Below are 87,872 nucleotides of genomic sequence, written 5' to 3' on the forward strand. Positions count from 1 at the left end.
AACGACAATGACCGTATTAGCGACCGTTATGTGGAAGATGGTTCTTACATCCGTTTGAAGAATATTACACTGGGTTATACTTTCCCAAGTAAATTAATCAAGAAGTTTGGTATTAATAACTTACGACTTTATGCGAATATTCAGAACTTATTGACAATTACAGGATATGATGGTTACGATCCTGAAATCGGAGCCAGTACGCAAAGCACTAATGTGTATGGATTGGATTACGGACGTTATCCGTCGCCTACTGTCTATTCATTCGGACTGAATGTTTCTTTTTAACCTGTTAAATTTGACTGTATATGAAAATCAAGAATATTAAATATGTGGCTTTGGCTGCGGTCTTTGGTATGGGAGCAACTTCTTGTGATGATTTTCTGGATCGACCGACTGAAGATAATTATAATCAATCTAATTTTTACCAGAATGATACCCAGTGCGTGCAGGGAGTCAATTTCTTGTATAACTCTCCATGGTATGATTTCCAGCGTGGTTTCTTTAAAGTGGGTGAAGTGATGTCTGGTAATTATTATTGGGGGAAAAGTCCTTATCTGGATTTCACAGTGAATGGAACGGATCAGGATTTGGTTAATATGTCTTATTCCTTGTGGTCTGTGATTGCCTATTGTAATACGGTGTACAAGACTCTGCAAACTGCTAACTGTTCTGAGAATGTCAGAAGACAGTGTATGGCTGAGTGTTTGTCTTGGAAAGCTATGGCTTATTTCTATCTGGCACGTACTTTCGGAGCTGTACCTATTGTACATGATAATTCCAAAGAACTGGCAGATGGAACTTATAATGACAAAAAGAAGGTCATGCTGGCTGATGTCTATGAATATATTGTCATGACATTGGAGAAAGCAATGGAATTGTTTAAAGATGAGGATGGAAATGTCATGAAAGGTGATGCCGGACGTATAGATTATTATGGAGCTGAAGGATTGCTGGCAAAGGTTTATTTGACAAAGTCAGGCGTAGGTCAAAACGGTATGCGTGATGAGGCGGCTTTGAATAAAGCTAAGGAATTGGCAGAAGATGTGATTGATAACTCTGGCCGCAAACTGATGGAAAACTATGCAGATATATTCCGTTTGCAGAATAATAACTGTGAAGAAAGTCTGATTGGCTGGCGTTGGGATGCGGCAAGCGGTCAGTACACGGCGCAAAATACATTACAGTCGGACTTGGCCATGGTGGGATTTGATGAATTTGGAGATAACTGGGGTGGTTATAATGGTCCTTCCATTGACCTACAGCTGGCTTTTGGAGTTACTCCGGACCAGAATCCGAAGGACCGCGACAAATCGGTTATTGATACTCGTCGTAAAGCAACCATGATGATGGCAGGCGATAAATATGAATATTTCTGGCAGGATAAAGGGGGCTTCGATTATATCAACTTCATCTACGATAAGGATGGTTATGGTAAAGGTGGTCCCGGGGAATTGCAGAGTCCGACAGGAGCCAATGAGGTGAAGCATTTGTATGGTAATGCAAACGATCACATGAAAGGTCTGGGTGTATCAGCTGCAAGTATGTCCAGTAGCTTGAGTACCCATTTACTGCGTTTGGCCGATGTATATCTGATTTATGTAGAAGCAGTAATTGGAAATCAGGGCTCAACCACGAGTGAAAAGGCCAGAGATGTATTCTGGCAAGTACGTCATCGTGCGGTAAGTGAATACAAATTGCCAGCTTCTGTTTCCTGGGAAGATGTCTGGAAGGAACGTCGTCTGGAACTGGCTTGTGAAGGAGACCGTTGGTATGATTTTGTACGTTTGTCTTATTATGATTCATCAAGAGCGATTAATGAACTTGTAAATCAGAAACGTGATGTATACGACAACTTGAATACGTTGTATAAATCCTATTATGAATCCGGACAGACGACTTGGAATGCTACTTCAGATCAGCATTATACTGATAATCCAAAGGTGCCTAATGTAACAAAAGAAAGCTTTACATTGCCGTTCCCCTCAGAGGATGTGGTATTTAATCCTAATTTGATGGAAGATCCCGTACATGTGGATGTGCGTACGGAGTATAGTTATTAATCTTTTAAATGATACATAAAATGAAAACAAGATATATCAATTGGTTCTTTGTGGCAGCATTGGCTATGATGGGTTGTTTTATGACTGCTTGTGAAGATCAGCCGGATAAATATGAAATTGCAGACGGAGTTCCTACTTTGAAATATGTGCGCTCTCCATTGCCGGAAGAAGCAGACTCATTACTTGTAGGAGCCTATCTGGGAAATACGGTTTGTTTGGTGGGAGATAACTTGCGTAGTATCTATGAACTTTATTTCAATGATCAGAAAGCTACCTTGAATACAAGTTATATGACAGACCATACTGTTTTGGTGGATATTCCTAAGAACATACCAGAAGAAGTGACCAATAAAATCTATATGGTTACCAAGTCTGGGGCTAAAGTGGATTTTGATTTTAATGTGATGGTTCCTGCTCCGGTGGTTAGTTCTATGAGTTGTGAATATGCTTCAGCTGGAAGTGAAGCCGTATTGTATGGTGATTATTTTGTAGATGATCCGAATGTCCCTTTGACTATTTCCATGCCTGGAGATATTACTGTAGAAGGAGAGCAGATTACAAGTATCACGAAAACGGCAGTCAAATTTATAGTACCTGAGGGGGCGGTGCAAGGAAATATCCGTGTGAAGTCAATTTACGGAACCGGACAATCAGTTTTCCAGTACAAAGATACACGTAATATTCTGTTTGACTGGGATGGAAAATATGAAGGTGCTTTGGCTGCAGGAAATTCTTGGAATGGCGACAATGAAAAGAAAGGACAGATTCTTCCTTCTGTTCCTCCTGTGGATGGAAAGTATATGGTGATGGGGCCTGCCACCCTTTCTGGTGGACAATGGCAAACTCCAGGAGAGTATCTGATGATGTATTGGCCCGATCCGAATGCGACAGAAGGTTGTGTACCTCTTTATAACTTACCTCAGTTTAAGGAAATGCTGGAAGATTATAAAATTGAGGAATTAGCATTGAAATTTGAAGTATATGTTCCGACTTCTAATCCATGGATGGCTGAAGGCATGCAAATTCGATTCACCTCATTGGATGAAGTTTCTATGAGTAACCAGACACAGGATTACATCTGGAATGATGATGAAAGTCATGAAGAAGGAAAGGCTCCTCGTGGTGTTTGGGTTCCTTGGGAAGAAACTGGTTCATACGATACAAATAATCAATGGGTTACGGTTACACTCAAAATGTCCGAATTTAATAAATTAGTTTCTGGACTAGCCAGTGATACAGAATTTACTCAGGACAGATTCGCTGGTTTAAGCATTTTCCTGCGTGGAGGTGGAGTTGACGGTAAAGAATGTGAACCAATTATTTGCATGGATAATATTCGGGTGGTTCCAGTAGAATAATATTTAAAGGCGTAGACGTATGAATAAAATATATAACTTTTCAGCATGGTGGATGCTTTGTTTCATTCTGTTGAGTTCCTTGACATTCACCGCTTGTGATACCAACGATGTGGATACCAATCAGTATAAAGGAGGTATCAGTTTGAATGTATTTGGACCGAGTCCGGTTGCACGTGGAGGTATTCTCCGTTTTCTAGGTTGTGGACTGGATCAAGTTACAGCTGTACAAATTCCCGGATGTGATGATATTACAGATATAGAAGTTGTTAGTTCAGAAGAAATTCGGATAACTGTTCCTCAAACAGCTGAACCGGGTTATGTAACACTGGTATTTCGTAATGGAGAACATATCGTTACAAAAACTCAATTGACTTATTCTGAGCCTATTTCAATGGAAAGTTTCTCTCCTGAGAGTGTAAGACCAGGCGATGTGCTGACTATTAAAGGTGAATATCTGAATTTGATACATCAGGTAATTTTTGCAGATAATGTGATTGTGTCTGATGAAACGACAGGACAGGAGAGTGTGGAAGGGGAGAATGTATTTTTAAAGCATACCCGGAATGAGATTCAGGTGCTTGTACCTGCAGAAGCACAAAGCGGAAAGATTATTCTTTCTGATGGAGCAGAGTTCCCTAACTGGATCTATTCAGAACTTGAATTGCAAGTTGTAATACCCTCTGTGAGTGAAGTGATTGATTTATCTGAGAAAAAACCTGGAGATAAGGTGACGGTGACAGGTGAGAATTTAGATTTAGTGAAGGAGGTACGGATGCCTAATGGAGGAGCTGCTTCATTTGTGTACTCAGAAGAAAACAAGTCGGTCACTTTCACGCTTCCTGAAGATGTGAGCAATGGAACTGTGTTTGCTGTTACGGCTTCTGGTGTAGAAGTTGCTGTAGCTGAAATAAAGGTAGCTGTTCCAGAGAACGTAGTCGTTACATCGGCTGATGGTATTCGTGCTGCACAATTACTGGAACTGACGGGTAAAAATATGGAATTAATAACCTCTGTGTTATTTCCGGGAGTTACAGAAGAAACTATACCTTCTTCTTCTACTTCTACAAAGGTGACAGTTGTGGTTCCGGAAGGAACTGTCAGCGGTAATTTAACATTGAATACAGGAAGTGGAGCGACTGTTAGCATAGCAATTGAGACTGCAAAACCTTCTAATTTATCGTGTGTGGGTGAAGTGAAAGCTGGTGAACAAGCTACAATTACGGGAGATAACCTGGATTTGGTATCAGGCGTGGTGTTTACAGGTAATTTGGAAGGAGAGATTATTTCGCAATCTTCTAATCAACTGATTGTATCTGTACCGGCTTTAGCTCAAAGTGGCAATGTTATTTTAAAGATGTCTAATGGAGAACAGGTATCTGATCTGAATCTGACTGTTACTGCACCATCTGGTTGTTATGTAATAAGTGGGTTGGAAGGTGAATATCATGCTGGAGAAATTATGACGGTGGAGGTTGCAAATGGGGCTAAACTGACTGCTGTCAACATTAATGGAACTCCAGTGCAGTATATTCTTACAGGAAATCAATTAATGATTCAGATACCGAATACTGCTGGCTCAAACTCTTCTTTGGAATTGACTTCTGGCGATAAGACAATTGAATATATCATTTCGTTTGTACCTGCAGTACGTCCTGAAACTGTGATTTGGGAAGGTTCGTTTGCAATTACAAATTGGAACGGCAATCAGGATCTTGGATGGAATGGCTATGATTGGGGTTCTGTGCAGCCTGGTACAATTATAACTGTTTATTATACTTTAGATACTGCTGTTACCGACTGGCAGATTCGCTTAGGTGGATGTGGCATTGGCTGGGCTGAATTGCCTACAATTCCAGCTACAGGTTTAGCTGCAGGTTCTACTAGTTTTTCTGCGACATTAACGGCAGAAGATTTAGAGGTCTTATCAAAGGATAACAATAGTGGTTTAGTAGTGACCGGTTGTAACTTTACAATGACCAAAATAACTTTAAAATAAAGATTTTTAAATGAATATGCGTATGAAAACAAATATAATGAAATGGATGTGTCTACTGGCAGCTCCTGTTGCTTTGATTGCCTGCAACACCGAGGTGGAACATGATGTCCCAGCTGTAGATGCTCCGGTACTGGTTTATTCTTCTTTGGCAGATGGAGCTTCTGTGAAAGCCGGCGATTTTACATTGAAAATAGCTTATGATAAGAATGTATTCTTTTCTACAGCTGATACGACTCAAATCACAGTGACTAACGACGGGCATATTCGTAATGGGATTGTCTATGGTAAAAATGATACATTGACGTTAACAGTGAGTGCACCTTCAAGAGCTACAGACTATACGATAACTATTCCGGAAGGGCTGGTGACAGGTCCTAACCAAATGCCTGCTCCTGCATTTTCTTTGAATTTCAGTACGCTGGATTTACATTCTAATTTAGTTATGGCCACATCACCGGAAGCAGAAAAATTGTATAAGTTCCTGATAGAAAACTATGGGAAGAAAACAATTTCCGGTATAATGGCGAATGTAGCATGGAATACGGATGAGGCTGAGCAAGTCAATACATGGACAGGACATTACCCGGCTTTGAATACGTTTGATTATATGCATATTCGGTATTCAGGAGAAAACTGGATTGACTATTCTGATATTTCTCCGGTGACAAATTGGGCAAACGCAGGAGGTATCGTATCTTGCATGTGGCATTGGAATGTTCCTAAAAATACAGATAGTAATATTGATGATTATACGGCTACATTGTCGGAAACTGTGTTTAATGCTCAAAAAGCTACAGAAGAAGGGACATGGGAGAATAGTATTGTAAAAGCGGATTTGGAGAAAGTTGCCAACATGTTGAAAAAACTGAAGGAAGCGAAGGTTCCTGTGCTGTGGCGTCCGTTACACGAAGCGGCCGGTCAGTTCTTCTGGTGGGGAAAAGATGCGGAGAGTTTTAAGGCTCTTTGGAAAATGATGTTCACCTATTTTAAAGAACAAGGTCTGGACAATTTGATTTGGATATGGACTTCTGAAAATAAGGATGATGCAAACTGGTATCCTGGTGACGAATATGTGGATATTATCGGTCGCGACTTGTATGGAAAGACTGCGGAAGAATGTGCGGAAGAATTTAAGGCGTTGACAGCATTGTATGGTGATCGGATGATTGCTTTGACAGAGTGCGGATATTATGCAGATTCTAATGATGCAAGTAAAAATGCACCTATTGGAAATATAGAAGCACAGTGGAACAATGGAGCTGCATGGTCGTGGTTTATGCCATGGTATGGCAATGCGGGTGAAGGAACTGAAGCAAGACCTCATGCCGATAAGGCTTGGTGGAAAGCTGCATTCCAGTCAGAGAATGTATTGGATCGTGAAGCGGTGAAGGAAGCGGTGAGCAGATTATGAGATAATGATTGATAAAGCTCTGTATGAAAAAGATTTGACTTTCTGCATACAGAGTTTTCCAATTTCTTTGAATAAATATTTTACTATCTGCTTTTGCTAAAATTGTATCAGAAAGGATGGAAGGTAAACCCTACCTTTGTGCTATGTAATTTTAAAGCTGATTCTTATGAAAAATTCTTCAAAACTAATTTTAGGAATAACGATGTGTTTATCTGTTGCTTGTGCGAGTGGTAATAAAACAACTGTTGAGACTGATAGTCCGGAAGCTCAGGTGATGTTAGATAAATTGAAAGCTATACCGCAGCAAAGACAATTCATGTTTGGTCATCATGATGATCCGGTGTACGGCATTGGTTGGGATGGCGATTCTGCGCGCAGCGATGTGAAAAGTGTGTGTGGTGACTATCCAGCCATGATGTCTTTTGATTTGGGACGTATTGAAATTTATGGGGATAAGAACCTGGATAATGTATCTCTAGACCGTATCCGGCAAGAAGTTGTGGCGCAATATGAACGCGGAGGAATGTCGTCTTTCAGCTGGCACGTGGATAATCCGGTAACAGGAAAAGATTCATGGGATGTGAGTGATTCAACGGTTGTGAAATCTGTACTGCCTGGAGGAGTGAATCATGACAAGTTTATGGGTTGGCTGGATAAAGTGGCCGATTATCTGAACTCAATACAAACTCCGGAAGGAGTAAAGGTACCAGTCCTTTTCCGTCCGTGGCATGAGCATACGGGCAGCTGGTTCTGGTGGGGACAAAATCTTTGCTCTACGGAAGATTATAAAGCACTTTGGCGGATGACGTACGAACGCATGCAGGAAAAGGGAGCTACCCAGCTGTTGTATGCTTATTCTCCGGGTACGGAGCCTAAAGATTCTGTGGAGTATCTGGAGCGTTATCCGGGTGATGATATTATCGACTTAATAGGAGTAGATGCATATCAATTTGATAAAGATACTTATGTAAAGAGTTTAGATAATGCACTTACTATTATGTCGCAGGTAAGTAAAGCACATAAAAAGGTGATGGCTGTAACCGAAACGGGTTATGAAACAATTCCTGATTCGGTATGGTGGACACAAACCTTGATGCCGGTAATAGAGAAGTATCCGATAAGTTATGTGCTGGTATGGAGAAATGCACGTGAAAGAGAAAATCATTATTATGCGCCTTATCCGGGACATCCGTCGGCAGATGATTTTCTGAACTTCTATAATGATTCATGCACGTTGTTTGCAGGAGATATGAAAAATATAAAATGAAAAATATAAGATAGATATGATTACCTTTGAAGAAAAAGTCAAGAATTTATTTGCTCAGCATGAAGAGTTGATTACTCGGAAAAATGAGCCTGTTGAAACCACCAATGGTGTGTACACTCGTTATAAATATCCGGTAGTAACTGCAGCTCATACGCCGATTTTCTGGCGTTATGACTTGGATGAGAAAACCAATCCCTACTTGATGGAGCGTATCGGAATGAATGCAACCATGAATTCAGGAGCTATCAAGTGGAATGGAAAGTATTTATTGGTAGTACGTGTGGAAGGGGCCGATCGTAAATCGTTTTTTGCGGTGGCTGAAAGTCCGAATGGAGTAGATAATTTCCGTTTTTGGGATTATCCTATTACCATGCCTGACGATGTGATTCCGGCTACAAATATTTATGATATGCGTCTGACAGCACATGAAGACGGCTGGATTTATGGTATTTTCTGTGCAGAACGTCATGACGATAATGCACCCGCCGGTGATTTGTCTTCAGCTACAGCTACGGCAGCTATTGCCCGTACAAAAGATCTGAAAACCTGGGAACGTCTGCCGGACTTGAAGTCGAAAAGCCAGCAGCGTAACGTAGTGCTGCATCCGGAGTTTGTGAATGGAAAATATGCTTTTTATACTCGTCCGCAAGATGGATTCATTGATGCTGGAAGTGGTGGAGGTATCGGCTGGGCTTTGGTAGACGATATTACGCATGCGGAAGTGACCGAAGAAAAGATTATCGACTGCCGCTATTATCATACGATTAAAGAAGTGAAGAACGGTGAAGGTCCTCATCCTATCAAGACTCCCAAAGGATGGTTACACCTGGCACATGGTGTGCGTGGTTGTGCGGCCGGCTTGCGCTATGTGCTTTACATGTATATGACTTCATTGGAAGACCCCAGTAAGTTGATTGCTGCTCCGGGTGGTTATTTCATGGCTCCGGAAGGGGAGGAACGTGTTGGGGACGTATCGAATGTGCTGTTTACCAATGGCTGGATTGCAGATGAAGATGGAAAGGTGTTCATTTATTATGCTTCCTCCGATACACGTATGCATGTGGCCGTTTCTACAATTGATAAGTTGGTAGATTATTGTATGAATACGCCACAGGATGGCTTGACTACTACAGCTTCGGTAGAAACACTGAAACAATTGATTGATAAGAACCTGAAATTGATGAAATAATAAAAAAGTAAGTACTGCTATGATAAAACTCACGGAAAAGATTGGCTACGGATTTGGGGATATGGCTTCCTCCATGTTCTGGAAGCTGTTTGGAGCCTATTTGATGATATTCTATACGGATGTGTTCGGACTACCGGCGGCAATGGTGGGTACCATGTTTTTGGTGACACGTATCTGGGATTCAGTGTTCGACCCGATTGTGGGGGTAATTGCCGACCGTACTTCTAGTCGATGGGGGAAGTTTCGTCCGTATCTGCTATATCTTGCAGTTCCGTTTGGTTTGATAGGGGTACTTACTTTTTATACACCTCCTTTCGGTGATGCAGGGAAATTGGTGTATGCGTATATCACTTATTCGTTGATGATGATGGTATATTCTGGCATTAACGTACCTTATGCTTCATTATTGGGAGTGATGAGTCCTAACCCATCGGAGCGGAATACGTTGTCTACCTATCGTATGATGTTTGCTTACTTGGGTAGTTTTATTGCTCTGTTGTTGTTCATGCCAATGGTGAACTGGTTTAGCGGGCATAGCAAGGAGTTGAGTGACCAGCAGTTTGGCTGGTTCATGGCCGTGGTGGTAATTGGAGTGATGTGTGCCCTGCTGTTTTTAGGTTGCTTTGCCTGGACAAGAGAACGAGTAAAGCCGATTAATGAGAAGAAAACTTCTTTGAAGGAGGATATTAGGGATTTGTTTCATAATAAGCCTTGGTGGATTTTGTTTGGAGCTGGAGTAGCGACATTGGTATTTAATTCTATTCGTGACGGAGCAGCGGTGTATTACTTCAAGTATTTTATTGTAGAAGATGAATATCGTACTGTTTCACTGATGGGGGTGTCTTTTGTGTTGAGCGGTTTGTATCTTTCTGTGGGGCAGATTGCGAATATTGTAGGTGTAGTCCTGGCAGCTCCTATGAGTAATAAGATTGGAAAGAAAAAGACTTTTGCACTTTCCATGCTGATTGCTTCGATTTTGAGTGTGATATTTTTCTGGTTTGACAAGGAGGATTTGACATTGATTTTTGTATTTCAATGCTTGATAAGTGTATGTGCCGGTAGTATTTTCCCGTTGCTTTGGTCAATGTATGCCGATTGTGCCGATTTTTCCGAACTGAAAACGGGAAACCGTGCTACGGGATTGATATTTAGTGCTTCATCCATGAGCCAGAAGTTTGGATGGGCCATTGGTACAGCGGTGACCGGATGGTTGTTGTCTTTCTTCGGTTTTCAAGCTAATGCCGTACAGAGTGAAGAAACCATCCATGGCATCAAAATGTTCCTAAGTTTACTTCCGGCAGCAGCTGCATTTATTTCGATAGTTTTTATTGTCTTCTATCCGTTAGGAGAACAGAAGATGAAAGGTATAATGGAACAGTTAAACTTAAAGAGAGAATCAAAAGATGAAGAATGAGAAGATAAATAAGCTCTGCACGGAGGTGAAGGCAGAACTGGAACAGAATATACTTCCGTTTTGGATGAAAAAGATGACCGACTGTGAACATGGTGGATTTTATGGTCGTATTACCGGAGAGGATGTATTGGATACGTCTGCATCAAAGGGAGCTATCCTGAATGCACGTATCTTGTGGACTTTCTCAGCTGCATACCGTCTGCTTCATAAAGAGGAGTATCTGGAAACGGCTACACGTGCCAAACGTTATTTGATTGATTATTTCTATGACACGGAGTATGGAGGTATTTATTGGGAACTGGATTGTGAAGGGAATCCACTTGATACCAAGAAGCAGATTTATGCCATTGGCTTTGCCATTTACGGGTTGAGTGAGTACGCACGTGCGACGGGAGATGCGGAAGCCTTGGATTATGCTTGCCGGTTGTTTGAGGTAATTGAAAAATATAGTTTTGATGCGGAAAAGAATGGCTACCTGGAAGCTTTGACGCGCGACTGGCGTCCGATAGAAGATATGCGTTTGAGTGATAAGGACGAGAATGAGAAGAAGACAATGAATACACACTTGCATATTCTGGAGCCTTATACAAATCTTTATCGTGTATGGAAAGATGAACGTCTGAAGAAGCAGATTGTCAATCTGGTCAATTTATTTTTAGAGAAGATATTGGATGCCGAAACGTATCACCTGAATCTGTTCTTTGAAGATGACTGGACCAATAAGTATCAGATAATATCCTACGGACATGATATTGAAGCTTCGTGGTTGATACATGAGGCGGCACTGGTGGTAGGTGAACAGGATTTGTTGAAAAAAGTGGAACCGGCTATTGTGAAAATTGCTGAGGCGGCAGATGAGGGGCTGAATCCGGATGGCAGTATGATTTACGAGAATTTTGTCAGCAAAGGAAAAATTGACCGTGAGCTGCACTGGTGGGTTCAAGCTGAAAATGTGGTAGGGCATGTGAATCTTTTTCAGTATTTTGGCGATGAAGAAGCATTGCAAATCGCGTTGCGATGCTGGAACTTTATTCAAACGAAATTAGTGGATAAGGTGCATGGTGAATGGCATTGGAGTTTGTATGCGGATGGTACCATCAATATGAAGGATGATAAGGCTGGCTTCTGGAAATGCCCTTATCATAACGGTCGTATGTGTATGGAGATTCTGGAACGTTTCTCCTGAACCGGAAAAATAAAATCTCCTTTAATGGAGAAAACTTATGGGTAATAAGAAGGATAACAAAAAACGCCTTGATGTAGAAATGCATCAAGGCGTAAATGTAAAAACGTGATACGTTTTTATTATTTGATAAGCCTATGTAAGCGAGTCAGGAATTCATCTGCGTCGTTCATGCTCAGGCAGAGCGGCGGAAGCAAACGGATGACGTTGGTGCCGCTGACTCCGGTAAATACTTTTTCTTCGAAAAGTAGTTTCTGGCGGAGTTCTTTGATGGGTTCTTCAAATTCCATTCCAATCATCAAGCCGCGACCGCGTACTTCTTTGATACCTTTGAAGCCTTTCAATTCTTCCAATAAGTGAGCACCTACTTTTGCGGCATTTTCAACCAGATTTTCTTCTTTCATCACATCAAGTACAGCGATAGCTGCCGCACATGCCAAATGGTTTCCACCGAAAGTGGTTCCTAACTGACCATATACCGGAGTGAACTTCGGACTAATCAGTACACCGGCCATCGGGAATCCGTTGCCAATGCCTTTAGCTACGGTAATCATGTCAGGGCGTACCTCATTGTATTGGTGAGCAAAGAATTTACCGCTTCTTCCGTAACCCGACTGGATTTCATCCAGAATCATGACGGTATTGGTTTCGTCACACGCCTGGCGAATGGCTCTCATGAACTCTGTAGTAGGGAGCTGAATTCCTCCTACGCCCTGGATGCCTTCAATGATGACTGCACATACATCGCCTTTGGCCAGTTCGGCTTTCAGCGCTTCTGTGTCGTTTAGTGGCAGGTATGTCACGTGTCCGTTGTCATTGATCGGAGCAATGATTTTTGGATTGTTAGTTACTTCTACTGCCAGTGAAGTACGTCCGTGGAAAGCTTTGGCGAAAGAAATCACACGTGTACGTCCGTTATAGAAAGATGCCAGTTTCAATGCATTTTCATTGGCTTCTGCTCCAGAGTTGATTAAGAAAAGCTGATAGTCATCATAACCGCTGATGGCTCCCAGACGGTCGGCTACTTCCTGCTGTAATTTGTTGATTACAGAGTTGGAATAGAATCCCAATGTAGCTACTTGTTTGCTGATGGTTTCCACATAATGGGGATGTGCGTGACCGATGGAGATAACGGCATGTCCTCCATAGAGGTCAAGGTATTCCTGACCTTTGTCGTCCCATACGTGGCAGCCTTTCCCTTTTACGATGTTTACATCGAACAAAGGATATACGTCGAATAACTTCATATAATTAAGAATTAAGAATGAATAATTAAAAGCAGCAATCAAGGAGTCCTGCCTGGTTATTCATTTTCATTATTCATTATTCATTAATTAAAATGCGCTCGGTTTCAGTTTCAGTCCTACTGTTTCTTCCAGATTGAACATCAGGTTCATATTGTGTACAGCCTGACCGCTGGCTCCTTTCAGCAGATTATCAATGCAAGAAATGATAAGCAGCTTGTCGCCATGTTTCTCCAGATGAATCAAGCATTTGTTGGTGTTGACTACCTGCTTCAGGTCGATATTCTTGTCCACGATGTGGGTGAAAGAATCTTCTGCATAGTACTCTTCGTACATTTTCACAATCTCTTCCAACTCTACCTTGGTCTTTACTACGATAGTGGCAAAAATACCACGGGCAAAGTCACCTCGGTAAGGAATGAAATCGATTTCTGAATGGAAACTGTTCTGCAGCTGTTTCAGTGACTGTTTGATTTCTGGCACATGCTGGTGTGAGAACGGTTTATAGATGCTGAGGTTGTTATTGCGCCAGCTGAAATGACTCGTAGCACCTGGTTTTACACCTGCTCCGGTACTTCCGGTAATGGCGTTTACCATCACGTCGTCGTTCAACAGCAAATGCTTGGCCAATGGCAGAAGTCCGAGCTGGATACATGTAGCAAAGCATCCCGGGTTAGCCACGTGTTTGCTTTGGCAGATAGTGCGGCGATTCAGTTCTGGCAGACCATATACAAAGTCATGGTCGTCCGATTTGATGCGGTAGTCCATGGACAGGTCGATGATTTTCAAATCTTCCGGTACATTGTGACTTTCCATGAATTTCTTTGTATCGCCATGAGCTGTACAGAAGAACAATACATCGATGGTATCGAGCGGAAGCTCATCTGTAAACACTAAATCGGTTTCTCCATACAGGCCTTCGTGTACGTCAGTAATCTTGTTACCCGCATTGCTGGAGCTGTTGATAAATGCAATCTCTACATCCGGATGATTAAGCAGCAGGCGAATCAGTTCGCCTGCCGTATATCCTGCGCCTCCTATAATTCCTGCTTTTATCATACGTCAGCTTCGTCTTTATGGTTTGCATAATAGGCACGAAGCGGAGTAGACAACACCTTGATGAACCCTTTAGCGTCTTCTGCAGTCCATCCTTTCTGCATTTCTCCGTACTCGCCGAACTTGTTCTTCACAAGGTCATCTTTCGATTCAACTCCTACAGTAGAGAATCCGTATGGGCGAAGTTCCAGAATAGCTGTACCATTGACGTTACGCTGTGATTCGGTCAGCATGGCTTCGATGTCGCGCATTACCGGTTCCAGGTACTGGCTTTCGTGAAGGAACATTCCGTACCAGTTGGCTACCTGGTCTTTCCAGTATTGCTGCCATTTACTCAGGGTATATTTTTCCAGGAAGCGGTGAGCACCGATAATCAGCATCGGAGCAGCAGCTTCGAATCCTACACGGCCTTTGATACCGATAATCGTATCACCCACATGCATATCACGACCGATACCGTAGGCTGCACCAATCTCTTCTACTTTCTGGATGGCCTTAATTTTGTCGTCGAACACTTCACCGTTTACAGCATACAACTCACCTTTCTTGAATTCCAGTTTCAGTTGTTCGCTGCCTGTTTTGGTTACCTGTTTCAGGTAAGCGCTTTCCGGCAATCCCTGTGCAGAATCCAGAATTTCACCACCGCAGATAGAAGTTCCCCAAATACCTACGTTGTATGAGTATTTCAGTTTAGTGAAATCTGCTTCAAAACCATTTTCCTTCAGGTAATTGATTTCATATTCACGGCTCAATGCCATGTCACGTGTCAGGGTAATGATTTCCACTCCCGGAGCCATTACCAGGAAAGTCATGTCAAAACGCACCTGGTCGTTGCCGGCACCAGTAGAACCGTGAGCAATGGCATGAGCTCCGATTTCGTTGGCATAACGGGCAATGGCCAATGCCTGAAAGATACGTTCAGAACTTACAGAAATAGGGTAAGTACCGTTACGCAGTACGTTTCCGAATACCATGTATTTCAGGCTCTTTTCGTAGTATTCCTGTGTTACGTCAAGAGTCACATATTTCACAGCTCCCAGTTTATACGCATTTTCTTCGTTCTTTTTTAACTGTTCCGGGCTGAAACCACCGGTATTGGCACATGCTGCATATACTTCATATCCTTTTTCCTTTGCCAGATACATTACGGTAAAGGATGTGTCCAATCCGCCGCTGAAAGCAACGACAACTTTTTTCTTTTCTTCCATGGTGCTTATCTTTATATCGTGAAGCTTTTCGCCTGTATGAGTTCAGGAGAAAACCTCGCTTGAGATTATTTTTGTATTTAGAAATTGTTTATTTTATCATCTGTGTGCAAAGCCGGATCGTAAAGCATGGCTGTACAGATACAGAATTTACGGTTTTTCGCCATCAGGATTTCGTGGTTGATACATCCTTCACATCCTTTCCAGAATGAGTCATCGTCGGTCAACTCGTTGAAAGTGACAGGTACATATCCCAGTTCCGTATTCATTTTCATGACCGCAGCTCCTGAAGTCAAACTGAAGATTTTGGCTTTCGGCCATCGCAGACGAGCCAAAGTAAAAGAGGCATGCTTGATACGCTTAGCCAGTCCGCATCCTCTGTATTTCGGATGAACAATCAGTCCGGAAGTAGCTACGTACTGCTTGTTTCCCCATGATTCGATGTAAGTAAATCCGGCAAAATCATCTCCGCACAGTGCGATGATGGCTTTTCCTTCTTTCATCTTGGTAGCTACGTATTCGTGTGTACGTTCGGCAATACCCGTACCGCGAACTTTGGCTGCTTCTCTAATCGTGTCCAATATTGTGTCAACATAAACCTCGTGTGAGGCGTCGGCTACCATTACATCAATTTGTTTAGTAGATTCCATTTTTTGTTCTTATCAGTTAGAGTTGGTTTATATTCGGGATAATGTTGGCAAGTGCATGCTTGACTTCTGTTCGTGTGCAATTTTCGCGGATCACCAGCATGATGGTGTCGTCGCCGGCAATGGTACCGATGATTTCATGAAAATTGTGCATATCAATGTCGTATGCCAGGCTGCTGGCATATCCCGGACGAGTCTTGATTACAGCGATGTTGTGGGAGAATTCAATGGAGATAAAGCCGTTGTGACGGAGCATTTCGCTGGCTTTTTGCGGCTCTGTCATGCGCTTGTACATGGTATTGTTGGGTAGTACATATACATAGTTTCCGTTCATGCTGGCAGCTTTGGCTACCTTCAGTTGTTTCAAGTCGCGCGACAGGGTGGCTTGTGTCAATTGGAATCCTTCTTTTGTCAACTCCTGCAAGAGTTCGTCCTGACTTCCAATCTCCTTGCTGGAGATAATCATTTTGATTGAATCAAGTCTGCTATTCTTGTTCTTCATTGTATAATTATTCTTTTACGGCTGCAAAAATACGGATATATTTTGAATATCATGCATAAATTCTTACTTTTTTGTGTGTTTATTCTGAAAAATGCATGAATATAATGAATAAATAACCATTGTGAATTTTATTTTGTATTTTTGTGCACGTTAATTACAGAGACAAAGAATCATGAAGACCACATGGCTACAGGCAGAAAAGGATCCGATGGGAGCTGCCATATACGATTACTTCAAGAATGGAAAGGCTGGAAAGTTAAGAGTTTTTTCTTCGCAGTTTGAGGAAGATGAAATTCCAGTGAGTGAATTATTCCGTACGTATGAACACATGCCCTTGCTGGAACAGACTGCATTGGATATGGCTCAGGGAAAGATTTTAGATGTAGGAGCAGGCAGTGGCTGTCATTCCTTGGCTTTAAAGCAAATGGGAAAAGAGTCTGTGGCTATTGATATTTCTCCTTTGTCGGTAGAAGTTATGCAGGCGCGTGGACTGGATGCCCGTCTGGTCAATCTGTTCGACACACATTTCGTTGAACGCTTCGATACCATTCTGATGCTGATGAACGGCTCGGGAATTATCGGGCGGGTAGAGAATTTCGGTGATTTCTTTCAGCGGATGAAGTTGTTGTTGAATCCTGGTGGTTGTATCTTAATGGATTCAAGCGATTTGAGATACTTGTTTGAAGAGGAAGACGGAAGTTTTGTCGTTGATTTGGCGGGCGATTATTACGGTCAACTGGATTTCCAGATGCAATATAAACAAATAAAAGGAGAAGCATTCGACTGGTTGTATGTGGATTTCAACACACTGAGTCTGTATGCTTCTCAATATGGATTCAAAGCAGAGCTGGTGAAGGAAGGCAGTCATTATGACTATTTGGCCAAACTTACCTTGTAGCTTTTTGTTTCTTCTTCAACCATAAATAATACCCGCTGAGTGGAAGTACGCCTCCGATAAAAGCAGCTAGGAAATAGAGTACCTTTGTATAGATACCTCCCCAGCTTCCGGTGTGGAAGGCATAGAACCAGCCTTTCAGTTTCTGTGCGCGAGGCACTTCCGCATAGGTTGTGGTTTCTGTAATCTCTCCGCTTTTCGGGTTGAATTTCAGAGTATCCGTACGGCGTAATTGCTGTCCTTGGATAACTTGTATCTTTTTCTCTTCTATACGGAGCGAAGTGTAGCCGCTGTATTTTGCCTGTACTTCCTGGATTGCTTTGTCCCAAGCCGTATAATCGGTTTGTTTCTTACCTCCTTTCTTGGCACGTGCATCGTTTTCTTTTTGTGGGAGAGAAGTCCCGTGAGTTTGGGCCTGCTTCGAAGTGTTTCCTCCAAAAAGCCCGTAAGCAAACGAGCGATACCAGCCAAACGACCAAGTGAGCCCGGTAAGTGCCATAATCAGCAGGAAGAGGGTAGAATAAAAGCCCAAAGCTACATGGCTGTCATACCAGAAACGGCGCCATCCTTTGCGGCATGAAACCTTCAGCCGGTTATTTAACGCTTTTCGAGTTCGGGGCCACCAGATAACAAGGCCACTGACAAGAATCATGACCATCAGCAGGGTGGAGATGCCGACTATCATTTTCCCTACAGAGGAAGCTCCTTTCTGCGGTGGAGGGTTCAGCAGCCAGCGATGCAGTTTCCGCATGGTTTGAAAAAAAGCGTTTCCTTCTATCCATCCGTTCACCTCTCCCGTGTACGGATTCACACTCAGACTTTTTCTGCCTGCGTTTTTGAAAGTTACCGTAGCTGCCTCATCGACTTTTCCCGAATATTGCAGTGAGGTTAGCTTGAGTGAATCGGCGGTCTGCTCCTTTATGCGTGCAATCAGTTGTGAAGGTGGAAGAGCGGCAGCGTTCCCTTCCGGAACGCTTACCTTATATAAATGGGGCTTACATGCCTGAGTGATTTCCTTTTCGAATACCAGTGTAGCTCCCGAGAAACAAATAATGGAAAGAATAATTCCTACTGGGATAGAAAGCCAGAGGTGTATTTTCCCGAATAATTTTCTCATTTCTAAATGTTATTGTTGAGTTAATGCAATTTTACCTACTGTTGTAATTTCATCGGCTTCCACTTCCAGTCCTTTTACAGCTTCTCCTGTTTGAGGATTGATTTTATAGAATGTGGGAGTAGCACCTTCTTCGGTGGTCAGTACCGGAATATAAAAATACTGATTTTCCAGATAAGGAGAATTTCCGAAAGAAGAAATCAGGTTCATGTCAGGCAATCCTGTAATAGGAATCAGCTTCTTTTCGCTGGCTTTGAATATCACTAGTTCATTTTTAGGTGCATTGGTTCCCAGTGTGGCTACCTCTTCAATGCTGCATCCGTAATTATTGAGCAGGAAATAATCGCCACCTACGTGCCAGCAGCGGAACAACGGATGGCCGCTCGCACCGCTCATCGTTTCCAAGTTGCAATAATACTCATCGAAGGCAGTACTTCCGGCAGGGATGCGCACGACACCAGAAGGAAGTGTACCTTGTACCTTTGCCTTTAAGTTGGCATCAGCCGCAGGCTGGGTAGCCGTACGTCCATATCCTCCTGAAAATACATACAAGTTTCCGTCATCGTCGCTCCAAATGGTCTGATAGTACTGAGAACGCATGCGTCCGCAGGCAAAACCAATCTTGTCTGTTGTCGCAATAACCGGTTCTTCATCAAAGTTGCTGCCGCTGTAAATGGCAATATAAGCATTATCCGGATATTGGGTAGAAGGAATCTGTCCGGCAGTATATTTACCGCTTCCTGAGCCGCCGGTACCGGTTGCTACATAGTCTTGACTCAACACTTTGTCGGGCCAGGTGTTCACTCCATAGTGACTCATACCCATGGGAATAATAGAGGTGTAGAGCTTTCCGTTGGCTTCCACAAATCCGGCCATAGTTACCTTTTCACCATTTCCTAAAAAGTTCTCGGCCAAAATATCCTGTTGGTTGGTACTGGTAGTGCCATCTTTCGCATTCAAGTAGTTAAATAAAAAACCTTGTGCCGCATTACCCTGACTGTCCGTCTGCTTGGTGTCTCCGGTCGATACGGTAATCACATTGTCACCCCATGTGCCGTAGGTCGTAAAACGGTTGAATGTATAAGTGTATTTTTTCTGCGGCACATTGTTGGCATCCAGATAGTAACATCCTCCGGTGCCTTGTGAGCCGTCGTTATATTTGATTCCGAAAAAATAATTCTGGTCGTAGAAAATCCAGTAAGAAATCTGGTCCTGAAATTCTTTCCCGTTTTCAATGACTGAGATTTTGCCTTCGTCCAGACTTTCGGCCGTAAGCAGATAGGAAGTACCTCCTGCGGTAACCGGAATGACGTAGTTTCCTTTGAAGTTGTTGTGATTGCTGAAGGTTGGGTCATTTTCTTCGTTCTGACACCCCATGAACAGGCCTCCCATGCAGAAAGCGCCCAGTCCTAACATAAAGTTCTTTTTATTCATATACTTGTATTTATATTTTTATTGGTTTATTACTTTCCAAAATACACTCGAAATTTTCCATAAAATGCCCGTCCGGCTTTTTGCAGACTAAAGTTGTCATACAGTTTCTCATCGGTGAGATTCCGGCATTCAAATGAAATGTTGTAACGTCCGTTTCGGATGCTGTACCCTAAAGAGAGATTGTGCGAAATCTGCTGCGGTACCCGAATCTTAGTAGACGGGTCACCAAAGTTTTCCCAATACAAAGGGAAGTCATGCTGGTAGAAACAATCCCATCCGAATGTGAGGGTATTCCCTTTCGCAAACAGGTTATGCCAGTAGAAGTTCATGTCTACGTTTGCATACTGGTAAGGAATGTTCGGGATACGCTGTCCGTATGTCAGTGCATTCTGTCCGCTGCTTGCTGCCCGTTTCTTTTCCTTGTCGCGGGTGTCAAGGTTGTTGAACGTACCTCCCATATTGAACCAGTTGCTGTAACTGTATCGCAAAGACACATTGAATCCTTTTGTCTCTACCCGGCCATGATTGGTGTAGCTTCCATAGCTGGTACCTCCTACGGTCGACAGGTCACGTTTGATGTAGTCTTGGGTGTTACGGTAAATGACTCCTCCTTCCACATACAATCCGTGTTTGCCTAACTGCTTGTTGTAGCTGGCACTCAGGTTCACGTTGTCACTACGCTCCGGTTTCAAGTCAGCTTTTCCTGCTTCAAGGTCACCGTCACCAAACAATTCCTGTGTGCTGGGCATGCGTAGCGCCTTTTCGTAAGAGAGCTTCAACTGAATGGCTTTTCCTAAGAAATAGGTTCCGGCGGCTCCATATCCGAAAGAGCTGACACTTTGTGACACCCTCGTATCACTTCCTACATTGTTGTCGCTCAACTGCACCGTTCCTTCACTGTAAGAGTTGTAGTGCTTGCCGAAGACCGACAGATTCCATTTTTCAGAAGGCATCAGGCGATAAGATAACCCTGCAATATTCTTTCGGCTTTTGGTAGGTTCATCATAATCTTCCAGTACGGAATTTTTCTCAATCAGACTTCGTCCTGTACGACGAAAAGTACTGAATACATTATTAAACGTAAACGAGTGCATTCTGCCCAGTCGGTATACCGCAGTAAGTGTGGTATTCCAGTTTGTATTGATTTGTTCACTGAACTGGTGGTTCTGTTCGCCGGCAGTCGATCTGGGGATACGGTCACCCAGCCAGTTGTATTTGTACATCGCTGTATCCACGTTTGTCGTCAGGTTGTGGTTGTAATTGGCCGTAACCGTCACGTCCAGTCCTTTGGTGAAAAGATTCTGCTTGCGATATTCTACCGAAGGAACGATGGAATAGCCATGACGATGTTTCTTGCCGAATACGATTTCCTGGTACACTCCGTTCTGTATTTCTTTGTAGAAATGCGAGTAGGCCACATTAAACATCAGCCGGTCGGCCCAGCTTTTCCCGGTAACTCCGATTTTTCCGATGACCGCTTCGTTGTGGAATGTATCATTGAATCGTTTTACACGCTGTATATTACTTTCATCGCTGACAGACGTATTGTTTTCGTGGTTGAACTCTTCCACCCAGTTATTGATATAGTAATTATTGTCTGAGTAATTCTGATACGCATTGATTTCGTATGTCAGTCCGTTTCTGAAACTCTGCCCGAAGTTTACATACGATTTATGTGTGTTGAACGAACCGTATGAGTATGACGCATCCAGAAACCAGTTGCGTTTCTGTTTGTTGGTTACAATGTTGATAACTCCACCTAATGCATCGGTACCGAACCCTACGGGTACCACACCTTTATATACCTCAATGCGCTCGGCAAAGTTGACCGGGATGTTATTCAGGTCGAAAGCTGTTCCTGCCCCTTCTTGTGGCACCCCGTCGATAAATACTTTTACATGCTTGCCGCTGAAGCCGTCGAGCATCAGCTGCATGTCCGAGCCCACACCTCCAGACTCGCGCAGTTTCATTCCCGGAAGCTTCTGCAACGCTTCACTCAAGTTTTTGGTAGAGTTCTGCAATTCACGCGTATCTACAGCTACGGCATTAAAGGCCGAGCGCTTGATACGTCCGACTCCGTTGGAAACGACTACGACTTCATCCAGCTCGGTGACTGACGGCTTCAAGATTACATTTTGTTTGCTACGTCCGTCTGCCAGGATTTCCACTTCTTTTTCTACAGTTTCAAACCCGATGGCGGAAACGGTCAGTGTGTATTTCCCGGCGGGTGCTTTCAGATGATACAAGCCTTTTTCGTTGGTTGTGCAGCCATATTGCGTACCTTTCAGGTACACCGTGGCGAAGTCAATGACACTCTTGTCCGAAGAAAGAACCCTCCCAGATAGTAACGAACGGCCTTGTGCAGAAAGAGATAAGACACAAGCACCCAATAATATAAAAAGTACACCCCACTTCAAATTTTCGCTTCCCCGCGAAAAAGATAAATTTCTCATTTACTGTAACTCGTATTTTTTGTTCAGGACTAATTTTCTGTGTGCAAAATTAAGGCGATTGTCCGGGTGGGGCAATCGCCAAATATGGGTAATTTAGACTATGTATAAATACCTATTTGTAGGTATTGTGTAGTTTGTCCTATGAAATGTAACGAGTTACGGTTAGAGAATTTGGACTGTTACAGGATATGGAAGTGCTTCAATGCCCGCATGATACCTTCTTCATCCACTGAGGTGGTGATATAATCGGCCGCAGCTTGTATGTGAGGAGCCGCGTTTCCCATGGCAATTCCCATACCTACATGTTTCAACATCGGAATATCGTTTCCGCCATCGCCGAAAGCCATGGTATCTTTCAGGTCAATACCGTAATAAGCCAACATCTGGTCGATACCGTGACTTTTACTGTTTCCCCGTGCAATGATGTCGGCAAAGAGCGGATGCCAGCGCATGGGTTCACAGTGAGTCAGCACCTTTCCGAATATCTCTTCATCTTTTTCTTCGGGGAAATATCCCATGATTTGCAGAATTTCCTTCTCTCTTGCAGTTTCTATGGGACGGATTTCCGGAATGTCAATTTGAATCAGACGGGCAATCTCTCTGACAGCCTCATCCTCATGTGTCAGGAACCAGGTATTGTCGTGTACAAAAACAAACGGCATTTCCGGATGGTCATGCTGGTACTGGATGAGTCGTTCAATGTCTTCCTGCGGCACACAACCCTTGTAAATGTCTTCATGATTTGCTGTGAAGCAATGTGCTCCGTTCAGCGTGACATAACCGTCGAAATCCAGGTCACCCACGGCATCCATCATCAATGTCTTTGGACGGCCAGTAGCAATGAATACCTTAATACCTTTTTCTCTCAAAAGTCGCAGGGCTTCGCGGGTAGACTCCGGCACGGTGTGAGTCTGGAAAGAAACTAATGTTCCATCAATATCAAAGAATATCGCTTTTACCATTTTTCGTGTATTAAAAGTCCGTGCAAAGATAATGAATAAAGAAGCAGGGGAAGAACAACTTTCTCTATTTATATTACGAAGTGCTAACACTCTTTTCCGATGTTCTGTACTAACTTTAGGAAGTCGTCCTTAGGAACAATTAGTTTGTTACGTGTTTTCAGGCGTATGTTGTAAACCGTCTGAGTTGAGCAGTGGAGAAATTCTGCAATCTTTACACTCTCGCTAATCCCCAATCGTACAAGGGCATAAATACGTAGCGTAGTATTTAGTTTTTCATCTTCTGTCAGGACAATCCGTTCTTCCGGTGCAAGTAACTGATTGAATTCCTCCACGAAAGAAGGATACACATGAAGAAAAATGGTATCAAAAGTGCGGTAGAACTCTTTTAGTTCGCTTTGTGTCATAGCTTGGTTGCTGGTTAAAGCTAAGGCCTCCTCATATTGATGTACTTTGAGCTTACATTTGAGCTTTCCTCTGAATTCATCTAGCAGGCTGATATAGTTAGAGCAAATGGAGAGTACATAAGCAATGTATTCTTCCTTCAACTGGTTGGATGCCTGTAATTTTAGGTTGGCTTCTTTTAAGCTGGTGTTTAGTTGCTGTTCTTTGTGATGGGCATGTTCCAAGTCTTTGTGTACTTTTGCCATCTCAGTAGCTTGTTCATTCAGTTGTTTGTTCGCCTGGTTTATCTGGATACGCGAACTATTTATTTTGCCAATCTGTTTCCATAATATGAAAATTGTGATGATTAGTGCTAATGCCAGAATACCTAATAAGAAAACAGAAGTCCTTAACTTGGATTTCTGGTTTTTATCTAAGTTTTGATAAGCTGTTAAGATGTCATGCTGAATTTTAGAAATACTGACCAGACGTACACGATTGCAATATGACTGGGCAAGTTCCAGACATTTGGAAATATAAAGATAGGCACGTTCTATATTTCCTTCTTGAAATTCTATTTGTGCTAATTCTTCTAACGAAGCTATATCCTGATTGGCTGATTTTATATCTGCCAAAGCCGATAAGATAAGGTAATATTTAGCTTTATCTTTTATTCCTTGTTTTTGATAGATTTTAGATAGTAGGTAGGCATTCATGGCATCGTGTCGTGTGTCCATCTGCGATTTTTGAATGCTTGTTTCCAGTGTATCTTGGATACTGAAAAGTGAGTCTGTGTCAAATAACGCCAATCCTTGATACCATAAAGACATTTGTTCTTTTTCGGTATGCAAACATAAAGCAAGAGAATCTCTATACAATTGCTCTTGCCGGGCATAGTAATCTACTTGTTCACGTACGCTTTGAGGCACATGCTTACTCCAATCGATGGGGGCTGCTGCATATTGTAGAATATGTCCTGCTAAGAATATTTGGTGAGCATAATATTCAATTTTCAGATTAGGAGTTGTAATGTATGGGCGCAGTTGGGCCAAATCACTGGAAGCACTTAATACCAGTCCGGTGGAGGAAGCCATATACGTCTTATAGATTTTCCATAAAGTTTCTCGTTCTTTATTTCCCATTTTGTGAGATAGCTCCAGGTTCTTTTGTGCATAAATCAGAGCTGAATCTGCTTCAAAAGAGTTGTAGGCCTCATAAAGCAGTTTGTTGATCCAGTATTTCTGCTCATTGTCTCTGGTAGATGCTTCATATTTATGAAGTTCAAGAATCTGGGCCTTTTTCTGCCGTACATATTGGGGATATTTTAATAAAGCGGCATCCAATTCACGAAGAAGTTGCTTCTCATCTTGGATTTGAGGTTCAGAAAAGCAGGGAATAGTTCCTAAGCAAAGTAGGGTGAACAAGATGAGGTATATTTTCATATAGTATGGCATAGCGTAGGTTTGATGGAAGGTATAAGTTTATTGAACAGAGTCTAAAGTTACACAGATTTCTTGGAAGGAGAGAGTTTTTCCATCAAAAAGAATAAAAACGCTGTTTGAACACACTTGTAAGGTGGTTTAAACAGCGTAGTAGTAAGCTTTAATTCAGCTTTATGATAAACCTATGAAACTTCCGTAGGCTATAATGCGGATACAGAGAAGTCCTTAGCTAATCCTTCTGCACTACTGCTTCCTACCCAAAGTCTGAAATCACCTGGCTCTACAGTATAATTCATATCATATCCCCAGAAAGCAAGTTCTGAGACAGGAAGATTTAATGATACTTGTGTAGATTCTCCTGCTTTCAGTGTGACACGCTGGAATCGTTTGAGTTCTTTCACCGGACGGGTGACTGAACCTACCTTATCCTGTATATAAAGTTGAACTACTTCTGTACCATCGTAGTTGCCTGTATTTTTTAGGGTGAAACTAATGGATAGAGTATCCTGTGCAGTCAATTTATCTGATGTAAGACTCAGGTTGCTGTATTCAAAAGTTGTGTAGGAGAGACCGTAACCAAAGGGGAAAAGAGGTGAATTGCCTGCATCTAAATAGAAAGAACGGCATCCTACGGAGGTCTGTCCTGCTTCTACAGGAATTTCGTCAATCAGCATTTCTGTCGGATTGGCAGGACGGCCTGTCTTGTGCTGTGCATAATAGATAGGTACTTGTCCGCTCATGCGTGGGAAAGTCACCGGAGTTTTTCCACTTGGGTTTACCTTTCCGAAAAGAATGTCAGCTATAGCCGGACCGCCCATTGTACCCGGATGGAAGCTATAGAGTACCGCATCCGAAACTTTTACTTCGTCGGCAATGGCCAACTGACGTCCAGCCATTACTACCGTAACTACCGGCTTCCCGGTGGCAGCCAGTTCTTTGATCAGCTGACTTTGGGCTCCCTGCAAATTCAGATTGACCAAAGAATGTGCTTCACCAGAAAGAATCGATTCTTCTCCGACAAATACTACTACAGCATCGGATTGACGAGCTACACTTATTGCACGAGCGATACCGGCAGTGCTCTTGTCGCGACTGTAAGCGAGTCCTTTTTCAAAGAGTACCTTAACTTTATCGCCATACATTTTTTTGATGGCAGTCAAGGGCGTTTGTGTATGTTCTTTTTCTCCATCGAATACCCAGGTACCCATCTGTTCATACGGAGCATCTGCCATAGGACCGATGATGGCTAAGGTTTTTACCTTGTCAGTAAGTGGCAATGATTGATTTTCATTCTTCAAAAGAATGACCGATTGTTCAGCTGCCGTTTTGGCTGCTTGCAGGTGCTTCTCGGCATATTTTACAGACTGCGGAGTTACGATATAAGGATTGTCAAACAAGCCTAAACGAAATTTCAGGCGTAGAATATTGCGTACAGCATTGTCGATTGTTTCCATTGATACTTTGTTCTCTGATATGGACTGTTTGAGGTTTTGGATAAATGTTTCACTCACCATTTCCATGTCTACCCCTGCATTGACAGACTTTTCGGCGGCATCCTTCCCATCGGTACAGAAACCGTGATTTACCATCTCAAGAGCGGAAGCCCAGTCGGTTACAACCATACCATCGTATTTCCATTCTTTACGAAGCACGTCCTTTAGCACAAAGCTGTTAGCTGTAGAAGGTACACCGTCGTTATCATTGAATGAAGTCATAAAGGTGGCACATCCGGCATTTGCTGCTGCCTTGAAAGGAGGAAGATACACGTTTCTCAGCACACGCTCAGGTATGAAGGTGGAGTTATAATCTCTACCGCCTTCTGCTGCTCCGTATGCAACGAAATGCTTTGCGCAGGCTGCAATGGCTGTCGGGTCATTCAGAGAATCTCCTTGATAGCCTTTAATCATGGCAGTTCCTATTACGGCATTCAGGTAAGGATCTTCTCCACAACTTTCAGCGATACGTCCCCAGCGAGGGTCACGTGAAACGTCAATCATCGGGGCAAAGGTCCAGCGGATTCCGTCGGCTGAGGCTTCAATGGCTGCTACACGAGCACCTTGTTCTGCAATTTCTGGATTGAAAGTTGCTGCCTGTCCCAATGGGATAGGGAAAATGGTTTTGTAGCCGTGAATTACATCGCGGGCCACAAGAATGGGAATTCCCAAACGTGATTCTTCTACTGCAATTTTTTGAATTTTGTTTATTTCTTCCGGATTTACTACGTTCAGTATAGAACCGACCTCTCCTTTGCGTATGCGGGCGGCAAGTTCTTCAAAATCCCATGGGCTGAGTTGATTCATCTGGCCTAATTTCTCTTCTAAAGTCATTTGACTTAGTAAACTATCTACTTTATTTTCAATAGCTGCTTCTGGTTGGGGCTCTTTTTGTGACGAACAGCCTCCGATACATACTGAAATCAGAACTGTAGCAATTAGTTTAGTAGGTTTCATAGGATGGTTCATTTTATTTTTGATACACTCTTATATAATCAATTTCAAATTTGGCGGGGAAACAAGAATCATCTACCCCCAGTTTACCGCCTAAGGTTCCTCCAATAGCCATATTGAGCTTGATTAGAAATGGAACATTAAAAGGCCAGGTCTTTTTGTCGCCTTTTTGGTCATTTACAAAAGTAAAACATTGCTTTCCGTCGATATAACCGTGAATGTAATTAGGAGTCCATTCTAGTGCATAAATATGAAACTCCGATTGTACTCCTTTCACAAAATTGACAGAGGTTTTTTGGGTTCCTTTCATGTGATTGTATTCTTCCATGTGCATGGTAATATGTACTGAGTCTGGATGGCTGCCTACATGCTCCATTATGTCCATCTCTCCATCCAAAGGCCATTGTTTAAAATCTTGAGGAAGCATCCAGAAAGCAGGCCATGTGCCTATTCCTATAGGGAGTTTCATTCTTCCTTCAAAATAACCGTATTTCCATGCCTGACGGGTGTTCATTCTGGCAGAAGCATATTTGTATCCGTCAATGGGGCGTTTGAGTAGTACGGTCTGGATAGCCAGACAGCCATTTTGAGTGAAGGCAACGGTATCATTACTGTTGCAGGCCGGCAGGTAATATTGTAGCTCATTGTTTCCCCATCCTCCTCCACCGGTTTCATAATACCATTGGGTGGTATCAGGCAGTGCCTTTCCGTCCGATTCAAATTCATCGTTCCACACCAGCCGATATCCTTCAGGTACATAGCTGCTGTGTACAATTGGAGGTTGAGAGTCTGTAGTGGCTGCACATGCCCATAGGCATGTGCAGGCTACTATAATTAGCAATCGGTTGATCATGTTTAATCTTTCAGTAAGGGGTTACGTTCTTGTTCTTTCAATGGTATAGGCAGGTAGTAGTTGTTTCCTGTGAATTTACGTTCTTCAATCTGTTCGATAACGTATTCTTGCTGTCCGTTATTTTGTCTGTCGTATACCTTCATTCCTAAAATGGGCTGTTTGAGTACGTCTCCATCTTTCCAGCGGCGTAAATCATAGAAACGATGCTCTTCGAGAAGTAGTTCCAGTCTTCTTTCATTCTTAATCTTTGCGCGCATTTGTTCTTTGGTAAGGTTGTCTGGGAGCCCGTCTAATCCAGCTCTTTCACGTACTTCATCCACAGCATCGTACACAGACTGGTCAGGAGCCGGAAGAGACTCGTTTTTAGCTTCTGCGTAATTTAGAAGGATTTCCGCATAACGGAAGTAAGGGAAATTGTTGCTTTGAGCATACCCACTGTAAAGGTTGGTGGAGGTAGGCAGTTCTTCAATAAATTTTTTTGGTCCGTAACCGCATCTGGCTTTTCCGATTTCAGGTTTGTAGTTTCCGTTTTTGGTCGCATCTACTAAGTTCTCTACCATGGAGATATTTTGTCCTTCCCATTCAGAACCATGATATATAATGCTCTGATAGAAACGCTCGTCGAGATTTGCATACGGATTTTGGAGTGATACAGGTTGCCTGTCTTTTCTTTCGTAGGCATTTACCAGATTTTGTGTAGGATAAAGTCCGTTCCATGAACCGTCTGCTCCTCCCAGACTCCACATCATGTGAATATTGTGCGGAGCATCAGGAAACGAGAACCGACGTTCGAAAATGATTTCTTTATTAGCTGCCGTTTTGTCGAATGCCATGGAATAATAAGGCGTATTTCCTGTTTTATACAGTTCATACTTGTGGAGATTAATTACAGCTTGGGCGGCCTCTGCTGCTGCAGCCCATTTCTGGGAATCATCTTCACTATTGAGCGGACTTGCTAAATAAAGCAAGGCTCTGGATTTTAGGGCGAGGAAGGCGCCTCTGGTTGCATGGCCGTTCATCTCTTTACTATATTCTGTGGGCAGATTATCGGCATACAAATCACATTCTTCTACGATGAAATCTACAATGTCGGCAAATGAAGAAGGAGCTACCTGTAGGTTGTCATCCAGTTCTTGTGGCTCTAAAATGAGAGGAGCCTTGCCGAAAGTTCTAGCCAGTTCAAAGTAGCAGAATGCACGTAAGAAACGGGCTTCCGTAAGGAGTCTGTCTTTAGTTTGTGTGTCTAGAATCTTTTCATCTACAGATGGCAGTTGCTGGATAAGTATGTTGCATTTACGTATAACGATGTATTCTTGGGTCCATATTTCCTCTACGAAAGGACAGCTTTGTGCTGTAATGGCGTCTTTGTTGAGCTGGGTGTAGATAGGAGAATCGGCTACACTGGCAAAATCATCGGTTGCGGCATCCAGGTTTCCAGCCCATGACATGGACCAGGTCTGCCCGTATCCGGCAGTACATCGGTTAAATCCGCAGAGCATGGAACCGTAGGTGTTGGCTACAAATTGATTGATTAGGTTGGCATCTTCCCAAATGGCTTCATCGGAAATGAAAGTCGTCGGTTTGACATCAAGCATGTCTGAACATCCGGCCGACAGTATCAGTGTGGCCATTAATATGTAGTTTCTTATTGATTTCATAATCTTCTTGTTTTGGGGTTAGAACTGTAGTGATAATCCGAAGTTGAACGACTTCATTTGTGGGTATGTCCAACCTTCTTGTTCGGTATTTTCAGGGTCAATCTGAGGAACATCCGAGATAGTGAACAGGTTCTGTGCATTCACATAGACTCTGGCATTGGTTACTCCGATACGGCTTAACCAAGATGTGGGGAAGGTGTAACCTACTTCTATGTTCTTCAAACGTAAATATGATGCATTGTAAAGGTAAGTTTGTACACCTGGTACATCTGTTGCCGGGAAATTGTGTACCGATTCAGCAAGTCTCGGATAGCGGTTGCTGGGGTTTTCTTCTGTCCAAGCCTCGTTTACCCAGAACTGTGGCAGGTTTCCCTGGTTAAAGTAAGGAAGAATGATACCTCCTTTCAAGTAAACTTGAGCATGGGCTGCTCCCTGCATCAGGAAGCTGAAGTCGAAATTCTTCCAGTTCAAAGAACCGTTAATTCCATAGATAATTTCAGGAATGTTTCCGTATCCTAAATAAGTCATATCGTCAGAGTTTACTACTCCGTTTCCGTCTACATCTACATATTTAATATCTCCAATTTGTGTGTCGTATCCTACTCCGGCTACTTCTTGTTTGGCGTAGCTGTCAATTTCTTCCTGTGACTGGAAAATTCCATCTGTTTTGTAACCATAGTATCCGTTGATGGGACGTCCTGTCTGCCGCATGTATTCAGATGTACCTTCTGCCTCGGCCATTTCCACAATTTTGTTTCTGGCAAAAGTAAAATTACCGCCTACGGAGTAATTGACTTTTCCTATTGAGTTGTGATAGTTTAATGAGAGATCAATACCTTTGTTGTTTACGATTCCAATATTTTCCAAAGGCAGAATGCCACCGAATGAAGAAGGCACTTCGGCCGTACGTTGTGTCAGAATATTGGTCCTTCTTTCTGTGAAGAGGTCTACAGTAAAGTTTAAGTTATTGAATAAAGTGGCATCCAATGCAATATTGGCTTTGTTAGATTTTTCCCAAGTAGCAAGGCTATTGGCAATCGCTCCCGGTACGAGTCCTTTAGTAACTAGGTCACCAAAGGCATAGTCTCCCAGGTTATTCATGAATCCGTTGCTGGCTACTGCTCCTTGGTATAGTTCAAAGCGGCTATAGAACGGGAAGCTTACTCCACCGGTGTTGTCGTTTCCTAATGTTCCATAAGAACCACGAATTTTTAAGAAGTTAATTGTGTTCTTCAAACTTTCGAAGAATGGTTCTTCAGAAACAACCCATCCTAAAGAAGCGGAAGCAAATGTTCCCCACCGTTTGTCAGGTGCAAAATTCTCAGATCCGTCACGACGGATATTGAACTCAACCAGGTATTTGGATGCATAGTTATAGTTCACGCGTGCCATATAGCTGGCTCTTGCGGTTTCGCTGTCTACGGCATTCATGGTTTGTCCGTCAGTGTTTCCGGCGTTAATCTGATCTAATATTTCAGAGTCAAAAGAGTTGCGAAACATGCTGGATGTAGAACTGAATCCTTTTCGTGCTAATACCATGGCCATGGCAGTTACATTATGTAGTCCGAATGAACGGTTATAGTTTACTTGTAACTGATATTCCTGATAGTTTGTTTGATTTTGTGTCAGATTGAGTGACGGGCTTGTGCGTGGATTCAGTACATACTCATTGTTTGCATCTTTGGAATACACGTAAGGAGATACGCTCCATGCTTTATTCGTATAATTATTTCGACTGTAAGACATAACTCCTTTAGCCGACAATCCTTCTGTGATGAAGTCTAATTCCTGTTCCAACTCTACTCTGGCATCTACTACGAAAGTTTCTCCTTTGCTGTAACTTCCCCCTGGTTGGTTGGCTGCTACAATGTTTGGGTGAGTAGCATCCGGAAAGGCAAAGGTTCCGTCGGGATAGCGGCATAGCAGTACTGGAGTATTACGTACAAGTTCCTTGAAAATAGTATAGCTGCTTCCGGAGTTTAAAGATTTCTCTAAACGGCCGGACACATCTACTCCCAGGCGTGTGGTTTTAGTGATTTGTGCATCAATATTACTACGTAAATTGTATCGTTTGTAGTTCAGGTCTTCCCATAAGCCACCCTGATTCAGAAAACCACCACTGACGTAGTAACGTATTTTTTCGTTACCTCCTGAAATTGAAATATTATGTTGGTTTTGTATTGCATTCTTTGTAAGCATTTCGTCATACCAGTTTGTGTTAGGATATAGCTCTGGATCTGAACCGTCCTTGTATTTCTGGATGGCTTCTGCTGAATAAATCTCGCTTCCGAAATATTGGTTAGCTAAGCGAGCGTAGTCGTAGGAGTTGGCAAATTCTGGCAGTTTGGTTGGAGACTGTATAGATACGCTGCCAGAATATTTGATGCTGGCTTTTCCGTCTGTACCTCGTTTGGTAGTGATGACAATCACGCCATTTGCTCCACGCATACCGAAGATGGCTGCCGAAGCTGCATCTTTCAATACGTTAATTGATTCTATGTCATTGGGGTCCATACGCGCAAAGTCGGCTGATGTACGTTCGATTCCGTCAATGATATAGGCTGGAGAGGCGTCTCCCTGGAAAGTTGCGATACCACGGATAAAGATGCTGGCATCGTCGGCACCAGGTTCTCCACTGGCTTGCTTGGAGATAAGTCCTGGCATCTGTCCGACAAGGGCTGTGGTGGCATTGGCAGCTCTTGATTTAAGTAGTTCATCACTTTTCATGGAAGTGACAGCCCCAGTCAGGTTGGCTTTTTTCTGAACTCCGTACCCTACGACTACTACCTCTTCTAAGGTTTCTGAGTCTTCTTTTAAGATAATCTGGAGTGGCTTTTCATCATTTATAGTAATGGACTGAGATACGTATCCGATGTAAGAAATTTCCAGTACACTGCCTTTTTCCACACCGCTTACAGAGAAGTTTCCATCAATGTCAGTAATTGTTCCATTGGTGGTTCCTTTTACCAAAACGCTTGCTCCGATGATATATTCACCCAAAGCGTCCTTCACACTACCTGTCACATTGAGTTGTTGGGCAACCGCATTCAATGTGCAGAGAAACATCAGGCAGAGGAGGGTCAGCGTGCTTCTCATAACCTGCATGCAATTTACTTTTGCTCTCATAAATTTAATTTAAAAGTTAACACTAAATGAATTAAAACCTTGTGTTGCAAAGATAGATGCTTCTATTATGCCTTGGATGGGCAGGTAAATACATATAGTAAATTGTCTTGTTCTTAATATATTTATAACCAGTTGATTATATTTTGTAAAAGTAAGTTTTGTTGACGGGTTAGTGAGCCTTGTTCATTGGAAAATCTCAGTAAGATTTATCTAAAATTCTCTGTAGTCTCTTACGTTTCGCATGGCAGAACCGTAGGTTTCCCGATACAAAAACGAACGTTCCCGGATGCGGAGACGTAGGGTTTGGGTGAAGGAAACCTAGAAGATGTAATTCGGATTTTTTGATTAGTACGTTGCGTTTCTTAAATCAGCGGAAAGAGAAAAAGTCTGTTTTATTTACATATTGTGATAAATTGTTTTGTTTCTGTGCGGTATTTATTACATTTGCCACTGAATATGATTAAATAATGTGTATTTGAAAGATTTTTCAGGTGTTTCCTGTGCAAAAGTGAGAGTGAATCATGGAAAACAAAACGTATCAGTATAAAAGAATCACGGTAAAGATAGGTAGTAACGTGCTGACCCGCCGTGACGGCACACTGGATATAACCCGCATGTCGGCATTGGTGGACCAAGTGGCAGAGTTGCATAAAGCAGGAGTGGAAATCGTGCTGGTGTCTTCCGGAGCGGTAGCTTCAGGAAGAAGCGAGTTGAAACCCTTGCGGAAACTGGACAGTGTGGACCAGCGGCAGCTTTTCTCGGCAGTGGGACAGGCTAAGTTGATAAACCGTTATTATGAACTGTTTCGTGAGCACGGCATTACCGTAGGTCAGGTACTCACGACTAAGGAAAGCTTCTCTACCCGTCGGCATTACCTGAACCAGCGTAATTGCATGAAGGTGATGTTGGAGAACGGGGTGATTCCTATCGTGAATGAAAATGATACGATTTCGGTGACCGAGCTGATGTTTACCGACAACGATGAACTATCGGGTATGATTGCTTCGATGATGGACATGCAGGCATTGATTATCCTTAGTAACATTGACGGCATTTACAACGGTTCACCTTCGCAGCCGGGTACTTCTGTGATACGTACGGTGGAGCGTGGAAAGGATTTGTCGGATTACATTCAGACCGAGAAGTCTGGATTCGGACGGGGAGGGATGCTCACTAAAAGCACCATTGCCCGTAAGGTGGCCGATGAAGGAATTGCTGTGATTATCGCCAATGGCAAGAAAGAGAATATCCTATCGGATTTGTTGTGTCATCCGGATACGACTGTCTGTACCCGTTTCCTTCCAGCCATGGAGGGAGTGTCGAGCATGAAGAAGTGGATTGCGCACAGTGAAGGCTTTGCCAAAGGGGAACTTCATCTGAACCGTCAGGCAGTAGAGGCCGTCAGAGGAGTGAAGGCTACCAGTATCCTTCCGGTGGGAGTGACGCGGGTTGTGGGAGATTTTGAGAAAGATGACCTCGTGCGCGTGATGGATGAGCAGGGACGGCAAATTGGAGTAGGCCGTGTATCAGCCGACTCGGCAGAAGCACTTTCCATGGTGGGACAGCACGGGCAGAAACCGCTGGTACATTACGATTATCTGTATTTGGAATAAACCGGAATGGCTTACTCCATCGGTACGGTGTGTTGTTCTGCTACGGACCGTATGGACAGAGGGGTAACCGAAGTCCAAAGAGCCAGATCGTGTATATCGGCCGGGTAGGGTATCTCCTGTTTCATTTCGGCTTCTAATGCTTTGAGCATGATGTAGTCCATTCCTTCATGGTGCGTGTCGATGCGCAGCGCTTCTTCTCCCCATTGTTGCCAATAGAGGTGTTCGTATTTTTGCAGGTAAGCGGTATCTGCCTCCCATGTTTCGTGCGGACTTTTTCCTTCCAGATAAATGCGTCGCTGTTCTCCCTGCCAGATTCCTTTGGTGCCTTGTATTTCGAAGTCCAGGCTTCTGGGGCGGGGAAGAGTGGTGTCGTGAGTCAAAGAAACCAAGGTTCCGGAAGCCGTCTCCAGTTGGGTGACGGTTACATCTCCCTGCGTGACAGGCACGTGAGGATTTCCTCCTAATTCACGGATACGCTGGTATAGGCCTGCAGGTTTGGAAGAAAAGGTGGTCAGGCGTACAAAACGGTCTTTGCGGGGAATGCCGGCGATGAGGCAGAGAGGAGCCAGTCCGTGGGTAGGATAAAGGTCACCATTTTCCTGCTGGTAGAATTTGCTTCGCCAGATGCTTTCCGTCTTTTTCCGGTTGCCCAGATTACCCTGGTCGTCCAATAGAAGATTGCGCAAGTCGTGACGGTAACCTCCTCGCATGTATACCACTTCACCTAATTCACCGGCACGGACCAGGTTGTGCATGGCCAGAATTTCCTGCCGGAAAAGCGTGTTCTCCAGTGGAAAGATTTTTTTCTTTCCGGCTTTTGCCGCTTCAATCAGCGGTTGGTACTCATGCAGGTAAAGTCCTCCTTTGATTTCCAGTGCCACATGGCAGCCGTGTTGTATGCAGTACAAGGCATGGGTTACGTGCAACTGCCATGGAGAAGCAATGAAAACCAGTTGCGGGGCATGAAGGGCAATCATTCTTTGATAATCATCTCCTCCCTGGTTGTAGCAAGGCACGTCGTAGTCGGCTTCCCGGGCTTCCGGGTCGGCAATGGCAGTCACCTGGAAGTAAGGAATGTGGCGGGTCAGGGCAAGCAGTTGCTTTCCCCGGTATCCCATACCGATATAGGCTATTTTCAGTGTATTCATGGTTAGCAGATTCGTTTTATTCCGTCGGTGAACATCAGTTCCTTGATTCCAAAAACTGAATCAGCAGGTTGCGGGGTAGGGAATAGGTATTTCCATGTTCCTGCACATATTTCAGCAGGTAGAGTCCTTCCTGACGAAGTCGGGCCTTAGGCACGATGTTTTCGGTGTCTTCCGCCATTTTCAGCAGCATCATGGCAGCTAATTCGGTTTTCTCTATGCCATCTTTTTCCTGACTGTATTTTTCCAGTATGGTTTGGCCGTCCATTTCTTCCAGCTGCTGGGGAGTGACCTCCAGCACTTGCCGTGCCGTACTTTCATATTCCCCCCAGTCCGACTTGCTGATGTGCTTCCGGCGGAGAATCAGGTTGGCTATTGCGGCAAATATTTCCTGAATCATGCGTATGATGTAATCCTGTCTGATCATGGTTTTAAAATTTTCGGTTACAAAGTTCGAAATATTTTTCTTGGTTTTTCATAATCTTTCGTAATTTTGAGCGAATAACTAAAAAATTGCACTATGGACGAACAAATAAGACAAATAGGAGAACGTATCCGCGGATTGCGCGATGCGCTGGATTTAAGTGTGGAGGATATGGCCGGACAATGTGGTTTACCGGTGGATAAGTACCAGCAGATTGAGTCGGGCGAGTGTGACATTGCGGTCAGTACGTTACAGCAGATAGGACGGAAGTGCAATGTGCCACTTGATGTATTGATGTTTGGTGAAGAGCCTAAAATGAATGCTTATTTCCTGACGCGCTGGGGAACCGGTATTTCGGTGGAGCGTACGAAGGCATATAAATACCAGTCGCTGGCTTCAGGTTTCCGGAACCGCAAGGCCGATCCTTTCCTGGTAACGGTAGAGCCTAAACCGGAGGATACACCTATTTATTATAATACGCACTACGGACAGGAATTCAATCTGGTGATTGAGGGCCGGATGCTGTTGAGCATAAACGGAAAAGATTTGATTCTGGAGCAGGGAGACAGCTTGTATTTCGATTCTTCACTGCCTCACGGAATGAAGGCGCTCGACGGGAAAGCGGTGAAGTTCCTCGCCATCGTTATGTAGTAATTAATTTTGAAAAGAAATATGTTAGAAAGATTTGTTGAACAAACTCACTTTACCTCACAAGAGGATTTCATTGCGAATTTTAAAGTGAAGGTGCCGGAGAATTTTAATTTCGGTTATGATGTGGTAGATGCCTGGGCGGCTGAACAGCCCGATAAAAATGCGTTGCTGTGGACAAACGACAAAGGAGCACATATACAGTTTACGTATGCGGACTTGAAGAAATATACCGATATGACCGCCTCTTATTTCCAGAGTCTGGGAATCGGTCATGGAGATAAGGTCATGCTGATTTTGAAACGCCGGTATGAATTCTGGTTTTCTATCATTGCTCTGCACAAGTTGGGAGCAGTGGTCATCCCGGCTACACACTTGCTGACAAAGAAAGATATTGTCTATCGTTGTCAGGCTGCCGGTATCAAGATGATTGTGGCTGCCGGTGAACCGGTCATCACAGAACATATTCTGGCGGCTATGCCTGATTCTCCTACGGTAGAACGCCTGGTTAGTGTTGGTCCGGAATATCCGGAGGGCTTTGAAGATTTCCATAAGGGTATGGAAGCTGCCGCTCCTTTTGTACGTCCGGAACATGTGAATACCAACGAGGATATTTCACTGATGTACTTTACTTCGGGAACTACCGGGGAACCGAAGATGGTGGCACACGACTTTACTTATCCGCTCGGACATATTGCTACCGGATGCTTCTGGCACAATCTGCATGAAAACAGTTTGCACCTGACCATTGCGGATACCGGATGGGGAAAGGCTGTATGGGGAAAACTGTACGGACAGATGATTGCCGGTGCCAATATCTTTGTATACGACCATGAGAAGTTTACTCCGGCAGATATTCTGCAAAAGATTCATGATTATCACATCACTTCGCTGTGTGCACCTCCTACGATTTATCGTTTCCTGATTCGGGAAGACTTGTCGAAATATGATTTGTCTTCACTGGAATATTGTACGACGGCGGGCGAGGCGTTGAACTATTCTGTATATGAGACTTTCAAACGCATTACGGGCATTCGTCTGATGGAAGGATTCGGACAGACGGAAACGGCATTGACTCTGGCTACTTTCCCGTGGATGGAGCCGAAACCGGGAAGTATGGGCGTGCCTAATCCGCAGTATGACATTGACTTGCTGAAACCTGACGGCCGTTCGGCGGAAGATGGAGAACAGGGACAGATTGTGGTACGTACGGATAAAGGCAAACCGCTTGGCTTGTTCAAGGAATATTATCGTGATGCTGAACTTACCCGTGAGGCTTGGCACGATGGTATCTATTACACAGGCGATGTGGCTTGGCGTGACGAAGACGGCTATTACTGGTTCGTAGGACGTGCCGACGATGTCATCAAGAGCTCCGGTTACCGTATCGGCCCGTTTGAAGTGGAAAGTGCCTTGATGACGCATCCGGCGGTTGTGGAGTGTGCCATTACCGGTGTGCCCGATGAAATCCGCGGTCAGGTGGTAAAAGCCACTATCGTGTTGGCAAAAGACTACAAGCAGAAGGCCGGACCGGAACTGATAAAAGAATTGCAGGATCACGTGAAACGGGTGACAGCGCCTTATAAATATCCACGTGTCATTGAGTTTGTGGATGAATTGCCGAAAACCATCAGTGGAAAAATTCGCCGTGTAGAAATCCGTCAGAAGGACAATAATTAAATGATAAAAAATACTATCTTTGCATCGATACTTAAATTTTATATAGAACGATGCAAATGAAAGGAAAATTTTTTATTAATCTAGCATCTGTATTAAGTTTCTTTGCGATTTCTGGTGAGCTGACAGCACAGGTCGTAAAGCATGAGCGATTACTCTCTTTTGAAGAAGGAGTACCGCAGGAACTTTCCAGCGCAGGGGCGACTTTATCTCTTAGTGATGAGCACTATAAAGATGGAGGTCGTTCCCTGCGTTGGACGTATAAACCGGGAGCAGTCCTTTCCCTGAAAAAGGATTTGAAGTTTGAAGCGAAAGACCCGACGGGAAAAGATACGTATCTGTCGGCTTTTATTGTATGGGTGTATAACGAGAAGGCAGTGGATAAGAAAATAACCTTTCAATTCTTGAAGGATGGAAAGGTGTGTACTTCTTTTCCCTTCGGTATTAATTTTACAGGATGGCGTGCGGCATGGGTTTGCTATGAACGCGATATGGAAGGTACACCGGAAGAAGGTATGAATGAGTTACGTGTATTGGCACCGGATATAGAAGGGGAACTTTTCATCGACCATCTGATTCCGGCCAGCAAGGTAGATGCGCGTCAGCAGGCTGCCGATGTACAAGTACCTTTTGTACATAAAGGAACGACTAATCACTGGCTGGTGATTTATCCGCATTCATTGTGGAAGTCGGATTTGCCTTTGAAGCCGGTTTCAGAAAAAGAGCTTCAGGATATGCGCCTGATGGAAAAACGTTACCGGGATTTGATTTATACGCCGGGTAAATTGTCTCAAAAACAGATTGATAATATCCGTCGCAAGTTCGATGCCTATAAGATTGTATATAAAAACGGTAAAGTAAGCGGACTGCCTATTTTTATGGTACGTCAGTCGGAAGCATACGAGCGTATGATTCCCCATTGGGATAAGGACATGTTTACGAAGTTGGGCATGGAAATGAAAGCCTATTTTGACCTGATGAAAACCATTGCCGTGGCATATCATAACGCGCAGGACGCACAGGTGAAACAGGAAATGCGTCAGAAATTCATGGCTATGTACGACCATATTACCGATCAGGGAGTAGCTTACGGAAGTTGCTGGGGAAACATACATCATTATGGATATAGCGTACGCAGTTTGTATCTTTCTTATTTCCTGATGAAGGATGTGCTTCGTGAAGAAAATCGCTTGGCAGAAGCGGAAGCTACTATGCGGTGGTATGCCATTACGAATGAGGTATATCCAAAGCCGACAGGAAACGGTATTGATATGGATTCCTTTAATACACAGACTTCCGGGCGCATTGCCAGCATTCTGATGATGGAGGATACGCCGGAAAAACTTCGTTACTTGCGTGCTTTCTCACGCTGGATTGACTACGGATGCCGTCCGGCTCCGGGGCTGGCGGGTGCCTTCAAGAGTGATGGGGCTGCCTTCCATCACCGTAATAACTATCCTGCGTATGCGGTTGGAGGTCTGGATGGGGCAACTAACATGATTTATCTGATGAGTGGAACGACATTTGCCGTATCAGAACTGGCTCATCAGACTGTAAAAGATGTGTTGCTGACCATGCGTTTCTATTGTAACCAGCAACAGTTCCCGCTGTCAATGTCGGGACGTCATCCTAATGGAAAAGGGAAACTGATTCCGGTACAGTATGCCATGATGGCTATTTCAGGAACACCTGACGGAAAAGAAAAGTATGATGCCGATATGGCCGCTGCGTATCTGCGTCTGGTAAGAGAACCGGCAAAACCGGGTGTCAATGAACCGGATTATTTGCCGCAGGCACCAGCTGGGTTGGAACGCAAATTGGAGAAAAAGTTACTGAAAGCAGGATTTACTCCTGAAAAAGACCCGCAGGGAAATTTAGCATTGGGATATGGTTGTGTGTCTGTACAGCGGCGTAACAATTGGGCGGCAGTGGTACGTGGTCATTCACGTTACTTATGGGATGCCGAGCATTACCTGGATGCCAATTTCTACGGACGATACTTGGGTTATGGCAGCATGCAGGTGCTGACTGCTCAGCCGGGAGAAAGAGTAACCTTTACAACGAGTGACTGGCAGGAAAACGGATTCGACTGGAACCGGATTCCGGGTGCTACTTCCATTCATCTGCCTTTTGACCAGTTGCGTGCGAAAGTGCTGAATGTGGATGCTTTTTCCGGAATGGAAGAAATGCTGTATTCTGATGAGGCGTTTGCCGGAGGACTTTCTCAAGAACGTGAGAATGGTAATTTTGGTATGAAGTTGCACGAACATGATAAGTACAACGGCTCGCACCGTGCGCGTATTTCGTATCATTTCTTTGGAAATACCATCGTAGCCCTTGGCTCTGACATTGAGAATGTCAATCAGGACTATCCTACAGAAACCACTGTATTCCAGCTGGCTGCCATTACGCCGGAAGAAAAAGCATATTGGGACAACTGGAAGGATAACGGACATACGTATCTGGCTCCTAATGGAGTGGGGTATTATGTACCAGGCAATGTACAGTTTGAAAAGAATTTCCCTCAGGTAACAGTAGGTGAACGTAGTGTGAAACCGACTTCCGGCGATTGGGTATCTTTGGTGTTCAATCACGGAAAAGCACCTCAAGGGGCTTCGTATGAATATGCGGTGTTGCCGCAGACGGATGAGCAGGGTTTGACACAGTTTGCCAAACAGCCGACTTATCAGGTGTTGCAGAAAGACCGGAATGCGCATATCGTGACTTCCAGCGCAGAACACTTGACTTCATACGTGCTTTTTGAAACTCCACAGAAGGCTTTGCCAGGTGATTTCATTGAGAAGGCGGATACTTCTTGTCTGGCCATGGTAAAGCAAGTGGACAAGAAAAAACTGGTGTTGACCGTGGCACAACCGGATATGGCCTTCTATCGTGGTCCGAGTGATGAGGCTTTTGATGAGAATGGAAAACGTATTGAACGCAGTATTTATTCTCGTCCGTGGATTGATGACGAGAGTAAGGAGATTCCGGTGACCATTACTTTGAAAGGGAAATGGAATGTGGCATCTCATCCTGCCGTGAAGGTGCTGGAATCGGACAAGAAGCACACCGTATTGCAGTTTACTTGCCGTGAAGGAAAGAGCTATGATGTGCAGCTTTCCAAATAGGATACTGTAAGGTATATATACGCAAAAAGCCGGAGCAACAAGTTGAACGTTCCGGCTTTTTGTGTATTTGTATAATGGATAGTTAGTTACGTGAATCGGCTCCCCACATCATTTTCTCACGTAAGGTGTTGAAGAAAGAGTGGTGGCAGCGCTTGACGATACGGATGAAGTATTCTCCTCTTCGGATAGTGAGTCGGGTACCTTCACGGAAGGTTTCACTCCGTCCGTCAATGGCAATCAGAAAATTATGACTGCGGCTTTCTACTTCCAATGTGATTTCCCACTCATCGCGAATGACAATGGGGCGTACGTTTAAGCTGTGTGGAGCTACAGGAGTCAGGCTGATGGTACCGCTCTGAGGTACTAAAATCGGACCGCCTACACTGAGGGAGTAGCCTGTAGAGCCGGTAGGGGTGGCCACAATCAGTCCGTCTGCCTGATACACATTCAACAGTTCACCGTTGATATAGGCACGGATGGTAATCATGGAAGAACTGTCGCGTTTCAGAATGGCGATTTCATTCAGTCCGTAAGGATAACCTTTCAGCACCTGACCATTGCAGGTAAGTTTCAGTACCCTTCGTGGTTCTGCCAGATACATTCCCTGATAAATCTCATCAAAGGTTTCCTCCATCTGGTCGGGCGAAATATCAGCCAGGAATCCCAGGCGTCCGGTATTGATACCCAGTATGGGAATTTCTTTGTTACCAACTAAACTGGCTGTTTTCAGGAACGTACCGTCTCCTCCCACACTAAGTGCCATGTCGGCTGTAAAATCATGTCCGTTGAAGATCTCTAAATTGGTTAAATCTGCGTTTGTGTGCAGGCGAAGGAACTCATAAAACTCACGATGGATACAAATGTGCGCCTCCTTGCGCCGGAGGATTTCCAGCAGATGGGTTACATGAGCCGATTTATGCTCCTGATACGTATTTCCAAAGAGGGCGAACTTCATCTTCCGCTGCATAGAATGTGTCTTTTTTATCAATCTTTTTAAGAATAAACATGTCAAGTTTCTCGTAAAACCTGCTAACTTTGCACGTTGTTGATGCAAAGATAACGAAATTCATGAAATATGACTAAATTAAGTGTGAATATAAATAAGGTGGCTACGCTTCGTAATGCACGAGGTGGGAATAACCCTGATGTAGAGAAAGTAGCACTGGACTGCGAGCAGTTCGGGGCGGAAGGTATCACGGTTCATCCGCGTCCGGATGAACGTCATATCCGGTATGCGGATGTATATGCCTTGCGCCCGGTGTTGAAAACTGAATTCAATATTGAAGGATATCCTTCAAAAGAGTTTATCGACCTGGTGCTGAGAGTAAAACCTACGCAAGTGACTTTGGTACCGGATGCTCCTGACCAGATTACTTCGAATTGTGGATGGGACACCAAGACGCATCAGGCTTTCCTGACAGAATTGATGGATACGTTCGGTGAAGCGGGTATACGTACTTCTATTTTTGTAGGTACCGATCTGGAACTGATTGAGTATGCAGCCAAGACAGGAGCCGACCGTGTGGAACTGTATACGGAACCTTATGCCTCACTTTATCCTAAAAACCCGGAAGCAGCCGTGGCTCCTTTTATCGAAGCGGCTGAGAGAGTACATAAACTGGGAATGGGATTGAATGCCGGACACGATTTGAGTCTGGTAAACTTAAAATATTTCCATGATAATATCCCTTGGCTGGATGAAGTTTCTATTGGTCACGCACTGATTTGTGACGCACTTTATTTAGGATTAAAGAAAACCATTGAAGAATATAAAAATTGCCTTCGTTAAATTATGATGACATTAACTTTACTGGCTGCCGCACAAGCTGTAGCCGATACAATGGCCGGAGCAAATCCGGTGTTGACTCCGGTTGCTTCGGGTGAACCGCAGATGAATCTTTGGGATATGGCCTGCAAAGGAGGCTGGATTATGATTGTACTGGCTTTGATGTCGGTAATTGCTTTCTATATTTTCTTTGAACGTGCGGTGGCTATCCGCAAGGCTGGAAAGGATGATCCTTTGTTTATGGACCGTATCCGTGATTATATCAAATCGGGAGAAATCAAATCGGCTATCAACTATTGCCGCATTACGAATACTCCTTCTGCACGTATGATTGAGAAAGGTATTACTCGTATGGGACGTCCGGTTGCCGATGTGCAGGCTGCCATTGAAAATACTGGAAACATTGAAGTGGCCAAGCTGGAAAATGGTTTGTCTATTATGGCTACCATTTCAAGTGGGGCACCGATGTTGGGATTCTTGGGTACAGTAACCGGTATGGTACGTGCCTTTTGGAATATGGCTAATGCTGGAAACAATATTGATATTACTCTTTTGTCAAGTGGTATTTATGAGGCCATGATTACTACGGTGGGTGGATTGGTAGTAGGTATTGCTACGATGTTTGCCTATAATCATCTGGTGTATCGTGTAGATAAGGTAGTAAGTCAGATGGAAGCGCGTACGCTGGCTTTCATGGACTTGCTGAATGAACCGACTGAAAAATAATCGCGTATGGCTTTAAAGAGAAGACAGAAAATATCACCCAGCTTCAGCATGTCGTCTATGACTGACTTGATTTTCTTGCTGCTGATATTTTTTATGATTACTTCTACCATGGTATCGCCGAATGCCATCAAGGTGCTTCTGCCGCAAGGTTCGGAGCAGACTTCGGCCAAACCTATGGCACGGGTGATTATAGACAAGGATTTAAATTATTACGGAGCTTTTGGCAATGAAGATGAAATGCCGCTGGCTATTGATGAGGTGGCTGCATTTCTTCAGGAATGTGCTCGGAAAGAACCGGAAATGTATGTGGCATTGTATGCCGATGAATCGATTCCTTATCGGGAAATCGTGCGGGTGCTGAATATTGCGAACGAGAATCATTTTAAGATGGTCCTGGCGACTCGCCGTCCGGATAAAAACTAAAAAGCAGAGTAACGTTGAAAAAAAATAAGGTAATCGGAATTGTATGTACGGTGGCTTTGCATGTGCTGGTGCTGCTGTTGCTGTTTCTTCTGAAGCTGACCGTTCCGGCAGAACAGGAGGAAGGCGGTGTGCCCGTTATGCTGGGCAATACGGAACTGGCTGCAGGTGATGCCGACCCTTATACGATGACCGAGGTGGATGTCATGCCGTCGGAAGCTCCTTCTTCTGCACCGGAAGCTGCAGCAGAGCCAGAGGTGGAACAGCCCATGATTACGCAGCAGGATGAACCTTCTTTGCAGGTGAAGAAAGAAAAGCCTAAAACAGAGACGAAGAAGGAGCAACCTAAAAAGACACCGGTAAAGACTGAAACGCAGAAGGTGAACAAGCCAAAGGAGAAAACAGAAGCAGAGAAACGGGCGGAAGCAGAAAAAGCGGCGGCTCAGGCTGCGGCTAACGCTATTGCCGGGGCATTTGGAAAAGGTTCTCAGATGGGAAGCAAAGGAAATGCCACCGGAGCTGGACTGCAGGGTAGTCCTACGGGTAACTCTTCTACGGGAAAAACGAGCGGTGTAGGTGGTTATGGCACATTCGACCTGAATGGGCGAACTTTGGGAAGTGGAAAACTTCCTGTACCCGTCTACAATGTGCAGGATGAAGGACGTGTGGTTGTAACTATTGTGGTGAATCCAGCCGGACAGGTCATCAGTACCAGCATTAACAAACGGACGAACACAGTGAATCCGGCGTTGCGAAGAGCGGCAGAAGAGGCAGCTCGAAAAGCACGCTTTAATGCGGTGGATGGAGTAAATAATCAGAGTGGTACCATTACGTACTACTTTAAGTTGAAATAAAACTTTTAATTCTAAATAATAGATTTATGAAAGCAGTTTGTATCTTTTTGGCTGAAGGTTTCGAGGAAATGGAAGCCATGTTTCCGTTGGATGTTATGCGCAGAGGCGGATTGAACGTAAAAACGGTGTCTGTCACTGGAAACAAGACGGTCATCAGTTCTCATCAGGTACCCATTGTGGCTGATTTGTTGTTCGAAGAACTGAAGGAGGAAGATGTGGAAATGATTGTGCTTCCTGGTGGACTGCCGGGGGCTACTAACCTGGATGCACATGCCGGACTGGACAAACTGATTATGAGCTTTGCAGCTGCCGGAAAACCGTTGGCTGCCATTTGTGCTGCTCCGATGGTATATGGCAAGCGCGGTTTGCTGAAAGGCAAGAAAGCTACTTGCTATCCGGGCTTCGATAAGTTCCTGGAAGGAGCAGAATATACAGGAAATATGGTAGAAGTAGTCGACAACTTCATTTTGGGTAAAGGTCCGGGTGCTGCACCTGCCTTTGGCTTTACTATCCTGGAGAAATTTGCAGGAGCAGAAAAAGCACTCGAAGTGAAAAAAGGAATGTTACTGGCTTAATGAAGAAATATGTGATAGTGGTAGCGGGAGGAAAAGGCCTGCGTATGGGGGGAGAGATTCCCAAACAATTCATTCCGGTCAAAGGAAAACCGGTGTTGATGCGTACGTTGGAGACTTTTCATGCCTGTGACCCGAACATTGAACTGATTGTGGTGCTTCCGGTGGAACAGCGTTCCTACTGGGAGCACCTTTGTGCTGAATATGGCTTTACGTTGCCTCACCGTATTGCGGCAGGTGGAGAAACACGTTTTCATTCCGTAAAGAACGGACTGGCACTGGTGGAAGAAGACGGCGTGGTCGGTGTGCACGACGGGGTACGTCCTTTCGTTTCTGCCGAAGTCATTGCGAATTGTTATGCGCAGGCAGCCACTTTGCAGGCTGTGGTTCCAGTAACAGATGTAGTGGAAACAGTCCGTCATTTGTTGCCCGAAGGAGGAAGTGAGACTGTATCACGCAATGATTACAAGCTGGTGCAGACTCCTCAAGTCTTCACTGTGGAATTATTGAAACGGGCCTATGCCCAGGACTACAAGCCCTTCTTTACCGACGATGCTTCAGTGGTGGAAGCATTGGGACAGCCGGTACATCTGGTTTCCGGTAACCGGGAGAACATCAAACTCACCACGCCCTTTGACTTGAAAGTAGCAGAATCTCTTATCGACGACTAATGTTTGACTTATCCACACGCGATGTGAAATATTTGCCAGGAGTAGGGCCGCAGCGGGCGGCCATACTGAATAAGGAATTAAATATCTATTCCTTACGCGACCTGTTGTATTATTTCCCATACAAGTATGTGGACCGTAGTCGTCTGTATTATATCCATGAGATAGACGGCAACATGCCTTACATCCAGTTGCGCGGACGGATTCTGAGTTTTGAAATGTTCGGAGAAGGTCGTCAGCGCCGGCTGGTGGGACATTTTACCGATGGCACGGGAGTGGTGGACTTAGTGTGGTTTCAAGGATTGAAGTATATCACCGGAAAATATAAGGCCAACGAAGAATACATTGTATTCGGCAAGCCCACGGTTTTCAACGGACGTATCAATGTGGCCCATCCTGATATTGACCCGGCACAGGAACTGACTCTTTCTACCATGGGGCTTCAGCCTTATTACAATACTACGGAAAAGATGAAGCGTACCAGCCTGAATTCTCATGCGCTGGAAAAGCTGATGAAAAATCTTTTTCAGGCCTTGCAGAAGGAAAGCTTTGAGGAAACGCTAAGTCCCTCTTTAATCGCGGCACACCAGCTGATGCCCCTGACCGATGCGTTGTATAATATTCATTTTCCGCAGAATCCGGAACTTCTTCGTAAGGCACAGTATCGTTTGAAATTTGAGGAACTGTTTTACGTACAGCTCAATATTCTCCGTTATACCAAAGAACGTCGCAACAAATTCCGTGGACTGGTATTCGAACGGGTGGGTGAGATTTTCAATACCTTTTATGCGCATCACCTGCCTTTCCAGTTGACAGGGGCACAGAAACGTGTAATCAAGGAAATGCGCCGTGATATGGGCAGCGGACGACAGATGAACCGTCTGTTGCAAGGCGATGTGGGTAGTGGAAAAACATTAGTAGCCCTGATGACCATGCTGATAGCCTTGGATAACGGATTCCAGGCCTGTATGATGGCTCCGACAGAAATTCTTGCCACACAGCATTATGAAACCATCCGTCGCTTTCTGAATGGGATGCCCGTGCGGGTGGAGCTGTTGACCGGCAACGTGAAAGGCAAACGTCGTGAAACGATTCTCCGCGACTTATTAACAGGAGATGTGCATATCCTGATTGGTACGCATGCCGTGATTGAAGACACCGTCAACTTCTCTTCTTTGGGTTTGGTAGTGATTGACGAACAACACCGTTTTGGAGTAGCCCAGCGGGCCAAGTTGTGGGCTAAGAATACCCGTCCTCCTCATGTACTGGTTATGACGGCCACTCCGATTCCCCGTACGCTGGCCATGACCCTGTATGGAGACCTGGATGTATCGGTCATTGATGAGTTGCCTCCCGGCAGAAAGCCTATTCAGACCATTCATCAATTTGACAACCGTCGGAAAAGCATGTACGAATTCATGCGGAAACAGATTCAGGAAGGACGTCAGGTATACATCGTGTATCCGTTGATACAGGAGAGCGAAAAGATGGACATCAAGAATCTGGAAGAGGGTTACATGCACATCTGTGAGGAGTTCCCAGAATACAAGGTCAGCAAGGTGCACGGTAAGATGAAACCGGCCGAGAAAGAGGAAGAAATGCAGCGTTTCTTGGCTAACGAAACCCAGATTATGGTGGCTACTACCGTGATAGAAGTCGGCGTGAATGTGCCCAATGCCTCGGTGATGGCTATTGAGAATGCCGAACGTTTCGGACTTTCCCAGCTCCACCAGTTGCGTGGGCGAGTAGGTCGTGGTGCCGATCAGTCCTATTGTATTTTAGTGACCGGATACAAGTTGACGGAAGAAACTCGTAAGCGCATTGAAATCATGGTGCAGACCAATGACGGTTTTGAAATTGCCGAAGCTGACCTGAAACTACGTGGTCCCGGCGATTTGGAAGGTACCCAGCAGAGCGGGGTAGCCTTCGATTTGAAAATTGCTGACATCGCCAAAGACGGCCAGTTGTTGCAGTATGTCCGTGAAATAGCTGAACGCCTGCTGGATGACGACCCCGAAGGCATGAAACCGGAAAATCAAATTATCTGGCAACAGTTGAAAGAACTTCGTAAGAAAAATGTGAACTGGTCTGTAATATCCTGACTATTAAGCTTATATAATCCTTTTGGATGTAGCCGGAAAAACGCAAGTACGTTTGGAGATAAACGCCTTTACGTTTGTATCTAAACGTACTTGTGTTTCAGGTAAAATGTACTTACGTTCTGTTTGAAATGTACTTGCGTTTGGGGAAGGATATAAAAACTTTTCGTGTATCTTGTTGAAACGGGATAGTAAGGTCGCAAAAAATTACATGTATTCCGTAAAAGATTCCATTTTTTCGTGTATTTTGAGGCGGTACTTTTGAATTGGAGATATTGTATCTCATTTTTTACTTTAACTAGGAAAAACAATGAATCGATTTACGGGAACAATCATATGTATGATGGCTGGAGTGCTGGCTATGGCACAGCAGGTGTATGAACTGGATATGCCTGTCAAGGAAAAGACAATTTATAGTGGGCACCTGAAGCTGGGAGGAAGTAATCCTTCCGGTGAGCGTATTGAGGTAAACAGCTATTATATGTCGGTTGGGGGAAAGCCGGTTATTCCAGTAATGGGAGAGTTTCATTATAGCCGTTATCCGGAATGCCAGTGGGAAGAAGAAATCCTGAAAATGAAGGCAGGAGGAGTAACGGTGATTCCTACGTATGTATTCTGGAGTATCCATGAAGAAAGGGAAGGCGTATTTAATTGGGAAGGGAACCGGAATCTTCGTAAGTTTTTATCATTGTGTCAGAAACATAATATGTGGACGGTGGTACGAATAGGCCCTTTCTGTCATGGGGAAATACGAAACGGAGGACTTCCCGACTGGTTGTTTGCCAAGCCCTTGGAAATTCGTTCGAACGATGCGAACTACCTGAAGTATGTGAAACGCCTTTATGAAGAGATTGGCCGACAGTTGGAAGGATTGTATTATAAAGACGGTGGAACGATTATCGGCACGCAGATAGAAAATGAACACCAGCATTCAGCGGCTCCTTGGGGAATTACGTATCCGGGCGAACCGAAGGACATGACGTCGGCCACTTATGATGCCAATATTACGATGATAGGAGTGAGTGTACAGGACAAGAAAATCACGACGGCCGATTTGGGTGACCTGCACATGAAAACACTGAAAAAGATGGCTGAAGAAGCCGGAATCCAGACACCTTTGTACACGGCTACCGGATGGGGCAATGCGGCTGTAATCGGAGAGGAAGCCATTCCTGTGACGGCTGCCTATACGTATCCTTTCTGGGCCAAACCGGGTATGTCTCCTTTTTGCATGTTCAAGGATATTCAGAAGAATCCCGATTATGCACCGGTGCGTTATGACACCGAGAAATATCCTTCCTTCTGTGCAGAAATGGGAGTCGGCATTCAGATGATTTATACCCGCCGCCCTATTGTCACGGCTAAGGCCGCAGAGGCGTTGATGGTGCGTACGCTGGGGAGCGGTGCCAATGGTATCGGGTATTATATGTATCATGGAGGTTCTACTCCAAAAATGGGACCTACGGCCTTTTTCAGCGATGAACCGATGGGAATGCCCAAGATATCATATGATTTTCAGGCTCCCTTGGGAGAATTTGGTTTGGAGCATGGTTCTTATCGTGCGTTGCGCCTGTTGCATCTGTTCCTGAACGATTTCTCTAGTCAGTTGGCACCGATGGAAACGGTACTTCCGAAGGGATATGAACGGATGACTCCGGATAACCGGGAAACGTTGCGATATGCAGCGCGGGTAAGAGGAAAATCGGGTTTCGTGTTTATGGTGAACTTTCAAGACCACGATACTGCTCGGGTAGACCAGAAAGATTTGTGCTTACGGTTGAAGTTTGCGGATGAGACACTTCGTATTCCTTCGCAAGGTACGTTTACTCTGCCGAAAGATGAAAGTCTGATTCTGCCGTTTAATTTTCAGATGGAGGATGCCTTGTTGAAGTATGCCACCGCCCAGTTATTGCTGAAACTGGATGACAAGGGGACAGACCATTACTTTTTCTTTGTGCCGGAAGGTATTCATCCGGAATTTGTGTTTGACAAGACTACGGTAGCCGGAAAACATTGTTATACTCCGGAAGCAGGCTTAAAAAGTACGTTTACGGTGAAGACATCCGGTGGAAAACGGTTTAAAGTAACCACGCTGACCCGCGAACAGGCTTTGAATGCTTGTAAGGTCGACGGTAAGTTGTTGATTACTTCTTCCATGGTGTTGCCGGAAGCAGGAAGAGTACGGTTGCTGAATATGGGAGACCCGGTGTTCCGTTATGTAGAATATCCTTCGGCAAAAGGCTTTAAGGAACAGATGAAAGAAGTTCCTTCCGTACAGCCCGAATATACCTTCCGTAAGGTTGGAAGCCGTCGGCTGGCAGTTCGTTTTTCCGGAAAGGAATATCCTCAGGTAAATGATTACTTCTTGCGGCTGGATTATACAGGCGACGTGGCCATGGCTTTCTTGAAGGGTGAGCTGGTGCTGGATCACTTTTATTATGGAGCCCCCTGGCAGATTAGTCTGAAACGTTTCCAGCAAGAACTGACTGATGAGGAACTGGGTTTTTACATTCGTCCGTTGCGGAAAAATGCACCTTTCCTGTCTGATTTGCCGGGAGAAGCTGTTCCTGATTTTTCCAAAGGTTCAGTAGTCCGGATCGATTCAGTGCAGGTTGTTCCGCAATATGTGACTACATTGTCATGGTAAAGCGAAAAACAGACAGGGCGATACCTGAGAAATAAAGGTATCGCCCTGCCTGTTTTTATAATACTATACTCTCTTATAGAATCAGTTCATAATCTACTATTCCTAACCACTTCCCGAATTTACGGCCTACTTCCCGGAAATAAGATACCTTTTCAAACCCTAACTTTTCATGCAAGGCGTAGCTGGCCTCGTTACCTTCCGTGATGCAGGCAATCAGGGCATGCAGTCCGTAGCGGCGGCATTCTTCTATTAAGTGTAGCATCAGTTCTTTCCCGATACCTTTCCCGGTATGCGAAGGAGCCAGGTAGATGGTGGTCTCTGCACTCTGGTTGTAAGCAGCCTTTTCTTTCCATCCGTGTACGTAGCAGTAGCCGGCAATCTGTCCTTCTGTTTCGTATACGAAATACGGATATTTTTCACTGATGGCCTGAATGCGTGTCCACATTTCCTCTTCGCTTACCGGTTCCAGTTCAAAGGTGATGGTAGTGTGGGCGATGTAGTGATTGTAGATGGCAGTGATGGCCGGTGTATCTTCTTTGCGTACCTTTCGAATCATATTAAAGTATTAAGCCGAGGGTGAGTAATAATCCAAAAATAAGCATATTGCGGGAGGTTTCTCCCAAGATTCCGTTCAGGGCTTTTCCGCGGTAGATACGGGCCATGTGTTGGGTGGTCAGGATATGTGGAATCAGGTACAGCTGGGGTAGCAGTACGGCATAGATTTTCCCGATTTCCAGGAAGTAGAAGCAGCACCAGCAGGCCGCCAGTCCTAACAGAAAGTAAAGAATCAGTCCGGCCTTGGCACCCAAGCGTACTACGATGGTTTTCTTGCCGCTGATAGCATCCTGTTCACGGTCGCGGAAGTTATTAATCATCAGCAGGGTGTCGATGATGAGGCCGCAGGCCAGTGAAGCCATGGTAACAGACATGTTCCAGTCGTGCGCCATGACATAGTAGGTACATCCCACGGGTACGAAGCCGAAGAAAACAAGTACCAGTAAGTCGCCCCATCCGTGATAAGCCAGCGGATACGGTCCGGCGGTGTAGAGGAAGGCAAAAATCATGCAGGCAATACCAACTGGAATCATTTCCAGTCCTCCGTAGTAAAGCAGGAAAAGTCCGGTGATTCCTGCTAACAGGGTGGTACAGGCAATTCCGGCTTTCATGGCCTTGGCGCTGATCCATCCTTGTGCACAGGCGCGTTCCGGTCCCAGCCGGTCTTCGCGGTCGCTGCCTTTCAGAAAATCAAACAAGTCGTTGATAAAGTTCGCGTCAATTTGCATCAGAAACGCAAACAGAAAGCAAAGCAGGGCAGGCGTTAATTGAAAGTGACCGTAAATAAAGGCCAGCGCACAGCCCAGCATGACGGGTATGGCAGCACCGGTCAGTGTCTTAGGGCGGGCAGCCAACAACCAGGCTTTTATGGAATTGGTTTTGACGTTTGTCATTGTGGATTGATTTTTAGTTTTTCGTCCGGCAAAGTTAGGCATTTTTTTACGACCTTTGTCACGACCGGATAGTTATATGTATTTTAAAATGATGAAACGATTGAACTTGCTGGCAGGTTACCTGGTGGTGCTATGTGTCCTGCTTTCTTCTTGTGCTACGGCTTCTTTTTCCAAATATAAAGGCGTGGGGCGTGTAAAACGTTATGATTTCTACAGTGCCCAGTTGCCCGATTCTTTTGATGGCTTCCGTGTGGCTTTTGCTTCCGATTTTCATTACGAGAGTCGGTTTACCGCCTGTCGTTTGCCAGGCATGTGCCAGGCACTTCGTTCGCTGGATGCGGATGTGTTGCTCTTGGGAGGTGACTATCGGGGACGCAACGGAGGAGATGTGACACAACTTTTTCAGGCGCTGAAGACGGTGGAAACACCCTGCGGAACGTATGCCGTGATGGGAAATCACGAACGCGGGCAGGCTGACTCGCTGGCACGGAAGGCCATGCAGGCAACTGGGGTACATTTACTGGAACACGAAGTGGATACCTTGTGGAGAGGAAAGGAATACATTTTACTGTGCGGCATTCGTAATCCGTTTGACTTGAAACGGAACGGGGTATCGCCCACTTTGGCATTGCGGGAAGAAGATTTTGTACTAATGTTGGTGCATACACCCGATTATGTGGAGGATGTGAATGTGTCGCACACCGATTTGGCACTGGCCGGACATACGCACGGGGGACAAGTCAGTTTGTTCCGCCGATGGACACCGGCGCATTTTTCCAAATACGGCAACCGTTTCCTGACAGGGTTGAAGTATAACAGTGCGGGTATTCCGGTTATTATTACCAATGGACTGGGTACCTCCCGCAAGGATGTGCGCTTGTTTACACCGAGCGAGGTGGTGCTGGTGGTATTGCACAAAAAGAAATGATTACCGGTACAATCCTTTTTCCTGAATAATTCTGAATACTTCCGGATGCAGGAAATAGCGCAGGTCTTTTCCTTCCCGGATGCCTTTGCGGATAAAGGTTGAACTGATTTCGATGAGGGGAGTTTGTACGACTCTGACATGAGGAGGCAGACTGGTTGTATCCTCCAAGGGATAACCCTGGCGCGGATAGACCAGAATGTGATGGCGGCGGATGATTTCTTCGGGCGACCGCCAGCGGTCGAAAGCCTGCCAGTTGTCGGCACCAATAATCAGGTGAAACTCCCGGTCAGGATAACACTCGGCCAGTTTATCAAGGGTATGGATAGTGTATGAGGGACGTGGAAGCTGGAACTCAAAGTCGGATGCGCGGAAACGGGGGTATCCTGCCACGGCAGCTTCTACCATTTTCAGCCGCAGATGGTCGTCGAGCAAAGTTTCGTTCTGTTTAAACGGGTTCTGAGGAGTGACTAAAAACCATACCTCCTCCAGTCCCCCATATTCACACAGGTAGTTGGCAAGTGCCAGATGGCCTGTATGGATAGGGTTGAAGGAACCTCCGAAAAGTCCGGTTTTTATTTGAGGCTTTTCTTCCATTGTCTGTAGTTGAGTATCTGCCAGGCAGCTACCAGCAGCATGGCTACGGCAATGATGTATTCTTCTTTTGCTACGGCCACTACCCCTACGGCAATGGCTGCCAGCCCGATGACGATACAAAGTATAGTCATCATGAACATGATTTTCTTTGGGTCTTTAGGCATATCAGCAAATTTATTGTTGAATAAAATCACGAATGGTCTTCAAGGCTTCTTCTTGAGCCTTTTCCAGATTGTCGTTGACAATCACTACATCGAATTTTTCGGCATAGCTCAGCTCGAAGGTAGCTTTTGCCAGGCGGCTTTCGATTACTTCGGGTGCGTCGGTCCCACGACCGGTCAGTCGCTTGCGGAGCTCTTCGAGTGAAGGCGGCTGGATAAATACAGACAGTGCGCGGTCGCCGTAGAATTTCTTGATATTGCATCCGCCTACTACGTCGACATCGAAAATTACATTCTGTCCGGCTGCCAGCTGTTTTTCTACCTGTGCTTTCAGTGTGCCATAGAAACGGTCCTTGTACACTTCTTCGTATTCCAGAAACTCATCGTTGGCGATACGCTGCTTGAATTCCTCTGGTGTCAGGAAGAAGTATTCCACTCCGTTCTGCTCTGTGCCACGGGGCGCGCGGCTGGTAGCAGAGATAGAGAAGGCTAGGTTCAGATTCTGTGTCAGCAAGTAATTGATAATGGTGGATTTACCAGAGCCGGAGGGGGCTGAAAAAATAATAAGTTTGCCTGCCATATTCTTTTTTACATTACGTTCAACACTTGTTCCTTAATCTGTTCCAGTTCGTCTTTCATCTGCACCACGATGTTCTGCATTTCGGCATGGTTCGACTTGCTGCCGGTGGTATTGATTTCACGTCCCATTTCCTGAGCGATGAATCCCAGCTTCTTGCCTTGTCCGTGTCCGCCCGCCATGGTTTCGCGGAAATATTTCAGGTGGTTGGCCAGACGCTGCTTCTCTTCGTTGATGTCCAGCTTTTCGATGTAATAAATTAATTCCTGCTCCAGACGGTTTTTGTCATAGTCAATGCTCAGCGTTTTTTCCAGTGCATCGGTAATGCGTTCCCGTATCTTGGCCACACGTTCCTTCTCGTAAGGCTCGATGGATTTCATCAACCGTTCGATGTTGTCGATTTTTTCTGTAAACTTCTTTTCGAGAGCTGCACCTTCCTGCTTGCGGAAGTCAACTAGATGTTGCAGTGCAGTTTCGATGGTTTGTTTGGCTGCAGCCCATTCTTCGTCCGATAGTTCCTGTACGTCTACACGGGTCAGTACGTCGGGCATACGCAACAAAGTGGCGAACCAGTCTTCCGGCAACGGAATATGGCAAGTTTCAGAAATGGTTTTTATCTGGTTGTAATAGTTTTCTACCAAGGCTGTATTGATGGGAGTAGCCGATTCGGCAGCATCTTTTTCTACCCATATAGAGAAGTCCACTTTCCCGCGTTCCAGTGTCTGGGCAATCAGGTTGCGGATTTCCATTTCTTTTTCACGATACAATGGAGCGATGCGTGTGGATAAGTCCATTGCTTTGCTGTTCAACGATTTGATTTCCACGTTGATTTTTTTGTCTCCGAACACAGTGACTGCTTTTCCGTATCCGGTCATTGACTGTATCATAACTCCTTCTGTTTTTTGATAATTTGGATACAAAGGTAGGAAAAATCTAAATAAAGAATAAGCGGCTGTTAAAAAAACGTGCGAAATACCTTTGACTCTGACGGATGGAACAGAGTTTCGGCAAACTTTCTGCTTCTTTTTTCATGAGATAGTGAGAAGAAAAGTGTATATTTGCAGACTATAATAATTGTATCGAGTTTAATTATGTCATGCATTTTACATATTGAAACATCTACGGAAGTTTGTTCTGTGGCTGTAAGCCAGGATGGAGCTTCCATTTTCTCAAAAGAAGATTTTAACGGCCCTTCGCATGCTACTGTGTTAGGGGTATTTGTGGATGAAGCTTTGTCGTTCATTGATAACCATGCCATTCCGTTGGATGCGGTGGCAGTGAGCTGTGGTCCTGGTTCGTATACGGGGCTGCGTATCGGTGTGTCGATGGCGAAAGGTATCTGTTACGGACGGAACATTCCGCTGATAGGATTGCCTACACTGGAGGTGATGTGTGTGCCGGTACTGCTTGCGCACGACCTGCCGGAAGATGCTTTGCTTTGTCCGATGATTGATGCCCGCCGTATGGAAGTATATGCGGCCGTGTATGACCGCGCTTTGAAGGTGCAGCGTGCCATCGGAGCAGATATTATTGACGAAAATTCGTATGCCGAATATTTGGAGAAACATCCGGTGTATTTCTTTGGTAACGGAGCAGCCAAATGCAAGGAAAAACTTTCGCATCCCAACGCACACTTCATTGAGAATATTCATCCGGTAGCCAAATGGATGTTCCCGCTGGCCGAGAAAGCCATGGCAGTGGAAGATTTCAAGGATGTGGCCTATTTCGAGCCGTTTTATCTGAAAGAATTCGTGGCTTCTACTCCGAAGAAACTGCTGTAAGGGCGTATAGCCGGAGAGGCGTAAAAAGATTTGATTTGTAGAATAACAGAATTTTATATGGAATATAATACCCAGCAACGAAAATTGCCACTTCCGGAGTATGGACGAAGTGTGCAGAACATGGTAGACCATGCATTGACCATCGAAGACCGTGAAGAGCGTCAGCGGTGTGCCAATACGATTGTAAACATAATGGGAGGCATGTTCCCGCAATTGCGCGACATGGAGGATTTCCGCCATAAGTTGTGGGATCATCTGGCCATTATGTCCGACTTCAAACTGGATATTGACTATCCGGTGGAAATTGTGAAGAAGGAAAGTTTGGAAGTGAAACCGGACAGAATTCCCTATTCTCCGAACGTCATTCGTTTCCGTCATTACGGACGGTTCATTCAGGACCTGATTAAGATTGCAGTAGACTATCCGGAAGGTGACGAGAAAAAACAGCTGATAAAATATATCGCCAATCACATGAAGAAGGATTACATCAACTTCAACAAGGACGGGGTGGAAGACCAGAAAATCTTGGAGGATTTGTGCGAGCTGTCAGAAGGACGTATCAAGCTGACGACGGATGACTTGAAGCTGGTGGAACAGCGTTCGTTCGGTCCGCGTCGCCGTCAGATGAACAATAACAATCAGCAGAAAAAGAAATATTAATCAAAATCGGATACTATGGCTTCATTTGTAATCGAAGGAGGACACAAACTGCATGGCGAGATTGTGCCTCAGGGTGCTAAAAACGAAGTATTACAGGTACTTTGTGCCACATTGCTGACAGATGAGGAAGTGACTATTGAAAACATTCCGAACATTCTGGATGTGAACAACCTGATACAGTTGCTTCGCGACATGGGGGTGAAGGTTTCTAAGTCGGGAAGTGATGCGTATACTTTTCAGGCTGATAATCTGAACCTGGCTTACCTGGAGAGTGATGACTTCTTGAGCCGTTGCTCTAAATTGCGTGGCTCGGTAATGCTGGTAGGCCCTTTGGTAGCTCGCTTCGGAAAGGCAATGATTTCGAAACCGGGTGGTGATAAAATCGGACGTCGCCGTCTGGATACGCACTTCCTGGGTATTCAGAAACTGGGTGCTTCGTTTGAATATGATGCCGTGAATGGTCGTTTTTGCATCAATGCCGAGAAGCTGAAAGGTGCTTATATGTTGCTGGATGAGGCTTCTGTGACCGGTACGGCCAATATTGTGATGGCAGCTGTACTGGCCGAAGGAGTGACCACGATTTATAATGCAGCCTGTGAACCTTATTTGCAGCAGTTGTGCCGGATGCTGAATCGCATGGGAGCTAAGATTTCGGGTATCGCATCGAACTTGCTTACCATCGAAGGTGTATCTAGCTTGAAAGGCTGTTCGCATCGGGTACTTCCGGATATGATTGAGGTCGGCAGTTTTATCGGAATGGCTGCCATGACGGGAAGTGAAATTACTATCAAGGATGTGTCTTATGAAAACTTGGGAATCATTCCCGACAGTTTCCGTCGTTTGGGTATCCGTTTGGAACAGCGCGGTGACGATATATTTGTGCCTGCACAGGAGCATTATCAGATAGAGTCGTTTATTGACGGCTCCATTATGACCATTGCCGATGCACCGTGGCCGGGGCTGACTCCTGACTTGCTAAGTGTGATGCTCGTTGTGGCTACTCAGGCCAAGGGCAGTGTGCTGATTCATCAGAAGATGTTTGAAAGCCGTCTGTTCTTTGTGGACAAATTGATTGACATGGGGGCACAGATTATCTTATGCGACCCTCACCGTGCGGTGGTAATCGGTCATGACCGCAATTTCTGTCTGCGGGGCGGCAACATGACGTCGCCGGATATTCGTGCCGGTATTGCCTTGCTGATTGCAGCACTGGGAGCAGAAGGAAACAGTCGTATCCATAACATTGAGCAGATTGACCGAGGATATCAGCATATCGAACAGCGATTGACTGCGCTCGGTGCACGTATCACGCGTATTGAATAAGTATGATTAGAAAAGAAGAAGTATTTAAAATAGGAATCATCAACAAACCCCACGGAGTGAAGGGTGAGGTGTCGTTTACGTTTACCGACGATATCTTCGACCGGGTGGACTGCGACTACCTGATTCTGTTGCTCGACGGGATTCTGGTTCCGTTTTTTATAGAGGAATATCGCTTCCGCTCCGACAATGCGGCGCTGGTGAAATTCGAAGGGATAGACACGGCCGAAAAAGCACGTAGTTTTACCAATGTGGAAGTGTATTTCCCGAAGAAGTATATGGAAGAACAGGATGAAATCACTTCCTGGAATTTCTTTGTCGGATTCAAGGTGCACGATGTGCATCATGGCGACTTGGGTGAAGTGGTGGATGTGGATGATGCGACGATGAATGTGCTGTTTGTCATTGAGAAGGAGGGAGAAGAACTATTGCTTCCGGCTCATGAAGAGTTTATACTGGATATTGACAAGGCACAGAAGGTGTTGACGGTGGATATTCCTGAGGGATTGTTGGATTAAAAACCAGATTAGGTATGAAAAAGAAAGGTCGTAAAGCATTCTGGCGGAACATTAAGTTTAAGTATAAGCTGACCGTCATAAATGAGAATACACTGGAAGAGGTAATTGGCATTCATGTGTCGAAACTGAACGGGTTTTCGGTGTTGCTGGCTGCTTGTACGGTAATCTTTCTTTTGGCTGCCATCATTATTGTGTTTACTCCCTTGCGGAACTACTTGCCGGGATATATGAACAGTGAGGTTCGTTCGCAGGTGGTGACTAATGCACTGAAAGCCGACTCGTTGGTTGAGGCACTGGAACGCCAGAACCGCTATATCATGAACATTCAGGATATTTTCAGCGGGAAAGTGGATGTGGATACGGTACAGTCGATTGACTCGCTGACTACCATCCGTACGGAGGAGCTGATGAACCGTTCGAAGGAGGAAGATGATTTTCGCCGGAAGTACGAAGAACGGGAGCGGGCTGCAGCAGTGGCAGGAACAGATGACCATGCATTACCTGATTTGTTGTTCTTCCGTCCCACTCGTGGAATGGTGGTGAAGGACTTTGCGCCTTCGCGTCATCATTATGGAGTGGATATGGCAGCCTCTGTCGATGAGAGTGTACTGGCTGCTCTGGACGGTACAGTGATGCTGGTGGTGCAGACTGCCGACAGCGGGGTACTCATTCAGATTCAGCATGAACAGAATTTTATATCCGTATATAAGCATTGTGGTCCTTCCCGGAAAAAAGAAGGTGACCAGGTGAAAGGGGGAGAAGTAATCGCATTGGCCGGAACATCGGACGAGGGCAAGCATGTGTCGCATGTGCATTTTGAACTGTGGCATGATGGCACCCCGATTGACCCGGCGAAATATGTTGTATTTTAAAGCTTATGAAGAAACAGATTGCCATATTAGGTTCTACCGGATCAATCGGTACTCAGGCTCTTCAGGTAATAGAGGAGCATCCTGATTTGTATGAGGTATATGCCCTTACGGCGAACAATAAAGTGGATTTGTTGGCCGAACAGGCTCGTAAGTTCCAACCGGAAGTGGTGGTTATCGCCAACGAGGATAAATATGGAACTTTGAAGGAAGCATTGGCTGATTTGCCGATTAAGGTGTATGCCGGGGCTGAAGCTTTGTGTCAGGTGGTAGAGGCACAGCCTATTGACATTGTGCTGACCGCGATGGTGGGTTATGCCGGTCTGAAGCCGACCATCAATGCCATAAAAGCTCGAAAAACCATTGCATTGGCTAATAAAGAGACGTTAGTGGTAGCTGGTGAACTGATTACTGCACTGGCCAGCCAGTATCAGACGCCGATTTTACCGGTAGATTCTGAACATTCAGCTATTTTCCAGTGTCTGGAAATGAACAATCCTGTGCATAAAGTAATTTTAACTGCATCGGGAGGTCCTTTCCGTACCTTTACCATGGAACAGCTTCAAACGGTGACCAAGGAGCAGGCATTGAAACATCCCAACTGGTCAATGGGAGCGAAGATTACCATCGATTCTGCTTCCATGATGAACAAAGGGTTTGAGGTGATGGAAGCCAAATGGTTGTTTGGAGTTACTCCGGAACAGATTGAAGTGGTGGTGCATCCGCAGTCGGTCATTCACTCTATGGTGGAATTCGAAGATGGGGCAGTAAAGGCTCAGTTGGGCGTACCCGATATGCGTCTGCCTATTCAGTATGCCTTTTCTTATCCGAAACGGGAATCGCTTTCGGGTGAGCGGCTGGATTTTGCCAAGTACAACACCTTAACGTTCGAAAAGCCGGATACGACACGCTTCCGTAACTTGGCTTTGGCCTACGAAGCCCTGCATCAGGGAGGAAATATGCCTTGTATTGTCAATGCGGCGAATGAAGTCGTGGTGGCTGCGTTCTTGAAAGACCAGATTTCTTTCTTAGGTATGAGTGAGGTGATTGAAAAATCTATGGCGAAGGTTCCTTTTATAAAAACACCTACCTACGGAGATTATGTATCGACCGATGCGGAAACCCGTCGTATTGCAGCAGAACTGGTGATTAATGGAATGAAATAAACAAAGTCTAATTATAAAAAAGTAAGAAGTAAAATAGAAATGGAAACATTTTTGATTCGTGCCCTTCAGTTGATTCTCAGCTTGTCGCTGCTGGTCATCATTCACGAAGGAGGACATTTTTTCTTCGCCCGTCTGTTTAAGATTCGCGTAGAAAAGTTTTATATATTTTTCGACCCTTGGTTTTCGCTGTTCAAATATAAACCCAAGAACAGTGATACGGAATACGGAGTGGGTTGGTTGCCGTTAGGAGGATACTGCAAGATTTCGGGAATGATTGATGAGTCAATGGATACCGAGCAGATGAAACAGCCGGCTCAGCCGTGGGAATTCCGTTCCAAACCGGCCTGGCAGCGTCTGCTGGTAATGGTGGGAGGAGTATTGATGAATTTCCTGCTGGCTCTGTTCATCTATTCCATGATTCTCTTTACATGGGGAGACCATTACACGGCCTTGAGCGACATGACAATGGGTATGAAGTTCAATGAACATGCGCAGGAAATCGGTTTCCGCGACGGCGATATTCTGAAGAGTGCCGACGGCAAGGAACTGACTCGCTTCAATATGGATATGATTCGTAGCATCGTAGAAGCTCGTGAGGTGACTGTCTTGCGTCAGGGAGAAGAGAAAAAGATTTTGCTGCCTGAGTTAAGCTTGCTGGATGTGGCAAAAGAAGACCCTATGTTTGTGGATGTGTTCTATCCGAATGTGGTTGATTCTGTACTTCCGGGTGGTGGATTCGCGAAAGTGGGTATTCAGAAAGGAGACTCTTTGATTGCCTTTAATGGCAAAGAAATGACTTCATGGAATGAATTTCTGGACAACATGGCTGAGCTGAAGGCAAAGGCTGAGTTGGAAAAGAAGACTTCGGCCGCCTTTACGCTGGTTTACTCACGTGCAGGAGTGCGTGATACCGTAGATGTGCAGACGGATGATAAATTTAAGGTTGCTGTGATAGGTGGACTGGTGGACTATAAGCAACGCACGTTGAGCTATGGCTTCTTTGAATCTTTCCCGGCAGGGGTAGCATTGGGCGTCAATACATTGAAAGGCTATGTCAATGACATGAAATATGTGTTTACCAAGGAAGGAGCCAAGAGTGTGGGCGGATTTGCTACTATTGGAAGTATCTTCCCGAAAGTCTGGGATTGGCAGCGTTTTTGGGAGATGACCGCATTCTTGTCTATCATTCTGGCCTTCATGAATATCTTGCCTATACCGGCACTCGACGGAGGACATGTGTTGTTCTTGCTTTATGAGATTATAGCCCGTCGGAAACCAAGTGACAAGTTCCTGGAATATGCGCAGATGGTAGGTATGTTCCTGCTGTTTGGTCTGCTTATCTGGGCAAACTTCAATGATGTACTGAGGTTCTTGTTCTGATGAATTTATAGAAGAATGGTATAAATGGACACAAGGAAGTACAAAGCTGGCTTGCCGGCTTTGTCTCCTTGTGTCTTTTTTGTTTAATCGATAAATAAAAAGAAAATATGATGAAAAAAATCCTATTGGCTGTAGTGCTGTGTGGCGGTTTCGGATTGACGGCTGTTTCTGCCCAGCAGGCGGAAGGACGTCTGCCAGGCTACTTACAGGCCGAAAAGTTTACCAAGAGTAAGCTGGACAAAATGTTGTTTTCTACTACTGTGGACCCGCACTGGTTTCAACAGGGAAACAATTTCTGGTTTGAGTATAAAACCAGTGAAGGAAAGTTCTGGTATGTGGTGAATCCCTCAGCTAAGCGTAAAGAATTGTTGTTTGACCGTGAACGGATGGCTTCACAGCTCACCGAGATTGTACAGGACCCTTTTGAAGCACGTCAGTTACCTATTGCAGACCTGAAGGCTGGAGAAGACGGACGTACCTTTACATTTAAGGTGGTTTCAAAGACTGATTCCACGTTTTATTTCTCGTACGACTATCCGTCTCGTAAGTTGACACATCTGAAAGACAAAAAGAAGGAACTGGACAGACCAAGCTGGGCCTCTGTTTCGCCTGATGGACAGCGGGTGATTTATGCCAAGGATTGTGACTTGTACTATATGAGTATCGCCGATTATCAGAAGGCTCGTAAGGATGAGAAAGACAGTACGATTGTAGAAGTTCGTTTGACAACGGATGGTACACCGGATTTCGGGTATGGCATTCCGTATAGTACCCTGAATACAGATACACTGTGTAATGGAAAACGTCGTGGAGTATGGGGATACTGGTCGCCCGATTCCAAATATTTTGCTACGATTATTGCGGACCAGCGGAATGTGAAACCGTTGTGGGTGATTAACTCTATTGCAGAGCCACGTCCTACTCTGGAGACTTATAAGTATGAGATGCCGGGAGAGACAGGTATGCCGGAATATCATCTGTATTTGTTCGATGTGCAGGCAGGTACACGGAAAGAAATCAAGACAGCGGCGTGGAAAAATCAGTCGATTGACTTGGAAGGTAAACCCTTTGAACAGAAACAGCGCGATATGGAGCTGGTTCCAAGAATCTGGCAAGGGGATAACAACCGTTTCTTCCTGACACGCAGCAGTCGTGACCTACATCGTATTGATGTATGTACTTATACATTGGGGGCTGATTCCATTGTGCCTATAGTAAAGGAAAGAATGAATACCTACCAGGAAACACGTCCTATTCATGTATTGAAGGGAGGAAAAGAGTTTATCCAATGGAGCGAACGTGACGGCTGGGCACACCTTTACTTATATGATGATAAAGGAAACTTGAAAAATCGTATCACAGAAGGTCCCTGGCATGTGGAGCGTGTGGTAAAAGTAGATGAGGCTGCACGGACAGTCTATTTTGTGGCCAATGGACGGGAGGCAGGTGAAAATCCATATTACGAACATTTCTATAAGGTAAATGTGGATGGAAGCGGATTGAAACAGCTTACGCATGGTGAATTCTTCCATGATGTAGAACTGGATGACGATGCCCGTTTCTTTGTCGATAACTATTCACGTGCCAATACCGTTCCTTGTGCCGACCTGCTGGACAATAACGGGAAAAAGGTGATGACCATACAGGAAAGTGATTTTTCTTCTCTGAAAGCAGCCGGTTACAAATTTCCGGAACCTTTCAAGGTGAAAGCAGCCGATGGAGTGACTGATTTGTATGGAGTGATGTACAAACCTTTTGATTTTGATTCTACCAAGGTATACCCCATCATTGATTATGTATATCCGGGGCCTCAGGTAGAGGCAGTGGATTATCCGTTCCGGCGCATGAGTGTCCGGACAGACCGTCTGGCACAAGCCGGATTTATCGTGATTACGGTAGGACAGCGAGGTGGGCATCCCAGCCGCTCCAAATGGTACCATAATTACGGATATGGAAATATGCGGGATTACCCGTTGGCCGACCATAAGGCAGCAGTAGAGCAACTGGCCGACCGTTATTCCTTTATCGATATTACGCGTGTGGGAATCCACGGGCACTCGGGAGGTGGCTTTATGTCAACAGCAGCAATCTGTCAGTATCCTGATTTCTACAAGGCTGCAGTTTCTTGTGCAGGTAATCATGATAACCGTATCTACAACCGTTGGTGGAGCGAAACGCATCATGGGGTAAAAGAAGAAATTTCAGAAAAGGGAGACACTACTTTTGCCTATAAGATTGCTACCAATCCAGAGATTGTAAAGCAGTTGAAAGGGCATTTGATGTTGGTACATGGAGATATAGACAATAATGTACATCCGGGAAATACCATTCGCGTGGTCAATGCACTGATTCGCGCCAACAAGCGTTTTGATATGCTGATACTGCCGGGACAACGTCATGGTTTCGGCGATATGGATGAATATTTCTATTGGAGAATGGTTGATTTCTTCTCAGAACATTTGAAGGGAAAGAAAGAATCGTCAGTAGATATTCCTCAGCGATAAGATAACCTTACATATTGATAACGGTGGGATGGCGTAGGCTGTTCCGCCGTTATTGTATCTAGGCAGTTACAAACGATTCATAAGTTCACGTACGGGCATAAAAAAAGCGAGAGTTCGCTGAACCTCCGCTGCCTTCCTAAAGAACCCCCATTTAAGGGTTCTTTTCATCTACATAATTTTTGTGTTTTCTGTTATCCTTACTTTCGTCTTTCTTTTTACCTGAAGATATTCCTAATACCTTCTCAAACCTAATTCCTGAAAACTTTTACCTTTAAAATCTAATACCTTAACTTAAATCTAATCTAAATACCTTAATCCTAATACCTTAAATAGTCTAGCTAATACCTTGAAATAAATAATTACTTTTTTACCTTATGTATTCTAATACCTAAATGTTTTTCTCTTTTTACCTATTGGTTTCACAACCACATTGCAAAGGTAATTCTTTTTTGATTGATAGCAAGAACTTGCAAGATGTTTTTTTAATAAATAGTTGTTTTCATGATATAAATCAAGAAAAGGGCTATTTTAAGTCTTTGTGTACGGAAACGGAGGTCGTGCGCGACAACGTTTTTCGTCGTGTGCGATAACAATGTAACGAAACGGGAAACGGGTATAAAATATATCCCTCGATTTTAGTTACGAATTTATTAACTAAAATCGAGGGATATGCTAACGAATCAATGTTCGGCTATTTCAGTTTAAGGATTCGCTGGTTACTGCTCCCGCAAAAGTCCAGAAAAGGAGAGTAGAGCGATTCGATGAAAGGACCGTCCACGAGTACGTCTATGTAGGGGAGTAGTTTCTGGCGGATAGGGTCCTCTTTCAGTTGTTCGTATGTATATCCTGTATAACACCAGATATTCATGCCTGTTCGCTGGCTGACTTCTTTCAGAACAGGCAGAAATTCTTCCGGATTGTAAAAAGGGTCACCGCCTGAAAAGGTAACTCCGTCCAGCAGAGGATTGGCATTGATTTCCTGAATGATTTGTTCCAAGACTTCCTGCGTGAGAGGTTTGCCGGCCTTCGGATTCCATGATTCCGGATTGTGACATCCCTTGCAACGATGGGCACATCCAGCCAGATAGATGGAATACCGGATGCCCTCACCGTCGACAATTGTTTCAGGATATGTATATAAATAATGTAACATGTATGTTTCCTTTCGGCTTATGCATGCTTTACACGGTCGTGCTCTTCCGCTCTCTTGGCAGAGTTCCAGCTGCTAAGGTCGCCTGTCAGGTAACCGGTGATACGGCGCATGCGCAGGATATTCTCGCTGTTGCATACCGGACAACGGCTGTAGATGACTCCCTTGTAGCCACAATCGTGACAAGTATCTACCGGGTGGTTGATAGAACCGTATCCAATCTGTTCGTCGTGCATCACCTTTACAATCTTCGCAATGGCCTTTACGTTTTTCTGCGCTTCTCCATCCAGTTCTACGTAGGTGATGTGTCCGCCACGTGTCAGTGCATGGAAAGGAGCTTCACATTTGATTTTCTCGACAATAGTAATCGGTTCTTTCACGTCCACATGGAATGAGTTGACATAGTAATCACGGTCGTTTACTCCTTCAATGATTCCATATTTGCGTTTGTCCATACGGGTAAATCTACCGGACAATCCTTCGGCGGGAGTTGCCAGTACCGAATAATTCAATCCGTATTTCTTTTTGTAGTCTTCGGCCACTTTGTTCATCTCTTCAATAGCCTCGTAAAGCGTGTTCCACGCCTGCTGGTTATGTCCATGTCCTTGGCCGTATAATGCCATCATGGCATTGTGTCCTCCTATAAAGCCGATACCTAAAGTACCCTGTTTCAACACATCTCCTACTTCTTCGTTGGGATGAAGGGCACCTCCACCTTTCCATACATTATTGCCCATCATGAACGGGAACTGACGCGCAAGAGCGGTACGCTGGTACTGGTAACGGGTATACAACTGCTCTGCGATGAATTCAGCCATGGAGTGTACCGACTGGAGGAAAAATTCCTTTGCTTTCTGGAGCTTGCCTTCCGGAGTCTCGTTAGTCAGACTTTCTGCTTTCCGGTGCGCTTCGATGGCCAGACGAGGCAGGTTCATGGTCGTGAATGAAAGGTTACCTCTTCCCAATGAAGTCTTTTCTCCGTTGAGGTTCTCGAATACGCGTGTACGGCATCCCATGGTCGCCAGTTCATAACGGTAACGTTTCGGGTCGTCAGCACTCCATTTCTCGTGTTTGTTGAACGGAGTATCCAGGAACATAAAGTTCGGGAACAGTGCTTTGGCCGTCGTACGGCATGCCTGCAGGAAGAGGTCGAAGTTCGGGCATTCAAACTTCACTTCTCCTGAGAGAGCTGCTTCAAAATCCTTCATGGCCAGTTGATAATCGGCTTCAGAATAGCTCACTCCGTCTTTCACTTTAAAAATCTGGATAGGGAAGACTGGAACTTCTCCATGATTTCCCAAGCCTTCGATGGTAGCTTTCAATAATTCCTGAATCACCATTCTTCCTTCTGCTGAGGTGTCCGTACCATAATTGATGGAGCTGAATACCACCTGATTACCTCCTCTGGAATGCATGGTGTTCAAGTTATGGATAAAGCCCTCCATGGCCTGATGTGTATCTTTGCGGGTTTGTGCCAGCGTTTTGCGGAGCACATATTTCAATTCGTCTGCTGTCAGGTTGATACCTGCCGCTTGCAAAGAGTCCAGGTAAGCCTTTTCAGTTTCTTCGTTAGGAGCGATGCTGTGGAAGTAGCTGCGTATTCCTTTCAGGATTTCTTTTTCATCAGTAGCGTGTCCTTTGATGTCGAGTAGCAATCCTAAATGAGTAGCCATGATTTTCTGGAAACTTTTCAGTACTCCTTTTGCCATGAAGAAGTCGAAGGCCGGAATGGCCTGTCCTCCGTGCTGTTCATTCTGGTTTGTCTGGAAAATGATGGTAGCCAGTGTGGCATAGCTTTGGATGGACTGCGGCGTACGGATGCTTCCGTTCTTGGTATGAAATCCGCGTTCGAACAAATCATCTAAGTCATACTGAATGCAGGTAGTCGTTTTTGTGGGGTAATAATCCAGGTCGTGGATGTGTATGTCGCCCATCTGATGCGCTTCTGCATATTTTTTCGGAAGAAGATATTTGTAAGTATAGTCCTTGGTGATTTCTGAAGCGAAAGTCATCATCTGTCCGGCCGGCGTATGACTTGACATGTTGGCATTGCTCAGGTTTACATCATTCTTGTCGATGGCCACAATGCCGTCCATGATATGCTTGATGTGCGTCTTCCGGTCTCTTTCCGTATTTCTCCACTGACGGTAGATGATGTATTTCTTGGCCACTTCCGGCTGTACCTTCATTAATTCGTTTTCCACAAGGTCCTGAATTTCTTCCACACCCATGGTAGGCTGTGAGAAGTGTGACACCACCTGCCGGGTAATCAGATCCAGTTCCTCTTTCTGCTGAGGAATACCGGTTGCTTCGAAAGCCTTTCCGATGGCGTTGGTGATTTTAGCGGCTGAAAAGTTTTCCTGCTTTCCGTCGCGCTTGATGATGCGGATTTCTGTCAAATTCATTTCTTTCAATTAAATGAGGTAAAACATAAATTATAGTTGAGCTTTTCCGGGCAGGTCTTCTGACTGATCTTTCCCCACAGACGCCTTCCCATGAATTCGATTCACAGTGGCTTGCAATGCATGTCCAGGTTTACGCAAGAATCACAGCAGCAGGTACTGTTGCCGATTTCCACGGCATTCCCTTTTGAAACGGTTAGGTTACCTTTTGAAAAGCAGGACAAAGATAGAGATTTGGGAGAAAAATAAAAAATGAGATTTTTCGGATGTTTCTAAATTGGGAGAACTTTTATGAACGAAATCCTCCTTGTATGGTATTGTAGGAGGTTTAATTGGGTAACTCTAATTTGTAATAGCTCTCAGATATTGGAAATTTTGAAATATTTTTCTAGTTTGTCGACAAGCGAATAGCTATATCGGAAAAATCTTTCGAAGCTTCTGTAGATCAGGGGTGACAGAGGCTTCGAAAGAGGTTGGGTTAGCTTATTTTTTTTCAGGCAGGTTTACAGGTTTCAGGCCCATTTGCTCCGCCTTTTTCAGCATATATTCAAAGGCTGCGTCGTGCTCGTTCGGGATGGCACCATCCAGAATCGCATCTTTGATAGAACTTTTCAGGCTTCCGATTTCACGGCAAGGTTGCAAGTTGAATACCTGCATGATTTCGGCTCCGTCCACAGGCGGCTGGAAGTTCCGGATGCGGTCTTTTTCTTCCAAATCTTTCAGCTTCTGGCGCACCAGTTTGAAGTTATCCAGAAAGCGTTGCTTGCGGGCTTCGTTTTTGGAAGTAATATCTGCTTCGCAAAGCATCATCAGGTCGTCGATATCATCACCGGCTTCGAAGAGCAGACGGCGTACGGCCGAGTCGGTCACTTCTTCATCAGCAATCACAATCGGACGCATGTGCAGACCGACGAGTTTCTGTACGTACTTCATTTTCTCGTTCATTGGAAGCTTCATCTTTCGGAAGATTTCCGGAATCATTTTCTCACCGATGAAATTGTGGTTATGGAAGGTCCATCCTGCCTTAGGTTCCCAGCGTTTGGTTCTCGGTTTGCCAATATCGTGTAGCAGGGTAGCCCAGCGTAGCCACAAGTCGTTGCTTACGCGTGAAATATTATCCACCACTTCAAGCGTGTGGTAGAAATTGTCTTTGTGACCGCGTCCGTTGCGTACTTCCACTCCCTGCAGTGCCACCAGTTCCGGAAAAATCAGTTCCAGCAGTCCGCAGCGGTCCAGATCGATAAAACCCTTGGAAGGGACAGGTGACAGCAAAATCTTGTTCAGTTCGTCGGCGATGCGTTCGCGTGAGATAATCTTGATGCGTTCCTTGTTGCGCTCCAATGCTTCGAACGTTTCATCGTCTATATAGAAATTCAATTGCGTAGCAAACCGTATGCAGCGCATCATGCGCAGCGGGTCGTCGCTGAACGTGATGTCCGGATCAAGCGGAGTACGGATGGTACGTTCCTTCAGGTCGTCCAGCCCGCCGAAGGGGTCCACCAGTTCTCCGAAACGCGCTTTGTTCAAGCAGACAGCCATGGCATTGATGGTGAAGTCTCTGCGGTTCTGGTCATCTTCCAGCGTGCCGTCTTCTACTATTGGTTTGCGGCTGTCGTGGCTATACGACTCCTTGCGTGCACCCACAAACTCCACTTCCGTATCCTTGAACTTGACTTGTGCTGTACCGAAGTTCTTGAAAACAGATACATGCGCACCTCGTCCCAGCTTCTTGCCGAAAGCCTGAGCCATTTCAATTCCGCTTCCTACCACCACTACATCTATGTCCTTGGAAGGTCTGTTCAGGAAAATATCTCTTACATATCCACCTACAACATAGCATTCCAGTCCCAGCTCATCGGCCGTTTCTGATATCAGACTAAAAATTCTGCCAGCGAAGTGTTCTTTCAGTTCCATTGTATGCATTTTTTCAATTTGCCGCAAAGTTACAAAAAAAATCCCTTTGTCCATTTTTTGCCGCTTGCTTGAAATCGTGCAGCCGTTTTCGGACAGGAGTAAAAGTCTGAAGTGGAGAAGGAATTTTTCTAAATTCCCTTGTATAAAAGATGAAATTTCCTGACAAATTCTCTGTTTCACACTGTGGGATACAAAAACCACAGTGTGGGATACATATTTCACAGTGTGAAATACAAATCCCACACTGTGAAATAGAGAATATTCCGGAGGATTTCGAAGAATATGCTGGAGGCTGTGGAAAAATATGTCGGAGGAAAAAGAAGTTCACTCCAGTCTGAGGTGCTGGCCTTTTTGTCGGAGAAACGTAGAAAATGCGCGGAAAAAAGAAAGAATGTGCGGAGGAGTTCCGAAAATAGTTGTATTTTTGCCTGCATAGAATGATAGATAAACGTATGAAAAAGATAGGATTATTGCTCGTTCCGATGGCACTGGCACTTTCTGCTTGCCAGAACGGTGAGAAGCAGGCTGGACAGTTGTTTCAGCGTGCGGAAGCTGCGTATGCGGCAGGTGAGTACAGCCTGGCTAAATTGCAGATAGATAGTATTCGTACCCTGTATCCCAAGGCATTTGAAGTGCGCAAGGCGGGTATCAAACTGATGCAGCAGATTGACCTGGCAGAACAGACCAAGACTTTGGCTTATCTGGACAGCATGATGACGGTGAAGCAGGCTGCGCTTGACTCCATCAAGGGAAAGTTTGTGCTGGAGAAGGATACGGCCTATCAGGAAGTAGGAAATTATTTCTATCCCACTCAGGTGGTCGAGAAAAACATCGGCCGTTCGTTCTTGCGTGCGCAAGTGAGCGAATTAGGCGAGATGTCGCTGACCTCTATTTATTGTGCGGGAGGAAGTATTCATCATACGGCTGTAAAGGTTTCTGTGGATGATACTTTTGCGGAGACTCCTACGTCAATAGATAGTTATGAAACTACAGACTTAGGACGTCCGGTAGAAAAGGCCGACTATAAATTGGGTAATGACGGAGGGGTGATTGCATTTCTGGTTGCCAATCGTGATAAGAAAAACATCCGTCTGGAATTTATCGGCGACCGGAATTATAAGACAGTGATGCATCCAAATGACGTGAAGGCAGTCGCAGAACTGAGTGAGCTGGCACGTGTGTTGTCTGCCATCGAAGAAATCAAGAAAGAACAGAAAGAAGCCAACTTGAAAATCAAGTTTGTGAAACGGAAGATGGAAGAGAATACGGAAGAGTGAATTACATGCCTGAGAAACTACCGATTGTTATTCGTAAGATGATTCTTGTAGTTATCGGACTCATGCTTCTCTTAGTGTCTTTCTGTTTTTTAGGTTAATAATAAAAGACATAGTTTTATGAAACATTGTATTTTATTTTTTGTGTGGGTACTGCTGATGGGGGAAATCAATGTTGTGCTCGCACAGACAACAGGTAAGCCGCAAAATAATGTAATCAGCGAAGTCTGTATTCAATCAGGAAAAGAACGTATTTATGGTGTTTTGAGTAAACCCGAGAAAAAAGGAATAAAGCAGCCTGTGGCTATCATAGCTCACGGTTTTAATGGTACGCATTCGTTCGGGAAAAACTATTTTAGTAGGCTTAATCGTCTTGGATATCAATGTTATGCATTTGATTTTCCTTGTGGTTCAGTAAACAGTCGCAGCAATAGCAATACTTTGGGTATGTCTGTTATTGATGAACAGCAACATCTGGAAGCGGTTGTACGTTATTTTCAGTCGCAGCCAGATGTGGATGCAGGGCGTATTGTACTGATTGGAGAAAGTCAGGGTGGACTGGTTTCTTCACTTGTGGCGGCTAATTCTTCTATGGATATTCATCGCTTAATTCTTGTGTTTCCGGCCCTCTGTATTCCCGATAATTGGAATGAACGTTATAAACAGATTGCTGAAATTCCTGATACGACTTATCTTTGGGGGGTAGGAATAGGACGCCGTTTCTTTACTGAACTACGCTATTTAAAGCCCATGGATATTATCGGGCGTTACGAACGTCCGGTGTTGATTATTCATGGAGATGCGGATGTGGTGGTTCCTGTAGAGTATTCACATGCTGCGGTGAAAGCTTATCGCGACGCACGTCTTATTGTGCTTGAAGGTGAAGGGCATGGCTTTAAACCGCAGGGATTTGAGCGTTCGCTGGATGAAATTGAAAAATTCCTTTTGAATGAATATAAGGAAAACGGACAGACCTCCTCGTTGGAGAGGAGGGGTAAGTAGGGAAGACTCTCCTGTCTGACTCAATAAAAAGAATGGCTGCCGGAAAGAACATTGTGTTCTGACCGGCAGTCATTCTTTTTATTGGGATAACATTATTCACGTTTCATGATCTGCTTGATGCGTCGGATGCGAGGCAAACGTCCCACTACATTTTTATTTAAGAACTTCTCGAAGAGAATCAAGGCCAGAAACCACACTCCGACAATGCAGACCCAGCCGTACATTTCTTTCAGACTGACCAGGGTGGCCTGCTTCATGGCTTCTCCGTAAATCTGGTGGAAAGTCTGGTTGCTGAGGGCCGTATTTACCTCGTCAAGTTCAATGGAAAGGGTTTGAAAATTTTCCGGAATAATGTGTTGCAGTACACGGCTGTAGATGGCTCCTCCTAAAACAGAACCGAATCCTGTACGCACGAATCCCAGAATAGACAGCACCTGGAAGAAGTGCTGGAAAGGTACGATGCCCGTGACGTATACAGTGAGCGAGATGTAAAGAATAATGTAGCCTGCGCCACGAAGCATCGTGGGTAAGTAGAGCCATTCGATATTCATTCGCGGGTCGATGAGGAAATACATGACGCACTGGTAACCCACAATCAATGCAAATCCCAGAAATACGGGTACCTTGTAACCTTTGCGTAGACAGGCATGCCAGTAGTAAGCAAAGGCGCATCCTATTACGGTGCCTGCCAGGTTCCACCAGTTCAGCGATACAGCATTCAGCACATCGTATTGCAGGATACTGCCTGTAAAGATATTCTGTAATACCGTAGGAGCAGCCAGGAAAAAGCAGAGCATCAGGAACAGGAAGAGCAGCGACGTAAGGTTCCGGTACTTGAAGGCGGCCAGTTCGATGTACGGATGCCTTCTCACAATCATCCGGTGGATGCTGAGGCCTAGTGAAAGAATGGCAATCAGGGTGCCCAGGCAGATGGGAAGGGAATCAAACCAGTCGTAGAACTTGCCATATTCGAAAACGAAAATGGTAGACAAGAGAAAAATAGCCCATAAGACACCGCCCAGCCAGTCGATACCGAACAGCGGCATCGGTTTCATGAACCGGAAGTGATGTGTCAGCGCGGCTACGATTCCCCATCCTACGAACAGCAGCCCCATGATGCACCAGTGCATGTAGCGCCAGTCGGCCCAGTAGCCGAGGTATACGGTCAGCAGTCCGGAAAGCTGGATACTTCCTAATACAATCAGGTAGACCACGGGGAAGAATACGGCAAAATCGCGGGTCGGCGTAATGCTTAATTGTACGTTGGAGAGTGCTTCAAAAGTTCCCCACATACGTAGCATCCCGGCAATGAAGCAGACGAGTACTAACACTGGAAGGCTGTCTGTGTGCATTGTAATGAAGTTGCAGGCAATCAGTGCCGGATAAATGAACAGCAATATGCTGCGGGTGGTAAACCGGAACTTCAGCCGGAACAGGATGGGGAAGATGATGGTCATGCCCACAAAAGAGGCATAGCCGGCCATCATGATGTCTTCTTGCATCAATGCCAGTGAGCCCACCATCTGCGATACAGACGACAGATATATGCCTCCGCTGAACTGAAAGCTGAGCGCCAGAAACAGGCAGAGAAACACACGCAACTTGTCCGGCACAAAGTCGCGGAACATCATGACGCGTGTAGGAATATTGGGACCGGCCATATCAGTATCTTACTTTACATTCCACATTCATTCCGGCACGGAGGCGGGCAAGGTCTTCTTTCTTATTGTCGGAGGTAAATTCGATGCGGACCGGTATGCGCTGTTCCACTTTGACAAAGTTACCCGCGGAGTTGTCCTGTGGCATTAGAGACAAAGAGGAACCGGTGGCATCCGAAATGGAAGAAACCACTCCTGTAAATTTGACTCCCGGCACTGCATCCACTTCAATGTCTACTTTTTGTCCGTTTTGCATGACAGAAGTCTGTGTTTCCTTGTAGTTGGCAATCACCCATTTCTCGGAATTATCGATCAGGGTCACCATGGTCTGCCCGGGTTGTACAAGCTGGCCTTCGTGGATGTTTTTCCGTCCGGTCATACCGTCGGCAGTAGCCAGAATGACAGTGTACGACAAGTTCAGACGAGCCAGGTTAAATTCAGCCTCGGCCACTTTGATGGCCGCATCGTTCTGCTCCAGGCGCTGGGTCTGTTCGTGTTTCACCAATGAGGTGGACTGCTTCTGGCGTGTCATTTGTTCATAGCGTGCCTTGGCGGCTTCGTATTCTGTTTTCACACGGTCGAACTGCTGGGCAGTTACGGCGTTTTTCTTAATCATTTCCGAATAACGCTTGTAGTCGGCTTCTGCATTTTTCAGTCGTACGCTTGCTTCACGGACGCCGGCATCGGTTACCAGAATGTTACTTTCAGTGGTGCTGATAGTGGTGTGCATGGCATCTTTTCCTACTAATGCGTTCTTGTAGTTGGCTTCGGCCTGTGCCAGACGCAGCAGGTATTCCGAATCTTCAATCACGAGCAAGGTATCTCCCTTATGCACTTTCTGGTATTCTTCAAAATAGATTTTCTTGATGAATCCCGGTACACGGGTATTGATGGGAGTGATGTGCTGCTTGATTTGTGCATTGTCTGTATATTCCACGTTGCCTAAATGGATGAAGTGGCTGCTTACCCAGCAGATTCCTGCCAGGATGATGACGGTCAGAATGATGTTTGAAATCTGTCTGTTTCTTTTTATATTAGCCATGGTGTGTTTCTTTAATTTTGTGGTTCTTGAAAATGAAAAGTAAATTATAATGTACCTACTGTCTTCTTCAGCATGAAGTACTGGTAAAGGATACCTATCTGTGCGTTGGCCAGCTCAAGTTCGCTGCTCAACTGTATGTTGCTGGCATCCAGCATGTCGGTCACCAGCGACAGCCCGTTGAGGTAGCGGCTGTGCACCACTTCGTAGTTTTCGTGTGCCAGCTGTACACTTTTCTCCTTGGTATCCAGTCGGGTATAAGCTTCTTCCAGTTGGATATAGGCAGCATTGATGCCATTGGAAAGTTGTTCATCGGCCAGCCGTTTGCTTTCCTGTGCTTTAAGGGTTGCCAGTTTGGCCTGTTTCAGCTTTTTGTTGTTTTTGAACAGTGAATCAAACTTGTACGTTACGTTTACCCCTACGAACCAGTAATTGAAATTCTTGTTGATAGGTGGTACTTCTATCAGAATAGGTCCGTCAAAGTTGTTGCTGGCCATCAGTCCGATGGTAGGGCGGCGTCCGGCGCGGATAAGATTCTGTTGTCTTTCGCTCATCTGAATGCCTAAGTCGGCCAGTTGCATCACCGGAGCATTGTTGCGTTCATTTTGCCAGTGCAACTCGTTTTTCTTATCCAGGTTCATGGAAAGCAAGGTGGTGTCCGGAAAGATTTCGGTATTTGTTTCCAGTCCGATGGTGGTGACCAGTTGTCGGTTCAGAATCCGGATACGATTCGACACATTGGTTCGTCCCAGTTCCAGGTTCTTGAGCTGAAGTTCATAGCGGGTGATGTCACTCTTTAGGGCGGTTCCCTGCTCAAAAGCCGATTCTATTTCTTTAATAAGCAGTCGGGTTTGTTCAATGTTTTTTTCATATACCCGTTTCTGGTTGTGAAGTTGGAACAAGTCCAGGTAGTGACCTACCAGCATGAAGCGTACATTCTGCTGGTCGTTGTCCAGTTCGGCTTCAGCCATTTTCTTTTGAAGTTCACTCATTTCAATACCGGTGGAAATAGCTCCTCCGGTGTACACTGCCTGGGTAGCCTTAAAGGCAAAATTGTTTCCCCAGTGAGGCATTTCTGCTTTCATTCCATTGGAAAAGTCACGGTCGCTCATCCATCCGTCACCAATGTAGCTGAAAGACAGACTGGCTTCTAAAGAAGGCAATCGGTCATTCTTGGCCACTTTAATGGCTTGTATGGCTTCGTCTACAGCCAACTGATGTACTTTCAGACTTTTGCTATGCGTATCTGCCAGTTCGAAAAGCTCCTCTATCGTGAGAGCTTTCTGTTGCTGGGCCGACAGAGGAATGAGTCCGATGCATCCCAGCAATCCAGTTATTACACGTTTGCGAATCATAAATTACGTTATGGTCTTAATTATCGCTGCAAAGTTCACGCTTTTATGCCAAACGCCTGATGTCTGGATTTAGAAGGAATTTGTCTGATTTGAAACTTCTGTTCTCTTATACTTGAACATTCAAAAGGCATTTCTTATCTTTACAAGACGAAAAGGATTTGTCTTATGGAACATTATCAGATAGTTAACATACAAGAAGTCTTGGAGCAGAAGGAGGGAGTGGCTTATCAGGGAGAAATAGGTGTGTTTGTTCCGGATAATACCTGTGATTTTGCTTTGGCAGAAGGAAATCCTGTGTATGTCAACGCTTTCTCATACGTATTGGTCCTTGGAGGAAGTGCCTCTCTGTCGGTTGACGAGCATGTGTATGAGATTTTTGCAAATCAGATTTGTGTGTTGTCACCGCTGCATTTAACTTGTTTTTCTCGTGTCTCGGATGATTTTAAGTGTATGTTTTTGTGTCTTCACAAAGATTTTGTAGACCGGATAAGTGGGTTTAGTCTGAAACAACGTATATCCAACGGGATGAACTTGCACCGTAATCCGGTGTTAAGCATTGCTGCATGCGATATGGAGGTATTGGCAGAGAGCATTGAATACATCCGAAGCCAGATTTTGCGCAAAGGACACTTGTATCACCAGGAACTGATACAGAATGCATTGGTTAAATTTTATCTGGAGCTGGACAATGTGCTTGACCGGAAGACGAATCATGTGGAACAGACCGTTGTTCCAAGCAGAAAGGATGTGAAACTGCGTGAATTTATCACGCTTTTAATGCAACATTTTAAAGAAGAACATCAGGTAGCATTTTACGCTGATGCCTTACACATTACTCCGCAATATCTCACATTGCTCGTGAAAAGACAGACAGGGAAAACGGTAAATGCGTTTATTTATGAACTGATTTATAGTGAAGCACGCAACCTATTGTTGGCAACGGACCTGAGCATTCAGGAGGTCGCAGCGAAGCTGAACTTTGCCGATCAGGCCTCATTCAGCAAATTCTTTAAACGGCATTCAGGAAAAGCCCCCCAGGGGTTTAGAGAGATGTCTTCCAAAGATTGAATGGAAAAATCAGAATGTGACAATACAGAATATGCAAGCCAGAAGAACAAGATATGTTTTTTTAGGAATTTTGTTGCCAGATACAGGTTTCTGGCAACTCCTTTTTCGGAGATATGCATTTCTTCTGCAATCTCTTTTACCTTTAATCCTCTTTTTTTACTTAAAATGAATGCGGTTCGTTGCCGTTCAGGAAGCATGTGAACAAGTTTGTCTATGTACTTTTTTAAATCTTCAGCTTCTATTCCTTGTTCAATTTCATTTGAGGCTTCTGTTGCCAGCTGTAATGTCTCAGCTAGTTTTTCTTCATTGATAGATTTGCGGATATGGTTGAATATCAAATTTCTTGTGATAATGAAAAGTAGTCCGTCCAGATCTTTTTCTTCGTCCAACAGTTCGCGCTTTTCCCAAAGTTTAATAAATACTTGCTGTGTAATTTCTTCCTTCTCGTAGTTATCCATGAGATACAGGCCTGTAAAACGATATACGATGTTCCAATATCGGTCAAAAATTGCTTTAAAGGCCTTGGAATTCCCTTGTTTAATTTGACGGATAGTATTAATCATACTGCGAGGTCGAAAAAAATTATTAGCGTTCTTTAAATATTCTATGTGTGCAAATGTAGATAAATAATCTTATTATTGAAAATCTTTTGAATAAAATGAATACGAATGTAAAAAATAACAATAAAGTGATATAGCTTTGTAGTCAATTCTTTTTATGGCGTGTATTTATAGTAAATAAAATAAGTTTAGGTGCATGAACCAGAAAAAACATAAAACAGAAGATTTGGGAAATTGGAAACCTTTTGTGGAACAGTTACACAAGGAATGGGAAAAAGTAAAAAGTGAACAGGTGGATGAGAATCTGGAACTTAAAGAAAAGACTTGGAAAAGGGTAGATAGAAAAATATTCTCTCCTCGTCGTTATATTTTGCGGGCAGGATGGGCGGTTGCTGCAGCATTAGTAGGGGTTATGCTTTATTGGGGATATAAGATACCTGAAAAACATGAAATAAAGAGTGTGGCTTATATAGAGCATTCTTATGTAGAAGGCCGTATGTATATATTGCCAGATAGTTCAACTGTTTGGTTGGAACCAGAGAGTAAGATACGAATTTCTTCAGACTTCCTGAGTAAACGTGAAGTTTGGCTGACAGGAAGTTCTGTCTTCGAAGTAAAAAAGAAAGCCAATACAGATTTCAAGGTCTATATCAATACAGCTTGTATAGAGGTTAAAGGTACAGTCTTTTCTGTAAATCAACCTACGTTAGATACTTCAATTATAGCCTTATATGAGGGAGCCATTGATTTTGTTGGTAAAAACCAGTCATTAATTAGTATGGCACCTTCTCAACGTTTAGTATATGATGTACATACCGGTTCTACTTTGGTCGAGAATTTTCCAGAAAACATACAATGGGTAGATGGAAATTATCGTTTTACGGATATCCGACTTGATAATTTGATGGATTTTATCAGAAAAAAATATCGGGTAGAGGTAGAATTGGATAAAGCTGTAAATCATAGCTTATTGTTGACTGGCACTATACGAAATGATGAGAGTATAGATGCTGTAATAGAAAAAATATGTTTTTCTTCGCAACTGACTTATAAGAAAAATGGTTCCCATTATTTGTTGATGAAATAGAATTTATTGCTGATATATAATAGATGTATATTCCCCGTGAAACTTTGTGTTTGTAAGTCTCACGGGGATTTTTTATTTCTATAGATAAAAATATTTTTAGAAAAAATCTTATTACCCATGTAGTCTTTTTTTCATGATAAGTGTATTTATTACAAAACCTAATTCTTGAATGATGGTTAACTATAAATTAAACACATGAAAAATGAAAAAGAGAAGTTTGTTTTGTAGGAGTTTGATTCTTTCGCTCTTGTTGTATCCTTCGTCGGATGCTTGGTCTGCACCTTTTACCGGGCAGATTCCTTTACGGGGAAATTCAATGTCTTTGTTGGAAGTAGTAAGAGAAATAGAAGAAACCACTGATTATTCTTTCTTTTATAAATCCAGTGATTTGGAAGGAAGTGCTAAGAAAAACTATAATCTCAACGGGGATATTGAGGAAGTGCTTACAGAAGTATTTGAAGGTAGTGGAATTGTATATAAAGTAAATGGAAAAGAAATTATTTTAAGTAAGGCCTCTGCTAAATCGGTGAAACAGCAGCGTACTATCTCTGGTGTAGTAACTGATGCTACCGATGGTTCGACAGTGATAGGTGCCAATGTAGTTGTAAAAGGCACTACTAATGGTGTTATTACTGACTTGGATGGTAATTTCTCACTTACTTTTTCTGGGAAAAGTTGCACCCTGGAGGTTAGTTATGTAGGTTATAAAAAACAGGAAGTTTATATTACTGATCAGGGACTTGTAAATGTGAAGCTTGTACCGGATAATGAAATGCTGGCTGAGGTAGTGGTTGTAGGACAGGGAACACAGAAGAAAGTTTCTGTAACTGGATCTATTGCTACTGTAAAAGGTTCTACTCTAAAGGTTCCTTCTTCTTCGCTGACTAGTTCTTTGGCTGGTAAGTTAGCTGGTATTATGTCTATGACAAGCAGTGGAGAACCTGGATCTTCTTCTGAGTTTTATATCCGTGGTATCAATACATTCGGAGGACGTTCTACCCCATTGATTCTGTTGGATGGAGTGGAAATTTCATCCTCTGACTTGAACCGTATTCCGGCAGAATCTATCGAAAGTTTTTCTTTATTGAAAGATGCTTCGGCAACGGCTATTTACGGTAACCGAGGTGCAAATGGTGTGATGCTGGTTACTACAAAAAGTGGTACGGAAAACTCAAAAGCGAAGATAAATGTTTCTTTGGAGGCATCTTACTTCCGTCCGATGAATGTAGTGGAATTTGCAGACGGACCGACCTTTATGCGTACTTACAATGAAGCGGCTCAGGCTAGAAGTCTGACTCCTATCACGAATCCGAAATATACGGAAGAACAGATTCTGAATACTGAAAAAGGATTGAATCCGTATGTATACCCGAATGTGGATTGGTATGACTTGATTTTTAAGGAAGGAAACTACAATCAGCGTGCCAATATTAATCTTCAAGGTGGTGGTTCTCGTGTGACATATTATATGAGTTTGCAAGCCAATCATGATACTGGTTTGCTGGATGCACCGAAGAATTATTATTATGATACCAACATCAATAACTGGGAGTATAACTTTCAGAATAATATATCTTATAAGGTAACCAATACGACTACGATTGACCTTCGTATGATGGCACAGATTGGAAATCGTCAGGGACCTAACTACAGTGTGTCGGATATGTACCAGACTGTAATGAGAGCGAATCCAGTGGCTTTCCCTGCTTATTTCCCCAGTCAGGAAGGGGATGATGGTTTTATTCGCTTCGGTAATGCAGAAATAAAACCAAATGTACTCGGAAAGAACCCTTATGCAGAAATGTTAGGTTCATTTAAAGAAACGAACTACAATACACTGAATACTTCTATCAGTTTAAATCAGAAACTGGACTTTATCACGGAAGGATTGAGTTTAAAAGCTTTGGTGAACTTCAAGAACTGGTCAGAGTCTTCTTATAATCGTTCTATCAAACCTTATTATTATAAGGTAAAAGACGGTAGTTATTTACCGGATACCGATGAGTACGAACTTCAATTGTTACAGACAGGTGATCAATATCTTAGCCAGTCGGGAATTAGCCGTAATTCTGATCAGACCTTCTATTTTGACGCACGTTTGGACTGGAAGCGTAGTTTTGGCGACCATAACTTGTCAGCCATGTTGATGTACATGATGCGTGAATACAGAAATGATGTGTTACCTAATAGAAACCAGGGGTATTCAGGACGCTTGACGTACGATTTTGCTAATAAGTACTTGCTGGAATTTAACTTTGGTTACAATGGCTCTGAACGTTTGGCAAAAGGAGAGCGTTTCGAATTCTTCCCGGCTGCTTCTTTGGGGTGGGTAGTCAGTTCAGAAAAGTTCTGGGAACCAATTAGTAACTATGTTAGCCATTTGAAGGTAAGAACTTCTTATGGTTTAGTAGGTAGTGATGAGTTTAACGGAGGGGCTCCTCATTTCTTGTATCAAAATAATATTAGTATAGGAAGTGCTAATGATTTTTGGACAGGGTTACCTACTAGTGAGATAAATAGAAGAGGTCCTGCCTTTTATGTATTGGCTGTGCAGAATGCTGGATGGGAACATGTCAAGAAGTTTGATATTGGTTTTGATATGTCACTGTTTAACCAGTTGAATATCACCTTTGATTATTTCCACGATAAGCGCGACAGAATCTTGATGGCACGTGCTTCCTGGCCTTATATGTTGGGTTACTGGGGATCATTGCCTTGGAGTAATATTGGAGAAGTAGTGAATCAGGGATATGAATTGAGTGTGAACTGGTCTAAACAGTTTGGAAAGGACTGGTCTATTGATTTGCGTGGAAACTTTACCTATAACCAGAACGAATATAAATATGTAGACGAACCTAACTATCCATATACTTGGCAGACTAAAACAGGTAAGCCGCTGAATACACTTACTGGGTATGTCGCAGAAGGATTATTCACTAGCCAGGAGGAAATTGATCAATGGGCAGACCAGTCTCAGCTGGGCTCTAACATCATGCCGGGAGATATCAAGTATCGGGATATAAACGGAGATGGACAGATTACGACAGAAGACCAGGTGATGCTTTCTCCTTACAATGGAGTGCCTCGCATCCAATACGGTTTCGGCTTGAATATATCATATAAGAAATTTGATTTTGGAGTATTCTTTAACGGTTCTGCCAAACGTAAAATTATGATTAATAGTGGATACACTCCATTCCTTGCCGGTGGTGGTGATGGTATCACAGTGGAAACGCTGGAAAGAAACTTGATGCAGTGGATTGCAGACGATCACTGGTCAGTAGATAATCCGAATCCTAATGCAGAATATCCTCGTTTAGGTATTACTGAAGCAGATGTTTCTAATAATACTCAGCCTAGTTCGTATTGGTTAAGAAATGGAAATTTCTTGCGCTTTAAGACACTGGAAATTGGTTATCGTTTCCCTTATTGCCGTGTATACCTGAGTGGAGACAACCTGGCTGTGTTCAGTCCGTTTAAATTGTGGGATCCAGAATTAAGTTGGAATGCTTATCCTTTGCAACGTACTTTTAACTTGGGAGTTCAACTTACATTTTAATGAATAATACATGAAACTATGAATTTGATAAAAAATATATATAAGACAGCACGGATGATAGTAATACCTTGCTGTATGTTGACTGCCTGTAATTATCTAGATGTGATTCCTCCCGCACAGGCCGATTTTGAGGACACCATGAAAGATCAAAATGCAGTAGAAAACTTTTTGTTTACCTGTTATGGCTATGTGCCTCGTTGTCAGCCTTATGACTTCAATGCTTTTGAACAGTCTGCAGATGAAATTGTAGCACCGAAGGCTTGGAATGATTTTCAACAGCAAATTGCTTGGGGAACAGTTTCTGCTTCCACTTATATGACTTGGGGAAACGGTAAGAATTTTGATGATTTCGGATTCTGGGTACCGGGGTATAACTGGATAGGATATGTACATCATTTTTTAAGTTTAATAGATGAACTTCAACCTGTAGGAGTTACAGAAGAGGATAAGGATGAATACAAGGCTGAATGTTGGTTCCTGGAGGCGTATTATCATTTCCGGATTCTTCAGGCTATGGGACCTTGTCCGATTATCACAGAAAAAGTGGACCCGAATATAACGAACAGCCAGATTCCGGGTCGTTCTCACTTTGACTATTGTGTAGATTATATTGTACAGAAACTGGATACGGCTGCTACGATTTTGCCTGCTGTCAGAGAAACGGATGATTTGGGACGTGCTACTTCTACCATTTGTAAGGCTTTGAAAGCAAGAGTATTGCTGTGTGCGGCATCTCCTTTGTGGAACGGTTCATTCCCTTATCCAAACTGGAAGAATGTAAATTTTGAAACTCCTGGATATGGAATGGATCTGGTAAGCACTACTTATGACCGTAGTAAGTGGGAGCGGGCGTTGACAGCTGCGCAGGAGGCATTGGCTGCTGCAAAAGCGGCTGGTTATGAGCTGTTCAGTATAGAGGCTGCAGATCAGATAGCAGAAAATGATGGATTAGGCTTACCTTATATACCTGGAAAAGAAACGGAGACAGAGGAAAATGACCTTTTCAAGAGAAGAGTACGTATGTTCCAGTATCTGGTGACTGCTAATGAAGGTCAGGGCAACAAAGAATTGATTTGGGCAAACCGTATTGATTCTGATGTGAATAATGGAGGAGAAGCTACAGATTCTCGTCTGCCGAGTAGAGTGGTGAAGAAAAGCGATGGACAATATGCCGGTGGATGGTCGGGAATGGCTCCTACCTTGTATGCAGTGCAGCATTTCTATACAGAAAATGGCAAATTGCCTAGTCAGGATGCGAATTTCTATCCGGAATCTGATTGGTATGAACGTTTTAATGATGCCGTTCAAAGTCCGGAATTGGTTACAGACCGTTTGGATGGAGAGGATGTGAAGAATGATATCATAAAATTGAATGCAAAGCGTGAAGCTCGTTTTTATGCTTGGATTGCATTTGATGGATGTGAATATGCGAAGAAAATTAATGACGGAAACTCTCTTTGGTTGAATTTAAAGAATACCAATACGAATGGATGGAGTCAGAGTAATACTCGTAACTGTGCAGGAACCGGATATCTGTCTAAGAAATTCATTGATCCTAACATCCGTTTTGGGGCAAATGGAACAAGAACTCATCGTGCGGCTCGACGTCCTTATATCCGTATGGCTGAATTATATTTGAATTTAGCTGAATGCTATGCGGCATTGGATAATACAACGGAATCGCTTGCCAACTTGAATGAGATAAGAGAAAGAGCGGGCTTGAAAGAATTGACGGATGCAGATTTGACTGGTGATATGACATTGATGGATTGGGTTCGTAATGAGCGTTTTGTGGAATTGTACGAAGAAGGCTTCCGCTATTATGATGTGCGCCGCTGGATGATTGCTCCGACTATGTTGAAAGCTGGAGTCAGATACGGTTTGAATGGATTAGTTGAAAATCCTAGTTTTGAAGAGTTCAATCAGCCAACCTTGATTGATCAGCCCTTTAAATGGGATAACCGTCTTTACTTGATGCCGATTTGGTCTAGACAAGGAATGGATGAACTGTATAGCAATCCTCAGTTAGTACAGGCTCCAGGTTATTAATGTTTTAAGAAATGAATCTGATGAGAAAGAATATAATTTATTTGGCAGGATGTCTTATGTTGTTGAGTGCCTGCAATAACTCCAAGTATGACTTGGAAAATCTTGTGCCACAAGAATATCATAAAATTTTGTATGTAAATAATAGTGGAAAACAAGAAATGACGTTATATGATACAGGTGAGGATTACACTTATACCTTGTCGGTGATTAAGACAGGAAGTGACCCTACTCTGACTGCGAATGCACAGATAAACGTGTTAAGTCAGGAAGAAGTGGATCAGTTGTATAGTAATCCTGAAGCCGTAAACTATAAGGTACTTTCTGAAGAAAGTTTTTCTTTGGAGACTGCTGACTTGGTATTTACATCTGAAGATCATTCAAAATCGGTAAATGTGTCTGTTAACTCAACCAAGGTGAAAGCGCTGATTGAAAGTAATCCAGAAGCAAAGTGGGTATTGCCGCTGAGAGTGACTAGTCAGACTGACTCTGTGAATGCAGCAAAGAATGAATTGTTTCTTCAGATTACAGGTGTGGTGACTCCGAATGTGGGATTCTTTGTTCAGAGCGAAGATGTGAAAGAGTTTCTGTTTGGGGAAGTTCCTTCGATTACGGAAGAAATAGAAATCGGACTGGATACGGAAAACAAATGGGATTTGTCATGTGAATTAGAAACTGAAAGTGCAGACTTTATAGCAGATTATAATGACGAAAATGGAACTGTTTTCCAGATGATGCCGGAAGGTAGCTATTCTTTTGATGAATTAGTTTCTCTTCCAGCAGGAACAACAACTTCTAAGTTGAATGTGACAATTGATGGCTCTAAATTTACCATTCCTGGTGATTATATGTTGCCCGTGAAAATAAAGAGTGTTTCTCAGTTTGCGGTTTCTGCTACGATGAATGTGTACCCAATTAAGATTCGTGTTATGGCGAAAGAACTGGACCGCACGGGGTGGACAGGTACGGCAAACTCGGAGGAAACTACTGGTGAAGGTTCTAATGGAGCAGCAAATAAAGTCTTGGATGGAGATTTAGGTACATATTGGCATTCAATTTGGCAGAACGGTAGTGGACAAAGAGGACTTCCGTATGAGATTGTATTGGATGCAAAACAGAATTATACGTTTACTCAGTTTGCCATGGTACAGCGTGGAGGTGGATTTACAGATACTGGATCGGGTGAGTTCTATGTTAGTACAGATGGAAATGACTGGGGAGAACCGGTAGGACGCTTCACGATGAAGCAAAATACTGACAAGCAAGTGTTTGGTATAATTCCGACGACAGGACGGTATGTGAAAATCAGGATCCTTAGCAGTTATCGTGATCAGAACTGTTCATTGTCTGAGGTCTATGCTTACGGAAAATAAATAAAATTAGGGGGCTGATTTTGTCGGCTCCCTAATTTGGAATATTAGTTTGAGATAGGTTATTGTTTTATGATATAAACTGTTTATGAAGCAGCTTACTTTATTTTCTTTATTATTTGTAGGAGCGGTACAGGCATTTGCCCAGCAGGTGGCGGTCACCGGCCCTGATTCTCGTTTGAAACTCGATTTTCAGTTGCAGGACGGCAAGCCTGTCTATTCGGTGACATACGACGGAAAAACCGTTTTGGAGAATTCTCCTCTCGGCTTTGTATCCAATATTGGCGACTTCAGCCGTCAGATGAGTTTTGTCGGCAAGCAGGCGGACAAGGTGGAAAAGACGTACACGCAGGACCGTATCAAGTGTTCTACGGTGAATTATTCTGCCAACAAGCTGACTGTAACCCTTGAAAATGCGGAGAAGAAGAAACTGGACATCGTGTTTCAGTTGAGTAATAACGACATTGCCTTCCGCTACGAGATGCCTCAGTATGGCGAAACGGCCTGTATGGTCATTGAAAAGGAGGCAACCGGCTTTGATTTTCCTTCGTCTACCACCACGTTCCTTTCTCCGCAGAGTGACCCGATGATAGGCTGGATGCGTACCAAGCCGAGCTACGAGGAGGAATATGTGCCGGATGAACCTGTGGCTACCCCTTCCAAGTATGGTGAAGGCTATACTTTCCCGGCTCTGTTCCATGTGGGCGACAACTGGGCGCTGGTATCGGAGACAGGTGTACGCAGCCTGTATTGTGCCTCCCACTTGAGCGATGCGACC

The 87,872-nt window shown here is 44.3% G+C and carries 69 protein-coding genes and 1 riboswitch (1 of these 70 cut by a window edge); of the genes, 39 read left to right on the plus strand and 30 right to left on the minus strand.

Annotation, left to right across the window (positions count from 1 at the left end):
- The 9 genes from BACPLE_RS17375 to BACPLE_RS17415 all read left to right on the plus strand — a co-directional run.
- A protein-coding gene (locus BACPLE_RS17375) for a SusC/RagA family TonB-linked outer membrane protein (RefSeq protein WP_007564359.1) crosses the window boundary here: on the plus strand, positions 1–285 show its 3' portion. The gene continues 2,979 nt to the left of window position 1, outside the view; 285 of the gene's 3,264 nt are visible here — the last part of the coding sequence; the start codon falls outside the window, past its left edge; it ends in the stop codon at positions 283–285.
- A gap of 20 nt (positions 286–305) precedes the next feature.
- Entirely contained in the window at positions 306–2,060 is a 1,755-nt protein-coding gene (locus tag BACPLE_RS17380) for a RagB/SusD family nutrient uptake outer membrane protein (RefSeq protein WP_007564361.1), read from the plus strand.
- Positions 2,061–2,080: 20 nt separating this feature from the next.
- Entirely contained in the window at positions 2,081–3,418 is a 1,338-nt protein-coding gene (locus BACPLE_RS17385) for a glycan-binding surface protein (protein ID WP_040313378.1), read from the plus strand.
- Between the two features lie 19 nt (positions 3,419–3,437).
- Complete coding sequence (locus BACPLE_RS17390) at positions 3,438–5,414, plus strand: IPT/TIG domain-containing protein (RefSeq protein WP_007564366.1); 1,977 nt, start codon at positions 3,438–3,440, stop codon at positions 5,412–5,414.
- Positions 5,415–5,436: 22 nt separating this feature from the next.
- On the plus strand, positions 5,437–6,825 hold the full coding sequence (locus BACPLE_RS17395) for a glycosyl hydrolase (RefSeq protein ID WP_081458146.1): 1,389 nt from the start codon (positions 5,437–5,439) through the stop codon (positions 6,823–6,825).
- Between the two features lie 166 nt (positions 6,826–6,991).
- Positions 6,992–8,092 (plus strand): glycoside hydrolase family 26 protein, encoded by a 1,101-nt coding sequence (locus BACPLE_RS17400; RefSeq protein WP_007564370.1) that lies wholly within the window; start codon positions 6,992–6,994, stop codon positions 8,090–8,092.
- Positions 8,093–8,108: 16 nt separating this feature from the next.
- A complete protein-coding gene (locus BACPLE_RS17405; RefSeq protein ID WP_007564371.1) occupies positions 8,109–9,281 on the plus strand; it encodes a glycoside hydrolase family 130 protein in 1,173 nt (390 codons plus the stop codon).
- Positions 9,282–9,300: 19 nt separating this feature from the next.
- Positions 9,301–10,695, plus strand: a complete 1,395-nt coding sequence (locus BACPLE_RS17410) for an MFS transporter (protein ID WP_007564373.1) — start codon at positions 9,301–9,303, stop codon at positions 10,693–10,695.
- Positions 10,685–11,881: an AGE family epimerase/isomerase gene (locus BACPLE_RS17415; RefSeq protein ID WP_007564374.1), complete on the plus strand. Its 1,197-nt coding sequence runs from the start codon at positions 10,685–10,687 to the stop codon at positions 11,879–11,881. The genes BACPLE_RS17410 and BACPLE_RS17415 overlap by 11 nt, the downstream gene beginning before the upstream one ends.
- Positions 11,882–12,000: 119 nt before the next feature.
- Here BACPLE_RS17415 and BACPLE_RS17420 read toward each other — a convergent pair whose 3' ends face one another.
- The 5 genes from BACPLE_RS17420 to argR all read right to left on the minus strand — a co-directional run bounded on the left by BACPLE_RS17420 (position 12,001) and on the right by argR (position 16,532).
- Positions 12,001–13,125 (minus strand): aspartate aminotransferase family protein, encoded by a 1,125-nt coding sequence (locus BACPLE_RS17420; RefSeq protein ID WP_007564376.1) that lies wholly within the window; start codon positions 13,123–13,125, stop codon positions 12,001–12,003.
- 87 nt (positions 13,126–13,212) lie between these two features.
- Positions 13,213–14,181 carry an N-acetyl-gamma-glutamyl-phosphate reductase gene (gene argC / locus BACPLE_RS17425; RefSeq protein ID WP_007564378.1) on the minus strand — a complete coding sequence of 323 codons (969 nt, stop codon included), beginning with the start codon at positions 14,179–14,181 and terminating at the stop codon, positions 13,213–13,215.
- Positions 14,178–15,386 (minus strand): argininosuccinate synthase, encoded by a 1,209-nt coding sequence (locus tag BACPLE_RS17430; protein ID WP_007564380.1) that lies wholly within the window; start codon positions 15,384–15,386, stop codon positions 14,178–14,180. The genes argC and BACPLE_RS17430 overlap by 4 nt, the downstream gene beginning before the upstream one ends.
- A gap of 77 nt (positions 15,387–15,463) precedes the next feature.
- Positions 15,464–16,033 (minus strand): GNAT family N-acetyltransferase, encoded by a 570-nt coding sequence (locus tag BACPLE_RS17435; protein WP_007564381.1) that lies wholly within the window; start codon positions 16,031–16,033, stop codon positions 15,464–15,466.
- Positions 16,034–16,049: 16 nt separating this feature from the next.
- Positions 16,050–16,532, minus strand: coding sequence for an arginine repressor (gene argR, locus BACPLE_RS17440; RefSeq protein ID WP_007564383.1), 483 nt, complete (start codon positions 16,530–16,532; stop codon positions 16,050–16,052).
- Between the two features lie 172 nt (positions 16,533–16,704).
- Here argR and BACPLE_RS17445 point away from each other — a divergent pair, with 172 nt between their 5' ends.
- Positions 16,705–17,430: a class I SAM-dependent methyltransferase gene (locus BACPLE_RS17445; RefSeq protein WP_007564385.1), complete on the plus strand. Its 726-nt coding sequence runs from the start codon at positions 16,705–16,707 to the stop codon at positions 17,428–17,430.
- Here the strand turns inward: BACPLE_RS17445 and BACPLE_RS17450 are convergent.
- The 9 genes from BACPLE_RS17450 to BACPLE_RS17490 form a co-directional block, all read right to left on the minus strand.
- On the minus strand, positions 17,420–18,544 hold the full coding sequence (locus BACPLE_RS17450; protein WP_007564387.1) for a PepSY-associated TM helix domain-containing protein: 1,125 nt from the start codon (positions 18,542–18,544) through the stop codon (positions 17,420–17,422). The genes BACPLE_RS17445 and BACPLE_RS17450 overlap by 11 nt on opposite strands.
- A 9-nt stretch (positions 18,545–18,553) precedes the next feature.
- Complete coding sequence (locus BACPLE_RS17455) at positions 18,554–19,975, minus strand: DUF4374 domain-containing protein (protein WP_007564389.1); 1,422 nt, start codon at positions 19,973–19,975, stop codon at positions 18,554–18,556.
- Positions 19,976–20,004: 29 nt separating this feature from the next.
- The gene (locus BACPLE_RS17460; RefSeq protein ID WP_007564391.1) at positions 20,005–22,428 is read right to left on the minus strand and encodes a TonB-dependent receptor; all 2,424 of its coding nucleotides are present in this window, start codon (positions 22,426–22,428) and stop codon (positions 20,005–20,007) included.
- Between the two features lie 179 nt (positions 22,429–22,607).
- Positions 22,608–23,390, minus strand: coding sequence for a Cof-type HAD-IIB family hydrolase (locus BACPLE_RS17465; protein WP_007564392.1), 783 nt, complete (start codon positions 23,388–23,390; stop codon positions 22,608–22,610).
- A gap of 83 nt (positions 23,391–23,473) precedes the next feature.
- Complete coding sequence (locus BACPLE_RS17470) at positions 23,474–25,213, minus strand: DUF6377 domain-containing protein (RefSeq protein WP_007564394.1); 1,740 nt, start codon at positions 25,211–25,213, stop codon at positions 23,474–23,476.
- 200 nt (positions 25,214–25,413) lie between these two features.
- Positions 25,414–27,663, minus strand: coding sequence for a beta-glucosidase BglX (gene bglX / locus BACPLE_RS17475; protein WP_040313434.1), 2,250 nt, complete (start codon positions 27,661–27,663; stop codon positions 25,414–25,416).
- 13 nt (positions 27,664–27,676) lie between these two features.
- A complete protein-coding gene (locus BACPLE_RS17480; protein ID WP_007564397.1) occupies positions 27,677–28,513 on the minus strand; it encodes a glycoside hydrolase family 16 protein in 837 nt (278 codons plus the stop codon).
- Positions 28,514–28,515: 2 nt separating this feature from the next.
- Positions 28,516–30,171 carry a RagB/SusD family nutrient uptake outer membrane protein gene (locus tag BACPLE_RS17485; protein WP_040313379.1) on the minus strand — a complete coding sequence of 552 codons (1,656 nt, stop codon included), beginning with the start codon at positions 30,169–30,171 and terminating at the stop codon, positions 28,516–28,518.
- Between the two features lie 18 nt (positions 30,172–30,189).
- Positions 30,190–33,297 carry a SusC/RagA family TonB-linked outer membrane protein gene (locus tag BACPLE_RS17490; protein ID WP_007564401.1) on the minus strand — a complete coding sequence of 1,036 codons (3,108 nt, stop codon included), beginning with the start codon at positions 33,295–33,297 and terminating at the stop codon, positions 30,190–30,192.
- A gap of 521 nt (positions 33,298–33,818) precedes the next feature.
- Between BACPLE_RS17490 and proB the strand changes: the two genes are divergently transcribed.
- Entirely contained in the window at positions 33,819–34,910 is a 1,092-nt protein-coding gene (gene proB / locus BACPLE_RS17495) for a glutamate 5-kinase (RefSeq protein ID WP_007564403.1), read from the plus strand.
- Positions 34,911–34,921: 11 nt separating this feature from the next.
- Here the strand turns inward: proB and BACPLE_RS17500 are convergent, their stop codons facing one another.
- Complete coding sequence (locus BACPLE_RS17500) at positions 34,922–36,058, minus strand: Gfo/Idh/MocA family protein (RefSeq protein ID WP_007564405.1); 1,137 nt, start codon at positions 36,056–36,058, stop codon at positions 34,922–34,924.
- A 34-nt stretch (positions 36,059–36,092) separates the two neighbouring features.
- Positions 36,093–36,482: a hypothetical protein gene (locus BACPLE_RS17505; RefSeq protein ID WP_007564407.1), complete on the minus strand. Its 390-nt coding sequence runs from the start codon at positions 36,480–36,482 to the stop codon at positions 36,093–36,095.
- Between the two features lie 93 nt (positions 36,483–36,575).
- Between BACPLE_RS17505 and BACPLE_RS17510 the strand changes: the two genes are divergently transcribed.
- From BACPLE_RS17510 to BACPLE_RS17520, 3 genes are read left to right on the plus strand one after another with little or no spacing between them, the layout of a single operon-like run.
- Positions 36,576–37,130: a helix-turn-helix domain-containing protein gene (locus BACPLE_RS17510; RefSeq protein ID WP_007564408.1), complete on the plus strand. Its 555-nt coding sequence runs from the start codon at positions 36,576–36,578 to the stop codon at positions 37,128–37,130.
- A 21-nt stretch (positions 37,131–37,151) separates the two neighbouring features.
- Positions 37,152–38,807: an AMP-binding protein gene (locus BACPLE_RS17515; RefSeq protein ID WP_007564410.1), complete on the plus strand. Its 1,656-nt coding sequence runs from the start codon at positions 37,152–37,154 to the stop codon at positions 38,805–38,807.
- A gap of 56 nt (positions 38,808–38,863) precedes the next feature.
- Complete coding sequence (locus BACPLE_RS17520; protein WP_235777947.1) at positions 38,864–41,932, plus strand: chondroitinase family polysaccharide lyase; 3,069 nt, start codon at positions 38,864–38,866, stop codon at positions 41,930–41,932.
- Positions 41,933–42,014: 82 nt separating this feature from the next.
- Here BACPLE_RS17520 and BACPLE_RS17525 read toward each other — a convergent pair whose 3' ends face one another.
- Positions 42,015–42,899 (minus strand): NAD kinase, encoded by an 885-nt coding sequence (locus tag BACPLE_RS17525; protein WP_007564414.1) that lies wholly within the window; start codon positions 42,897–42,899, stop codon positions 42,015–42,017.
- 108 nt (positions 42,900–43,007) lie between these two features.
- On the opposite strand from BACPLE_RS17525, the gene BACPLE_RS17530 reads away from it, so the two are divergent.
- The 8 genes from BACPLE_RS17530 to BACPLE_RS17565 all read left to right on the plus strand — a co-directional run bounded on the left by BACPLE_RS17530 (position 43,008) and on the right by BACPLE_RS17565 (position 51,704).
- Positions 43,008–43,721, plus strand: a complete 714-nt coding sequence (locus BACPLE_RS17530) for a pyridoxine 5'-phosphate synthase (protein WP_007564416.1) — start codon at positions 43,008–43,010, stop codon at positions 43,719–43,721.
- Positions 43,722–43,724: 3 nt separating this feature from the next.
- Positions 43,725–44,444: a MotA/TolQ/ExbB proton channel family protein gene (locus BACPLE_RS17535; RefSeq protein WP_007564418.1), complete on the plus strand. Its 720-nt coding sequence runs from the start codon at positions 43,725–43,727 to the stop codon at positions 44,442–44,444.
- 6 nt (positions 44,445–44,450) lie between these two features.
- Complete coding sequence (locus tag BACPLE_RS17540; protein WP_072541576.1) at positions 44,451–44,867, plus strand: ExbD/TolR family protein; 417 nt, start codon at positions 44,451–44,453, stop codon at positions 44,865–44,867.
- 14 nt (positions 44,868–44,881) lie between these two features.
- Positions 44,882–45,718, plus strand: a complete 837-nt coding sequence (locus tag BACPLE_RS17545; protein ID WP_007564422.1) for a TonB family protein — start codon at positions 44,882–44,884, stop codon at positions 45,716–45,718.
- 26 nt (positions 45,719–45,744) lie between these two features.
- A complete protein-coding gene (locus BACPLE_RS17550; protein WP_007564424.1) occupies positions 45,745–46,293 on the plus strand; it encodes a DJ-1 family glyoxalase III in 549 nt (182 codons plus the stop codon).
- A complete protein-coding gene (locus BACPLE_RS17555; RefSeq protein WP_007564426.1) occupies positions 46,293–46,961 on the plus strand; it encodes a 2-C-methyl-D-erythritol 4-phosphate cytidylyltransferase in 669 nt (222 codons plus the stop codon). The genes BACPLE_RS17550 and BACPLE_RS17555 overlap by 1 nt, the downstream gene beginning before the upstream one ends.
- Positions 46,961–49,060: an ATP-dependent DNA helicase RecG gene (recG, locus tag BACPLE_RS17560; RefSeq protein ID WP_007564428.1), complete on the plus strand. Its 2,100-nt coding sequence runs from the start codon at positions 46,961–46,963 to the stop codon at positions 49,058–49,060. The genes BACPLE_RS17555 and recG overlap by 1 nt, the downstream gene beginning before the upstream one ends.
- Before the next feature lie 307 nt (positions 49,061–49,367).
- The gene (locus BACPLE_RS17565) at positions 49,368–51,704 is read left to right on the plus strand and encodes a beta-galactosidase (RefSeq protein WP_050792116.1); all 2,337 of its coding nucleotides are present in this window, start codon (positions 49,368–49,370) and stop codon (positions 51,702–51,704) included.
- 73 nt (positions 51,705–51,777) lie between these two features.
- Here BACPLE_RS17565 and BACPLE_RS17570 read toward each other — a convergent pair whose 3' ends face one another.
- Both BACPLE_RS17570 and menA read right to left on the minus strand, forming a co-directional pair.
- Complete coding sequence (locus BACPLE_RS17570) at positions 51,778–52,260, minus strand: GNAT family N-acetyltransferase (RefSeq protein ID WP_007564432.1); 483 nt, start codon at positions 52,258–52,260, stop codon at positions 51,778–51,780.
- 1 nt (position 52,261) lies between these two features.
- Positions 52,262–53,152 (minus strand): 1,4-dihydroxy-2-naphthoate octaprenyltransferase, encoded by an 891-nt coding sequence (gene menA, locus BACPLE_RS17575; RefSeq protein WP_040313380.1) that lies wholly within the window; start codon positions 53,150–53,152, stop codon positions 52,262–52,264.
- Positions 53,153–53,240: 88 nt separating this feature from the next.
- On the opposite strand from menA, the gene BACPLE_RS17580 reads away from it, so the two are divergent.
- A complete protein-coding gene (locus tag BACPLE_RS17580; protein ID WP_394357946.1) occupies positions 53,241–54,080 on the plus strand; it encodes a metallophosphoesterase in 840 nt (279 codons plus the stop codon).
- Here BACPLE_RS17580 and nadD read toward each other — a convergent pair whose 3' ends face one another.
- The 4 genes from nadD to BACPLE_RS17600 are packed head-to-tail and all read right to left on the minus strand — an operon-like array spanning position 54,081 to position 56,299.
- Positions 54,081–54,674 carry a nicotinate (nicotinamide) nucleotide adenylyltransferase gene (gene nadD / locus BACPLE_RS17585; RefSeq protein ID WP_007564438.1) on the minus strand — a complete coding sequence of 198 codons (594 nt, stop codon included), beginning with the start codon at positions 54,672–54,674 and terminating at the stop codon, positions 54,081–54,083. It lies immediately after the preceding gene.
- Complete coding sequence (locus BACPLE_RS17590; protein WP_316928367.1) at positions 54,653–54,808, minus strand: DUF308 domain-containing protein; 156 nt, start codon at positions 54,806–54,808, stop codon at positions 54,653–54,655. The genes nadD and BACPLE_RS17590 overlap by 22 nt, the downstream gene beginning before the upstream one ends.
- Before the next feature lie 40 nt (positions 54,809–54,848).
- Positions 54,849–55,415: a guanylate kinase gene (gene gmk, locus BACPLE_RS17595; protein WP_007564441.1), complete on the minus strand. Its 567-nt coding sequence runs from the start codon at positions 55,413–55,415 to the stop codon at positions 54,849–54,851.
- 8 nt (positions 55,416–55,423) lie between these two features.
- Complete coding sequence (locus tag BACPLE_RS17600) at positions 55,424–56,299, minus strand: YicC/YloC family endoribonuclease (protein WP_007564443.1); 876 nt, start codon at positions 56,297–56,299, stop codon at positions 55,424–55,426.
- A 204-nt stretch (positions 56,300–56,503) separates the two neighbouring features.
- Between BACPLE_RS17600 and tsaB the strand changes: the two genes are divergently transcribed.
- The 8 genes from tsaB to BACPLE_RS17640 all read left to right on the plus strand — a co-directional run bounded on the left by tsaB (position 56,504) and on the right by BACPLE_RS17640 (position 65,610).
- Positions 56,504–57,193, plus strand: a complete 690-nt coding sequence (tsaB, locus tag BACPLE_RS17605; RefSeq protein ID WP_022054629.1) for a tRNA (adenosine(37)-N6)-threonylcarbamoyltransferase complex dimerization subunit type 1 TsaB — start codon at positions 56,504–56,506, stop codon at positions 57,191–57,193.
- Positions 57,194–57,250: 57 nt separating this feature from the next.
- The gene (locus BACPLE_RS17610) at positions 57,251–57,853 is read left to right on the plus strand and encodes a DUF4290 domain-containing protein (protein WP_007564447.1); all 603 of its coding nucleotides are present in this window, start codon (positions 57,251–57,253) and stop codon (positions 57,851–57,853) included.
- Positions 57,854–57,868: 15 nt separating this feature from the next.
- Positions 57,869–59,176, plus strand: coding sequence for a UDP-N-acetylglucosamine 1-carboxyvinyltransferase (gene murA / locus BACPLE_RS17615; protein WP_007564449.1), 1,308 nt, complete (start codon positions 57,869–57,871; stop codon positions 59,174–59,176).
- Positions 59,177–59,178: 2 nt separating this feature from the next.
- The gene (rimM, locus tag BACPLE_RS17620) at positions 59,179–59,691 is read left to right on the plus strand and encodes a ribosome maturation factor RimM (protein ID WP_007564451.1); all 513 of its coding nucleotides are present in this window, start codon (positions 59,179–59,181) and stop codon (positions 59,689–59,691) included.
- A gap of 14 nt (positions 59,692–59,705) precedes the next feature.
- Positions 59,706–60,563, plus strand: coding sequence for a M23 family metallopeptidase (locus BACPLE_RS17625; protein WP_007564453.1), 858 nt, complete (start codon positions 59,706–59,708; stop codon positions 60,561–60,563).
- A gap of 5 nt (positions 60,564–60,568) precedes the next feature.
- On the plus strand, positions 60,569–61,726 hold the full coding sequence (locus tag BACPLE_RS17630; RefSeq protein ID WP_007564454.1) for a 1-deoxy-D-xylulose-5-phosphate reductoisomerase: 1,158 nt from the start codon (positions 60,569–60,571) through the stop codon (positions 61,724–61,726).
- Positions 61,727–61,765: 39 nt separating this feature from the next.
- On the plus strand, positions 61,766–63,106 hold the full coding sequence (gene rseP, locus BACPLE_RS17635) for an RIP metalloprotease RseP (protein WP_007564455.1): 1,341 nt from the start codon (positions 61,766–61,768) through the stop codon (positions 63,104–63,106).
- 110 nt (positions 63,107–63,216) lie between these two features.
- Positions 63,217–65,610 (plus strand): S9 family peptidase, encoded by a 2,394-nt coding sequence (locus BACPLE_RS17640; RefSeq protein ID WP_040313437.1) that lies wholly within the window; start codon positions 63,217–63,219, stop codon positions 65,608–65,610.
- 691 nt (positions 65,611–66,301) lie between these two features.
- Here the strand turns inward: BACPLE_RS17640 and nrdG are convergent.
- From nrdG to BACPLE_RS17655, 3 genes are all read right to left on the minus strand, one after another.
- Positions 66,302–66,763 carry an anaerobic ribonucleoside-triphosphate reductase activating protein gene (nrdG, locus tag BACPLE_RS17645; RefSeq protein ID WP_007564458.1) on the minus strand — a complete coding sequence of 154 codons (462 nt, stop codon included), beginning with the start codon at positions 66,761–66,763 and terminating at the stop codon, positions 66,302–66,304.
- A gap of 17 nt (positions 66,764–66,780) precedes the next feature.
- Positions 66,781–69,165, minus strand: a complete 2,385-nt coding sequence (locus BACPLE_RS17650; RefSeq protein WP_007564459.1) for an anaerobic ribonucleoside triphosphate reductase — start codon at positions 69,163–69,165, stop codon at positions 66,781–66,783.
- A 32-nt stretch (positions 69,166–69,197) separates the two neighbouring features.
- Positions 69,198–69,388, minus strand: a riboswitch (cobalamin riboswitch).
- Positions 69,389–69,645: 257 nt separating this feature from the next.
- A complete protein-coding gene (locus BACPLE_RS17655; RefSeq protein ID WP_022054638.1) occupies positions 69,646–71,076 on the minus strand; it encodes a CCA tRNA nucleotidyltransferase in 1,431 nt (476 codons plus the stop codon).
- A gap of 452 nt (positions 71,077–71,528) precedes the next feature.
- Here BACPLE_RS17655 and BACPLE_RS17660 point away from each other — a divergent pair, with 452 nt between their 5' ends.
- Together BACPLE_RS17660 and BACPLE_RS17665 are read left to right on the plus strand one after the other, a co-directional pair.
- Entirely contained in the window at positions 71,529–72,353 is an 825-nt protein-coding gene (locus BACPLE_RS17660) for a hypothetical protein (protein ID WP_022054639.1), read from the plus strand.
- Between the two features lie 117 nt (positions 72,354–72,470).
- On the plus strand, positions 72,471–73,352 hold the full coding sequence (locus BACPLE_RS17665; protein WP_007564463.1) for an alpha/beta hydrolase family protein: 882 nt from the start codon (positions 72,471–72,473) through the stop codon (positions 73,350–73,352).
- Between the two features lie 92 nt (positions 73,353–73,444).
- Here BACPLE_RS17665 and BACPLE_RS17670 read toward each other — a convergent pair whose 3' ends face one another.
- Genes BACPLE_RS17670 through BACPLE_RS17680 form a run of 3 tightly spaced genes read right to left on the minus strand, consistent with a single transcriptional unit; the run spans position 73,445 to position 77,404 of the window.
- The gene (locus tag BACPLE_RS17670) at positions 73,445–75,013 is read right to left on the minus strand and encodes an efflux MFS transporter permease (protein WP_007564464.1); all 1,569 of its coding nucleotides are present in this window, start codon (positions 75,011–75,013) and stop codon (positions 73,445–73,447) included.
- 1 nt (position 75,014) lies between these two features.
- On the minus strand, positions 75,015–76,052 hold the full coding sequence (locus BACPLE_RS17675; protein WP_007564465.1) for an HlyD family secretion protein: 1,038 nt from the start codon (positions 76,050–76,052) through the stop codon (positions 75,015–75,017).
- A gap of 44 nt (positions 76,053–76,096) precedes the next feature.
- Positions 76,097–77,404, minus strand: a complete 1,308-nt coding sequence (locus tag BACPLE_RS17680) for a TolC family protein (RefSeq protein ID WP_007564466.1) — start codon at positions 77,402–77,404, stop codon at positions 76,097–76,099.
- A 165-nt stretch (positions 77,405–77,569) separates the two neighbouring features.
- On the opposite strand from BACPLE_RS17680, the gene BACPLE_RS17685 reads away from it, so the two are divergent.
- Positions 77,570–78,472, plus strand: a complete 903-nt coding sequence (locus BACPLE_RS17685) for a helix-turn-helix domain-containing protein (RefSeq protein ID WP_007564468.1) — start codon at positions 77,570–77,572, stop codon at positions 78,470–78,472.
- Here the strand turns inward: BACPLE_RS17685 and BACPLE_RS17690 are convergent.
- Positions 78,391–79,035, minus strand: coding sequence for an RNA polymerase sigma-70 factor (locus BACPLE_RS17690; RefSeq protein WP_050792118.1), 645 nt, complete (start codon positions 79,033–79,035; stop codon positions 78,391–78,393). The genes BACPLE_RS17685 and BACPLE_RS17690 overlap by 82 nt on opposite strands.
- 193 nt (positions 79,036–79,228) lie before the next feature.
- Between BACPLE_RS17690 and BACPLE_RS17695 the strand changes: the two genes are divergently transcribed.
- The 5 genes from BACPLE_RS17695 to BACPLE_RS17715 form a co-directional block, all read left to right on the plus strand.
- On the plus strand, positions 79,229–80,119 hold the full coding sequence (locus BACPLE_RS17695; RefSeq protein ID WP_007564470.1) for a FecR family protein: 891 nt from the start codon (positions 79,229–79,231) through the stop codon (positions 80,117–80,119).
- Positions 80,120–80,321: 202 nt separating this feature from the next.
- Positions 80,322–83,678 (plus strand): TonB-dependent receptor, encoded by a 3,357-nt coding sequence (locus tag BACPLE_RS17700; protein WP_040313382.1) that lies wholly within the window; start codon positions 80,322–80,324, stop codon positions 83,676–83,678.
- An 18-nt stretch (positions 83,679–83,696) separates the two neighbouring features.
- Complete coding sequence (locus BACPLE_RS17705) at positions 83,697–85,727, plus strand: RagB/SusD family nutrient uptake outer membrane protein (protein WP_007564476.1); 2,031 nt, start codon at positions 83,697–83,699, stop codon at positions 85,725–85,727.
- 20 nt (positions 85,728–85,747) lie between these two features.
- Positions 85,748–87,097, plus strand: a complete 1,350-nt coding sequence (locus BACPLE_RS17710) for a BT_3987 domain-containing protein (RefSeq protein ID WP_040313444.1) — start codon at positions 85,748–85,750, stop codon at positions 87,095–87,097.
- Between the two features lie 85 nt (positions 87,098–87,182).
- Positions 87,183–87,872, plus strand: a 690-nt coding sequence (locus BACPLE_RS17715) for a glycoside hydrolase family 97 N-terminal domain-containing protein (RefSeq protein ID WP_007564480.1), incomplete at its 3' end; no start/stop codon positions are given.

It is taken from the genome of Phocaeicola plebeius DSM 17135, assembly GCF_000187895.1.
In the GTDB taxonomy this organism is placed as follows: Bacteria; Bacteroidota; Bacteroidia; order Bacteroidales; family Bacteroidaceae; genus Phocaeicola; species Phocaeicola plebeius.

What these genes read in the sequence shown, in the direction of transcription:
- BACPLE_RS17610 (WP_007564447.1), top strand. Translation starts at nt 57,251, where the DNA reads ATGGAATATAATACCCAGCAACGAAAATTGCCACTTCCGGAGTATGGA.
- BACPLE_RS17630 (WP_007564454.1), top strand. Translation starts at nt 60,569, where the DNA reads ATGAAGAAACAGATTGCCATATTAGGTTCTACCGGATCAATCGGTACT.
- BACPLE_RS17410 (WP_007564373.1), top strand. Translation starts at nt 9,301, where the DNA reads ATGATAAAACTCACGGAAAAGATTGGCTACGGATTTGGGGATATGGCT.
- BACPLE_RS17570 (WP_007564432.1), bottom strand. Translation starts at nt 52,260, where the DNA reads ATGATTCGAAAGGTACGCAAAGAAGATACACCGGCCATCACTGCCATC.
- BACPLE_RS17430 (WP_007564380.1), bottom strand. Translation starts at nt 15,386, where the DNA reads ATGGAAGAAAAGAAAAAAGTTGTCGTTGCTTTCAGCGGCGGATTGGAC.
- BACPLE_RS17685 (WP_007564468.1), top strand. Translation starts at nt 77,570, where the DNA reads ATGGAACATTATCAGATAGTTAACATACAAGAAGTCTTGGAGCAGAAG.
- tsaB (WP_022054629.1), top strand. Translation starts at nt 56,504, where the DNA reads ATGTCATGCATTTTACATATTGAAACATCTACGGAAGTTTGTTCTGTG.
- BACPLE_RS17515 (WP_007564410.1), top strand. Translation starts at nt 37,152, where the DNA reads ATGTTAGAAAGATTTGTTGAACAAACTCACTTTACCTCACAAGAGGAT.
- BACPLE_RS17535 (WP_007564418.1), top strand. Translation starts at nt 43,725, where the DNA reads ATGATGACATTAACTTTACTGGCTGCCGCACAAGCTGTAGCCGATACA.
- proB (WP_007564403.1), top strand. Translation starts at nt 33,819, where the DNA reads ATGGAAAACAAAACGTATCAGTATAAAAGAATCACGGTAAAGATAGGT.
- BACPLE_RS17400 (WP_007564370.1), top strand. Translation starts at nt 6,992, where the DNA reads ATGAAAAATTCTTCAAAACTAATTTTAGGAATAACGATGTGTTTATCT.
- BACPLE_RS17550 (WP_007564424.1), top strand. Translation starts at nt 45,745, where the DNA reads ATGAAAGCAGTTTGTATCTTTTTGGCTGAAGGTTTCGAGGAAATGGAA.
- BACPLE_RS17500 (WP_007564405.1), bottom strand. Translation starts at nt 36,058, where the DNA reads ATGAATACACTGAAAATAGCCTATATCGGTATGGGATACCGGGGAAAG.
- BACPLE_RS17505 (WP_007564407.1), bottom strand. Translation starts at nt 36,482, where the DNA reads ATGATCAGACAGGATTACATCATACGCATGATTCAGGAAATATTTGCC.
- BACPLE_RS17390 (WP_007564366.1), top strand. Translation starts at nt 3,438, where the DNA reads ATGAATAAAATATATAACTTTTCAGCATGGTGGATGCTTTGTTTCATT.
- BACPLE_RS17405 (WP_007564371.1), top strand. Translation starts at nt 8,109, where the DNA reads ATGATTACCTTTGAAGAAAAAGTCAAGAATTTATTTGCTCAGCATGAA.
- BACPLE_RS17510 (WP_007564408.1), top strand. Translation starts at nt 36,576, where the DNA reads ATGGACGAACAAATAAGACAAATAGGAGAACGTATCCGCGGATTGCGC.
- BACPLE_RS17680 (WP_007564466.1), bottom strand. Translation starts at nt 77,404, where the DNA reads ATGATTCGCAAACGTGTAATAACTGGATTGCTGGGATGCATCGGACTC.
- BACPLE_RS17565 (WP_050792116.1), top strand. Translation starts at nt 49,368, where the DNA reads ATGAATCGATTTACGGGAACAATCATATGTATGATGGCTGGAGTGCTG.
- BACPLE_RS17420 (WP_007564376.1), bottom strand. Translation starts at nt 13,125, where the DNA reads ATGAAGTTATTCGACGTATATCCTTTGTTCGATGTAAACATCGTAAAA.
- BACPLE_RS17470 (WP_007564394.1), bottom strand. Translation starts at nt 25,213, where the DNA reads ATGAAAATATACCTCATCTTGTTCACCCTACTTTGCTTAGGAACTATT.
- nrdG (WP_007564458.1), bottom strand. Translation starts at nt 66,763, where the DNA reads ATGTTACATTATTTATATACATATCCTGAAACAATTGTCGACGGTGAG.
- BACPLE_RS17640 (WP_040313437.1), top strand. Translation starts at nt 63,217, where the DNA reads ATGAAAAAAATCCTATTGGCTGTAGTGCTGTGTGGCGGTTTCGGATTG.
- BACPLE_RS17520 (WP_235777947.1), top strand. Translation starts at nt 38,864, where the DNA reads ATGAAAGGAAAATTTTTTATTAATCTAGCATCTGTATTAAGTTTCTTT.
- BACPLE_RS17705 (WP_007564476.1), top strand. Translation starts at nt 83,697, where the DNA reads ATGAATTTGATAAAAAATATATATAAGACAGCACGGATGATAGTAATA.
- BACPLE_RS17625 (WP_007564453.1), top strand. Translation starts at nt 59,706, where the DNA reads ATGAAAAAGAAAGGTCGTAAAGCATTCTGGCGGAACATTAAGTTTAAG.
- murA (WP_007564449.1), top strand. Translation starts at nt 57,869, where the DNA reads ATGGCTTCATTTGTAATCGAAGGAGGACACAAACTGCATGGCGAGATT.
- BACPLE_RS17695 (WP_007564470.1), top strand. Translation starts at nt 79,229, where the DNA reads ATGAACCAGAAAAAACATAAAACAGAAGATTTGGGAAATTGGAAACCT.
- BACPLE_RS17665 (WP_007564463.1), top strand. Translation starts at nt 72,471, where the DNA reads ATGAAACATTGTATTTTATTTTTTGTGTGGGTACTGCTGATGGGGGAA.
- BACPLE_RS17415 (WP_007564374.1), top strand. Translation starts at nt 10,685, where the DNA reads ATGAAGAATGAGAAGATAAATAAGCTCTGCACGGAGGTGAAGGCAGAA.
- argR (WP_007564383.1), bottom strand. Translation starts at nt 16,532, where the DNA reads ATGAAGAACAAGAATAGCAGACTTGATTCAATCAAAATGATTATCTCC.
- BACPLE_RS17650 (WP_007564459.1), bottom strand. Translation starts at nt 69,165, where the DNA reads ATGAATTTGACAGAAATCCGCATCATCAAGCGCGACGGAAAGCAGGAA.
- BACPLE_RS17700 (WP_040313382.1), top strand. Translation starts at nt 80,322, where the DNA reads ATGAAAAAGAGAAGTTTGTTTTGTAGGAGTTTGATTCTTTCGCTCTTG.
- BACPLE_RS17380 (WP_007564361.1), top strand. Translation starts at nt 306, where the DNA reads ATGAAAATCAAGAATATTAAATATGTGGCTTTGGCTGCGGTCTTTGGT.
- argC (WP_007564378.1), bottom strand. Translation starts at nt 14,181, where the DNA reads ATGATAAAAGCAGGAATTATAGGAGGCGCAGGATATACGGCAGGCGAA.
- nadD (WP_007564438.1), bottom strand. Translation starts at nt 54,674, where the DNA reads ATGGAAGAAAAGCCTCAAATAAAAACCGGACTTTTCGGAGGTTCCTTC.
- gmk (WP_007564441.1), bottom strand. Translation starts at nt 55,415, where the DNA reads ATGGCAGGCAAACTTATTATTTTTTCAGCCCCCTCCGGCTCTGGTAAA.
- bglX (WP_040313434.1), bottom strand. Translation starts at nt 27,663, where the DNA reads ATGAAACCTACTAAACTAATTGCTACAGTTCTGATTTCAGTATGTATC.
- BACPLE_RS17490 (WP_007564401.1), bottom strand. Translation starts at nt 33,297, where the DNA reads ATGAGAGCAAAAGTAAATTGCATGCAGGTTATGAGAAGCACGCTGACC.
- BACPLE_RS17590 (WP_316928367.1), bottom strand. Translation starts at nt 54,808, where the DNA reads ATGATGACTATACTTTGTATCGTCATCGGGCTGGCAGCCATTGCCGTA.
- BACPLE_RS17530 (WP_007564416.1), top strand. Translation starts at nt 43,008, where the DNA reads ATGACTAAATTAAGTGTGAATATAAATAAGGTGGCTACGCTTCGTAAT.
- BACPLE_RS17555 (WP_007564426.1), top strand. Translation starts at nt 46,293, where the DNA reads ATGAAGAAATATGTGATAGTGGTAGCGGGAGGAAAAGGCCTGCGTATG.
- BACPLE_RS17690 (WP_050792118.1), bottom strand. Translation starts at nt 79,035, where the DNA reads ATGATTAATACTATCCGTCAAATTAAACAAGGGAATTCCAAGGCCTTT.
- BACPLE_RS17455 (WP_007564389.1), bottom strand. Translation starts at nt 19,975, where the DNA reads ATGAATAAAAAGAACTTTATGTTAGGACTGGGCGCTTTCTGCATGGGA.
- BACPLE_RS17465 (WP_007564392.1), bottom strand. Translation starts at nt 23,390, where the DNA reads ATGGTAAAAGCGATATTCTTTGATATTGATGGAACATTAGTTTCTTTC.
- BACPLE_RS17480 (WP_007564397.1), bottom strand. Translation starts at nt 28,513, where the DNA reads ATGATCAACCGATTGCTAATTATAGTAGCCTGCACATGCCTATGGGCA.
- BACPLE_RS17460 (WP_007564391.1), bottom strand. Translation starts at nt 22,428, where the DNA reads ATGAGAAATTTATCTTTTTCGCGGGGAAGCGAAAATTTGAAGTGGGGT.
- BACPLE_RS17675 (WP_007564465.1), bottom strand. Translation starts at nt 76,052, where the DNA reads ATGGCTAATATAAAAAGAAACAGACAGATTTCAAACATCATTCTGACC.
- BACPLE_RS17450 (WP_007564387.1), bottom strand. Translation starts at nt 18,544, where the DNA reads ATGAGAAAATTATTCGGGAAAATACACCTCTGGCTTTCTATCCCAGTA.
- BACPLE_RS17710 (WP_040313444.1), top strand. Translation starts at nt 85,748, where the DNA reads ATGAGAAAGAATATAATTTATTTGGCAGGATGTCTTATGTTGTTGAGT.
- BACPLE_RS17670 (WP_007564464.1), bottom strand. Translation starts at nt 75,013, where the DNA reads ATGGCCGGTCCCAATATTCCTACACGCGTCATGATGTTCCGCGACTTT.
- BACPLE_RS17385 (WP_040313378.1), top strand. Translation starts at nt 2,081, where the DNA reads ATGAAAACAAGATATATCAATTGGTTCTTTGTGGCAGCATTGGCTATG.
- BACPLE_RS17445 (WP_007564385.1), top strand. Translation starts at nt 16,705, where the DNA reads ATGAAGACCACATGGCTACAGGCAGAAAAGGATCCGATGGGAGCTGCC.
- BACPLE_RS17660 (WP_022054639.1), top strand. Translation starts at nt 71,529, where the DNA reads ATGAAAAAGATAGGATTATTGCTCGTTCCGATGGCACTGGCACTTTCT.
- BACPLE_RS17600 (WP_007564443.1), bottom strand. Translation starts at nt 56,299, where the DNA reads ATGATACAGTCAATGACCGGATACGGAAAAGCAGTCACTGTGTTCGGA.
- BACPLE_RS17395 (WP_081458146.1), top strand. Translation starts at nt 5,437, where the DNA reads ATGAAAACAAATATAATGAAATGGATGTGTCTACTGGCAGCTCCTGTT.
- BACPLE_RS17435 (WP_007564381.1), bottom strand. Translation starts at nt 16,033, where the DNA reads ATGGAATCTACTAAACAAATTGATGTAATGGTAGCCGACGCCTCACAC.
- BACPLE_RS17485 (WP_040313379.1), bottom strand. Translation starts at nt 30,171, where the DNA reads ATGAAATCAATAAGAAACTACATATTAATGGCCACACTGATACTGTCG.
- recG (WP_007564428.1), top strand. Translation starts at nt 46,961, where the DNA reads ATGTTTGACTTATCCACACGCGATGTGAAATATTTGCCAGGAGTAGGG.
- menA (WP_040313380.1), bottom strand. Translation starts at nt 53,152, where the DNA reads ATGACAAACGTCAAAACCAATTCCATAAAAGCCTGGTTGTTGGCTGCC.
- rimM (WP_007564451.1), top strand. Translation starts at nt 59,179, where the DNA reads ATGATTAGAAAAGAAGAAGTATTTAAAATAGGAATCATCAACAAACCC.
- BACPLE_RS17655 (WP_022054638.1), bottom strand. Translation starts at nt 71,076, where the DNA reads ATGGAACTGAAAGAACACTTCGCTGGCAGAATTTTTAGTCTGATATCA.
- BACPLE_RS17525 (WP_007564414.1), bottom strand. Translation starts at nt 42,899, where the DNA reads ATGCAGCGGAAGATGAAGTTCGCCCTCTTTGGAAATACGTATCAGGAG.
- rseP (WP_007564455.1), top strand. Translation starts at nt 61,766, where the DNA reads ATGGAAACATTTTTGATTCGTGCCCTTCAGTTGATTCTCAGCTTGTCG.
- BACPLE_RS17540 (WP_072541576.1), top strand. Translation starts at nt 44,451, where the DNA reads ATGGCTTTAAAGAGAAGACAGAAAATATCACCCAGCTTCAGCATGTCG.
- BACPLE_RS17580 (WP_394357946.1), top strand. Translation starts at nt 53,241, where the DNA reads ATGATGAAACGATTGAACTTGCTGGCAGGTTACCTGGTGGTGCTATGT.